Below are 115,343 nucleotides of genomic sequence, written 5' to 3' on the forward strand. Positions count from 1 at the left end.
GTAAAGATTTACTGGATTTTTATCTCGAATTGAGTTTTTGTCCAGCCTTGTTTATTTATTTGCGATACAAGCGATCGTATTGGTAGTAAGGGTCAAAGGTCACGTTGATACCTAGTTTGCGAAGGACATTCTTGTCTTCATCGGTCAGGATGATAGTTGAATGAGCTTCGCTTCCTTTGAGATTCCCAAGTTCTTCCATGGCACGCGCAGCATCAGGATTTTCCATAGCTGTGATTGCAAGTGCAATCAAAATTTCATTTGAGTGGAGGCGAGGATTGCGGCTACCTAGATGATTGATTTTAAGACCTTGAATTGGTTTGACGACTTCAGGCTCGATTAATTTTACTTCCTTAGCGATGTTAGCTGATTTTTTGATGGCATTGATCAAGGCAGCAGCTGTAGGACCAAAGAGTTCAGAGTTTTTACCAGTTACGATTTCCCCATTTGGCAATTCAAGGGCAAGGGCAGGGCCACCAGTTTCTTCTGCTTTTTGGCGTGCAGCGACAGCAACCTTACGGTCTGCAGGTGTGATACCGAGGTCGTTCATGAGAAGTTCAATTTTCTTGACAGCAGATTCTCCGACTTTTTCAGCTTTAAAATCAAGTACAGTCTGATAGTAGCGACGGATGATTTCTTGTTTTGAAGCTTCAATAGCAGCCTCATTATCTGTAATAGCGAAGCCAACCATGTTGACACCCATGTCTGTTGGTGAAGCGTATGGAGATTCACCGAGAATGCGTTCCAACATACGTTTGAGTACTGGGAAGATTTCAATATCACGGTTGTAATTGACAGTGGTTTCTCCGTAGGTTTGGAGATGGAAAGGGTCAATCATGTTGACATCGTCAAGGTCTGCTGTGGCAGCCTCATAAGCCAAGTTGACTGGATGATGAAGGGGTAGATTCCAAACTGGGAAGGTTTCAAATTTAGCGTAGCCAGACTTGATACCGTTGATTTGGTCATGGTACATATTGGACACACAGGTTGCCAATTTTCCAGAACCAGGTCCAGGAGCCGTTACGACGATTAACTTGCGACTGGTTTTGATGTAGTCATTTTTCCCCATGCCTTCTGGAGAGATGATGTGATCCATATCAGTTGGATATCCTTTGATTGGATAATGAAGATAAGAATCAATTCCATTTTTCTCTAACTGGTTGCGGAAGGCATCGGCAGCGGGTTGTCCAGCGTACTGTGTGATGACAACGGAGCCAACAAAAATACCCAATTCGTTGAATTTGTCAATCAAGCGAAGAACTTCTTGGTCATAAGAAATGCCTAGGTCGCCACGCGCTTTAGAATGCTCGATGTTGCTTGCGTTAATGGCAATCACAACTTCAACCTGCTCTTTCAATTCTTGCAAGAGCTTGATTTTATTGTCAGGTTCATAGCCAGGAAGGACACGAGCAGCGTGGAAATCTTCTAACATTTTGCCGCCAAACTCCAGATAGAGTTTGCCGTCAAATTGGTTGATACGCTCCAAAATGTGGTCGCGTTGCAGATTCAAATATTGTTCAGAACTAAAAGCTTGTTTTTTCATTTTTTTTACCTCTGACCTCCATTATAGTAAAAAATTGGAAGTTAGGAAACTATAAAGGTAAAAAAGAAACCAAAAAGATTGAGCAAACGCTTGCACTAAGTTTAAAAAAGCGCTATCATAGACTATAGATTATTAAAATAATGAGGTAAGAAGATGCAAGAAAAATGGTGGCACAATGCCGTAGTTTACCAAGTCTATCCAAAGAGTTTTATGGATAGCAACGGAGATGGAATTGGTGATTTGCCAGGAATTACTAGTAAGTTGGACTATCTTGCCAAGCTAGGGGTTACAGCGATTTGGCTTTCTCCCGTTTATGACAGTCCTATGGATGATAACGGCTATGATATTGCTGATTATCAAGCGATTGCAGCTATTTTCGGGACCATGGAGGACATGGATGAACTGATCGCAGAAGCTAAGAAACGTGATATCCGAATTATCATGGACTTGGTGGTCAATCATACCTCAGATGAACATGCTTGGTTTGTCGAAGCCTGTGAAAATCCCGACAGCCCTGAGCGAGACTACTATATCTGGCGAAATGAGCCCAATGATTTGGAGTCTATCTTTAGTGGATCTGCTTGGGAATACGATGAAAAGTCGGGTCAATACTATCTCCACTTTTTCAGTAAGAAACAGCCTGATCTCAACTGGGAAAATGAAAAACTGCGCCAGAAAATTTACGAGATGATGAACTTCTGGATTGATAAAGGCATTGGCGGTTTCCGTATGGATGTCATTGACATGATTGGGAAAATTCCTGACGAGAAGGTAGTCAATAATGGTCCCATGCTCCATCCCTATCTCAAGGAGATGAATCAGGCGACCTTTGGCGACAAAGATCTCTTGACAGTAGGAGAGACCTGGGGAGCAACGCCAGAGATTGCTAAGCTCTACTCGGATCCAAAAGGACAAGAATTGTCTATGGTCTTCCAGTTTGAACACATCTGTCTTCAGTATCAGGAAGGGCAACCTAAGTGGCACTACCAAAAAGAGTTAAATGTAGGGAAGTTAAAAGAGATTTTTAACAAATGGCAGACAGAGTTGGGAGTTGAGGACGGCTGGAATTCCCTCTTCTGGAATAACCATGACCTCCCTCGTATTGTCTCTATCTGGGGAAATGACCAAGAATACCGTGAAAAATCCGCCAAAACCTTTGCAATCTTGCTTCATCTCATGAGAGGGACACCTTATATTTACCAAGGTGAGGAGATTGGGATGACAAACTATCCGTTTGAAACACTGGATCAAGTAGAAGATATTGAATCCCTCAACTATGCGCGTGAAGCTCTTGAAAAAGGTGTTCTTCTAGAGGAAATTATGGACAGTATCCGTGTCATCGGTCGTGATAATGCCCGTACCCCGATGCAATGGGATGAGAGCAAAAACGCTGGTTTTTCAACAGGTCAACCTTGGTTGGCAGTTAATCCAAACTATCAAGAAATCAACGTTCAAGAAGCACTGGCAAATCCAGAATCTATTTTCTATACCTATCAGAAGTTGGTTCAGATCCGTAAGGAGAACAGCTGGTTGATTCGAGCTGACTTTGAACTACTTGATACGGCTGACAAGGTCTTTGCTTATATCCGTAAGGATGGAGACCGTCGCTTCCTAGTCGTGGCTAATTTGTCCAATGAAAAACAAGATTTTTCGGTAGAAGGAAAAGTCAAATCTGTCTTGATTGAAAACACTGTGGCTCAAGAAGCCGTTGAAAAACAAACCTTAGAGCCATGGGATGCTTTCTGTGTGGAAATGACTGACTAAAATGAGAGAACCTCAAGCTTTTGAAGCCTGAGGTTTTTTACTAAAAATTGTGTAGAGAAATCTTTAAAAAATATTTGTTAGAATTTTCTAAAAAATCTGTCGAAAGTCCTTGCTTTTATGAAAAAATAGGGTATAATGGTGAAAACACTATCTTTAAGGAGATTACTTATGAAATCGAAAAAGTGGCTCTTAGGAGCAGGTGCTGTCTTGAGTGCGGCCCTACTGTTAACTGCTTGTGGGCAAAACGAAAAGAAAGCCGATGCTCCCAAGACATTTTCTTATGTCTATGCAATAGATCCATCATCTTTGGACTACAGTGTGACGAGCAAGAGCTCAACTTCTGACGTTATAGCCAACGTTGTCGATGGCCTCTTGGAAAACGATAAATACGGGAACTTGATTCCGTCGCTTGCAGAAGATTGGTCTGTTTCTAAAGATGGCTTGACCTATACCTACAAACTTCGTAAGGGTGTAAAATGGTATACTTCTGAGGGAGAAGAGTATGCTGAAGTCAAGGCTCAGGACTTTGTTACGGGTCTGAAACATGCAGCTGATGGTAAATCAGACGGCCTCTCTCTCCTTCAAGATTCTATCAAAGGCTTGGCTGCCTACATCAGTGGTGAAAGTAATGACTTTTCTACTGTAGGAGTCAAGGCTGTTGACGATTACACAGTTGAATACACGCTCAACAAACCAGAAAGTTTCTGGAACTCTAAGGTCACAACTGCGACCATGCTTCCAGTAAATGAAGAGTTTTTGAATTCTAAAGGGAGTGACTACGGTGCACCAACACCATCAAGTATTCTTTATAACGGTCCTTATTTCTTGAAATCATTGACTTCAAAATCAGTCATCGAATATGAAAAGAATCCAAACTACTGGGATAAGGACAATGTTAAGATTGACAATATTAAACTAACCTTCTACGATGGATCAGACCAAGAATCTTTGATTCGCAGCTTTACACAAGGTGCCTATACAACAGCTCGTCTCTTCCCAACAAGCTCAAACTTTGAATCAACTAAGAAAGAGTACGGCGATAAGATTGTTTACAGTCCACAAGAAGCGACAAGCTACTACCTCACTGTTAACGTAAACCGCCAGTCTTACAATAAAACAGCCAAAACAGACGAAGTTCAAAAAACATCAACCAAAGAAGCTCTTCTCAACAAGAACTTCCGTCAGGCACTGAACTTTGCCCTTGACCGTCACTCTTACACTGCTCAGTTGAATGGTGAAGAAGGGGCGGACAAGATTATCCGTAATAGCCTAGTACCTCATGACTACGTTCAAGTAGGTGAAAAGACCTTTGGAGAGTTGGCTCAGGCAGAGCTCGTTTCTTATGGTGACCAGTGGAAAGATGTAGCCCTTACAGATGGCAAGGATACGCTATACAGTCCTGAAAAAGCCAAGGCAGCCTTTGCAAAGGCTAAGGCAGAATTGCAGGCTAAGGGTGTGACCTTCCCAATCCGTTTGGATGTTCCAGTTGAACAGACCGATGTCATTGCCGTTCAACAGACTAACTCACTCAAGCAGTCTATCGAGTCAACACTTGGTACAGAGAATGTCATTGTTGATGTCCTTCAAATGACCGATAATGAAAAAATGAGCATTACGTCTCAAGCCAAGGTGCCATCCCAAAAAGATTATGACTTGAACGGAACTGGTTGGGGACCAGACTATCAAGACCCAGCCACCTACCTCAACATTCTTGATGCTAAGAAGGGCTCAGCCCTTAAACACTTGGGGATCACCCGCGGAAAAGATCCAGAAGTGATGGCTCAAGTTGGTCTAGACGAATACAAGAAACTCTTGGATGATGCTGCAGCTGAAACCAGCGACCTCAATAAGCGTTACGAAAAATACGCTAAAGCTCAAGCTTGGGTATCGGATAGTTCGCTCTTGATCCCAGTTGCCTCTTCGGGTGGCTCTCCAACTGTTAGCCGTACTGTACCATTCACAAAAGCATACTCTCAAGTCGGAATCAAGGGAGATCCATTTGTCTTCAAAGGTTTGGAGCTGCAAAAGGATGTCGTGACTACAAAAGAATACGAAGAAGCTCTCAAGAAATGGCAGAAAGAAAAGATTGAAACAAATGCCAAATACCAAAAAGAGCTAGAAAAACACGTCAAATAGCCTATAAAAGAAAAGGAAGTTGCAGAAAATTTGTGCTTCCTTTTTCTGATTTTGAGACAGCAGTTGTCGTAAAATCAGTTCTTGAATGACAATTAAAGTTGAAGTGAAAAACTGAAAAGTAATCTCAGGCGTAAAAGCTTTTTTAATTAGTTTCGGAGCAGCCAAAACTTAAAACGATGCTTTTTGAAGATAATTCTAGTGTATTGTGAAATAGAGCGAGTAGAAACCTCAAAAAAACGAACTTTAATATTTATATGGCAAATCACTTTAAGAATATTTATTCAGTATGAATGAATTTAAAATAATTCCTAAGTAAGTATCTAGTATTTTATAGTTTTAGGCTTAAAACTATAAAATGCTTATTTTAACAACTAAAAATACTGTTTTTTTAAAATAATAGTAACTATGTTATTTTTTTGATTTTAATGTATGAAAGTGCTATAATTGTTATTGAACGCAATAAATATAAAAAAAGTGTTCAATAAGTCCAATTTATATTTTATAAAATATATTCCTTGTTTATAGTCCGAAAAACGAATAGTGCACAAAAGTTTTCCGAACGTTATGACCAGCGATTCTTTTTTGGAGGTTTAATTTAAAATGGATAGAAAATATGGTCTTTTGGCGGGAGCGGCTCTGGCGACAGCAGTTGCAGTTTCAGCTTCTGTAACACCAACGGTTCATGCAGATTATCGTTGGGATTCCCGTCATAGTTGGGACTATGATTTTGATGATTGGGGTTATGACTATAATCATTGGAATCGATACAACTACCGACAGCCAGATAGTGGTCGCTATTTTTACTGGAATGGCAGCTACTACTACCGTATGAGTGATGGTAGTTACTATATTTACCGTGATGGTGAGTGGAAACCACTGACAAACAATCGTGACAACAATTCTTCAACGAACAACTTAGTAAATGATAGCCACTATCGTTACGAGAATGGCTACCATTACTATGTATTAGAAAATGGAGATTATTACTACTACCAAAACGGTCGTTGGGTGTTTGTCAAGAAATCTGCGGATAATCAAAACGAGTTAGAAAATCCAGGTAGGGTGGAACTCCCAGAAAATCCCCCATTCAATGGAGCTGATGGGGAATTTAATCCTTTTGAATCAGGTGCTATTGAGTTTCCAGAGGTTCCTTCTTACGGAGGTGCAGACGGTGAATATGCTCCTTTTGACTTGGGAACAATCGAACTTCCAGAGAATCCACCATTCAATGGAGCTGACGGGGAATTTAATCCTTTTGAATCAGGTACTATTGAATTTCCAGAGACTCCGTCTTACGGAGGTGCGGACGGTGAGTATACTCCTCTTGACTTGGGGACAATCGAACTTCCAGAGAATCCCCTATTCAATGGAGCTGATGGGGAGTTGGATCCTTTTGCGCCAAAACCAGACCAGCCAAATGAAGAACCAAAACCAGATAATTCAATCAATCCCTCTGTCCCAGAGACTCCAGGTTTGGTAACAACAGATGAACCGAGTGAAAACCAGATTCCTCCGTATGTTGAAAAACCAGTGCCAGGTTTAGAGCACTTATTATGGGCTCCAAATGGAAGCAAACCCAAATTAGTCATCCCACCAGGAAAACCAGGTGACAAGATTCTGGAAAATGATACAAACTATGCCTTTGATGGTACCAATCACTATTACTATGTTGAATCAAACGATGCAGTCACAGGTTACACAGCCTACTGGAAGTGGACGGGAGATGTATGGAAGCTACATGGAATGACAGATCCAACTGACCCAGCGCTGGATCCGAACTTGCACTCAAATCCCGTAGATGATGAGTATAGCTATAGCGATCAAAACTCTAGCGTGAAATTGTATTCGACTAATTTAGTCGAAACTGCCAAAGCAGGACAAGCACTTCCTTTCCAAAATGTCGAGGAATTCAAAAACTATGTGATCGAAAAACTAAATCCTAAGTTTTTAGATAACGCGGGTTGGGATGCAAAGGTCACTTGGGAAATTGAAGATGAGGATATCTTTGAGAAAACCAAAAATGATCCTTGGGCTAGAGATTATGTTTTAGTCGCCAACCTCAAGAGTGGAGTGGATGAAGAAAAATACCGCGATGTAGAATTTGGTTATGTGAAATTTGTCTTCCGCGTTGCTGCGACGGATGATACGAATTATTACTATATGGAAAAGGCCAAAGAAGCATTCGCTGGAATCAATGAAATTCGTAAGGAACAAGGTTTGAAAGAATTGACTTGGTCAGATGAGATTTATCAAAATCAAGCTCTGCCAAAAGCAAACCAGATCTCTCGCCAATACGATAGCTCAGGCTTTGTTGGTCGTCGTGACCAAGATGCAGCTGCCGTTGTCAAGAAATGGGCAAATAGTGGTTTGAGAGAATTGCTTTTGGATCCAAATGCGACAGAAGGAGCTGTAGCAGCAGTAGTTAGTGGAAATGGAGATTATTACTGGGCTTATAATTACAAATAAAAGAAATTTCTAACTTCATCAAGCTCTTTGTTAATTGTGGTGGATTGATGTTAGTTAAGATTTGGAGAGGACAGCGACTGTCCTCTCTGTTTTTATATTCAGAGAGACGAAGAACTGTTTCTTAAACTTATAAAAGTCACAGAAATCAAAGGAATAGCGTTTGGTGACTTTTTATAGTTTTACATTAGAATTAGGCGATCGAAGACGTTGCTAATCTTATCTGCGTTCTTTCGAAAGGTTTTGGAAACGGTTTGGAAAGCGGATGGATGCCTTGGGTTTCATCTTCTATCGGTTCGAAAGAATTTCGAAAACCAAACTAGTTACCTATTTATTTTTGCACACTCAGTGGCTAATTTTATTCTAGAGCTGTCAATGCTAGTGTAGGTTAATCATTTGCTGGAAAACCATAAACTTTACAATTTAGGATAAATTTGATAAAATATGCCTATGTTATAAAAAGTGACATAAAGGAGTGGATGATGATCAAAATGAAAAAAAGACTTATCGGGACAGGTCTTGTCTTAGCGACAGGGATTTTGCTCTCGGCATGTGGACAGTCCAATACAGATACAAGCACCTTCTCATCAACATTTAGCGCAAACCCAACGACATTTAACTATCTTTTAGACTATTATGCAGATAACACTGCCGTTATTACCAATCTCGTAGATGGTTTGTTAGAAAATGACAGCTATGGGAACCTCGTACCTGCTCTTGCGGAGGATTGGTCTGTTTCATCAGATGGTTTGACCTATACCTATAAGCTTAGAAAAGATGCCAAGTGGTATACAGCTGATGGTGAGGAATATGCTTCAGTCAAAGCTCAGGATTTTGTCACTGGGATCAAATATGCTGCGGACAATAAGGGGCAAGCCATGGATCTGATCCAAAATTCAATCAAGGGATTGAATGACTATGTGACGGGTGTGACCAATGACTTTTCAACTGTCGGTGTCAAAGCCTTGGATGATTACACAGTCGAGTACACTTTGACTCGACCAGAACCGTATTGGAATTCAAAGACAACCAATAGTATCCTTTTCCCAGTCAACGAAGAGTTCTTGAAATCAAAGGATAAAGATTTTGGTACCTTGACACCAGACAGTATCCTTTATAATGGTCCATATCTGTTAAAAGATTTCACATCAAAATCTTCGATCGAATATGTGAAGAATCCACACTATTATGACCATGATAAAGTAACCATTGAAAAAGTTAAGTTAGCTTACTTTGATGGGTCAGATCAGGAGATGACCATTCGAAACTTTGAAAGTGGTGCTTACTCGATTGCAGGAGTCTATCCAAATAGTTCGAACTATGCTAAGACAAAAGAAAAATACCAAGACAATATCGTCTATAGTTTACAAGACAAGACATCTTGGTACTTCAACTTTAACGTTAACCGTAAAGCCTATAACCATACTGCAAAAACATCAGATCAACAAAAGAACTCAACGCAAACAGCGATTTTAAATAAAAACTTCCGTCAGGCGCTTAACTTTGCTATCGATCGTACGACCTACTCTGCCCAATCTAATGGAGAAGAAGCGGCAAGTAAGACCCTTCGAAATACCCTTGTTCCCCCTACTTTTGTGCAGGTAGGCGACAAGAGCTTTGGAGAAGTAACAGCTTCTAAACTTGTAAACTATGGAACTGAGTGGTCGGGTATCAATTTGGCAGATGCTCAAGATGCTTACTTCAACAAGGAAAAGGCCCAAGCAAAATTTGCGGAAGCTAAAAAGGAATTGGAAGCCCGAGGCGTGACTTTCCCAATCCATTTGGATGTCCCAGTTGATCAAACCAATAAAAATGCAGTTTCTGGGATGAATTCGCTTAAACAGACACTTGAAACAGTACTAGGTTCTGACGATATCGTCGTTGATGTTCAACAACTTTCAACGGATGACTTTGGGAATGTCGCTTTCCTAGCACCAAACCCAGCAGCTCGTGATTACGATTTGAACTTTGATGGCTGGGTTGGTGATTACCAAGATCCGTCAACTTATCTGGATCCATTCAATGCCGAAGATGGCTTCTATCTCAAGATTTTCGGTTTAGATGCTAAGGAAGATCAAGAACTGATCAAGAGTCTAGGATTAGATAGCTATACAAAACTTCTAAAAGAAGCAGATGCTGAGAATCAAGATGTCGCTAAGCGTTATGAAAAATACGCTGAAGCTCAAGCTTGGATGATCGACAATTCTCTAGTCATGTCTGCTATGTCAAATGGTGGTACAGCCTCTGTAACTAAAGTAACTCCGTTTACACGTGCCTACTCTCTAGTGGGAATCAAGGGTGACGGAAATAACTATAAGTACATGAGATTGCAAAAAGACCCTGTTACCAAGAAACAATTTGATGAAGCCAAGGCTAAGTGGGAAGAAGAACGAAAAAAAGCCATCGAACAAAGTCAAAAAGAATTTGAAAATCATATCAAATAAAAAGTTAAATAAGGTCTCTTGTAAGGGATCTTGTTTTTGTTTGCTCAAGGTCCTAAATAATGAAAACGGTCACTTCAAAATATAGCTAAGAAAAAAGGAATGAAAACGCTGAGAATTGTGGGAATGAATGGAATTTGTCCTACTTTTGTGATATAATTACTTTAATTATTATAGTATAGGGGAGTGTCATGGCGAAACGTTCAAAGAGATCTCGCTCGGGGAAAGTAAAGCGAAGCGTTAACATAGCCTTGTTAGCTATTTATCTATTGTTGGCTGGCTTTTTATTGTTTTTGATTTTTAAATACCATATCCTTGCTTTTAGATATCTTAATCTAGTGGCAACTGCGCTAGTTCTACTAGTTGCCTTAGTAGGGCTGCTCTTGATTATCTATAAAAAAGCTGAAAAATTTACTATTTTTCTGTTGGTGCTCTCTATCCTTGTGAGCTCAGTGTCGCTCTTTGCAGTACAGCAGTTTGTTGGACTGACCAATCGTTTAAATGCGACTTCTAATTACTCAGAATATTCTATCAGTGTTGCTGTTTTAGCAGATAGTGAGGTTGGAAATGTTACGCAACTGACGAGTGTGACAGCACCGACTGGGACTGATAATGAAAACATTCAAAAACTACTAGCTGATATCAAGTCAAGTCAGAATACCGATTTGACGGTCGACCAGAGTTCGTCTTACTTGGCGGCTTACAAGAGTCTGATTGCAGGTGACACCAAGGCCATTGTCCTAAATAGTGTCTTTGAAAATATCATCGAGTCAGAGTATCCAGATTACGCATCGAAGATAAAAAAGATTTATACTAAGGGATTCACTAAAAAAGTAGAAGCTCCTAAGACGTCTAAGAATCAGTCTTTCAATATCTATGTGAGTGGAATTGATACCTATGGCCCGATTAGTTCAGTGTCGCGTTCAGACGTCAATATCCTGATGACTGTCAATCGAGATACCAAGAAAATCCTCTTGACCACAACGCCACGTGATGCCTATGTACCAATCGCAGACGGTGGAAATAATCAAAAAGATAAATTAACCCATGCGGGCATTTATGGAGTTGATTCATCCATCCACACCTTAGAAAATCTTTATGGAGTAGATATCAATTACTATGTGCGATTGAACTTCACTTCTTTCTTGAAATTGATTGATTTGTTGGGTGGGGTAGATGTTTATAATGATCAGGAATTCACAGCTCTACACGGGAAGTTCCAATTCCCTGTAGGCAATGTTCATCTTGATTCAGAACAGGCTCTCGGTTTTGTTCGCGAGCGCTACTCCCTAGCAGATGGCGATCGTGACCGCGGGCGCAATCAACAAAAGGTGATTGTGGCTATCCTTCAAAAATTAACGTCGACCGAAGCACTGAAAAATTATAGTACGATTATTGATAGCTTGCAAGATTCTATCCAAACAAACATGCCGCTTGAGACCATGATGAACTTAGTCAATGCTCAGTTGGAAAGTGGTGGAACTTACAAAGTGAATTCGCAAGACTTGAAAGGTACAGGACGGATGGATCTCCCTTCCTATGCGATGCCAGATAGTAACCTCTATATGATGGAAATTGACGACAGTAGCCTTGCATCTGTCAAAGCTGCTATTCAAGACGTGTTGGAGGGCAGATGAAATGATTGATATTCATTCGCACATTGTCTTTGATGTAGATGATGGTCCCAAGTCAAGAGAGGAAAGCAAGGCCCTCTTGACAGAAGCCTACAGGCAGGGGGTGCGAACCATTGTCTCTACCTCTCATCGTCGCAAGGGCATGTTTGAAACTCCAGAAGAGAAGATAGCAGAAAATTTTCTTCAGGTTCGGGAAATAGCTAAGGAAGTTGCGAGTGACTTGGTCATTGCTTATGGGGCGGAAATTTACTACACACCAGATGTTTTGGATAAACTGGAAAAAAAGCGGATTCCGACCCTCAATGATAGTCGTTATGCCTTGATAGAGTTTAGTATGAACACCCCTTATCGCGATATTCATAGCGCCTTGAGCAAGATCTTGATGTTGGGAATTACTCCAGTCATTGCCCACATCGAGCGCTATGATGCTCTTGAAAATAATGAAAAACGCGTTCGAGAACTGATCGATACGGGCTGTTACACGCAAGTAAATAGTTCACACATCCTCAAACCAAAACTTTTTGGAGAACGTTATAAATTCATGAAAAAAAGAGCTCAGTATTTTTTAGAGCAGGATTTGGTTCATGTCATTGCAAGTGATATGCACAATCTAGACGGTAGACCTCCTCATATGGCAGAAGCCTATGGCCTTATTGCCAAAAAATACGGAGAAGCGAAGGCTCAGGAACTTTTTATAGACAATCCTCGAAAAATTGTAATGGATCAACTAATTTAGGAGAAATGATGAAAGAACAAAATACGATAGAAATCGATGTATTTCAATTATTAAAAACCTTGTGGAAACGCAAGCTAATTATTTTATTAGTGGCACTTGTGACAGGGGCGGGAGCTTTTGCATATAGCACTTTTATTGTTAAGCCAGAATATACGAGTACCACGCGTATTTACGTAGTCAACCGTAATCAAGGAGATAAGCCGGGACTGACAAATCAGGACTTGCAGGCAGGATCTTATCTGGTAAAAGACTACCGTGAGATTATCCTTTCGCAGGATGTATTGGAAAAGGTAGCGACAAATTTGAAATTGGATATGCCAGCAAAAACGTTAGCTAGTAAAGTTCAAGTGACTGTACCAGCTGATACTCGTATCGTCTCAATCTCTGTCAAGGATAAACAACCAGAGGAAGCCAGCCGCATTGCTAATTCTCTACGAGAAGTTGCTGCAGAAAAGATCATCGCTGTAACGCGAGTATCTGATGTAACGACACTTGAAGAAGCGCGACCAGCTACGACTCCCTCTTCTCCAAATGTTCGACGCAATACCTTGTTTGGTTTTCTTGGAGGAGCCGTCGTAACAGTAATTACTGTTCTTTTGATTGAGTTACTCGATACCCGTGTGAAACGTCCTGAAGATGTCGAAGATGTACTACAAATTCCACTTCTAGGGGTCGTTCCAGATTTGGACAAAATGAAATAGGAGGAAGTTATGCCAACGTTAGAAATCTCACAGGCAAAATTGGATCTTGTAAAAAAGGCAGAGGAGTATTATAATGCTTTGTGCACGAACCTACAGTTAAGTGGAGATGATTTGAAAGTATTTTCTATCACTTCTGTGAAACCAGGAGAAGGAAAATCAACGACTTCCACTAATATCGCTTGGGCTTTTGCGCGTGCAGGTTACAAAACGCTGTTGATTGATGGAGATATTCGCAATTCTGTTATGTCAGGTGTCTTTAAAGCAAGGGATAAAATTACAGGTCTGACAGAATTTTTATCAGGAACCACAGACTTGTCACAAGGGCTTTGTGATACCAATATCGAAAATCTCTTTGTGATTCAGGCTGGCTCTGTGTCACCGAATCCGACAGCACTTCTTCAAAGTAAGAATTTCAGTACAATGCTTGAAACCTTGCGTAAATATTTTGACTACATCATCGTAGATACTGCTCCTGTCGGTGCTGTGATTGATGCGGTTATCATTACGCGAAAATGCGATGCCTCTATTTTAGTGACAGCAGCAGGTGAAACAAATCGACGAGAGATTCAAAAAGCGAAAGAACAGTTGGAACAAACTGAGAAGCCGTTTTTGGGAGTTGTGTTGAATAAATTCGATACTTCAGTATACAAACACAGTCCTTATGGAAATTATGGAGATTACGGGAAAAAATAAAAAATAGGTTGGGGGATAGAGATGAATGGAAAAGTAGTAAAGCCTTCATTGGCCATAATCCAGAGTTTTCTTGTTATTTTATTGACTTATCTGCTTAGCGCTGTGAGAGAAACGGAGATTGTTTCAACAACAGCTATTGCACTTTATATCCTCCATTATTTTGTCTTTTATATTAGTGATTATGGACAGGATTTCTTTAAAAGGGGATATTTGCTTGAACTTGTCCAGACATTGAAATATATCCTATTCTTTGCGCTAGCGATTAGTATTTCTAATTTTTTCTTAGAGGATCGATTTAGTATTTCCAGACGAGGCATGATTTACTTCCTTACATTACATGCTCTTTTAGTCTATGTGCTAAACCTATTTATCAAGTGGTATTGGAAGCGAGCTTACCCCAATTTTAAAGGAAGTAAGAAGATCCTCTTGCTCACAGCAACTTCTCGTGCCGAAAAGGTACTGGATAGATTAATAGAATCAAATGAGGTTGTTGGGGAGTTGGTAGCTGTCAGTGTTTTAGACAAACCAGATTTTCAGCATAATTCTTTAAAGGTAGTAGCAGAGGAGGAGATAGTAGACTTTGCGACTCATGAGGTGGTCGATGAAGTCTTTATCAATCTTCCAAGTGAAAAATACAATATTGGAGAGCTTATCTCTCAGTTTGAAACGATGGGAATTGATGTAACAGTCAATCTAAATGCTTTTGATCGTAGTTTGGCACGTAACAAGCAAATTCGTGAGATGGCAGGATTAAACGTTGTGACTTTTTCTACAACATTTTATAAGACTAGTCACGTGATTGCTAAGCGGATTATTGATATTATCGGTTCTCTAGTAGGGCTGATACTATGTGGTCTAGTCAGTATTGTACTGGTCCCTTTGATTCGAAAGGATGGGGGCTCTGCTATTTTTGCTCAGACGCGTATAGGAAAAAATGGCCGCCATTTCACTTTTTACAAGTTCCGCTCCATGTGTGTAGATGCTGAGGACAAAAAAAGAGAACTCATGGAACAAAATACCATGCAGGGTGGAATGTTTAAGGTGGATGATGACCCACGTATCACGAAAATTGGTCGTTTTATACGGAAGACTAGCTTGGACGAGCTGCCACAGTTTTATAATGTTCTAAAGGGAGATATGAGTTTGGTAGGTACACGACCACCAACAGTGGACGAGTATGAACACTATACCCCAGAACAAAAACGTCGCCTTAGTTTTAAACCTGGGATAACAGGCTTATGGCAGGTCAGTGGACGAAGTGAGATTAAGAATTTCGATGAAGTTGTCAAGTTAGATGTGGCCTATATAGATGATTGGACAATTTGGAAAGATATTGAAATTTTATTGAAGACAGTTAAAGTTGTATTTATGAGAGATGGAGCGAAGTGATTTTTGCCCTTCAGTCTTGTTAGGAGAGAGATGAAACAGTCAGTTTATATCATTGGTTCAAAGGGGATTCCTGCCAAGTATGGAGGATTTGAAACCTTTGTTGAAAAATTAACCGAGTATCAAAAAGACAGCAACATACAATACTATATTGCTTGTATGCGTGAGAATTCAGCTAAATCTGGTATCACGGATGACCAGTTTGAGCACAATGGAGCCATTTGCTTCAACATTGATGTGCCCAATATCGGACCGGCTCGTGCTATCGCTTACGATATTGCTGCTGTGAATAAAGCGATTGAAATAGCTAAGAAAAACAAAGATGAAGCTCCTATTTTTTACATTCTAGCTTGTCGTATCGGGCCTTTTATTTCTGGACTTAAGAAAAAAATTCGTTCGATCGGAGGCCGTTTGCTGGTAAATCCAGATGGTCATGAGTGGCTGCGGGCAAAATGGAGCCTGCCAGTTCGGAAGTATTGGAAATTTTCGGAACAGTTGATGGTCAAACATGCAGATTTATTAGTCTGTGATAGTAAAAATATCGAAAAATATATCCGAGAGGACTATAAACAGTATCAGCCCAAGACGACCTATATCGCTTATGGTACAGATACTACCCCTTCAAGTCTGAAATCAGAAGATGCCAAAGTTCGAAACTGGTATCGTGAAAAAGGAGTAAGCGAAAATGGCTATTATCTAGTGGTGGGACGATTTGTTCCCGAGAATAACTATGAATCAATGATTCGTGAATTTATGAAGTCTAATTCTAAAAAAGACTTTGTTCTCATTACAAATGTAGAACAAAATAAGTTTTACGATCAGTTGCTCAAGGATACTGGTTTTGACAAAGACCCTAGGGTCAAATTTGTCGGTACTGTCTATGACCAAGAATTACTCAAGTATATTCGCGAGAATGCTTTTGCTTATTTCCATGGACATGAAGTTGGTGGAACAAACCCATCGCTTTTAGAAGCTCTTGCATCCACAAAGCTTAATTTGTTGCTAGATGTTGGTTTTAACCGAGAAGTTGGTGAAGATGGGGCTATTTATTGGAAAAAAGATAAGTTGGCGTGTGTAATTGAGGAAGTGGAACGATTTGATAAAGGTGCGATCTCGGAATTAGACGAAAAGTCTAGCCAACGAATTGCGGATGCATTCACATGGGAAAAGATTGTGTCAGATTATGAGGAAGAGTTTGAAGGAGTAAAAAGTGAGTAACAAGCAAATTGCAATTATGATGGCAACTTATAATGGAGCTAAATACATTGGAGAACAGATAGACTCTATTCTTAGGCAAACTTATCAAGATTGGAAATTATTTATCCATGACGATTGTTCAAATGATGCTACTTTTCAAATCCTTCAGCAATACCAAGAAAAATACCCTGAAAAAATTAAGGTTATCACAGACTCCTCTGTTATAGGGGGGAGCTCAGAGAAAAATTTTGCAGCTATTCAAAAATGGGTGACGAATAATCATGATTTTTCTTATTTTATGTTTGCAGATCAAGATGATTTTTGGTTCCCAAATAAGATTGAGCGCTCACTTTATAAAATGAAAGAATCAGAAAAGGATGATTTACCTATTTTAGTTCATACTGATTTAGAAGTTGTTGATGATAATTTAAATATAATTAACGATTCTTTCTTCGAATATCGTGCCTTAGATGTAGATGTGACAGAATTGAATCGTATACTTATACAAAATAACATTACGGGTTGTACAATGTTATGGAATAGAAGTTTAAACAATCTGTTAGATTTGAATAGTAATGCAGTAGCTATGCATGATTGGTGGATAGGTTTAGTTGCTGCTAGCTTTGGGAAAATTGTTTGCCTTAAAGAACCAACAATTAAATATCGTCAACACGGTGGGAATGTTGTGGGGGCGACACAAGTCAATACTTTAGGTTTTATTATCAAGAGGTTGTTAGGAAATTCTCATGTCAAGGAAACTTTGAAGCTATCATTTGATCAAGCAGAATCATTTTTAAAAGTTTATCAGAATTCTCTAAGTAATGAGGAGATAGATATTATTCGTGAATTTATCAACATTCCACATAAGCATAAATTGGCGCGAATAAGCACTGTTATAAAAGGAGGCTATCTAAAGCAAAGTGTGGTGCAAGTAATCGGTGAGTTAATGTTTATTTAGATTTTTGGAGAAAAAATGAAAATTAATTTTATCCTTCCATTTAAGAGAATGACAGGTGGAATAAGAGTTATCTATACCTATGCAAATTACCTTATTGATCAAGGACATGATGTGGTTTGTTATGTTCCTATGATTAGTTATAGAGGTAGAAACCAGACAATTTTTTATCGGATAAAAGCTTCTTTGGGGAATACTCTAAAAAACGATAATTGGTTTGATAAGAAGTTTGATTTAAAACGGATACCAGTGGTATCAGAAAAATATATACGTGATGCAGATGTGGTAATTGCGACAGCTTGGCAAACAGCCTATGATGTCGCAAATTTCTCATCAAGCAAAGGTAACAAATTTTATTTTATTCAAGATTATGAAATCTTCAATGGAGGAAAGGAAGAGGTGGAGGCATCGTATCGCTTGCCACTTACATTAATTACTGTTACGAGGAGTTTAAAAAAAGCTATTCAAAAGTTTACAGATAAAACTATTTATGTTGTATATAATGGTCTTTCTGACAACGAGTATCTTCATACAGAAAAAATTAGTCATAAGGACCTCACTTTGATGATGATGTATCATGAAAGTGAGCATAAGAAAAGTCAAGAGGGGTTACAAATCATCGCAAAATTAAAGAAGCGATATCCTGATATGAAGATTAATATATTTGGACGCCGTATTCCAGAAAAGTTACCTGATACCTATAATGTGTTGATTAATCCTGAAAGAGGAAAAATTTTAAAGATGTATCAGGAATCGGATGTCTATCTTTTTACAAGTGAAATTGAAGCATGGGGACTACCTATTGTAGAAGCCATGGCAAATAAATGTGCAGTTGTTGGTAGAAGTCGAGGAGCTTTGTTGGAACTCTCAAATGGTCAGAATGCTATAGTTGTAGAAGAGTTATCAGAAATATATAATAAGGTAGTACATTTACAAGAGGATCGATTATTGTTGGCACAAGTTCAAAATGAAGGGTATAAAACTGTTATACCACTAAATTGGAGTAACTCTTGTTTAGAATTTGAGAAGATTATATCAGGGGTATATATTGAAAACGGTAAATAGTATAACAAATTATATTTTATTATTAGTATGGATAGTTATAATGCTCTCTCTATATACAGGAAACGGTGTTACTCCTGTTATTGTTATTTTATTTTTTTTGTCGGCATTGTATTCTTTATATCGAAAAAGCAAATTAAGTATAAATTTAAATTTTTTGTTTATATATATTTTTTTAGCCTACTATTTGTTATTAACAGTTATATTCACACAAGATTTATTGGTGATGACTTCTAAATTTATATTATTTCCAATATTTGTTTATTATATAATACCTAAAAATATAAATGGCGTTATAAGAATACTATCTATTTTTAAATCTTTCATTGGTTTTACTGCTATTTTTGGATTATATGAATATATGCAACATTTCAATCTTATGGTGAATTTTGTAAAAATAGATGCAGTTAAATGGATACAAACGATGAATTTGAATAGTTTGTATTATCCCAGTTCAATATTTCTCCACTACACCTATTTTGCATATGTTTTGTTGCTAGCTTTTATTTTGGTAATTGTTATCCCATATAAGAACCGAGTGTTAAATTTAGTTTATAAAACACTTATTGCAATTTCAATTTTTTTGACTCAATCTCGTATAGTTTGGATAGCTTTTGGGGTAATTTTAATTCTTTCGTTTATACTAAATAGACATGGGATATTGACCTATAGAAAGTTGAGTGCTATAGTACTTATTTTAATTATAGTAGTCTCTCTCTGCCTATATTTTGATGTGTTTGCGTTTATTTCTAATTATATAGGTTTAAGATTTTCTTCACTTTATCGTTATGGAATGGCTGACGGTTCTCTAGGTCAACGTATTGGAACACTTAGAAATTGGGGAAATTATTTAGACTCGGATACTATAAAGGCTATTATTGGGTCAGGATTTGGTGGTGTCAATAATTACTTGACTACTTATTCATTTTTTAATGGCTATACTACAGCTGATTCAACAGTGACAAGTTTCCTTATTGATACTGGGGTTATTGGCTTATTTATCTTTTTATTATCTATGTTTCAGATATTAGTAATAGTGGTAAAAGGAAAAGGAATTTTTAGAAAATTAGCGTTATATACTATTGTAGCTTCTTCTATAGTTAGTTTAACAATTGATTTTTGGGCAAATTATGTTATTCTTCATATATTTTACGTGGTTATTATCTGTGCATTTATAGGAATGAGATTGACTAAGCAAGAAAAATAAAATTGGATGGGGAAATTCAAGGTTGTATGATAATGTGCAGAAGGCATATGGAATAGTTGTTTTTTAGATTTTTAATTTATTTTTTAATAAATAATTTTCTGTTTTTATCTAAAATTAAGGAAGGATAATATGACAAAAAGTATCTTATATTTTTTATCTACATCTGATATATCATCGGGAGCTACCCGGTCATTGTTACGATTAGTTTCGATAGTTGAGGATTCAGACTTTAGGGTTATTATCATTTTACCAGAACATGGAAATGTGGAAGATGAGCTTGTAAACAAAGGAATTAAATACTATGTTGTAAAACAATATATTTGGAATTATTGGATAAAATATCTCAGTCATACTAAAAATATTTTTTACTATTTGAAATTGCCGTTAAAGTATTTATTAAACAGAATATCGCTTCACAAAATCAACAGAATTATAAAAAAAGAAAAAGTTGATATTATTCATATGAATACGTTGACTTCTTTTTTAGGAGCTCAGGCAGCAATCGAACAGAGAAAAATATTAATATGGCATATAAGGGAGTTTATGGAAGAGGACTTAGGAATTGAATTTTGTAATAGAAAAAAAGCAATTGATTTAATAAATAAATCAACATGTGTAATTTCTATATCTGATTCAATTTCTAAAAAGTTTTCCAACGAAGTTTTGGTTTATAAAAAAGTCATTCATAATGGTTTATCAATTGATGACTATTTTATAGATAAAGTCGCATTTCAGAACCAAAAGATTAACATTTTATCTTCAGGTAGAATTACGCCTGGAAAAGGGCAGGTTGATTTAGTTAGAGCGATAGCTAATCTTCCTGAGAGATATAAACAGATGTTTAAAGTTGATATTATAGGAATAGTTGAAAGCGAAGAATATTTTAAAGAAATAAAAGAAGTTATTTCAAATTATAAACTTGACGGTATTGAGTTTCATGGTTTTCAATCTGATCCAACTGATTTTTTCAGAAAATGTGATATCGTATGTGTGTGTTCCAAAAAAGAAGCTTTCGGTCGTATTACAGTTGAGGGAATGTTGTCTGGAGCGTTAGTTATTGGGACAAATTCAGGTGGTACAAAAGAGATAATTTCTACAGGAGAAACAGGATATCTGTATGAACCAGGAGATTATATGCAGCTTAGTGAAATTTTAAAAACTATAATAAACAATAGGAGTTCCATCTTGGAAATTGCTTTGAGAGGACAAGAGAAGGCGACATTACGTTTTTCAGATAAAAATAATGCCATGCAGATCATGCAACTATATAAGGAACTAGAAAATTGAGTAGAAGATATAATTACTTACTAAAAAATATTGGATTACTAACTTTAAGCAACTTTGGTTCTAAAATTTTAGTCTTTTTAATGGTTCCGTTATATACAAGCGTACTATCTACATCTGATTATGGAACATATGACTTATTTAATACGACAATCTCATTGCTAATTCCAATTATTTCAATTAATATTTCTGAAGGGGTTCTTCGATTTGCATTAGATGAAAAAAATGACAGTAGTATAGTATATTCAATTGGCTGGAATATTATAATAAAAGGTTTCTTAGTTGTAGTATTAGGAATTATTTTCAATAATATCTTTAATATATTCCCATTACTTAAAGAAAATTCCATAACTTTTTTATTACTTTATTTATCAACTATTGTTTATCAATTTCTTTCTTCATTTATTAGAGGTATAGATAAAGTTTCTATATTATCAATTGCTGCTATTCTCAATACGATTTCTATATTGGGGTTTAACATTCTATTTCTTATAATTATACCTCTAGGTTTGGCTGGATATTTTTGGTCTAATATATTGGGTTTGGTGCTACCTAGTTTATACTTGATATATAAGATATCTCAATATAACATTAAGTACACTAGCCTTCAGAATAAAAAGTTACAGCAAAGACTTGTTAGTTACAGTATTCCCTTAATCTTAAATTCATTAGGTTGGTGGATTAATAATGCAATAGATAGATACGTAGTTATTGCATTTTGTGGTGTAGCGGTGAATGGCATTTATTCAGTTGGTTATAAAATCCCATCAATTTTAAATATTTTTGCAAATATATTTAACCAAGCGTGGATATTATCATCTGTAAAGTCTTATCGTGATGAAGATAGCGAATATTTCTTTTCTCAAGTTTATAATAAGTATAACATGATTATGGTATTAATTTCTGGGCTACTAATTTCTTGTAGTAAAATACTTGCTAAGTTTCTATATATGAATGAATTTTATGATGCTTGGAAGTTTGTTCCGTTTTTACTAATTGCAAATGTTTTTGGAGCTATTTCAGGATTTGCTGGTGGAATTTTTTCCGCGGTTAAAGATTCAAAAATATATAGTCAGTCAACCTTAGTAGGAGCGATAGTGAATATTATTTTCACATTTGTTTTTGTATATTATTATGGAGCTATAGGTGCTGCTATTGCCACTATGATATCTTACTTTGTTGTTTGGATAATACGTGTTCATACAATGAGAAAATATATAAAGTTAAAAATTTTTATTAGAAGAGATGTATTTTCCTATGTATTGCTTATTTTTCAGTCAATAGTCTTATGGTTGGAAAATAGTTATATTCTTTATCCTATACAAGTTGTGCTATTCTTACTATTAGTTATGTTATTTTATAAAGAAATAAAGAGTATTATTGGTGAATTAAAAAAGTTTCTAACATAAGAACCATAAGTACGAGTATTGAAAGGAGAAAAATGTGAAAATAGCAGTAGCAGGTACGGGATATGTTGGTCTATCCATTGCGGTTTTATTGTCTCAGCAACATCAAGTAATGGCGGTGGACATTATTCCTGAGAAGGTCGAATTAATTAATCAAAGAAAGTCACCTATTCAAGATGACTATATAGAGAAATATCTGGCAGAAAAGGATTTAAATTTAGTGGCTACATTGGATGCAAAAGCAGCATATCAAGATGCGGATTTTGTTGTGATTGCAGCTCCAACTAACTATGATCCAAAGAAGAACTTCTTTGACACTTCTGCTGTAGAGTCTGTCATTGAAACGGTGCTTAAATATAATCCAGATGCCATCATGGTCATTAAAAGTACAGTTCCGGTTGGTTATACAGAGTCAGCTCGAAAGAAATTTCAGACTGAAAATATCTTATTTAGTCCTGAATTTTTGCGTGAGTCAAAGGCGCTTTATGATAATCTGTATCCGAGTCGAATTATTTTAGGAACAGATAAAAATAATGAGCGCTTGGTAAGTGCTGCCGAAACTTTCGCAGGACTGCTTCAAGAAGGAGCTTTAAAAGAAGATATTGATACATTGTATATGGGCTTTACAGAAGCTGAAGCAGTAAAGCTTTTTGCGAATACTTATCTTGCTCTGCGTGTTTCTTATTTTAATGAGCTGGATACTTATTCTGAGATGAAGGGGCTAGACACTCAAGCTATTATTGATGGAGTTTGTTTAGATCCACGGATTGGTTCTCACTATAACAATCCTTCCTTCGGTTATGGTGGCTATTGTCTTCCTAAAGATACCAAGCAACTTCTTGCCAACTATGAAGATATACCAGAAGAACTTATAGGAGCCATAGTACGGAGCAATTCGACACGTAAAGACTTTATTGCTGATCAGGTTCTTAAGATGGTAGATTATTATGATTATTCAGCCTATAATGTTTTCGATGAGAGAGTAGAAAAAGATATTATTATTGGCATCTATAGATTGACTATGAAGAGTAATAGCGATAATTTTCGTCAAAGCTCTATTCAAGGTATTATGAAACGTATAAAAGCTAAGGGAGTAAGAGTAGTTATTTATGAACCCACTTTAGAAAGCGGGAGTACATTTTTTGGAAGTTCCGTTATCAATGATTTAGAGGAATTCAAACGACTGAGTAATGCCATTGTTGCTAATCGCTATGATAACTCATTAGAAGATGTTAAGGAAAAAGTCTATACACGTGATATTTTTGAAAGAGATTAATTTAGTATAATAAAAATGGAAAAAATAATTGTTAGAAGTGGTCCATACTGAGAAGCAATGGGAACGCTCAGCGACAGAACTTCCTCCATTTATCATTAAACGCCTTCCAGTTCGTTTAACCTTTGATAATAATTATTTTAACAACCGTTATCAAGTGATTCCTATTGGTGGATACAATGTGATTATTGAAATTATACTTAAAGACGTAGAAGTTTAGCTAGGAGTGGATTGCTTTGACTATCGTGAAGAGCTGGAAGCATCTGCTAACAAAGTTGCTTTTACAGGAATGATTGACCAGTATTTTGATTATAAGCATGGTGAGCTAGAGTATCGCAGTTTACGTTTTAAGCACGAAGTGCTTGATGAGGAAAATCACCAAGGAAATGCTGTAGTGAACTATACAGATCGTGAGATTCCTTATACTCGTATCATTGAGCATAAAAAATTTGAGTATGGTCTGCAGCCTAAGACAGGCATCACGCGTGAATATCCAGCTGACTGGAAACGTGGAGATGAACCATATTATCCAATTAATGGTGAGAAAAATAATGCTATCTTTTCTAAATACCACGAAGAAGCTTCACAGAATGATAAGGTTATCTTCTGTGGACGTTTAGCAGATTATAAATATTAGTGGTGATTGAACGGATACTTAGTGTAGTAGAGGAAGAATTTAGTAATTAAAAACAACGAAGAAAGGTTATTCCATTATGAAAGGTATTATTCTTGCGGGTGGCTCAGGTACCCGACTGTACCCCCTTACACGCGCTGCGTCAAAACAGCTGATGCCGGTTTATGATAAACCCATGATTTACTATCCTTTGTCAACCTTGATGTTGGCCGGGATTAAGGACATTTTGATTATCTCAACACCACAAGATTTACCCCGTTTTAAGGACTTGCTCTTGGATGGCTCCGAATTTGGGATTAAGCTTTCTTATGCGGAACAGCCAAGTCCAGATGGACTTGCTCAGGCTTTTATTATCGGTGAAGAATTTATCGGTGACGATAGCGTTGCCTTGATTTTAGGCGACAATATCTACCATGGTCCTGGTCTGAGCACAATGCTTCAAAAAGCAGCCAAGAAAGAGAAAGGTGCGACTGTTTTTGGTTACCACGTTAAGGATCCAGAACGTTTTGGTGTTGTAGAATTTGATGAAAATATGAATGCTATCTCCATCGAAGAAAAACCAGAACAGCCGCGCTCTAACTATGCAGTGACAGGACTGTATTTCTATGATAACGATGTTGTCAAAATTGCCAAGAGTATCAAACCAAGTCCTCGCGGAGAATTAGAAATCACAGATGTCAACAAGGCTTACTTGGATCGTGGTGATTTGTCTGTTGAGCTTATGGGACGTGGTTTTGCTTGGTTGGATACAGGAACACATGAGAGCTTGTTAGAGGCCTCACAATATATCGAAACGGTTCAACGGATGCAAAATGTTCAGGTTGCCAATCTGGAAGAAATTGCTTATCGAATGGGTTATATCAGCCGTGAAGATGTGCTGAAGTTGGCGCAACCTCTAAAGAAAAATGAATACGGGCAGTACCTGCTCCGTTTGATTGGAGAAATCTAGATGACAGATAATTTTTTTGGAAAAACACTTGCAGTGCGTAAGATTGATGCAATTCCAGGTTTGTTAGAGTTTGATATTCCAGTTCATGGAGACAATCGTGGCTGGTTTAAGGAAAATTTCCAGAAGGAAAAGATGGTGCCACTTGGCTTTCCTGAAAGCTTCTTTGCTGAAGGGAAACTGCAAAATAACGTCAGCTTTTCTCGCAAAAATGTTCTTCGAGGCCTCCATGCTGAGCCTTGGGACAAGTACATCTCTGTTGCAGATAATGGGAAGGTTCTAGGATCATGGGTTGATTTGCGTGAGGGTGAAACTTTTGGGAATGTTTACCAGACAGAGATTGACGCTAGTAAGGGAATCTTTGTCCCTCGTGGCGTAGCCAATGGATTTCAAGTCCTATCTGATACAGTTTCTTATAGCTATCTGGTTAATGACTATTGGGCGCTTGAACTCAAACCTAAGTATGCCTTTGTTAACTACTCTGACCCAGAATTAGGAATTGAGTGGGAAAATCTGGAAGAAGCAGAGGTATCTGAAGCGGACAAACATCATCCCCTACTTAAGGACGTGAAGCCTTTGAAAAAAGAAGATTGGGAATAAGGAAGTAATATGACTAAATATAAAAATATCATCGTGACAGGTGGGGCTGGTTTTATCGGTTCTAACTTTGTCCACTATGTTTACAATAACTTTCCAGATGTGCATGTGACAGTGCTGGACAAGCTGACTTATGCAGGTAATCGTGCCAATATTGAAGAAATTTTAGGCGACCGTGTTGAGTTAGTTGTTGGAGATATTGCTGATGTAGCCTTGGTAGATAAGTTAGCAGCTGAAGCGGATGCCATTGTACACTATGCGGCAGAAAGCCACAATGACAACTCGCTCAATGACCCGAGTTCCTTTATCCACACCAACTTCATTGGAACCTACACACTTTTGGAAGCGGCTCGTAAATACGACCTTCGTTTCCACCATGTGTCAACTGACGAAGTCTATGGGGATCTCCCTCTGCGTGAAGATTTGCCAGGTCATGGAGAAGGGCCGGGTGAGAAATTTACGGCTGAAACCAAGTACAATCCAAGTTCGCCTTACTCATCGACTAAGGCAGCCTCAGATTTGATTGTCAAAGCTTGGGTGCGCTCATTTGGTGTCAAAGCGACGATTTCTAACTGTTCAAACAACTATGGTCCTTATCAGCATATTGAGAAGTTCATTCCACGACAAATCACCAATATCTTGAGCGGTATCAAGCCAAAACTCTACGGTGAAGGTAAAAACGTCCGTGACTGGATTCACACCAATGACCATTCTTCAGGTGTTTGGACGATTCTGACCAAAGGCCAAATCGGTGAAACCTACTTGATTGGTGCGGATGGTGAGAAGAACAATAAAGAAGTGCTGGAACTCATTCTCAAGGAAATGGGACAGCCAGCTGACGCTTATGATCATGTGACAGACCGTGCGGGTCACGACCTTCGCTATGCTATTGACGCTAGCAAGCTTCGCGATGAGCTAGGGTGGAAGCCAGAGTTCACCAACTTTGAAGCAGGTCTCAAAGAGACCATCAAGTGGTACACGGATAACCAAGACTGGTGGAAATCAGAAAAAGAAGCAGTCGAAGCTAACTATGCTAAGACACAACAAGTGATTAAATAAATGCAAACAAAAAAGCAAGAGAATTCAAGATCTCTTGCTTTTTATGTGTGTCGTAATCTTTTATTTTCTTACTTCTTGTTTATAAAACTCTTTAAGGGCATCTTGCCAGGTTGGAATGACGAAACCTGTCGCCTTTGCTTTTGCCAAGCTCATGGTTGAGTTGAGGGGACGTTTGGCCTTTGCAGGAAACTTGCTGGAGTCTACTGGCACAACCTGAACATCACTGCCTTTAAGAATCTCGACAGCAAAGTCATACCAAGTGGTATCTTCAGTTGAGTCATTTGATAAGTGGTAGTAGCCATATTCTTTTTGATTTTCAGTCAAGTAGGTCATAAATTCGGCCAAGGTACGTGTCCAAGTTGGGCGACCGTGTTGGTCGTTGACTACAGTAAGAGTTTTATGGGTTTTGGCTAGATTTTGCATGGTAAAAACAAAGTTTTTTCCATAATTTCCAAAGACCCAAGCAGTGCGGATAATGTAATGCTGTGACGTAAGGTTTTCAACAAGCTCTTCACCCATTCGCTTGGTACGTCCGTACTCTGTCTGCGGATCAGGTAGGTCATCAACTTCCCATTCTTGTCCGACGGGTTTCTTTCCATCAAAGACGTAGTCTGTTGAGATATAGACCAGAGTAGCTCCGTATTTCTCAGAGGCCTTAGCAACATTTTCAGTTCCAGTTACGTTTATGGCAAAATCCAGTTCTTTTCCTTCATCTTCAGCTGCATCAACAGCAGTATAGGCTGCACAATGATAGACTAGAGTTGGCTTGACCTCAGCAAAAACCTTTTCAACCATTTCAGAATCAGTGATATCCATTTCGGCCACATCCACTGCAACATAGTCCACATTTCGTTCATCTAGCAGATAACGTAGTTCTGTACCAAGTTGACCATTGGCACCTGTAATTAAGATCATATCTTTCTCCTTGATTTTTCTTATATTTAATTATATCAAAAATATAGAAAAATCGGTTTTTAGTGCCCCCTTTTTCGGTATAAACTTTGTTAGTGAAGCCCAAGAGAGACGAATAATTATTACTTTAGAATATCCTTAAAATTATTTTTCAGAATATACCAAATTAACACAAAAATTCTGAAAATTCTGTTGACATCTTTCTGAAAAGAGTCTATAATGGAGAGAAAGTTTTAAAGGAGAAAATGATGAAAAGTTCAAAACTATTTGCCCTTGCGGGCGTGACATTATTGGCAGCGACTACTTTAGCTGCATGCTCTGGATCAGGTTCAAGCGCCAAAGGTGAGAAGACATTCTCATACATTTATGAGACGGATCCTGACAACCTGAACTATTTGACAACTAATAAAGCAGCTACAGCAAATATTACCAGCAACGTGGTTGATGGTCTGCTAGAAAATGACCGCTACGGAAACTTTGTGCCGTCTATGGCTGAGGATTGGTCTGTATCGAAGGATGGATTGACTTACACTTATACTATCCGTAAGGATGCAAAATGGTATACTTCTGAAGGTGAAGAATACGCCGCAGTCAAAGCTCAAGACTTTGTAACAGGACTTAAATATGCTGCTGATAAAAAATCTGATGGTCTTTATTTAGTTCAAGAATCAATCAAAGGATTGGACGCCTATGTTAAAGGAGAAATTACAGACTTCTCTCAAGTAGGAATCAAGGCCCTTGATGATTATACAGTTCAGTACACATTGAACAAGCCAGAAAGCTTCTGGAATTCTAAGACAACGATGGGAGTTTTGGCTCCAGTAAATGAAGAGTTCTTGAACTCCAAAGGGGATGACTTCGCCAAAGGGACAGATCCTAGTAGTATTCTCTATAATGGACCATTCTTGCTCAAATCGATTGTAGCCAAATCTTCTGTTGAGTTTGAAAAGAATCCAAACTATTGGGATAAAGATAATGTCCACATTGGCAAGGTGAAATTGTCATACTGGGATGGCCAAGATACCAACAAACCAACTGAAGCCTTCAAAGATGGCAGCTTTACAATGGCACGTCTCTTCCCAACAAGCGCGAGCTACCCAGAGACTGAAAAAGCCTTTAAAGACAATATTGTTTACACACAACAAGATTCAACAACTTTCTTAGTTGGTATCAATATCGACCGTCAGTCTTATCAACATACTTCTAAGACAGCTGATGAACAAAAAACATCTACCAAGAAAGCTCTTCTAAATAAAGATTTCCGTCAAGCGCTTGCCTTTGGTTTTGATAGAACTGCCTATGCCTCTCAAGTAAACGGCGCAAGTGGTGCGACTAAACTGCTTCGCAACTTGTTTGTCCCACCTACATTTGTTCAAGCAGATGGTAAAAACTTTGGTGAGTTGGTCAAAGAAAAATTGGTGACATACGGTGACGAGTGGAGCAACGTGAACTTGGATGATGCCCAAGATGGTCTCTACAATCCAGAAAAAGCCAAAGCAGAATTCGCCAAGGCTAAGACAGCTCTTCAAGCAGAAGGAGTGAAATTCCCAATCCACTTGGATATGCCAGTAGACCAAACAAACACAACAAAAGTTCAACGTGTGCAATCTTTGAAACAGTCACTTGAAGCAACTTTGGGAACAGATAATGTAGTTGTGGATATCCAACAACTTCAAAAAGACGATGTCTTGAACATCACCTACTTTGCCGAGACTGCTGCTGGTGAAGATTGGGATATCTCAGATAATGTTGGTTGGTCTCCAGACTTTGCGGATCCATCTACCTACCTTGATATCATCAAGCCATCTGTCGGAGAAAATACGAAGACTTACCTAGGATTTGACTCTGGAACAAACAATGCTGCGGCTAAGCAGGTTGGTTTGGAAGACTACGAAAAAATGGTTGTGGAAGCTGGGGAAGAAACTACTGACGTTTCAAAACGTTATGAAAAATATGCTGCTGCCCAAGCTTGGTTGACAGATAGTGCCTTGATCATCCCAACAACTTCTCAAACTGGTCGTCCAATGTTGTCTAAGATGGTACCATTTACACTTCCGTTTGCATACTCTGGTAACAAGGGTATGAGCGAAGCCCTCTTGTATAAATACCTAGATGTACAAGACAAGGCGGTAACAACAGAAGAATATCAAAAAGCCCAAGAAAAATGGATGAAAGAAAAAGAAGAGTCGAATAAAAAGGCTCAAGAAGAGCTTGTAAACCATGTGAAATAATGCAAAAGAGCTAACGATAAGTCAGCTCCAGATTGAAGAAAAAGTCCATTTTGGACAATTTTCTTCAATCTTTTTCTTTTACTCAAGTCTGAGTAGCAGACAGATAGAATAGTGTATCAGACGACCAAAAACTCCTGAGATTATACTGATCTCAGGAGTTTTCTTGTAATTATGGTTGTACTGGTTGGGGATTTTGTTGACCAGGGATGATATTTGATTGTTGCGTATTATTATTGTTAGGATTGCTATTTGCGCTACTACTTGTGCTTGGAGAAGTTGCGCTTGACTGAGAAGTCGAGCTCTCAGATGTTGAGCTAGAACTTTCAGATGTCGAACTTTGTTGTGTAGATGATGAAGGGGTCCACGTATTGCGTGCTCCATTCTTAAAGACAAATTCTCCGCTTCTGTAAAGGCCTTCAGGCATGGTCCAATCCCCTGGATGGTCATCTGTTGAGAGGTAGGTCATCATCGAACGATAGACCTTAGCAGCAACGTAGAAGCCATCACCAACGATAGGAGTAAGTCGGTTAGAGTAACCGGTCCAGACAGCCATTGAATATTTACGAGTATAGCCGACAAACATTTCGTCTGGAGCTACATAACCAGAGTTCTTAATGTATTTCTCAATTTCATCATCTGTATAGTTTGATGTACCAGTCTTACCAGCTTGTGGTAACCATGATAGGTAGGCTCCACGTCCTGTTCCATAAGTCAGAACTGTTTTCATCATCTCTGTCATCATGTAGGCAGTTGTTTCTTTCATAGCCCGAGTACCAGGGTCAGAGAATTCTTTTGAGCTACCGTCACTAAAGACGACCTTGTTAACATACATCGGTTTGCGGTAGATACCACCGTTTGCAAAAGCAGCATAAGCAGCAGCCATTTTCTCGCTACTTGCTCCATACTTTTTGTTAGATTCGGTTGTGTTACTTGAAATCGCGTTGGCATAGTGCATATCTGGATAGTCAATACCGAGTCCATTTAGGAAGGTCTTAGCACGATCTAGTCCAACCTTATTCAAAGTTTCAACGGCTGGGACGTTTCGTGACTGTTGAAGGGCATACTGTAATGTAATATTTCCAAAATAACCTCTATCCCAGTTATAAACAGGTGTGTTGGTGCCAGGATAGTTATATGGTACGTCATGAACGATAGAAGCAGTTGAGTCGTAGATGTCATACTCCAAGGCTGGCGCGTAATCTGTGATGGGTTTCATGGTTGAACCCCAGTCACGGTTGGTTTCAACAGCTTGGTTCATACCGAAGGAAACATTGCTTGATTGGTGACGGGCACCTAATTGAGCGATGACTTTCCCGTTTGTGACATCTACGATAGTTGAAGCCACTTGCAATTCATCATCTGGGTAATTAACATATTCGTCGGTATTGTAGATATCCCAGAGACGTTGTTGGACTTTAGGATCGACATTGGTATAAACTTCCATTCCCGTTGTCAAAAGGTTGTAGCCCGTTTCTTGTTCGACTTGGTCAATTACTTCTTTGAGGTAATTGTCCATATACGGAGGATAGCTATTAGCAGATTTTAGACTTTGAAGTCCGTCTGTAATCGGAGTGTTAATAGCTTTTTCGTATTGTTCGGCAGTAATGTAACCTTGTCCCTTCATCTCGGAGAGAACCAGATCTCGGCGTTCTTGTGCCGCTTCTGGATGAGAGTAGGGGTCATACTGATTTGGAGCTTGGGGCATTCCAGCTAGGAGAGCCAATTGTGGCAAACTTAAATCTTTGAGGTCTTTGCCATAGTAATTTTGAGCAGCTGTCTGCATTCCGTAGTTACCATTTGACATGTAGACCTTATTGATGTAGTAAGTTAGAATCTCTTGTTTGGTCGCTTTTTGTTCTAGCTGAAAGGCTAACCAGGCTTCCTGTGCCTTACGAGAAAGGGTCTGATCAGAAGTTGACGTAGAGAAATAGGTCAGCTTGATTAACTGCTGTGTCAAGGTAGAACCACCCTGAAGACCACCACCACCTCGAAGATTTCGTAAGGAAGCACCGAGGATACGAATGGTATCTATTCCACGGTGATTAAAGAAACGATGGTCTTCAATCGAAACAATCGCATTGACCAGCTCCGTAGGGATTTCATTAGCCTGTGCATTGACACGGCGCTCTGACCCAAGATCAGCGATAAGTTCATCATTGCTGTCATAAATCTTACTAGAAGTCGTTGCGACTAGCTTGCTTTCGGATAGGGCTGGAGCCTTGCTCACATAGTAGAGAAAGAGGCCTCCGCCTAGCATAATAGCTGCGATAAATAAGGTCAAAAGGCAGATACTGACATACTTAGCTATCCGCAGGAAAGTTTGTTTGTTCATCTTGTTTTACCACCTAGTAAATGTTCTTTGATAACGTCGAGATAGGGAATTTGAGGAAAAGCGCCTTGTTCAATCTTATATCCATTTTCTCGAATATATCCAAGTGGCATTGACTTTTGTCCTCTATCTTGATGATAGAAACGAATCAAATCAATGGCCGGCAATAAGTAGGTTTCTTGCTGAGAAGAAAAGTGAAGGAGGACAAAGCAGATTCCTTGCTGGGCAAGAACTTGTTCCATATGCTGGATCTGATGGAGATGAAAATTCTTCATCGGAATCGCATGTTTTTGCCTGGTTTCCTTTGCTTCAAAGTCGATGTAGTATCCATCATAAACCCCTGAATAGTCAGTCGTTGAGGCCTGTCTAAAGTAGGCTTCAACAATCTTGGCTCGACTTCGTTGGGGATAATCAACACGTACGATTTGGATGGGAGTCGGTTTCTTGTGAATAACTGCTAACCCATGCGACAAATAGTAGTCGTTCGTAGCGTTGATCATCTTTTCAAAAGACATTCCCCGATTTGCGAAATTTTTAGTTTGTGACGGGGGTACTTGTCTCTTCTGTGATGAAAGTTTATGTGGATAGTTGACCATAATTCTCCTTATTGGTACAATAACATCACTCTATTATATCATAAATTTACAAAGAAAGGGTTAAAAATGACAACAGCCTTGATTTTAGGTTATTCAGCCTTCGACCTTGGTCTCTTTAATGACAAGGATATTCGCGTTGATATTATCAAAACAGCAATTCGGAGAGATCTAGAACGTCTAGCAGAAGATGGGGTGACCTGGCTTGTCTTTACAGGAACTCTGGGCTTTGAGTACTGGGTGCTTCAAGTGGCAAAAGACATGCAAGCAGACTATGGCTTTCAGCTGGCGACCATTTTTGATTTTGAAACCCATGGTAGTAACTGGAATGAGGCCAATCAAATCAAACTCAGTGAGTTTAAGCAGGTTGACTTTGTCAAATATGCCTATCCACAATATGAGCACAAGGGGCAACTACGTGATTATCAGAAATTTCTGCTGGAAAATACGGATGGATGCTGCCTGTTTTATGACGAAGAAAATGAAACCAAGTTACAGTATTTTTACCAGATGATGAAAAATCAAGGAGGCTATATTACAAAAAGATTAACATTTGAGGATCTGAACGAAATAGTGGAAAATTTTTCCGAAAAGTGAGGCTTTGACCTTGATTTTTGTTTGTCTTTTTTTATATAATAAGAATAGCAATCAAGAATGGAGAGAGAAATGGCAAGTATTATTTTTTCAGCAAAAGATATTTTTGAACAAGAGTTTGGACGTGAAGTTCGCGGATATAGTAAGGCAGAGGTAGACGAGTTCCTAGATGATGTGATCAAGGATTATGAGACTTACGCAGCTTTGGTCAAATCTCTTCGTCAGGAGATTGCTGATTTGAAGGAGGAATTGTCTAACAAGCCACAGGCAAGTTCTACTCAACAAAGTTCTATCGAAGTAACAAGTTCTACTCCAATGACAAATTTTGATATTTTGAAACGATTGAATCGACTTGAAAAAGAAGTATTCGGTAAACAAATCGTAGACAATTCTGAGTTATAATTAGGTGTCCATTAGATGCAATTTTTGGATAATCGCGTGAAGAGAATCCCTTTTCATGAGGAAAGTCCATGCTAGCACAGGCTGTGATGCCTGTAGTGTTTGTGCTAGGCGAAACCATAAGCCTAGGGACGAGAGATCGTTACGGCAGTCGAAATGGCTAAGTCTTCGGATAAGTCAGAGTAGGCTTGAAAGTGCCACAGTGACGGAGTCTTTCTGGAAACAGAGAGAGTGGAACGCGGTAAACCCCTCAAGCTAGCAACCCAAATTTTGGTCGGGGCATGGAGTGCACGGAAACGAACGTAGTACTCTGACTGCTATCAGTTATAGGCTGTTAGCGGTAGACAGATGATTATCGAAGGAAGTGGTCCTAGTCACTTCTGGAACAAAACATGGCTTATAGAAAATTGCATATAGGTTGGGGCTGAGAATTTTTTCTCAACCTCATTTTTTAAAGTGAACAAGAGAAAGGTCTTGCAAGACTGTAAAATGAAAAAAGAATTTAATTTAATCGCAACTGCTGCAGCGGGTCTTGAAGCTGTTGTGGGTCGTGAGGTGCGAGAGTTAGGCTATGATTGCCAGGTTGAAAATGGCCGTGTCCGTTTTCAAGGAGATGTGAAGGCAATCATCGAGACCAATCTGTGGCTTCGCGCAGCTGACCGTATCAAGATTGTAGTTGGAAGCTTTCCAGCTAAGACCTTTGAAGAACTCTTTCAAGGAGTTTTTGCTCTAGATTGGGAAAACTATCTCCCGCTCGGGGCACGTTTCCCTATCTCAAAGGCCAAATGTGTCAAGTCTAAACTTCACAATGAACCTAGTGTTCAGGCGATTTCCAAGAAAGCAGTTGTCAAGAAACTGCAAAAACACTATGCCCGCCCAGAAGGTGTTCCCTTGATGGAAAATGGTCCTGAGTTTAAGATAGAGGTGTCCATCCTTAAGGATGTGGCAACTGTCATGATTGACACGACAGGTTCTAGCCTTTTTAAACGTGGTTATCGTACGGAAAAGGGTGGGGCGCCGATCAAGGAAAATATGGCAGCGGCTATTTTACAACTATCTAACTGGTATCCAGACAAGCCCTTAATTGATCCGACCTGTGGTTCAGGAACTTTCTGTATAGAGGCGACTATGATTGCTAGAAAGATGGCCCCTGGGCTTCGCCGTTCCTTTGCTTTTGAAGAATGGAACTGGGTTAGCGATCGGTTAATTCAAGAAGTGCGTACTGATGCTGCCAAGAAAATTGACCGTGAACTTGAACTGGATATCATGGGCTGTGATATAGACGCTCGTATGGTTGAAATTGCTAAAGCCAATGCCCAAGCAGCAGGTGTGTCAGGTGACATCACTTTTAAACAAATGCGGGTACAGGACTTGCGCTCAGACAAGGTAAATGGTGTCATCATTTCCAATCCACCATATGGAGAGCGTTTATCTGATGATGCAGGAGTCACCAAGCTCTATGCTGAGATGGGACAAGTCTTTGCGCCATTGAAAACCTGGAGCAAATTTATCCTGACTAGTGACGAAGCTTTTGAAAGTAAGTACGGAAGTCCAGCGGATAAAAAGCGCAAACTTTATAACGGAACCTTAAAAGTGGATTTGTATCAATACTTTGGTCAGCGTGTGAAGCGCCAAGAGGTAAAGTAGAAAGGAAGACAGATGAGTAAAAAAAGACACAATCGTCATAAAAAAGAGCATCAAGAATCCAAATTTGATTTTGACGAGGCGAAAGATCTGACAGTTGGTCAAGTCATCCGTAAAAATGAAGAAGTTGAAGCTGGAGTATTGCCTGAGGACAATATCTTGGATAAATACATCAAACAGCACCGCGAGGAAATCGAAGCCGACAAGTTTGAAACACGTCAATTTAAAAAAGAAGAACTGCAGGAAGCTCAGGCTCAAGAAGAATTGACACAGGAAGTCTCAGAAATCACTGGAGAGTCGGCGTCAATCATGGAGGAACCCGATACAGTTTCAGAAGAAACGGTGTCAGACTCAGTGGAAACTACAAGCTCGGATGTGATTTTGCCTCCTTTGGGAGAAGAAAATCAAGACTTGGAACCGCTTGTGTTGGAAAAGCAAACGCCAGCAGAGGTTGCTGATGAGAAAGAAGAGGAAGAGACAGCTCTACTTTCACGCTCAGCTCAGGCAGAACCAGAAACAGTTTCTAATTCTAAAAAGAAGCGCGTGTTTATTATCGGTTCAGCCTTGGCAGCAGCCCTTATCTTGGCAGGTAGTTACTATATCTATCGTCAAGTAAATCGCTCCAACCAAGCCATCCAGTCTTCTCAATCATCTTCTAGTAATCAAGAAACACAAGCGGCTTTACAAGAGTTTAATACCCTCTACGATGCCTTTTATACGGATGCTAATAAAACAGCCTTGAAAAATAGTCAGTTTGACAAGTTGAACCAACTCAAGGCTCAACTAGATAAACTCGAAGGCAGTCGAGAGTATACCCTTGCAAAATCTAAGTATGATAGTTTAGAAACTCAAATCAAGGCTGTGCAAGAAGTGAATAATCAGTTTGAAACTCCAGCAATTACTGATGGTGTCTTGGATACCAATGCGAAGGTCAAGGCAGATGCTAAATTTACAGAAATTAAAACAGGAAATACAGAGCTAGATAAACTGTTAGATAAGGCCATTAGCCTTGGTAAGAGCCAGCAAACAAGCGCCTCTAGTTCAAGTTCAAGTAGCAGTAGCCAAGAAAGTTCAAGCACAACGACTGATAGCAGTACGAGCAGTTCGTCTGCTTCATCGAGTTCGGCACCTGCCAGCAGACCAGAAAGCGGAGGCTTGTCTAGCGAAGGTGCCAATCTTCAAAGAAGTGCTAGTCGTGTACCATACAACCAATCCGCTGTAGAGGATAGCAACAATCCTGCCTGGACTTTTGCGGACGGTGTCCTTGAACAAATCTTAGCAACATCGCGTGCTCGTGGCTATATCACTGGTAATCAATATATCCTAGAACGGGTCAATATCGTAAACGGAAATGGTTATTATAACCTCTACAAACCAGATGGAACCTATCTCTTCACCCTCAACTGTAAGACTGGATACTTTGTTGGTAATGGAGCTGGTCACGCGGATGACTTGGACTACTAGGAGTCCGTTACAAAATTCTTTCCTTTCATAGGTAAAAATGATAAAATAAAACATATTAAACAAGAGGAGTGTCACATGACAAAAGCTAACTTTGGTGTCGTTGGTATGGCCGTAATGGGTCGTAACCTTGCCCTAAATATCGAATCTCGTGGTTATACAGTTGCCATTTACAATCGTAGTAAAGAAAAAACAGAAGACGTAATTGCTTGCCATCCTGAAAAGAACTTTGTACCTAGCTACGATGTAGAGTCTTTCGTTCAATCTATCGAAAAACCTCGTCGTATCATGCTCATGGTTCAAGCTGGACCTGGTACAGATGCAACTATCCAAGCCCTTCTTCCACACCTTGACAAGGGTGATATCTTGATTGATGGAGGAAATACTTTCTACAAAGATACCATCCGTCGTAATGAAGAATTGGCAAACTCAGGCATCAACTTTATCGGTACAGGGGTTTCTGGTGGTGAAAAAGGTGCCCTTGAAGGTCCTTCTATCATGCCTGGTGGACAAAAAGAAGCCTACGAATTGGTTGCTGATGTTCTTGAAGAAATCTCAGCTAAAGCACCAGAAGATGGCAAACCATGTGTGACTTACATCGGTCCTGATGGAGCTGGTCACTATGTGAAAATGGTCCACAACGGTATCGAGTATGGTGACATGCAATTGATCGCAGAAAGCTACGACCTCATGCAACACTTGCTTGGTCTTTCTGCAGAAGACATGGCTGAAATCTTCACTGAGTGGAACAAGGGTGAATTGGACAGCTACTTGATCCAAATCACAGCTGATATCTTGAGCCGTAAAGACGATGAAGGTCAAGAGGGACCAATCGTAGACTACATCCTTGATGCTGCAGGTAACAAGGGAACTGGTAAATGGACTAGCCAATCAGCACTTGACCTTGGTGTGCCATTGTCACTTATCACTGAATCAGTATTTGCCCGCTACATCTCTACATACAAAGAAGAGCGTGTGCATGCTAGCAAGGTGCTTCCAAAACCAGCTGCCTTCAAATTTGAAGGTGACAAGGCTGAGTTGATCGAAAAGATTCGTCAAGCTCTTTACTTCTCAAAAATCATTTCATACGCACAAGGTTTTGCTCAATTGCGTGTGGCTTCTAAAGAAAACAACTGGAACTTGCCATTTGCAGACATCGCATCTATCTGGCGTGATGGCTGTATCATCCGTTCTCGTTTCTTGCAAAAAATCACAGATGCCTACAACCGCGATGCGGATCTTGCAAACCTTCTCTTGGATGAGTACTTCTTGGATGTTACTGCTAAGTACCAACAAGCAGTGCGTGATATCGTAGCTCTTGCTGTTCAAGCTGGTGTACCAGTGCCAACCTTCTCAGCAGCTATTACTTACTTTGATAGCTACCGTTCAGCTGACCTTCCAGCTAACTTGATTCAAGCGCAACGTGACTACTTTGGTGCCCACACTTACCAACGTAAAGACAAAGAAGGAACCTTCCACTACTCTTGGTATGACGAAAAATAAGTAGGTCTGCCATGGGGAAACGGATTTTATTACTTGAGAAAGAACGAAATCTCGCTCATTTTCTCAGTCTGGAACTTCAAAAAGAGCAATACCGTGTTGATCTGGTCGAGGAGGGACAAAAAGCCCTCTCCATGGCTCTCCAGACAGATTATGACTTGATTTTACTGAATGCTCGTCTGGGGGATATGACGGCCCAGGATTTTGCAGAGAGGCTGAGTCGGACAAAACCTGCCTCAGTGATCATGGTCTTGGACCATCGCGAAGAATTGCAAGACCAGATTGAGACAATCCAGCGCTTCGCCGTTTCTTACATCTATAAGCCAGTGATTATTGATCAGCTGGTGGCTCGTATTTCAGCGATTTTCCGAGGTCGGGACTTTATCGACCAACACTGTAGTCAGATGAAGGTCCCAACGTCTTACCGCAATCTGCGTATGGATGTAGAACATCATACCGTTTATCGTGGCGAGGAGATGATTGCTCTGACGCGCCGTGAGTATGACCTTTTGGCCACTCTCATGGGAAGCAAGAAGGTCTTGACTCGTGAGCAGTTGTTGGAAAGTGTTTGGAAGTACGAAAGTGCGACAGAAACCAATATCGTGGATGTTTATATCCGTTATCTACGTAGCAAGCTTGATGTAAAAGGTCAAAAAAGCTACATTAAAACCGTGCGTGGTGTTGGGTATACCATGCAAGAATAGAAAAGCAGTTGCAGTTGTGTGACTGCTTTTTTTTGAGGAATTCCTATATATTGACATACGGTAAGGTCTTTGCTACAATCAGTTGCGGAGGATACTAAAATGAAATTCTTGAAAAAAATCATGCGAGTTGGACTAGCAGCCTTCTTTCTTGGTCTGTTAGCGACCAGTACAGTATTGGCGGATACCACAGGTGGACAGTTTGTTGATAAGGACAATAGAAAATACTATATAAAAGATGACCATAAAGCAATCTATTGGCATAAAATAGACGGTAAAATGTACTATTTTGATGATGATGGAGAAATGGTAGTCGGCTGGCAATACTTAGAAATTCCTGGGACGGGTTATCGTGATGATTTATTTGATAATCGTCCAGTTTTCGAAATTGGCCTTCAATATAAATGGTACTACTTTGATCAAGATGGGGTACTACAAGAATTTGTTGGCTGGCAACAATTAGAGGTTAAGGATTCATTAACTGTTGGTAAAAAACATGGTGAAGGCTTTGAAGGCCCAGAAGTTCTTAAATTAGCAAATTATTACTTTAATGAAGATCATTCTTTAAAGACAGGTTGGCTCTACGATCAATCTAACTGGTACTATCTAGCAAAAACAGGTCATTTAGGGAAAGACTACCTTGGTGGTGAAAGACGTGCGGGTTGGATAAACGATGATTCGACTTGGTACTACCTAGATCCAACAACCGGTATTATGCAAACTGGTTGGCAATATCTAGGTAATAAGTGGTACTACCTCCGCTCATCGGGAGCTATGGCAACTAGTTGGATTAAAGATGGTTCAACTTGGTATTATCTAGATGCTAAAAATGGAGATATGAAGACAGGCTGGGCTTATGTCGGTAACAAGTGGTACTATCTCCGTTCATCAGGAGCTATGGCAACTGGTTGGATTAAGGATGGTTCGACTTGGTATTATCTAAATGCAAGTAATGGCGATATGAAGACAGGTTGGTTCCAGGTTAATGGCAAATGGTACTATGCTTATAGCTCAGGTGCTTTAGCAGTTAGTACAAAAGTGGATGGCTACTACGTCAACTATAATGGCGAATGGGTCCAATAATGAAAGAGGCGATTGTGAAGGAAACAATCGCTTTTTTTGTGAAAATATAATAAAATAGATAGGAGAAAATACTACTGTATGAAAAGTAAGACGGTCTTTTCGTCTGGTTGAAGGAAAACATGACAAAAAAAGTTGGTGTCGGTCAGGCACATAGTAAGATTATTTTAATAGGGGAGCACGCAGTTGTCTACGGCTATCCTGCCATTTCCCTACCTCTCGTAGAGGTGGAAGTGACTTGCAAGGTGGTCCCTGCTGAAAGCCCGTGGCGTCTTTATGAGGAGGATACCTTGTCCATGGCGGTGTATGCTTCACTGGAGTATTTGGATATCAAAGAAGCCTGCATTCGATGTGTGATTGACTCGGCTATCCCTGAAAAACGGGGGATGGGTTCGTCAGCGGCTATCAGCATAGCAGCCATTCGAGCTGTTTTTGACTACTATCAAGCCGACCTGCCTCATGATGTACTAGAAATCTTGGTCAATCGGGCTGAGATGATTGCCCATATGAATCCAAGCGGGTTGGATGCCAAGACCTGTCTCAGTGACCAACCTATTCGCTTTATCAAGAACGTTGGATTTACAGAGCTAGAGATGGATCTATCCGCCCATTTGGTGATTGCAGATACAGGCGTTTATGGTCATACACGCGAAGCCATCCAAGTGGTTCAAAGTAAGGGCAAGGATGCTCTCCCTTTTTTGCATGCTTTGGGAGAATTGACCCAGCAGGCAGAAGAGGTGATCAGACAAAAAGATGCTGAAGGATTGGGGCAAATCCTCAGTCAAGCGCATTTACATCTAAAAGAAATTGGTGTCAGTAGCTCTGAAGCAGATTCCCTTGTTGAAACGGCTCTTAACCATGGTGCTCTGGGTGCCAAGATGAGTGGTGGTGGACTAGGAGGCTGTATTATCGCCTTGGTAGCCAATCTGGACCAAGCACAAGAACTAGCAAAACGATTAGAAGAGAAAGGAGCTGTTCAGACATGGATCGAGAGCCTGTAACAGTACGTTCCTACGCAAATATTGCCATTATCAAATACTGGGGAAAGAAAAAAGAAAAAGAGATGGTTCCTGCTACTAGCAGCATTTCTTTGACTTTGGAAAATATGTACACAGAGACGACCTTATCGCCTCTACCGACGGATGCGACTGCTGATGCCTTTTATATCAATGGTCAACTTCAGAGTGAGGCCGAGCATGCCAAGATGAGCAAAATCATTGACCGCTACCGTCCAGAAGGTGAGGGATTTGTCCGTATCGATACTCAAAACAATATGCCGACGGCAGCTGGCTTGTCCTCAAGTTCCAGTGGTTTGTCCGCCTTGGTCAAGGCTTGCAATGCTTATTTCCAGCTTGGCTTGAATCGGAGCCAGTTGGCGCAGGAGGCTAAGTTTGCCTCAGGTTCTTCCTCCCGCAGTTTTTATGGACCACTGGGTGCCTGGGATAAGGATAGTGGGGAAATTTACCCTGTAGAGACAGACTTGAAACTAGCTATGATCATGTTGGTGCTAGAGGACAAGAAAAAACCAATTTCTAGCCGTGATGGAATGAAACTTTGTGTGGAAACCTCGACGACTTTTGACGACTGGGTGCGCCAGTCTGAGAAAGACTATCAAGATATGCTGGTTTATCTCAAAGAGAATGACTTTGCCAAGGTTGGGGAATTAACGGAGAGAAATGCGCTTGCTATGCACGCTACGACCAAGACTGCTAGTCCAGCCTTTTCTTATCTAACGGATGCGACTTATGAAGCGATGGACTTTGTCCGCCAACTTCGTGAGCAAGGAGAGGCCTGCTACTTTACTATGGATGCTGGTCCCAATGTCAAGGTCCTCTGTCAAGAAGAAGACTTGGAGCATTTGTCAGAAATCTTCGGTCAACGTTATCGCTTGATTGTGTCAAAAACAAAGGATTTGAACCAAGATGATAGCTGTTAAAACTTGCGGGAAACTCTATTTGGCAGGGGAGTATGCTATTCTAGAACCAGGACAGTTAGCCTTGATAAAGGCTATCCCCATCTATATGAAGGCTGAGATTGCCTTTTCTGATAACTACCGTATCTACTCAGATATGTTTGATTTTGCAGTGGACTTGACGCCAAATCCTGCCTACAGTTTGATTCAAGAAACGATTGCTCTAGTGGAAGTTTTCCTGACTTATCGAGGTCAGGAGCTAAGACCTTTTTCCGTGGAAATCCGTGGCAAAATGGAACGGGAAGGCAAAAAGTTTGGTCTGGGTTCGAGTGGTAGCGTCGTTGTCTTGGTGATCAAGGCCCTGCTGGCTCTATATGATATTACGGTTGATCAGGAACTCTTGTTCAAGCTGGCTAGCGCGGTCTTACTCAAGCGAGGAGACAATGGATCTATGGGAGACCTTGCCTGTATCGTGGCAGAGGATTTGGTTCTCTATCAGTCTTTTGATCGCCAGAAGATAGCTGCTTGGTTGGAAGAAGAAAGCTTGGCGACAGTTTTGGAGCGTGACTGGGGCTTTTCCATCTCACATGTAAAACCTGCTCTAGAATGTGATTTCCTAGTGGGATGGACCAAGCAAGTAGCTGTATCGAGCCAAATGGTCCAGCAAATCAAACAGAACATAGACCAGAATTTTTTAACTTCCTCAAAAGCAACAGTGGCTACTTTGGTAGAAGCCTTGGAGCAGGGGAATGCAGAAAAAATTATCGAGCAGGTGGAAACAGCCAGTCAGCTTTTAGAAGGCTTGAGCGCAGATATTTACACACCTTCGCTGAGACAATTGAAAGAAGCCAGTCAAGATTTGCAGGCTGTTGCCAAGAGTAGTGGAGCTGGTGGTGGTGACTGTGGCATTGCCTTGAGTTTTGATGAGCAATCAACTGAAACCTTAAAAAATCGCTGGGCCGATCTGGGGATTGAGCTCTTATACCAAGAAAGGATAGGACATGACGACAAATCGTAAGGACGAGCACATCCGCTATGCCCTTGAGCAGAAAAGTTCCTATAATAGCTTTGATGAGGTGGAGTTGATTCATTCTTCCCTGCCTCTTTACGATCTGGATGAGATTGATCTTTCGACAGAATTTGCTGGTCGAAAATGGGACTTTCCTTTTTATATCAATGCCATGACAGGTGGGAGCGATAAGGGGAGAGAAATCAATCAAAAGTTGGCTCAGGTGGCAGAAGCCTGTGGGATTTTGTTTGTGACGGGATCTTATAGCGCAGCCCTAAAAAATCCTACAGATAATTCTTTTTTTGTCAAATCTAGCCATCCAAATCTCCTCCTTGGAACCAATATTGGCTTGGACAAGCCTGTTGAACTTGGTTTGCAGACTGTGACGGAGATGAATCCGCTACTTTTACAAGTGCATGTCAATGTTATGCAGGAATTGCTCATGCCTGAGGGAGAAAGGAAGTTCAGAAGCTGGTATTCGCATCTGGCAGACTATAGCAAGCAAATCCCTGTTCCTATTGTCCTAAAGGAAGTGGGTTTTGGGATGGATGTGAAGACCATCGAGAGAGTCTATGAACTGGGCGTTCGAACGGTTGACCTGTCGGGTCGTGGAGGTACCAGCTTTGCTTACATTGAAAACCGTCGCAGTGGCCAGCGTGACTACCTCAATCAATGGGGCCAGTCTACTATGCAAGCCCTCCTCAATGCCCAAGGCTGGAAAGACAGGGTCGAACTCTTGGTCAGTGGAGGTGTTCGGAACCCGCTAGATATGATTAAGTGCTTGGTCTTTGGTGCCAAGGCTGTAGGACTGTCACGTACCGTTCTTGAGTTGGTTGAAACATACTCAGTCGAGGAAGTGATTAGCATCATCCAAGGATGGAAAGACGATCTGCGTTTGATCATGTGTGCCCTTAATTGTGCAACCATAGCGGATCTGCAAAACGTAGACTATATTCTTTATGGCAAACTCAAAGAAGCAAAAGATCAGATGTAGAGAGGTCGGGACAAGAATCCCGCCCTTTTTGTATCTCTTTGTCAACCATAGTGGGCTGAAAGAGCCTAGCTTCTACGAGCGATTTCTGTCCTATTGTCTTTTTCCATCCTCAGACCGAGGGTGACTTTTTTGAATTGTGATAAAATAGAAGGGAGAGGATGCGTCTATGAAAAAATTTCAAATCTTTTTATTTATTGAAGCCTGTTTATTGACGGGAGCTCTGATTTTGATGGTATCAGAGCATTTTTCGCGTTTTCTGCTGATTCTATTCCTCTTTTTGCTCTTGCTCCGCTATTATACAGGTAAAGAAGGCAACAATGTTTTCCTCCTTGTGGCAACCATTCTTTTCTTTTTTATCGTCATGCTCAATCCCTTTGTGATTTTAGCTATCTTTGTAGCGGTCATATACAGCCTCTTTCTTCTCTATCCAATGATGAATCAAGAAAGAGAGGAGACCGACTTGGTCTTTGAAGAGGTGGTGACGGTTAAAAACGAACGCAATCCTTGGTTTGGCAATCTCCATCATTTCTCTAGCCATCAGACCTGCCAATTTGACGATATCAATCTCTTTCGCCTCATGGGCAAGGACACTATTCATTTAGAAAGAGTCATTCTAACCAATCATGACAATGTCATTATCCTTAGAAAGATGATCGGAACGACTAGAATTATCGTGCCCGTAGATGTGGAAATCAGTCTCAGTGTCAACTGTCTCTATGGAGATCTAACCTTCCTCCATCAACCCAAGCGAGCACTTCGTAATGAACACTATCATCAGGAAACCAGAGACTATCTCAAGAGTAACAAGAGCGTCAAGATTTTCCTAACTACTATGGTTGGCGATGTGGAGGTGGTCAGAGGATGAAAAAGCAATCTTATCTGTTAATCGGCCTGACTTCTTTCCTCTTTATCCTCTTTTTGACTAATAGTTTACTTGATATTTTTGAACTAGACTGGTCCTATTTGCTACAGGATATCGAGAAAACAGAGAAACTCATCTTCTTGATCTTGGTCTTTAGCCTCTCCATGACCTTCTTTTTTGTCCTTTTTTGGCGCGTGATAGAAGAAATCTCTCGCAGAAAAATGCAGGTTAATCTCAAGCGACTGCTAGCAGGGAAAGAGGTAATTTCCTTTGCAGATCCAGATTTAGATACTAGTTTCAAGACTTTATCTGGCAAGCTCAATCTTTTGACAGAAGCTGTTCAAAAAGCTGAAAATCAAAGCTTGGTCAAGGAAGAAGCAATCATCGAGAAAGAACGGAAGCGGCTAGCACGTGACTTACACGATACGGTTAGCCAGGAGTTGTTTGCGGCCCATATGATTTTATCAGGTGTCAGCCAGCAGGCTTTGAAGCTTGATAGAGAAAAGATGCAGACCCAGTTGCAAAGTGTCGCAGCTATCCTTGAAACAGCCCAGAAAGATTTGCGGGTTTTGCTTCTTCATTTGCGACCAGTTGAGTTGGAAGAGAAGAGTTTGGTTGAGGGGATTCAAATCCTCTTAAAAGAACTAGAGGACAAGAGTGATCTCAAGGTTAGTCTCAAGCAAAACGTGTCTAAATTGCCTAAGAAGATTGAAGAACATATCTTCCGTATTTTGCAGGAGTTGATCAGCAATACCCTACGCCATGCTCAGGCATCTTGTTTGGATGTTTATCTCTATCAAACAGATGTTGAATTGCAGCTGAAGGTGGTGGACAACGGAATTGGTTTCCAGTTAGGGAGCTTAGACGACTTGAGTTATGGACTGCGAAATATCAAGGAGCGGGTTGAAGATATGGCAGGAACAGTTCAACTCTTGACAGCTCCCAAGCAAGGACTGGCGGTTGATATCCGTATTCCCCTGCTAGAAAAAGAATCATAAAGGAGTAAAGATGAAAATTTTACTGGTAGATGACCATGAAATGGTCCGATTGGGCTTGAAAAGCTATTTTGAACTCCAAGACGATGTAGAAGTTGTGGGCGAGGCTACCAATGGGGCTCAAGGTATTGAGTTGGCCTTGGAACTGCGTCCAGATGTCATTGTCATGGATATTGTCATGCCTGAGATGAATGGGATTGACGCGACCTTGGCCATCCTCAAAGAATGGCCTGAAGCCAAGATTTTGATTGTGACCTCTTACTTGGACAATGAAAAAATCATGCCGGTCTTGAATGCAGGTGCCAAAGGTTATATGCTCAAGACTTCTAGTGCAGACGAACTGCTTCATGCCGTTCGTAAGGTTGCTGCTGGCGAGCTGGCCATTGAGCAAGAAGTTAGTAAGAAGGTCGAATACCACCGCAATCATATCGAACTTCATGAGGATCTGACTGCGCGTGAGCGAGACGTGCTCCAACTGATCGCCAAGGGCTATGAAAATCAACGCATTGCAGATGAACTCTTTATCTCTCTCAAGACGGTCAAGACCCATGTGTCCAATATCCTTGCCAAACTTGAGGTCAGCGATCGCACTCAGGCGGCGGTCTACGCCTTTCAGCATCACTTGGTCGGGCAGGAGGACTTTTAGATGAGTCTTGCAGATTTACTTGAGGAGCTAGAAGCAGCAAAAGACCCTGAGAAAGCAGGCTCCATGGAAGCCTATATGCGTCATCAATTTCCCTTTCTAGGCATTGCAGGTCCTGAAAGAAACGCCCTCTATAAAAAGCATTTTCCAGAAGCGAAAAAAACAAAGATCATCGATTGGGATTTTGTAGACACTTGCTGGGAAAAGGAACCTAGAGAATACCAATATGTGGCGGCCAACTATTTGAAAGCCATGCAGTCTTATCTAACGAAGGACTATTTGCCTAAGCTTGAGCGTCTGGTCGTGACCAAGTCTTGGTGGGACACAGTAGATATCCTAGACAGAGTAGTAGGAAGTTTGGTAGCCGACTATCCGGAACTTGAAGAAGTGCTTTTAAAATGGAGCCTATCAGACAATATCTGGCTGAGACGCGTCGCTATTGATCACCAGTTGTTAAGAAAAGAGAAAACGGATGTTCGACTGATGGAAAAGATCCTACTAAACAATCTGGACCAGACAGAATTTTTTATCAACAAAGCCATCGGCTGGGCTCTAAGAGACTACTCCAAAACGAATTCAGCTTGGGTAGCAAGCTTCATCGAAAAAAATAAGGAAAGAATGGCTGAGCTCAGTATCAAGGAAGCGAGCAAGTATCTCTAGCACTATTGAAAAGCGCATTCATTACTTGAAAAAAGTCACCCATTTATGTTATAATAGACTGTATTTAAAAAATTTTAAGGAGAAATGACAGAATGTCTGTATCATTTGAAAACAAAGAAACAAACCGTGGAGTCTTGACTTTCACAATCTCTCAAGACCAAATCAAACCAGAATTGGACCGTGTCTTCAACTCAGTAAAGAAAACTCTTAACGTTCCAGGTTTCCGTAAAGGTCACCTTCCACGTCCTATATTTGATAAAAAATTTGGTGAAGAAACACTTTACCAAGATGTTTTGAACGCTCTTTTGCCAAACGCTTATGAAGCAGCTGTAAAAGAAGCTGGTCTTGAAGTCGTTGCACAACCAAAAATCGATGTGACTTCAATGGAAAAAGGTCAAGACTGGGTTATCACAGCTGAAGTCGTGACAAAACCTGAAGTAAAATTGGGCGACTACAAAAACCTTGAAGTATCAGTAGATGTAGAAAAAGAAGTAACAGACGCTGACGTTGAAGAGCGTATCGAACGTGAACGCAACAACTTGGCTGAATTGGTTATCAAAGAAGGCGCTGCTGAAAATGGCGACACTGTTGTCATCGACTTCGTTGGTTCTATCGACGGTGTTGAATTTGACGGTGGAAAAGGTGAAAACTTCTCGCTTGGACTTGGATCAGGTCAATTCATTCCTGGTTTTGAAGACCAATTGGTTGGACACTCAGCTGGCGAAACTGTTGACGTTGTCGTAACATTCCCAGAAGATTACCAAGCAGAAGACCTTGCAGGTAAAGAAGCTAAATTCGTAACAACTATCCACGAAGTAAAAGCAAAAGAAGTTCCAGCTCTTGATGATGAACTTGCAAAAGACATCGACGAAGAAGTGGAAACACTTGACGAATTGAAAGAAAAATACCGCAAAGAATTGACTGCTGCGAAAGAAGAAGCATACAAAGATGCCCTTGAAGGCGCAGCAATCGATAAAGCTGTAGAAAACGCTGAGATCGTAGAACTTCCAGAAGAAATGATCCACGAAGAAGTTCACCGCTCAGTAAATGAATTCCTTGGAAACTTACAACGTCAAGGTATCAACCCTGATATGTACTTCCAAATCACTGGAACTACTCAAGAAGACCTTCACAAACAATACGAAGCAGAAGCTGAGTCACGTACGAAGACCAACCTTGTTATCGAAGCAGTTGCGAAGGCTGAAGGATTTGACGCTACTGAAGAAGAAATCCAAAAAGAAATCGAACAATTGGCTGCGACTTACAACATGGAAGTGGCACAAGTACAAAACTTGCTTTCAGCTGATATGTTGAAACACGATATCGCAATCAAAAAAGCTGTTGAATTGATCACAAGTACAGCAACAGTAAAATAATCTTAAAAGAGAAAAAGCCCACCTAACTAGGTGGGTTTTCTGATGCACTATTTTCCAAAAATCTCTTTGAGGTCTGCATCTGTAATCCCAATCATAGCGGGGATGCTAGACCAGTTTTTCTCGGTGAGGATGTAGGATTGTTCAGAGTCACTTGATGTGGCAGTTTCAGAGAAGGCTTGTTTACTTTCTTCAATATTATTTTCAATTAAATCACTGAAGCGCTCAATCAGATAGGTCTTACGGGCAGTCCCAATATGTTTGACTGCATAGTCAAAGGCCTGTAATTCGCCAAGAAGGATGAGCTTGCTCTTGGCCCGTGTAATGGCTGTATAGATGAGATTGCGTTCCAGCATGCGCTTGCTAGCACTGGTGATGGGCAGGATGACAACAGGAAACTCACTTCCCTGAGACTTATGAATACTCATGGCATAGGCTAGTCGAATTTTGTACCATTCGTTACGTGGGTAGATGACCTCATTGCCATCAAAATCAATGACAATCTCGTCTTGTTTGGACTCGGTGTATTTTCCAGGAATTAGGTCTGTGATGTAGCCTAGGTCTCCGTTAAAGACATTGACTTCGGCATCGTTGACTAGGTGAATAACCTTGTCCCCTGTTCGATAGTGACACTGAGTTGCTTCAAAGTTCACTTGCCCCTTTTGCTGAGGATTGAGCAGGTCTTGCATGAGCTGGTTGATGGCGTCAATACCAGCAGTTCCTCGATACATAGGCGCCAGTACCTGAATATCACGAGCAGCAATGCCACTTCTGAGGGCAGCACCAAGAATTTTCTCAATGGTAGCTGGGATATGGCCACTAGCGATTTCAAAGTAGGAGCGGTCTGCTTTTTTCTGAGTAAAGTCAGCTGGCAAGATGCCTTGTCGAATCTGACTTGCCAAGGTAACGATAGTTGATTCTTCACTCTGACGGTAAATCCGTTCCAAGCGAGTCTGCGGAATCAGTGGTATCTGGAGCAGGTCAGCCAGGACTTGTCCGGGACTAACAGAAGGTAACTGGTCGCTATCACCTACGATGAGAATTTTACTGTTAGAAGAGATGTTGGAAAAAAGTTGGTTGGCTAGCCAAGTGTCCACCATGGAGAATTCATCCACGATAATAAAGTCGGCATCCAGATAATCTTCCAGATGACTGGTATCATCGTCACCCGTCATTCCCAAATGACGATGTATGGTCGCGCTAGGCAAACCTGTCAATTCATTCATGCGCCGAGCTGCTCGACCAGTTGGAGCTGCTAGAAGGATCGGCAGGTTGCTTTTTTTCCTGAGGTCAAGTCCTTCTAAGAGGGCATAAACAGCGATAATCCCATTGATAACAGTCGTCTTACCCGTACCAGGTCCACCTGTTAGGATAAAGACCTTGTTCTGGATAGCATCGCAGATAGCCTGTTTTTGGATGCTATCGTATTGGATACCCAGTTCCTCCTCGACAGTAGCGATATGCTTTTGAATGGTTTCTAAATCCTGGCTTTTCTGCTTTCCTTTTTCAAGGATACGAACCAAGTGACTGCGAATGCCTTCCTCAGCGAAAAAGAGGCTGTTATCAAAGATTTTGGTATCAATCTGCTGAACCTTGTCTTCTTCGATGAGGTAGGAGAGTTCTTGAGCAACTTGGCTGGGATCCAGTTCTACGGGTCGGGAAGACTCGAGGAGGGTCAGGGTCTGTTCCAGCAAATCTCGGGCTTCCATGTAGGTATCGCCCGTATCCATACAGCCTTGAAAGAGACTGTGGACAAGGCCAGCACGAAAGCGCTCGGGAGCCTGACTTTCGATACCAAGTTCCTCCGCTAATTGGTCTGCAATGGTAAAACCCAAGCCCTTGATATCCTCAACTAGTTGGTAGGGATAGTTTTCGACAATATCCAGCGTTTCTTCCTTGTAAAAGTCTTGAATCTGAAAGGCTAGTTTATTGGGAATGCCGTAGTTGGCCAGTTTTGCCAAGACCATCTCTGTCCCATAGTTGAGACGAAGGGTAGAAACAAAAGCCTCACGGTTTTTGGCAGAGAGTCCTACAATGCTTTCTAGCTTTTCAGGATGTTCCAGAATTTCGTCTATGGTATTTTCACCATAGATATCAACGATTTTTTGGGCCGTTTTGAGACCAATTCCCTTGAAATGGCTGCTAGAAAAGTATTTGACAAGCCCTTTTCGAGTCGGTTTTGCTCGCTCATAGCGGCTGATTTGCAGTTGTTCTCCGTACTTGGAGTGTTGAACGATTTGTCCCCAAAAAGTGTAGTCTTCGCCCTCAATCACGTCAGCCATGGTTCCCGTAACGATGATTTCAAAATCGTCAAAGTCCTCAGCGTTGGTATCTTCGATATCTAGGAGGAGGATGCGATAAAAATTACTGGGATTTTCAAAAATAATACGTTCAATGGTGCCTGAAAAATAAACTTCCATAGGTTTCCTTTTTGATAGAAAAAGAGCTGGGATAGAGCTCTTAGTTAGGTTTTTCTTGGATTTGGGACTTGGTACAAGATATTGCCAAGTTGCAATCTAATCCTAAAAGCTAACTCAAAAAGACTATCACAGCATCTAGTTGCTGGTTTTAAAAGATTCCGATACGGTTGAGTGGCCAGAAACGGAATTTGGCTTCTCCTTTGATTTGACTGGCCTTAAAGGTTCCGACATGGCGACTGTCACTGGAAACCAAACGGTCATCTCCAAGGAGGAGGTACTCACCTTCAGGTACGGTAAAGCTGAAACTGGTGTTGAAATTTACATCGACAGTAAAGGCTTGAGCTTTCTGGGCTAGACTTCTAAAATAGACCCCCTTATCCCCTTCAAAGCCTTTCCCCGAATAGGTGCTTTGTAGTTTATCATTTTTAAACTGTTGGAGGTAGTCTGCTAGGTAAGGTTCGTCGGTTTCTTGATTGTTGATAAAGAGCTTGTCGTTTTCATAGCGAATGGTATCACCAGGCATGCCGATGACGCGTTTAACGATGTCTTTATTTCCATCATCTTCATGGGCAACTACAATGTCAAAGCGGTTAATAGGGAGGTGCTTGACGACAAATAGAATCTCTCCATCAGCTAGGGTCGGATCCATAGAGTGTCCTTCCACGCGGACATTGGTCCATAGAAAGAGACGACTGAGACCAACGAGTATAATGATAAGGAACGTAAGTCCCCACTCTTTTAGAAATGTTTTAAAATAATTCATAACTTACCTTTCTAGCAGTGCTTTGGCTTTTTCAGTATTTTTAAAATGAAGCTTGGCACAGAAGTTGAGCCCTTTCATGCCATAGGCTTGAAGGATTTTGCTAGCAACCTTATCAGAAGCAGTTCCTGCGCCACTTGGCAGTTGATAGCCTAGTTCTCGTCCAAGATTTTCCAAGTTTTCGAGGAAGAGATCCCGCGCGATGATAGAGCTAACCGCAACAGCCAGGTATTTTCCCTCGGCTTTTTCTTCTAAGCTAATTTTGTTTGGAAAACGGTTGGCTTCTTGCGCCAAGTACTTGTCATAGTTTTTAGCGCTTGTAAAAGCATCAATCACGATTTTTTCTGGCTGGACTCCTTTTTGAAGCAGGAGAAAGATGGCCTGATTGTGAAGGGCAACCTTTACAGAAACAGCATTGTAACGCTCCCCGATAACTTCGTTGTACTTGCTCGGTGAAAGGAGGAGCGCTTGATGCTGGATTTTTTCCTTAAGGATAGGGGCAATCTGACGAATCTTTTGATCTGTTAGGGTCTTTGAATCCCCCACACCCAGTTTTCGTAAGAAGTCATGCTGGTCAGGTGTCACGAAGGAAGCCACGACAGCAAGCCCACCAAAGTAGGAACCATTTCCCACCTCATCAGTCCCAATCATAGGAAAATCTTGTCCACTGTTTTCCTCTACAACTTGATAGCCAAAGAAACTGGCGTATTGCTCAGCAGCTTCGCCCTGCAGGAGGACTTTTCCAGAAGTATAGATGGAAACTGTTACCTGATGCAGTCGCAAAAAATAGCGAATATAAGGATTTTTACTAGGACTGAGAGCCTTCTGATACTGGCTTAAAAAGCTCTGAATTTCCTGTTCACTTGGTGTGAGTGTGATACTTGCCATAGTCTCTATTGTACCACAAAAGCAGGAGAATTGGTAAAAACTGACAAAATTAGCGAAATTTGGTATAATATCGTGAGGTGAATTTTATGGCAAATCTAAATCGATATAAGTTTACATTCGGGAAAAAGACATTAACCTTGACAACCGAGCATGACAACCTCTTTATGGAGGAAATTGCCAAGGTTGCGACTGAAAAATACCAAGCAATTAAGGAACAAATGCCTGGAGCGGATGATGAAACCATTGCCCTCCTTTTAGCGATTAACAGCCTATCGACGCAGCTCAGTCGCGAGATTGAGTTTGACGATAAGGAGCAGGAGCTTAAAGACCTTCGAAATAAGTTAGTGGCTGTCAAGCAAGAGCAGAGCAAAATTGAGGATTCCCTATGATTTCGATCCTTCTCTTACTGGTTCTAGCTTGGGGTTTTTACATCGGCTACCGTAGAGGTTTGGTGCTACAAGTTTATTATTTCCTCGTGGCAGTGATTTCAGCCTTTGTTGCTGGGCAGTTTTATAAATCGCTGGGAGATCAATTTCACTTGCTTGTCCCTTATGCCAATCCTCAGGAAGGGCAGGGTACCTTTTTCTTTCCTTCAGACCAGCTTTTTCAACTAGATAAAGTCTTTTATGCGGGTCTGGCCTACCTTCTAGTTTTTGGGATTTGTTACAGTATTGGACGTTTTATCGGTTTGTTCCTACACTTGATTCTGACTAAGAAGCTAGGGGGCACTTGGTTTCGTATCGGAGCAGGTGTCTTGTCTCTATTGGTAACCTTATTTGTCTTGCAAATGGCTTTGACCATTCTTGCAACGGTGCCTATGGCAGCCGTTCAAAATTCACTTGAAAAGAGCGTGGTAGCTAAACACATCATCCAAAGTATCCCTTTTACGACAAACTTTATCAAACAACTCTGGGTGACAAATTTAATCGGATAAAAAGGGCGGGATTTTTCCTAGCCCTTTGTTTACAGATTGGAGGACTAGGTCAAAACCTCTAGTTGCTACGATTTTGTAAACAAATACACAAGGAAAAAATATGAATACAAAAATACTAGAAACTTTAGAATTTAATAAAATCAAAGCCTTGTTTGAACCTCATCTTCTGACAGAACAAGGACTAGAGGAGTTAAAAGGTTTGGCTCCAACTGCCAAGGCGGATAAGATCAAACAAGCCTTTACAGAGATGGAGGAAATGCAGGCGCTTTTTGTGGAGCAACCTCACTTTACCATCCTAGCGACACGTGAGATATCAGCGATTTGTAAGCGTTTGGAGATGGGAGCAGACCTCAATATTGAGGAGTTCCTACTCCTTAAACGGGTCTTACTGGCTAGCAGAGAGTTGCAAAGTTTTTATGCCAATCTTGAAAACATACGCTTGGAGCAGTTGGCGAGATGGTTTGAAAAACTACATGATTTTCCACACTTGCAAGGGAGTCTTCAATCCCTAAATGATGCAGGGTTTATCGAAAATTTCGCCAGTGAAGAGCTAGCACGCATCCGTCGGAAAATCCATGATAGCGAGAGTCAAGTTCGAGATGTCTTGCAAGACTTACTCAAGCAAAAAGCTCAGATGTTGACCGAAGGAATCATTGCTAGCAGAAATGGCCGTCAGGTTTTGCCTGTCAAGAACACCTATCGTAATAAGATTGCAGGTGTTGTCCATGACATCTCTGCTAGTGGGAATACGGTCTATATCGAGCCACGTGAGGTGGTCAAGCTGAGCGAAGAAATCGCTAGTCTGCGAGCAGACGAACGCTATGAGATGATTCGTATCCTGCAGGAACTATCGGAACGGGTCCGTCCTCATGCTGCTGAGATTGCTAATGACGCTTGGATTATCGGCCATTTAGACTTGATTCGTGCCAAGGTGCGTTTCATCCAAGAAAGACAAGCAGTTGTTCCTCAACTTTCAGAGAATCAAGAGATTCAACTCCTTCATGTTCGCCATCCTTTGGTCAAAAATGCTGTTGCAAACGATGTACACTTTGGTAAGGAATTAACAGCCATTGTCATTACAGGTCCCAATACAGGTGGGAAGACCATCATGCTCAAAACCTTGGGTTTGAGCCAACTCATGGCCCAGTCAGGCTTGCCCATTTTAGCTGATAAGGGAAGCCGTGTCGGTATTTTCGAAGAAATCTTCGCAGATATCGGGGATGAGCAGTCTATCGAGCAAAGCTTGTCTACCTTCTCCAGCCACATGACCAATATCGTAGATATTCTTGGCAAGGTCAACCAACACTCGCTCTTATTGCTAGATGAGCTTGGGGCAGGTACCGATCCGCAGGAAGGAGCAGCCCTTGCTATGGCCATTCTGGAGGATCTTCGTCTGCGTCAGGTCAAGACTATGGCGACGACCCACTATCCAGAGCTCAAGGCCTATGGTATTGAGACAGCCTTTGTGCAAAATGCCAGCATGGAGTTTGATACAGCCAGTCTGCGTCCGACCTATCGCTTTATGCAGGGAGTTCCTGGTCGAAGCAATGCCTTTGAAATTGCCAAACGTCTGGGCTTGTCAGATGTCATCGTAGGAGATGCCAGTCAGCAGGTCAACCAAGATAATGATGTCAACCGTATCATTGAACAATTGGAAGAGCAGACGCTAGAGAGTCGCAAACGCTTGGACAATATCCGTGAGGTCGAGCAAGAAAATCTCAAGATGAACCGGGCACTCAAAAAACTCTACAACGAACTCAACCGTGAAAAGGAAACTGAGCTCAATAAGGCGCGTGAACAGGCTGCCGAGATTGTGGAACTCGCTCTAAGTGAGAGTGACCAGATTCTCAAGAACCTTCACAGTAAGTCTCAACTCAAACCCCATGAAATCATTGAAGCCAAGGCAGAGCTGAAAAAACTGGCTCCTGAAAAAGTCGACTTATCTAAAAACAAGGTCCTTCAGAAGGCCAAGAAAAAACGAGCTCCAAAGGTTGGAGATGATATCGTGGTTCTCAGTTATGGGCAACGTGGAACCTTGACCAATCAGCTTAAGGACGGGCGTTGGGAAGCCCAAGTCGGTTTGATCAAGATGACCTTGGAAGAGAAAGAATTTGACCTTGTTCAGGCTCAGCAAGAAGCCCCAGTCAAGAAAAAACAAGTCAATGTCGTCAAACGTGCTTCTGGTCGTGGTCCGCAAGCGAGGCTGGATCTCCGAGGCAAACGGTACGAAGAAGCCATGAATGAGCTGGACGCCTTTATTGATCAAGCCTTGCTCAATAACATGGCACAAGTAGACATCATTCATGGTATCGGAACAGGAGTCATACGCGAGGGTGTTACCAAATACCTACAAAGAAACAAGCATGTTAAGAGTTTCGGCTATGCTCCACAGAATGCTGGAGGCAGTGGCGCAACCATTGTGACCTTTAAAGGATAGAGAGAAGAAGGAGTCAATCTTTCTGAAAAAAAGAAATGAAAACTAAAAATTTTCATAGAAAACATTGACAAAGGCTAACTTTTCTTGTAGAATAATAAAAAATAAAATACCAACACCGAATGAAGTTTAATAGAAATGGAGAAAGGTTTGTTTTCCATGACTGTAAATGGACGGAACTCTGGAGAGACCGTAAAGGCACCGAAGGGGCAAGGCAGGCAACTGCTCAAACTCTCAGGTAAAAGGACAGAGCTAGGATAGACCGCTTTTAGGCATTTATCTAAGCATTCCAGAGTACATGTATCTTACATGTGCTCTTTCTTTTGGGGTTGAAAGATAGGAGAAGGATATGTTAGAATTGCTTAAAGCGCTTGATGCTTTCGTTTGGGGGCCTCCCCTCTTGATCTTATTGGTCGGAACGGGTATCTATTTGACCATCCGACTAGGCCTTTTGCAGGTGGCTCGTCTCCCCAAGGCCTTTCAGTTGATCTTTACCAAGGACAAGGGGCACGGTGATGTGTCGAGCTTTGCTGCCTTATGTACAGCCCTTGCAGCTACTGTTGGGACGGGAAATATCATCGGGGTCGCGACAGCCATTAAGGTTGGGGGACCAGGGGCCCTCTTTTGGATGTGGATGGCTGCCTTTTTTGGGATGGCGACTAAGTATGCCGAAGGCTTGCTGGCCATCAAATACCGTAGCAAGGATGCAAACGGCGCTGTAGCTGGAGGGCCCATGCACTACATCCTTTTGGGAATGGGGGAAAAGTGGCGTCCACTTGCTATCTTCTTTGCCCTAGCGGGTGTATTGGTAGCTCTTCTAGGGATTGGTACCTTTACCCAAGTCAATTCGATTACAGAATCCATTCAAAATACAGCCCAAGTTGAACCAGCTATCACAGCTCTGATTTTATCCATTTTTGTAGGGATTGCTGTCTTTGGTGGACTCAAATCCATATCTAAGGTTTCGACAGCAGTTGTTCCTTTTATGGCTATTGTCTATATTTTGGGAACTCTTACAGTTATTCTCTTTAATATCGAGAAAATCCCAGCCACACTTACCCTCATCTTTACTTCAGCCTTTAGTCCAGCTGCTGCGGTAGGTGGTTTTGCAGGTGCCAGCATTCGGATGGCTATCCAAAATGGTGTGGCGCGAGGAGTCTTCTCTAACGAATCTGGTCTTGGTTCAGCTCCCATTGCAGCGGCTGCAGCTAAGACAAATGAACCAGTAGAGCAAGGCTTGATTTCCATGACAGGAACCTTTATTGATACTTTGATTATCTGTACTCTGACAGGTCTGACGATCTTGGTAACTGGTGTTTGGAGCGGAGATTTAAATGGTGTTGCGCTTACCCAGTCAGCATTTTCAACAGTTTTTTCACACTTTGGACCTACTCTTTTGACCATCTTCCTTGTGCTCTTTGCCTTTACGACGATTCTCGGATGGAACTACTACGGAGAGCGCTGTTTTGAGTTTCTCTTCGGTGTTCGCTTTATCTGGCTCTACCGTGTGGTCTTTGTACTCATGGTCTTGTTGGGAGGATTTATCGAGTTGGATATGGTTTGGATTATCGCAGACATCGTCAATGCCCTGATGGCTTTGCCAAACTTGATTGCCCTCTTAGTCTTGTCGCCAGTCGTCATTGCTGAGACTAAAAAGTATTTTAAACACTAACCCAATCACACTTTTGGTGTGATTTTTTCATTTCATAAACATTTCCTATCAAGGCGATTGAAAATATATATTATCCAAGTGGAAAATTCTATGATAGACTAAATGACAATAAAATGAAAAGAGGTTTCTTATGGCAACATTTACAATCCACACAGTAGAATCAGCACCAGCAGAAATAAAAGAAGTTCTTGAAACAGTACAAAAAGACAACAACGGCTATATTCCCAACCTAATCGGTCTCTTGGCCAATGCCCCAACCGCGCTTGAAGCCTACCGAACTGTCGGAGCCATCAACCGTCGCAATAGCCTGACACCCGTTGAGCGTGAGGTGGTGCAAATCACAGCTGCCGTAACTAATGGTTGTGCTTTCTGCGTCGCAGGTCATACAGCCTTTTCAATCAAACAAATCCAGATGAATGATGATCTTCTCCAAGCCCTCCGCAACCGTACTCCAATCGAGACAGATCCAAAACTAGATACTCTAGCTAAGTTTACCTTGGCGGTCATCAATACCAAAGGGCGTGTGGGAGGTGAAGCCTTGGCTGAATTCTTAGAAGTCGGCTATACACAACAAAATGCCTTGGACGTGGTTCTCGGTGTCAGCCTAGCCAGCCTTTGCAACTATGCTAACAACCTAGCCAATACGCCAATCAACCCAGAGTTGCAACCCTATGCCTAGTTCGAATCATAAATAAAAAATGAAGGCTGATCTACCCAGTCTTCATTTTTCTATGCTATTTTAAAGGCTTTTATGCTATACTGATAATAATATGATTAACGGAGGTTGCCATGAAAAAACTCCCCTTGGTATTTTCTGGTTGTTTGCTAGGTTTGGCAGGTGCAGGAAACTTGATTGCGGATACTTGGCCTGTTCTTTCGCACCTATTTAGTTTGACTGGATTGGTCTTATGGATTTTCTTTCTGATTCTTCATCTTTTTAATTGGGAAGAAACCAAGAAAGAATTGACCAAGCCCCCTCTTTTATCTGGAATGGCTACCTTTCCCATGGCTGGGATGATTTTATCGACTTATGTCTTTCGTTTGTTCCCTCATCTTCTTTTGATATCACAAGGGCTCTGGTGGTTTTCCTTTCTCTTGGACCTCGCTTTAATCACTTACTTTACCATCAAATTTGCCTGTCCGGGTCGGAGGGTCAAAGCGACTCCAAGCTGGACGGTGCTCTATGTGGGGATAGCAGTAGCTGCCCTGACCTATCCTCTGGTAGGCATCGTTGAAATTGCCTATGCAACCTTGAGTTTCGGTTTTGTCTTGACCTTCTATCTTTATCCCCTTATTTATAGGGATTTAAAGAAAACTCCACTCCCAGTAGCCTTGCTTGGACAAGAAGGAATCTACTGCGCTCCCTTTTCCCTACTCTTGGCTTCCCTAGTTCGGGTTGGAGGGGCAAGCTTGCCGACTTGGCTCTTGATCGTCATGATTTTGGCGTCTCAATCTTTCTTTTTCTTCGTTTTAACTCGCCTGCCCAATATTTTAAAACAAGGCTTTCAACCAGCCTTCTCAGCCCTGACTTTTCCAACCATTATCACAGCTACCTCGCTTAAGATGGCTCAGGGAATTTTGAAACTGCCTTTCTTAGACTATCTTGTGTTTGCGGAAACCCTCCTTTGCTTAACTATTTTATTCTTTGTATTGGGTGCTTATCTGATTTGGTTACGAAAAAAGGTCTAGCTATCTTCTAGCTAGGCCTTATTTTTTATGGTTTGATAACTTCAGCTCCACCCATGTATGGACGAAGTGCTTCTGGAATAGTTACAGAACCATCAGCGTTTTGGTAGTTTTCAAGAATAGCAGCCACCGTACGTCCAACTGCAAGTCCAGAACCGTTCAAAGTGTGAAGTAATTTCACCTTGCCGTCTGCTTCGTCACGGTAACGGATTTGGGCACGACGAGCTTGGAAATCTTCTGTATTTGAACAGCTTGAGATTTCACGGTAAGTATTTTGTGCTGGGATCCAAACTTCCAAATCGTAAGTCTTGGCAGCTGAGAAGCCCATGTCCCCAGTAGAGAGCGCAACGACACGGTACGGAAGGTTGAGTTTTTGAAGGATATTTTCAGCGTTGGCTGTCATTTTTTCTAATTCTTCGTAAGATTCTTCTGGTTTGGCAAATTTGACCATTTCAACCTTGTGGAATTGGTGCAGACGAATCAAACCACGTGTATCACGACCAGCAGAACCAGCTTCAGAACGGAATGATGGACTCATAGCTGTGAAGTAAATTGGTAGGTCTTTTCCATCAAGGATTTCATCACGGTAGTAGTTTGTAAGAGGCACTTCAGCAGTAGGAATGAGTACATAGTTGGTGTCACTCAATTCAAAGGTATCTTCCTTGAATTTTGGATATTGACCAGTACCAAACATAGAATCATGGTTAACCATGTAAGGCGTGATGACTTCTGTGTAGCCTTCCTTGCCATGCTCATCCAACATAAAGTTGTAGATGGCACGTTCCAAACGAGCTCCAAGTCCTTTATAGAAGAGGAAGCGAGCGCCCGTTACTTTACCACCGCGTTCCCAGTCAAGGATACCAAGGTCTTCCCCAAGATCCCAGTGAGCTTTTGGCTCAAAGTCAAACTCGCGTGGAGTACCCCAACGACGGACTTCAACGTTGTCATCCTCATCAGCTCCAACAGGAACGCTGTCAGCTGGGATGTTTGGAAGAGTAGTGGTAAATTCTGTCAATTTAGCATCGATTTCTGCCAATTCAGCATCGAGAGATTTTACTTCAGCAGAGAGAGCTTGCATAGCAGCAATCTTGTCATCAGCATTTTCCTTATTGCGCTTGGCTTGAGCAATCTCTGCAGAAACTGTGTTGCGTTCAGCCTTGAGGTTTTCGACCTTGACCAAGATATCACGACGTTTAGCGTCGATTTCTTTCATTTCGTTAAGGATAGCAGCATCTACACCACGTGTAGCCAATTTTTCAGCGACAGCATCAAAGTCTGTACGAATACGTTTGATATCTAACATAAGAACTCCTTTATGAAAAAAGCACACCTAACAAAGCGTTGGAGTGGCAGGGCCACGGTTCCATCCAACTTCACAGGTGTGCACTTGATTCTGTATTTAATTGTTGATAACGGTAGAATTTCACTTATCTCCCCTATCTGCTCGCAGCACCCGCAGACTTTCTGAAAGAAGAGGATAACCTACTTATCCGTTGCTATGATTATACTAAAGTTTCTACTTTTTTGCAAATAGATTTTTAAATTTTTGTCCAATGGTCTGGAGCAGAGTCGGAAGTTTCACGACCTTGTCGTTTCCTAATTTTTCCCGAGCGATTTTGAGGATAGCCCCAGAGTCTTTTGAGGCAAAGAGGAATTTACCTTGATCGGTGAAGACTTCAAAGTGGCGGCTAATCTTGCGACCACTTACGTTAGCTCCGATCTGCTGAATGCTGGACCAGGGGATTTGGATATATTGTTCAACATTGACATCGGGATAAAACTCTAAGGCTTGATCCCCGACTAGAAATTTCCCAACCTTTCCAGAGATAGAGAGGTAAGAAGTTCCAGTAGTTTGCAGGTCAATGACTTTATTGAGTGATTGGGCCATGATTAGTCTTCCTTACTTTCACCGAAAAAGGCATGATAGAGCGCCTTAATAGCGGCCTTTTCTTGGTCTTTATTGACAACAAACATGATGGAAACTTCACTTGACCCTTGGGACATCATCTGGATGTTGATTTTATTTTCAGATAAGGCACGTGTCGCTGTAGCTGTTACACCGATGTGACTCTTCATTTTTTCTCCGACAATCATAATGATTGAAAGGTCATGTTCGATTTCGGCATGGTCCACTTCAGCCTTTTGAACGAGTTGACGCAGAATTTCTTCTTCCTTGATAGGAGTCAATTCGCGAGAACGGAGAATGATTGAAAGATCATCGATACCTGTTGGCATGTGTTCCCATCCGATGTTAAGATCTTCGAGGATTTGCAGAACCTTGCGTCCAAATCCAACTTCACGGTTCATGAGGTATTTCGACATGTTGATGCTGACAAAGCCAGAATCACCAGCGATTCCAACGACTGGGAATTTATCACTGCTATGCTTTAGAACGATACGAGTACCCGGATGGTCAGGGTTATTGGTATTCTTGATAACGAGAGGGATTTTCCCCCGGTAGGCAGGGAGCAGAGCTTCATCGTGAAGGACTGAGAAACCTGCATAAGCCAATTCCCGCATTTCACGGTAGGTCAATTCAGGGATAGAATGAGGCTGGTGAATGATACCTGGATGGGCAGCAAAGATACCATCGACATCTGTAAAGTTTTCATAAAGGTCGGCTTTGACACCTGCAGCTATGATAGAACCTGTGATATCGGATCCACCACGTGAGAAGGTACAGATTTGATTTTCTTTCGTAACTCCAAAGAAACCAGGGATGACAAGGACTTCGTTGCTATCAGCCAAGCCTTCAATCTTGTCATAACTAGATGGAATGATACGTGCGTTTCCTGGTTCACTTGTGACAACGATTCCAGCCTCTCTTGGATGAACATAGCGTGCATCGATGCCGTTTTGGTTAAAGTAAGCTGCGATAAGTTTGGCATTGTTGTTTTCTCCAGCCGCTAGGAAGGTGTCATAGAGAAAGTCATTTTCTTCAATAGGAAGAGTCGCTAAGGCACGGATGCTTTTAGAAATTTTTTCTAGAACTGATGGTTTTAAGCCTAGTTCGCTCACCATAGCCGCATAGCGATCGATGATCCAGTTTTGGCTCTTGCTGATATCATTTCCCGCTACATAGTCACGATAGTATTTGATCAAAGCGTCGGTAACCTTGGTATCATCAGCATTGCGTTTTCCGGGTGCAGAAACGACTACAAAACGGCGTTCTTTATCACTTTTAACGATGTTTAAAACTTTTTCTAACTGACTAGCAGAGGCAAGAGAGCTTCCGCCAAATTTTACAACCTTCATAGGGACTCCTCAAGTAAGTATTTTATACGATTATAGCAGAAAGAGGGGCTTTTTTCAATGAAGAAAATAGTATAGTCTTTAGGATAAAGTGAGCGTTTTGATCAGCCGAGACACTTTCGATTGGTTTTCTCTTGCCTCTTTATCTAAAAAAAGGTATACTTTGATAATGAAATAATTTTATCACCTTATAAAAGGAGAAGCTATGAATCATATCTTATATCAGATCGTAGATGATCTTGCTATCATCACTTTGAATCGTCCCGAAGTGGCAAACGGTTTCCATATCCCAATGTGTGAGGAAATTTTAGAAGCTTTGACTCTAGCAGAGCAGGATCAAACTGTTCAGTTTATCTTGATTAACGCTAATGGGAAGGTCTTTTCAGTTGGGGGAGATCTGGTTGAGATGAAGCGTGCAGTGGATGAAGATGATATCCCTTCTTTGAATAAGATTGCAGAATTGGTCAATACAATTTCTTTTAAAATCAAGCAAATTCCTAAACCTGTTTTGATGGAGGTAGATGGAGCAGTTGCTGGTGCTGCAGCAAATATGGCAGTAGCAGTCGATTTTTGTTTGGCGACTGATAAGGCAAAATTCATCCAAGCCTTTGTTGGAGTTGGATTGGCGCCGGACGCTGGTGGAATTCATCTCTTGAGTCGTAGTATCGGGGTAACACGAGCTGCGCAACTTGCCATGACAGGAGAAGCTTTGACTGCGGAAAAAGCACTGGAATGGGGCGTGGTATACCGTGTCTGCGAAGCTGATAAATTAGAAAAAACTAGAGAACAAGTTCTGAAGAAATTAAGACGAGGCTCAGCAAACTCATACGCAGCCATTAAAAAGTTGGTTTGGGAAAGCCAATTTAAGGATTGGCAGAATTATGCTGAATTGGAATTGAAACTGCAAGAATCTTTGTCTTTGACTGAAGATTTTAAAGAAGGAGTCCGAGCTCATTCTGAAAGAAGACGACCAAAATTTTCAGGAAAATAAAAAAATACTTGCACAATTCTTTGAAGTTTGATATACTTTTTGTGTCAAATGTTTTGAATGCAAAAGTTTTTTTGAGAAGGAGGGAATACTTTGGACTACCAACAAGTGAATGAGTATTTAACATCTATTTTTAATAATGTCCTTGTGATTGAGGAGGTTAGCTTACGAGGTAGTCGTTTCAAAGACATCTCCATCAAAGAAATGCACACGATTGATGTGATTGGCAAGTTCCCAGAGGCAACACCAAGTAAGGTTTCAAAAGAACTGATGGTAACTCTTGGAACTGTTACGACCAGCTTGAATAATCTCGAAAGAAAAGGTTATGTTGAGCGCATTCGTTCTGATCAGGATCGTCGTGTGGTCTATCTGCATTTGACAAAGAAAGGTCGTTTGGTTCACCGCCTTCATAAACGTTTCCACAAGGCCATGGTCGAGAAAATTATCGATGGTATGAGTTCTGAAGAAATAGAAGTGATGGGCAGGGGCTTGACTAACCTTTATCAATTTTTGGAGGATTTGAAATAATGGCTTTTGCAAAAATAAGCCAGGTTGCTCATTATGTTCCAGAGCAAGTGGTCACTAATCAGGACTTGGCTCAAATCATGGATACAAGCGATGAGTGGATTTCAAGTCGGACAGGAATTAAACAGAGACATATTTCAAAAACGGAGTCAACGAGTGATTTGGCGACAGAAGTTGCCAAAGACTTGCTGGCTAAGGCGAGCATAAAAGCGGATCAGATTGATTTTATCATTGTAGCGACGATTACTCCTGATTCGATGATGCCTTCTACGGCAGCTCGGGTTCAGGCAAATATCGGAGCGCATAGAGCTTTCGCCTTTGATCTGACGGCAGCTTGCAGTGGCTTTGTATTTGCTCTCTCAACTGCTGAGAAGTTTCTGACAGCTGGACAGTTCCAAAAAGGGATTGTTATCGGAGCTGAGACCTTGTCTAAGGCGGTTGATTGGTCAGATCGTTCGACAGCTGTTCTCTTTGGAGATGGTGCAGGTGGGGTTCTCTTGGAAACGAGCGAAACACGGCACTTCCTTGTGGAAAGTCTCTATACGGATGGCTCTCGGAGCGAGTGTTTGACCTATGGCCAAACGGCTTTGGCTTCTCCTTTCTCAGATCAAGAGGCAGTTCCTGCTTTTTTGAAGATGGATGGACGAGCAGTTTTTGATTTTGCAAATCGTGATGTTGCTAGATCGATCAAAGAAACCATTGAAAATGGTCCAATCGCAGCATCGGAATTGGATTATCTCTTGCTTCATCAGGCAAATATCCGCATTTTGGATAAGATGGCTAAGAAAATCGGTGTAGACCGAGACAAGCTTCCTGCCAATATGATGGAGTATGGAAATACCAGTGCAGCAAGTATCCCGATTTTGCTCTCAGAGTGTGTGGAGAATGGCATGATCCGTTTAGATGGTAGCCAGACGATTCTCCTATCAGGCTTCGGCGGAGGTTTGACATGGGGCACACTCATTCTTACAATCTAGGTAATCATGTGGTAAACACATAGTTATAAATTTTTTATATTTTAAAGGAGTCCTATCATGGCAGTATTTGAAAAAGTACAAGAAATTATCGTTGAAGAACTTGGAAAAGACGCATCAGAAGTAACACTTGAATCTACTTTTGATGATTTGGATGCAGATTCATTGGACTTGTTCCAAGTAATCTCTGAAATTGAAGATGCTTTCGATATCCAAATCGAAGCAGAAGATAACTTGAAAACAGTTGGTGACTTGGTTGCCTACGTTGAAGAGCAAACAAAATAATTAACATATTACTAGAAGGAGTAGGGGAGACCCGCTCCCTCTTGTTTAGGTAATAGTTTGAGACTCAAATGATAAACTCATCGAACTATTACGTAAGCAAGGAATGATGGAGGCACTATGAAAACACGTATTACAGAATTATTGAACATTGATTATCCTATTTTTCAAGGAGGAATGGCCTGGGTTGCAGATGGTGACTTGGCTGGTGCGGTATCAAAAGCTGGTGGTCTAGGGATCATTGGTGGTGGGAATGCACCTAAAGAGGTCGTAAAGGCTAATATCGATAAAATCAAATCACTTACGGACAAACCTTTTGGTGTCAACATCATGCTCTTGTCACCTTTTGTAGAAGACATCGTTGATCTCGTGATTGAAGAAGGGGTCAAGGTGGTTACAACTGGTGCAGGAAATCCAAGTAAATACATGACTCGTTTCCATGATGCAGGAATTACAGTTATTCCTGTTGTTCCAAGTGTTGCTTTGGCAAAACGCATGGAAAAAATCGGTGCAGATGCAGTTATTGCAGAAGGAATGGAAGCCGGTGGACATATTGGGAAATTAACAACGATGACCTTGGTACGCCAAGTTGCTGCAGCTGTTTCAATTCCAGTTATCGCAGCTGGAGGAATTGCGGACGGTGAAGGTGTCGCTGCAGGCTTTATGCTTGGTGCTGAGGCCGTTCAAGTTGGTACACGTTTCGTAGTAGCTAAGGAATCAAACGCTCATCCAAACTACAAGGAAAAAATCCTCAAAGCGCGTGATATCGATACGACAATTTCCGCTCAACACTTTGGACATGCTGTTCGTGCTATTAAAAATCAGTTGACACGTGACTTTGAGCAGGCTGAAAAAGATGCCTTTAAACAAGAAAATCCAGATTTGGAAATCTTTGAACAAATGGGAGCTGGTGCTCTTGCTAAAGCCGTTGTTCATGGAGATGTAGAAGGTGGATCTGTCATGGCAGGTCAGATCGCTGGTTTGGTTTCTAAAGAGGAAACTGTCGAAGAAATCCTAAAAGATCTATACTATGGCGCAGCCAAAAAAATTCAAGAAGAAGCCTCTCGTTGGGCAGGAGTTGTAAGAAATGACTAAAACAGCCTTTCTATTTGCGGGTCAAGGTGCTCAGTATCTAGGGATGGGACGAGACCTCTATGACCACTATCCTATCGTCAAGGAAACACTTGACCAAGCCAGTCAGGTTTTGGGTTATGACCTTCGTGATTTGATTGATAAGGAAGAAGCCAAGTTAAACCAGACTCGCTATACGCAACCAGCTATTTTAGCGACTTCGGTTGCTATTTACCGACTATTGAAAGAAAAAGGCTACCAGCCAGATATGGTAGCAGGATTGTCTCTTGGAGAATATTCTGCTCTTGTAGCAAGTGGTGCCTTGGACTTTGAGGATGCAGTTGCCTTGGTTGCTAAGCGTGGTGCTTATATGGAAGAGGCTGCACCTGCAGGCTCTGGGAAGATGGTTGCCGTTCTTAATACTCCAGTTGAAGTGATTGAGGAAGCTTGCAAAACTGCTTCTAAAGTCGGCATAGTGACTCCAGCTAACTACAATACTCCAAGCCAAATCGTCATTGGTGGAGAGGTGGCTGCAGTTGACCATGCGGTCCAACTCTTGCAAGAAGCAGGAGCCAAACGATTGATCCCCCTAAATGTATCTGGTCCTTTCCATACAGCCCTTCTTGAACCAGCCAGTCAGCAACTAGCTGAAGCTCTTGAGGGAGTGAGTTTCGCTGATTTCACTTGCCCACTAGTTGGCAATACGGAAGCTACTGTTATGGAAAAAGATCGAATCCAAGAGCTTTTGACGCGTCAGGTCAAAGAACCTGTTCGTTTTTATGAAAGTATTGCTGTGATGCAGGATGCTGGGGTAACCAACTTTATTGAAATTGGCCCTGGAAAGGTCCTGTCAGGCTTTGTCAAAAAAATCGATAAAACAGCTCAGCTAGCTAACGTTGAAGACCAAGCAAGCTTGGATGCTTTGTTAGGAAACTAATGATCCCTTCTCCCACAAAATACAACAGGAAATAGGAGAAATAGAATGCAACTTACAAACAAAAATGTCTTTGTAACAGGTTCAAGTCGTGGTATCGGACTTGCCATTGCTCACAAATTTGCCCAACTAGGTGCGAATGTAGTCTTGAATAGTCGCGGAGCAATTTCAGAAGAATTGCTGGCTGAGTTTTCAAACTATGGTGTCAAAGTAGTACCGATATCAGGTGATGTTTCAGACTTTGCAGATGCCAAGCGTATGGTAGATCAAGCGATTGCAGAACTCGGTTCTGTTGATGTTTTGGTCAACAATGCTGGGATCACTCAAGATACGCTTATGCTCAAGATGACCGAAGAAGACTTTGAAAAAGTGATTAAGATCAACTTGACAGGTGCCTTCAACATGACGCAAGCAGTCTTGAAACAGATGATCAAGGCACGTGAAGGTGCGATCATCAACATGTCTAGTGTGGTCGGTTTGATGGGAAATATCGGACAAGCCAACTATGCGGCTTCTAAAGCAGGTTTGATTGGTTTTACCAAGTCGGTTGCACGTGAAGTTGCCAATCGTAATGTGCGCGTAAATGCTCTTGCACCAGGAATGATCGAGTCGGATATGACTGCTGTTTTGTCTGATAAGGTCAAGGAAGCGACATTGGCCCAAATCCCAATGAAACATTTCGGTCAAGCAGAACATATCGCAGATGCTACAGTGTTCCTGGCTGGACAGGATTATTTGACTGGACAAGTTCTCGCTGTTGATGGCGGACTTAGCATGTAAAAAATAAGGAAAGATATAGGTAAGACAGATGAAACTAAATCGAGTTGTAGTAACAGGTTACGGATTGACCTCTCCAATCGGAAATACTCCAGAGGAATTTTGGAACAGTTTGCAAACTGGGAAGATTGGAATTGGAGAAATCACTAAGTTTGACCACAGCGACTTTGCTGTGCACAATGCGGCAGAAGTTCAAGATTTCCCATTTGATAAATACTTCGTCAAAAAAGATACCAACCGTTTTGACAACTATTCTTTGTATGCCTTGTATGCGGCTCAAGAAGCGGTGACAAATGCTAATCTTGATGTAGAAGCAATCGATAAAGATCGCTTTGGCGTCATCGTGGCTTCTGGCATTGGGGGAATTAAAGAAATCGAAGATCAGGTTATCCGTCTTCATGAAAAAGGTCCAAAACGCGTTAAACCAATGACACTTCCAAAAGCCTTGCCGAATATGGCTTCAGGAAATGTTGCGATGCGTTTCGGAGCAAACGGTATCTGTAAATCAATCAATACAGCCTGTGCCTCATCAAATGATGCGATTGGGGATGCCTTCCGCTCTATCAAGTTTGGTTTCCAAGATGTCATGTTAGTTGGAGGATCAGAAGCTTCTATCACTCCATTTGCCATTGCTGGTTTCCAAGCTCTGACAGCTCTTTCTACGACAGAAGATCCTACCCGTGCTTCTATTCCATTTGACAAAGATCGTAATGGTTTTGTGATGGGAGAAGGATCTGGTATGTTGGTGCTTGAAAGTCTGGAACACGCTGAAAAACGTGGTGCAACTATCTTGGCTGAAGTGGTTGGTTATGGAAATACTTGTGATGCTTATCATATGACTTCACCTCATCCAGAAGGTCAAGGTGCCATCAAGGCAATTAAATTGGCTTTGGAAGAGGCAGAGATTTCTCCAGAGCAAGTGGCTTATGTCAATGCCCACGGAACTTCAACTCCTGCTAATGAAAAAGGAGAAAGTGGTGCGATCGTAGCTGTTCTTGGTAAAGAAGTACCTGTATCTTCAACCAAGTCATTTACAGGACACTTGCTTGGAGCTGCAGGAGCGGTAGAAGCAATCGCTACAATCGAAGCAATGCGCCATAACTTCGTGCCAAAAACAGCTGGAACAAGCGAGTTGTCAGACTATATCGAAGCGAATGTCGTTTATGGACAAGGCTTGGAGCAAGAAATCCCTTATGCTATTTCAAATACTTTTGGTTTTGGTGGACACAATGCGGTTCTTGCTTTCAAACGTTGGGAGAATAAATAATTATGAATTTAAATGAGATCAAGGACTTGATGGCTCAATTTGACCAATCAAGTTTGAGAGAATTTTCTTATAAAAACGGAGCGGACGAATTGCAGTTCAGTAAGAATGAAGCAAGAATGGCTTCTGAAGCTCCAGCTCAAATTGTTCCAGCGCCAGCTGCAGTGGTTGCTAGTCCAGTAGTTTCTGCCCCTTCAACTCCAGTAGAGAGTACTGTGGAAGAAGCTCCAGCACCAGCTGAAACGACGGTTGCTCCGGAGGGTGATGTTGTTGAGAGCCCACTTGTAGGGGTGGCTTACTTGGCTGCTGGACCAGATAAACCTGCCTTCGTCACAGTTGGAGACAGTGTTAAAAAAGGCCAGACTTTGGTGATCATCGAAGCCATGAAGGTCATGAATGAGATTCCTGCACCTAAGGATGGTATGGTGACAGAAATTCTCGTTTCAAATGAAGAAATGGTTGAGTTCGGTAAAGGATTGGTACGTATCAAATGATCGATATTCAAGGAATCAAAGAAGCTCTACCCCATCGCTACCCTATGCTCCTAGTGGACCGTGTCTTGGAAGTGAGCGAGGATACCATTGTTGCCATTAAAAATGTGACTATCAACGAACCTTTCTTCAATGGTCATTTTCCTCAATACCCAGTCATGCCAGGTGTTCTTATCATGGAAGCCTTGGCCCAGACTGCTGGTGTCTTGGAATTGTCCAAACCTGAAAATAAAGGGAAACTGGTCTTCTATGCTGGCATGGACAAGGTTAAGTTCAAGAAGCAAGTTGTACCAGGTGATCAATTAGTCATGACAGCTACTTTTGTCAAACGTCGTGGTACGATTGCTGTGGTTGAAGCAAAGGCTGAAGTAGATGGTAAGCTTGCAGCGAGTGGTACTCTTACCTTTGCAATTGGAAACTAAGGAGGTTCTCCATGTTTCGTAAAATTTTGATTGCCAACCGTGGTGAGATTGCGGTTCGCATTATTCGAGCTGCGCGTGAATTGGGCATTGCGACCGTGGCAGTTTATTCAACTGCTGATAAGGAAGCTCTTCACACACTCCTAGCGGATGAAGCTATCTGTATCGGACCTGGTAAGGCGACAGAATCTTATCTCAATATCAACGCTATTTTATCTGCTGCAGTCTTGACTGAAGCAGAAGCCATCCACCCAGGTTTTGGTTTCCTTAGCGAAAACTCCAAGTTTGCCACGATGTGTGATGAAGTAGGGATTAAGTTCATCGGTCCTTCTGGAGCTGTGATGGATACCATGGGAGATAAGATCAATGCGCGTGAGCAAATGATCAAGGCTGGTGTTCCAGTTATTCCAGGATCTGATGGTGAAGTCCACACGGCTGAAGAGGCCCTTGCAGTTGCAGAAAAAATTGGCTATCCAGTCATGCTTAAGGCATCGGCAGGTGGTGGTGGAAAAGGGATTCGTAAGGTTGAAAAGGCAGAAGACTTGGTCGCAGCCTTTGAGACAGCATCTAGTGAAGCCAAGGCCAACTTTGGAAATGGCGCTATGTATCTTGAGCGTGTGATTTATCCAGCTCGTCATATCGAAGTTCAGATTCTTGCAGATCAAGAGGGTCATGTTGTCCATCTTGGTGAACGGGACTGTTCACTCCAACGGAATAACCAAAAGGTCTTAGAAGAAAGCCCATCTATTGCGATTGGCAAAACCCTTCGTAATGAAATTGGTGCAGCAGCCGTTCGTGCAGCAGAGTCTGTAGGCTATGAAAATGCAGGGACGATTGAATTTCTTCTTGATGAAGCGAGTGGCAATTTCTACTTCATGGAAATGAATACTCGAGTGCAAGTTGAACACCCAGTCACAGAGTTTGTTTCAGGTGTTGATATCGTGAAGGAACAGATTCGCATTGCGGCCGGGCAACCTTTACCTTTCAAACAAGAAGATATCGTCCTACGAGGTCATGCTATCGAGTGCCGGATCAATGCAGAAAATCCAGCATTTAACTTTGCCCCAAGTCCAGGGAAAATTACCAATCTCTATCTACCAAGTGGTGGAGTTGGCTTGCGCGTGGACTCGGCAGTCTATCCAGGCTATACCATTCCTCCTTACTATGATAGTATGATTGCTAAAATCATTGTTCATGGGGAGAATCGTTTTGACGCTCTTATGAAGATGCAACGGGCACTTTATGAACTTGATATTGAAGGAGTGCAAACCAATGCAGAGTTCCAGTTGGATCTGATTTCAGACCGCCGAGTTATCGCTGGTGACTACGATACTTCCTTCTTGATGGAAACTTTCTTGCCAAAATACCAAGAAAAGGAATAGACTTTCAAATAGTATGAGAACTAAAAGGGGGAGTTATGGCTCTATTTAGTAAAAAGGATAAGTATATTCGGATCAATCCTAACCGTTCCGTAAGGCAGAAACCACAAGCCAAGCCTGAGGTTCCGGATGAACTCTTCTCTCAGTGTCCTGGTTGTAAACACACCATTTACCAAAAGGATCTTGGGAGCGAACGAATTTGTCCCCATTGTAGCTATACTTTCCGTATTTCAGCTCAGGAACGCTTGGATTTGACGATTGATTCTGACAGCTTTGTGGAAATGTTTACAGGTATTGAAACTCAAGATCCATTAAACTTTCCTGGTTACCAGAAAAAACTAGCTACTATGCGTGAAAAGACAGGTTTGGATGAAGCAGTACTGACTGGTACAGCTAGCATCAAGGGACAAAAAGTTGCCCTTGGGATCATGGATTCTAACTTTATCATGGCTTCTATGGGAACCGTTGTGGGTGAAAAAATCACGCGCTTGTTAGAGTATGCAACGGTAGAAAATTTGCCAGTCGTACTTTTCACAGCTTCTGGTGGAGCCCGTATGCAAGAAGGAATCCTGAGCTTGATGCAGATGGCTAAGATTTCTGCGGCAGTTCAACGTCATTCCAAGGCAGGACTTTTTTACCTAACTATTTTAACCGATCCGACAACAGGTGGGGTGACCGCTTCTTTTGCTATGGAAGGTGATATTATCCTGGCGGAGCCTCAGAGTTTGGTTGGTTTTGCTGGGCGTCGTGTTATCGAAAATACAGTTCGTGAGACCTTGCCAGATGACTTCCAAAAGGCAGAATTTTTGCTTGAACATGGATTTGTTGATGCAATTGTTAAACGGAGAGAATTGCCTGAAGCAATTGCTAAATTAGTAAGATTGCATGGAGGAAGTCGCGGATGAATATTGCAAAAATAGTCAGAGAGGCACGCGAGCAGAGTCGCTTGACCGCACTTGATTTTGCCAATGGAATCTTCGATGAATTTATCGAATTGCATGGAGATCGCTCTTTCCGAGACGATGGTGCGGTCATTGGTGGAATTGGCTGGTTAGGTGACCAAGCAGTCACAGTCGTCGGTATCCAAAAGGGGAAAAGTCTTCATGACAACCTCAAACGAAATTTTGGGCAACCTCATCCAGAAGGCTATCGCAAGGCTCTTCGCCTGATGAAACAGGCAGAGAAGTTTGGCCGTCCAGTTGTGACCTTTATCAATACGGCGGGTGCTTACCCAGGTGTTGGAGCTGAGGAACGTGGACAAGGGGAAGCAATTGCCCGAAACCTGATGGAAATGAGTGACCTCAAGGTTCCAATCATTGCGATTATTATTGGTGAAGGAGGATCTGGAGGTGCATTAGCACTAGCCGTAGCTGACCGTGTCTGGATGCTGGAAAATTCGATCTATGCCGTGCTCAGTCCAGAAGGCTTTGCCTCTATCCTTTGGAAGGATGGGAGTCGTGCCATGGAGGCGGCAGAGTTGATGAAAATCACTTCACACGAACTCCTAGAAATGGGAATCGTAGACAAGGTAATCTCAGAAGCAGGCCTCTCCAGTAAGGAACTGCAAGCTCGTGTTAAAAATGAATTGCGTGCAGAACTAGATAGGTTGCAAGAACTACCACTCGACCAACTTATCGAAGAACGTTACCAACGCTTTAGAAAATACTAAGAATGACTAAATGAGACTAGAAAGGTCTCATTTTTTATGGAAAAATGCAATTCAGGACGAAAAATTGTCAGATGAGGAGATGGACTATAAAATAGACAAAAAGATGTATACTGTAGATGTGAGCCTACAACAATATTTTAAGAAGGTACTTAATATGACAGGTACAGAAACATTTACAGTTCTTTCGTCTGAAGACTTAGACCAAGTTCCAGATGGTCTTGCTGTTTGGGAAGATGGTTATGGTAGGCGGTTATATTATAGAGAATTTGCACCCTATATGGGGCAAGAGGCACTTAATTCTTATAGAGATGCTTGGAAGTACGGCTTCCGAGCAGGAGAATCTTTCAAAAAAAGTACGATGAGAAACACAAAGAAACTAAGACAATTTGGAATATTTTTGCTTATTATTTTACTATCTACCTATTTACCACAAACAATTGGATTGTATGTGGCAATCATTTTAGGGTTAGGCGCTGATGTCTATTCTCTTATTTTAACAATAGGATTAGTAGGAATTTGCCTTCTATTAATTTGGTGGTTAAAAAAGCAAAAGATGCTCTTTATCTTTGAGAAAAAGAGCTGGAACTGGTCAACTATCTTTTACTTATTTGCATGTTATGTGGTTCATCAGATTCTCGGTAATTTTTGGACACGCTATGCTCATTTGATTAATGCTAGGAATATTCATGATGTCTATTTTGCGGTGATTCTTTCAAATGGACAACCAACTTTTTTATCTACAGTTCTTAGTTTTATCTTAACAGTCGTTATTGGTCCTATTTTGGAAGAGACGTTTGATCGTGGGTATTTTATGAACACCTTCTTTCCTAAGTCAAAGTACTATTTAGATGTCATCTTATCAGGCCTTATCTTTGGGCTTAGTCATTTGATACTATCTCACCGAGACCCAATTAGTTTATTATATTATAGTCTGATTGGTTTCTTTTTCGCTCTTGTCTATCGTTCTACAGACAATCTTCGATTGACCATCCTGTGCCATAGTTTTTTCAACTTTCTCAACTATGCAAAACCTATATGGATTTTTATTTACAATTACATCTATTACCACTTTTTAAGATAGTGGGTAGCAAAAAAAGTGTTTGATATTTGTCAAACACTTTTTCTATTTACTGTTCTTCTGTTACAAACTGGCTGAGCAGCCCATTGATAAAACGGGCAGATTTTTGATCTGAGAAGTTCTTTGCAAGCTCGATAGCTTCATTAACAGCAACTAGCTGAGGGGTGTCAAATGAAGTGATTTCAAAGACTCCCAAGCGAAGGAGGTTTCTCTCCACGAGCGTTAAACGTTCAATGGTCCAACCTGCTTTTAAATGCTGTGTGATTTGCTTGTCTAGCTCTTCCTTTTTAGTTTGAACACCAGAAACGAGCTCTGTCAAAAAGGCTGGAAGTTGCACATCCGTATCTTCATGATCGTGTGTGTAGGCGAAACGACAAGCAGTTTCGACATCTGTATCAAACTCCAAGCTCATGAGAGCTTGAAAAGCGCATTTACGGAGCTCACGTCTAGATTCTAATAGTGGACTAGTCATTGAGGAAGTCCTCGTCAAACAAGTCTTTCAAGTCAGGTTTTGGTGTTTTATCTGGAACGATACCTGCAACGTGGATATTGATAGCAGTGAGTTCTACATCAGCCATATTGCGGACTGCATCTTTGACAGCTTTCTGGATAGCAACAGCTACCTTAGGAACTTTTACTCCATACTCAAGATAGAGGTAGATATCTGCTGTGAGTTCTTCGTCCACGTTTTTAAGATAAACGCCACGACCGAGAGAAAGTTTTGAAAGGGTATCAGACACTGATTTGTTTGAAAAAGAGTGTACACCCTCTACTTTTGCTGTAGCAATAGCAATGATTTTTTCAAGTACACGTGGGGCGATAACGATTTCGCCAAGTTGTTCTTCAATTCCCATAGAATGACCTCTTTCTAGAGATTAGGCACGAGAAACGTAAGTTCCTTCTGCAGTGTTGATAACGAGTTTTTGTCCTGCTTCGATGAAGTCTGGAACGTTTACGACAAGTCCAGTTTCCATAGTTGCTGGTTTACCAGAACCTGTAACAGTAGCACCTTTGATAGATGGTTGAGTTTCTGCAACTGTCAATTCGACAGTAGTAGGAACGGTAACACCGATCACTTCAGTTCCGTAGAATTGGATCTTCACTTCTGAGTTTTCAAGGATGTAAAGCAATTCATTTTCAACGTTTACGACTGGAATTTCGTATTGGTCGTAAGTTTCTGTATTCATGAAGTAAGCTGTGTCATCCATTTTGTACAAGTATTGAGCTGGAACAGTCTCGATGATGGCTTGTTCAAATTTTTCCTCTGGACGGTAGCTTGTGTCAAATGTAGAACCAGTACGGACATCACGCAATTTCATACGCATGATTGTGTTTCCTTTACCTGGTTTGTGGTGGCTAGCTTCCAAAACGCGGATCAATTTTCCGTCAGCTGTTTCAAAGGTCATACCAGCTTTTAATTTACTTGCTTCAATCATGTTTTTACCTCTTTAATAAATATTATTACTCTTCATTTTACCATAAAATGCTCTGGAAATAAAGCCAAAATAGTTATTGGGAGTTGGTAGAGAAGAAAAAACCAACCTTAGGGCTGGTTTTTTCTGTCTAGTTCTCTTTCAACTTGGCCAATTCCTGGGCGAGTAGTTTAAGGGCAACTTGTGGGTTGGCTTGTCCTTTGGTTGCCTTCATGAGGAAGCCTGTGAAGGCCTTGTCTGCGTTGCGTTTACCGGACTTGAAGTCGGCAACGGCTGCTTCATTATCTGCGAAGATTTGGTGAATGATTGGAATCAGAATATTTGGATCAGAGATTTGCACCAAGCCCGCTTTTTCCACGTATTCACGCGCGCCACCGCCATTTTTAGCTAGGTGGACAAAGACTTTCTTGGTAGTAGCTGAGGTCTTTAAGAAAGATATTGGTTGCTTCAATCCCGTAGAGACCTGTCCAAACCTTGTTGACCTCTCGTTTAGCAAGTTCGCTAAAGGTATCTTGATTGTCATTGGGGTTATTGAAAAGGTGGATTTTATAACTCGAATGATTATTAAACTATTTAATAACCTTTAAAAATCATCTAATATATACTAGGCGTTATTTACTAGCATTTAGCTTCTTTATGGAATGGCGCTCGATGAGCCATCCCACAATCCATCCTATTACTAGCAAGTAATTTTCAAAAGCACCGATAGCATTTACAGGAGAGTGATACTCCATATAATTGAGTAAGTGATTTGTTCCTATTCCAATTCCGCCAATAATGAGAGCAAGAAGTGCGATTCGTAGATAGAACCAATCGTATTTAATATTGACAGCGAGAATAATAATCAATACAGCTAAATTCCATATTCCAATTTCTCGTTGCCAACCAGCAGATATTCCGTACCCGGAGTGGCTTCCCATGTACGATGGAAAGAAAATTTGTAGTATAGAAGCGCCTAACATAGCGATGATGACTAAGACAAATAGCAATCGTAAAAATTTGTTCATTTATTCTCCTTGTCTCATTCTCGTCTTAAAAGTAGAAAAAAGTGTATAAAGAGTAAATTACTCACTTTCTTTCAACTTCGTCAATTCCTGTGCAAGGAGTTTAAGGGCGACTTGTGGGTTGGCTTGGCCTTTGGTTGCTTTCATAAGGAATCCTGTGAAGGCCTTGTCTGCGTTGCGTTTACCTGATTTGAAGTCGGCAACAGCTGCTTCGTTATCCGCAAAGACTTGGTGGATGATTGGAATCAGAACATCTGGATCAGAGATTTGCACCAATCCAGCTTTTTCCACGTATTCACGCGCGCCACCGCCATTTTTAGCCAGATGGACAAAGACTTTCTTGGCAATCTTAGAGGAGATGGTACCATCTTCGATGATGGCAATCATTTCAACCAAGTTTTCTGGTGTCAATTCGATTTGTTCTAGTGTTTTGCCTTCAGCATTCAAGAACTGAGCGACTTCACCTTGGAGCCAGTTAGAGACTTGTTTGGCATCGCCACCGAGGGCAACAGCTTTTTCAAAGAAATCAGAAGTGACTTTGTTTGCAGTTAACTGGCTAGCGTCATAGTCTGACAAGCCAAGGTCAGCAACGTAGCGCGCACGGCGTTCTTTTGGAAACTCTGGCAATTCAGTGCGCATTTCCTCAATCCACTCGTCTGAGATTTCAAAGAGTGGGAGGTCTGGTTCTGGGAAGTAGCGGTAGTCTGCAGCACCTTCTTTGACACGCATGAGGATAGTTGCCTTGTTAGCTTCATCGTAACGGCGTGTTTCTTGGCGGATTTGACCACCTGAGCGAAGGATTTCAGCCTGACGTTGGACTTCGTATTCGAGACCCTTGCGAACATTTGAGAAGGAGTTGAGGTTTTTTAACTCAGTCTTGGTACCGAATTTTTCTTGTCCATAAGGACGAAGGGAGATGTTGGCATCCACACGCATAGAGCCTTCTTCCATCTTAACGTCAGAAATACCAGCGTACTGGATGACTTCCTTTAGGGCTGTTAGATAAGCATAGGCTTCTTCTGGCGAGCGCATGTCAGCTTCAGATACAATCTCAATCAATGGTACCCCTTGGCGGTTGAGGTCAACATAAGAGTAGCCATCTGTACCGTGGGTGTTTTTACCAGCATCTTCTTCTAGGTGGGCGCGTTCGATACCGATTTTCTTGGTCGTACCGTCTTCTAGCTCCACTTCAATCCATCCGTTGTAGCCGATTGGCTCATCAAACTGAGAAATTTGGTAGGCTTTTGGATTATCAGGATAGAAATAGTTCTTGCGGTCAAAGTGCATCTTTTTGTGGATGTCCATGTTGAGGGCAAGAGCTGCCTTGATACCGGCATCGACGACACCTTTATTGAGGACAGGTAGTACGCCAGGGAAAGACCAGTCAATCACGTTGGTGTTGGCATTTTGGTCGTTTCCGAAGTGGGCAGAAGTAGGTGAGAAGATTTTTGAATTGGTGTTGAGCTCTACGTGGACTTCAAGTCCAATGACTGTTTCAAAGTTCATTAGTTGTCACCTCCAAAAATCACGGGTTGTTGTTTGTGGTAGTCTGTTGTTGCTTCAAAAGCAGCAGCAGCTTGGTAAATGGTTTCCTCAGAGTACTTAGGACCGATCAATTGGAGACCGACAGGTAGACCTTGAGAGAATCCAGCAGGAATCGAAATTCCTGGGAGACCAGCCAAGTTGACAGGGATGGTCAAAAGGTCAGCCAAGTACATGGCAACTGGGTCGTGGTTGAGTGAGTCCAAATCATAGGCAACACTTGGAGCGGTTGGTCCCAAGATCAAGTCGTAATCCGCAAAGACTTTTTCGAAATCTTGGATGATGAGGGTACGGACTTGACCAGCTTTCTTGTAGTAGGCATCGTAGTAACCTGATGAAAGACTGAAAGTACCTAGCATGATACGGCGTTTCACTTCTTCACCGAAACCTTGGCTACGGCTGTTTACATAGATTTCATCAAGGTTGCTTGCATTTTCTGCGCGGTAGCCGTAACGGATACCGTCAAAGCGTTGCAAGTTTGATGAGGCTTCTGATGAAGCGATAATGTAGTAAACGGCAACACCGTATTTAGAGTGAGGAAGGCTAACTTCTTCGACGATGGCACCAAGTTTTTCAAAGTGTTTAGCGGCATTCAGAATGGTTTCCTTAACCTCTGGGTCAATCCCTTCACCAAGGTATTCCTTAGGCAAAGCGATTTTCATGCCTTTGATATCTTGACCGATTTTTGAAGTAAAGTCAGCAATGCGGACAGGAGCAGAAGTAGAGTCTTTAGCATCTTCGCTAGCAATCGCGTTGAGCAAGAGGGCATTTTCTTTAACAGTTGGAGCAAAAGGTCCAATCTGGTCTAAAGAGCTACCAAAGGCAATGAGACCGAAACGAGAAACTGTTCCGTAGGTTGGTTTGAGACCAACGATCCCGTTAAAGGCAGCAGGCTGGCGGATAGAACCACCAGTATCAGAACCAAGTGACAAGCGAACTTGACCTGAAGCTACAGCTGCAGCAGAACCACTTGATGAACCACCAGGAACCTTGCTGTGGTCCCAAGCATTTTTAGTGGCACCGTAGTGAGAAGTTTCACCTGATCCACCCATGGCAAACTCGTCCATGTTGGTTTTTCCAACAACGATCATGCCCTTGGCTTTTGCATTGGCAACGGCTGTTGCATCAAAGATTGGCTCGTAGTTGTAGAGCATTTTTGAGGCAGCAGTTGTGAGGATGCCGTCGGTAGAGATATTATCCTTAACAGCCAGTGGAATTCCTGAAAGAACATTATCCGCGTCGATTCCAGTCTCGTCAATAGCTTTAGCTTGAGCAAGGGCTTGGTCTTCAGCAATGGTGACAAAAGCGTTGATAGCTGTCTCGCGAGACTTGATATCTTCAAGCGTGGCTTGGGTCAATTCAGTTGCTGAAATTTCCTTAGAGACAAGGAGATTGTGCAACTCTTCAATGGTTTTGTTATTAAAAGTCATTAGGCATCTCCTCCATCATCTAGGATAGCTGGTACCTTGATATAGTAGTTTTCTTTTTCAGGTACGTTTTTAAACAAGCGGTCACGGTCTGTCCCTTCTTCGGCCACATCAGGGCGAAGTACGGTCTTGCGGTCAGCCATGGTCGTAGTAGGTGCGACACCAGTTGTGTCGACTTCGCCCAGCAATTCAACCATGTCAACAATTTTAGACAAGGTTGTCGCAAAGGCAGCAGTTTCTTCTTCAGAGAATCTTAATTTTGAAAGATTGGCAACGTGTGTCACCTCTTCTTGCGTAATTTTCATCTTGCATCCTTTCGTGAAATGATGATTTTTAGTCTGTTCTATTTTACCATATTTTCCTATAAATAAGGGAGCCGAACTGAAAAGAAATAGAAATTGAAAAATCGCTTTTAATTCGCTATAATGGTTAAACTAGAGAATAGAGAAAATAAGGGTTAGGATAAAAATATGTTCCATCAATTTATCACTAGATCTCAGACGGTTCCTCCTCCCATTTCCCTCTTTTGGTATGGGATTATGATGCTTACTCTAGTGCTTTGTATTTATGGAGCACTTGCTTATCACAAAAATCCGAAATTTGTCCGCTTGTTTAAGGGGATTCAGATCCTCCAGTTACTAGCCCTATATAGCTGGTATGTTGGTTTTGGGATTCCATTTTCAAACAGTCTCCCTTTTTATCATTGCCGTTTGGCTATGTTTGCGGTGGTTTTCTTGCCAGATAAATGGCGGAGCAAGCAATTTTTTGCCCTCTTAGGAGCAAGTGGAGCGGTCTTTGCCTTGGTTTACCCCGTTTTTGACCCCTATGACTTTCCCCATATCACCAGTTTTTCATTTTTGATTGGACACTATGCCCTTTTGGTCAATTCCTTGATTTACTTGATGAATCACTATGACAAGACCTTACTTAAGAAATATATGATTGTAGCCTATACCTTTATCCTCAATCTCTTTCTAGTTGGGGTTAATCAGGTGACTGGTGGAAATTATGGCCTCTTAAGGGATACACCATTTATCTCGAATGCTCCTCTATGGATAAAGTACCTCCTTGTGTCGGTTATTCTTTCTCTAGCTTTGCTTCTTTTTGATATCTTGTTCAAAAAACGGTGGAAAAAGAGAAAGGATGTCAAAGTCTAGCCTCGTTTTTGGTCTGATGGATGATTGAAAAACTCCCCAAAATCCGATATAATGGAGAGTTGAAAGGAATGGTAAAATCCAATGTAAAAATCATTCTTAGCTACTGAAACAACTAAAATAGAAAATCAAAGAAAGAGAACTTATGACTATTCAAGAAGAAATCAAGAAACGCCGTACTTTTGCCATTATCTCTCACCCGGACGCGGGTAAAACGACTATTACAGAGCAATTGCTCTATTTTGGGGGAGAGATTCGTGAGGCTGGTACCGTAAAAGGTAAGAAAACAGGGACTTTTGCTAAGTCTGACTGGATGGATATCGAGAAACAACGTGGGATTTCGGTCACTTCATCTGTTATGCAGTTTGACTACGACGGCAAACGCGTCAACATCCTAGACACGCCAGGGCACGAGGACTTCTCAGAAGACACCTATCGGACCTTGATGGCGGTGGATGCTGCGGTCATGGTCGTGGACTCTGCCAAGGGTATTGAGGCCCAAACCAAGAAATTGTTTGAAGTTGTGAAGCACCGTGGCATTCCAGTCTTTACCTTTATGAACAAGCTGGACCGTGACGGTCGTGAGCCACTGGATCTCTTGCAAGAACTAGAAGAAGTACTAGGTATTGCGAGTTATCCAATGAACTGGCCAATCGGGATGGGGAAAGCTTTTGAAGGCTTGTATGACCTTTATAACCAACGCTTGGAACTTTATAAAGGGGATGAACGTTTTGCCAGTCTGGAAGAAGGGGACAAACTCTTTGGAAGTAACCCATTTTATGAGCAAGTCAAGGATGATATTGAGCTTTTGAACGAAGCAGGAAATGAGTTTTCGGAAGAAGCTATTTTAGCTGGTGAGCTAACCCCGGTCTTCTTCGGTTCAGCCCTCACTAATTTTGGAGTGCAGACTTTCCTTGAGACCTTTCTCAAGTTTGCTCCAGAACCTCATGGACACAAGAAGACAGACGGAGAGATTGTCGATCCTTATGACAAGGATTTTTCAGGCTTTGTCTTTAAAATCCAAGCCAACATGGACCCTCGTCACCGTGACCGTATCGCTTTTGTCCGTATCGTTTCGGGTGAATTTGAGCGTGGCATGAGTGTCAATCTGCCTCGTACTGGGAAGACTGCCAAACTATCTAATGTCACTCAGTTTATGGCGGAAAGTCGTGAGAATGTGACCAATGCCGTGGCAGGTGATATTATTGGGGTTTATGATACAGGTACTTATCAAGTTGGGGATACGCTAACTGTTGGGAAAAACAAGTTTGAATTTGAACCACTGCCAACCTTTACTCCTGAGATTTTCATGAAAGTTTCTGCCAAGAACGTCATGAAACAAAAATCCTTCCACAAGGGGATTGAACAATTGGTGCAGGAAGGAGCTATTCAGCTTTATAAGAATTACCAAACGGGCGAGTACATGCTAGGCGCTGTTGGTCAACTCCAGTTTGAAGTCTTTAAGCACCGCATGGAAGGCGAGTACAATGCGGAAGTGGTCATGAGCCCAATGGGTAAAAAGACCGTTCGTTGGATCAAGCCTGAGGACTTGGATGAACGGATGTCATCAAGCCGAAATATCTTAGCCAAAGACCGTTTCGACCAACCAGTCTTCCTCTTTGAAAACGATTTTGCCCTCCGCTGGTTTGCGGATAAATATCCAGATGTAGAGTTGGAGGAAAAGATGTAAATCGTTACAAATGACTAGCAACATAAAGTTGCTGTCATTTGACGGTAACCGCTATGGCGGTCTACCTAAACGCTTCACTAGGAAAAATCCACGAATATTATCGATTCGTGGATTTTTCCGTCGTAACCACGTTTTACAAATGAAATCGATTTGTAAAACTCAGTGTCGTAGTTCAGTAAATTTATTTGAATGTGTAACAACCTAAGTAACTAACGCCAAGTTTCTATGGAACTTGGCTAGGCGCTCCACTAATAAAGTTTTACGAATAGTATCGATTCGTGGATTTTTTCATATAGTAAAGGTAATTGAAGTCAAAGGTAAATTAAAAACCCCAGAGAAATCATGGTATGTGAGTTCTTCTGAGGTTTTTCTAGTTTCCATATTTCTGGTAAAAATCAACTTTGACTTGAATGAAGGTTTCAGCTTCGCGTAGTAGTTGCAGGAGGGTGGCACGGGTCTCAAACTCCTCGCGTGTTTTAGGGAGATTCCGGTTGCGGAAGACTTGCAGATAGCGTTCGATGTCACCAAGTAGGTCATGAGCAGGATTGGTCTGGCTTAGCTGGGCAGCAATCTTTGAAAAGAGCTGTGCCAAGATCAAACTCTCACTTGCGGCCAGGTGGCAGGTATTGATCTGCTGGGCCATATTTCGCAGGATACGACTTTGCCGCTGTCTCATCTCAAAGTAGTGGATGTGATAGTCTGTCTGGTGAAAGAGGTGGTCTGAGTGATCCAGATAGACAAGCTTAAGGGCTTCATCAAGGAGCTCATCTAATTCATCAACGAGTTGGGCTTGATTGCGTCCGTCTCCTCTTGACAGATAGTATTTAAAACGAAGCAGGATGTCTTTTAACTTTTCTTCGACCTGAAGGTGGTAGCTTTGGATGGCTTTCTCACGAGAGGGCATATAAAGGTTGACCAATAGAGCAAAGCTTGTCCCGATGAGAAAGAGGAGCACTTCATTAAGCAAGAGCTCTGGAGAGGTAGACTTCTGTACCAAGAGATGACTGACCAAGACACTGCTAGGTGTGATGCCGATTTCCCAGCCCATTTTATAGGCTAGGGGCACGTAGAGAGCCAGATAGAGGCCGAGACTCCAAATGTGATAACCTGTCATTTGAAAGACTAGAACACCTATAGCCAGTGCTAGGAGCATGGAAAAGAGGCGGTTACAGGCTAATTTCAGCGTGCTTCTGCGCGTGTCGGAGAGGCTTAAGAGAGCGATAATTCCAGCTGAAACTGCTGACGATAAATCTAAAAAATAAGCGAGAAAACAAGCAAGGCAGGTCGCTAAGATCAGTTTTGTCGTACGTTGGGTGATAGACATGAGAATTTCCTATAATACTAGAATAAGAGTATAAAAGACAAGGCTTGGAAGACTTGTCTTAAAAAATCTATTTTTTACGTGCCGACGCGTACTCAGCTACTGCTGTAAAGAGGACGTCGGTAGAAGAGTTCAGGGCAGTTTCGCAGGAATCTTGGACGACACCGATGACAAAACCAACTCCGACTACCTGCATAGCAACGTCATTTGAAATCCCAAAGAGACTACAAGCGACGGGAATGAGGAGGAGTGATCCACCAGCGATTCCAGAGGCTCCGCAGGCAGAAATGGCAGCCACTACACTGAGCACAAAAGCTGTACCAAAGTCGACAGAGATTCCTAGCGTATTGACTGCAGCTAGAGTCAGAATGTTAATGGTTACGGCTGCGCCAGCCATGTTAATAGTGGAGCCAAGGGGAATAGAAACAGAGTAGGTATCTGGATTGAGTCCAAGATCTTGGCAGAGTTTCATGTTGACAGGGATATTAGCGGCAGAACTACGAGTAAAGAAAGCTGTAATTCCACTGACACGCAAACATTTAAAAACAAGGGGATAAGGATTTTTTCTCATAAGGAGAAAGGCAATGAGGGGATTGATGACAAGGGCCACAAAAGCCATAGTTGCAATCAAGAGTCCTAGCAAAATTCCGTAGTTAGCAAGGCTGGTAATTCCTTTATCAGAGATGGTCTTGAAGACCAAGCCCATAATTCCGAAAGGTGCCAAATTGATAATCCACTCCACAATCTTGGAAGTTACACCAGCCATGGTTTTGAGCAATTCCTTGCTGTTTTTGCTAGCTTCTCTCATAGCAAGTCCAAAGACAACAGCCCATGATAGAATTCCAATATAGTTAGCTTTGACGACGGCGTTGAGGGGATTGTCTACGAGATTTAGCAGGAGGTTGCTGAGAACTTGACCGATGCCGTCTGGTGGGGCAATCTCTGTGCTCGCACTGCTGAGAGTAATCTGGACTGGGAAGAGAAAACTAGCCAGTACAGCAATCAAGGCAGCTGCAAAGGTACCGAGTAGATAGAGAAAAATAACGGTCTTCATATTGGTATCTTGCCCTTTTTGATGTTGTGAGAGGGCATTTGCGACGAGGGTAAAGACCAAGACAGGAGCGATGGCTTTCAGACCCCCAACGAATAGGTCACCGAGAATGCCGAGCCCCGACAGACTAGGAAAAAGTAGCCCTAGAGAGGCTCCGAGAAGCATGCCGATTAGGATACGTTTGATGAGGCTGGCCTTGTTCCAGGCTCGAATGATTCTTTTCATAATAGTCTCCTTCAAAGTGTATTGTTTATGATTATAGTATAAATATGCCGTTGAGGCAAGTCTTTTTTTGAGTTTGGGGGAATATCGGAATATTTATGAGGGATTTGAACGGGATGATTTGTGGTATAATACTAAAAAGGAGTTTTGTATGCAAGAATTTTTTCAACGTTATCTTGATAAATTGGATGTAACAACTGTATTAGAGAATGTCTTGACCAAGGTGATCTCTCTTTTGATTCTCTTTCTGTTGTTTTATATAGCTAAAAAGATGCTTCATGCGACTGTCCGAAAGATTGTCAAGCCCTCGCTTAAATTTTCAAATCGGGATGCAGGCAGACAAAAGACCATTTCTCGTTTACTTGAGAATATTTTTAACTACACCCTTTATTTCTTTTTGATTTACTGTATCTTGTCCATTTTAGGATTGCCAGTTTCCAGCCTCCTTGCTGGGGCAGGAATTGCTGGGGTTGCCATTGGGATGGGGGCACAAGGCTTTCTATCCGATGTCATCAACGGCTTTTTCATCCTCTTTGAACGCCAGCTCGATGTGGGCGACGAAGTGGTCCTCACAAATGGTCCTATTACCGTATCTGGAAAGGTTGTCAGTGTAGGAATTCGTACGACCCAACTTCGCAGTGACGACCAAGCCCTTCATTTTGTTCCTAACCGAAATATCACTGTTGTTAGCAACTTCTCTCGTACAGAGTAGGTCTGCTATTTTAGCAGATTTGTGGTACAATAGAAAGAGTTTGGTAAAGGAGAGAGTATGCTATTTGTAGAGAAAAAACTAGGTCACAATTGTACCTGGATAGACCTTGATGTGGACAAGATTAAAAACATGGAAGATCTTTCTGACGTCTATGGATTGGACAAGGAAACCATCGAGTATGCTCTAGATAGAAATGAACGAGCCCACATGGATTATAACCGTGAAACGGGGACGGTAACCTTCATTTATAATGTTCTTGATTTAGAAAAAGACAAGGAATATTATGAAGCGATTCCGATGACCTTTATCGTTGAAAAACAACGGTTGATCACTATCAGCAATCACAAGAATACTTATGTGATTAAACGCATGGCGACCTATCTTGAAAGCCATGAAATTATTTCAATCTACAAATTTCTTTTTGCCAGTTTAGAGATTATTAGCAATGCTTATTATCCAGTTATTGAAGAGATGGATAAAAGTAAGGATGAAATCAGTGCACTTCTTCGTCAAAAAACAACTAAAAAAAATCTCTTTGCCCTTTCTGACTTGGAAACCGGTATGGTTTACCTGACAGCTGCTGCTAAACAAAATCGTCTCCTCTTGGAACACATACAAGGGCATGCTCTTTATCGCAATCTTAATGAGGTAGAAAGAGAGCAGTTTGATGATGCTATGATTGAAGCGCATCAGTTGGTTTCGATGACAGACTTGATTTCTCAAGTTTTGCAACAACTCTCAGCCTCTTACAACAACATCCTAAATAATAATCTAAATGACAATTTGACAACTTTGACAATTATCTCAGTCTTGCTGGCTATCCTTGCGGTTATTACAGGATTCTTCGGAATGAATGTCCCTTTACCGTTTACAGATGAACCAAATGCTTGGATTTATATTTTGATAGCTAGTCTCATTTTATGGGCAGTCTTAGCCCAATGTTTAAAGAAAATTGCTAGAAATTAAAAAGAAAAGGAGCCAGAATGGCAATTGAAAATTACATGCCAGATTTTGCTGTGGAAGCGGTCTATGATCTGACAGTCCCAAGCCTGCAGGCGCAGGGGATCAAGGCTGTTTTGGTCGATTTGGATAATACCCTCATTGCTTGGAACAACCCTGATGGGACGCCAGAGATGAAGCAATGGCTACATGACCTTCGTGACGCAGGTATTCGTGTCATCGTGGTCTCAAATAACACCAAAAAACGAGTTCAACGTGCAGTTGAGAAATTTGGAATTGATTACGTTTATTGGGCCTTGAAGCCTTTCACATTTGGGATTGACCGTGCCATGAAGGAATTTCACTATGAGAAAAATGAAGTGGTCATGGTCGGCGACCAGCTCATGACGGATATTCGCGCAGCCCATCGTGCAGGCATTCGCTCAATCTTAGTCAAACCTTTAGTCCAACATGACTCGATCAAAACGCAAATCAACCGAGCTCGTGAGCGCCGTGTTATGCGAAAAATCACTGAAAAATACGGACCGATTACATATAAAAAAGGAATTTAACTATGGAAGAAATTCTCTGTATTGGTTGTGGAGCAACCATTCAGACGACAGACAAGACTGGTCTTGGATTTACTCCTCAGTCAGCACTTGAAAAAGGGTTGGAGACTGGTGAAGTCTATTGCCAACGCTGTTTTCGTCTCCGCCATTACAATGAAATCACAGATGTCCAGTTGACGGACGATGATTTCCTCAAGCTCTTGCACGAGGTGGGAGACAGTGATGCCTTGGTGGTCAATGTCATTGATATCTTTGACTTTAATGGCTCTGTCATCCCAGGCTTGCCACGTTTTGTATCGGGCAATGATGTCCTCTTGGTCGGAAATAAAAAAGATATTCTGCCCAAGTCAGTTAAACCGAGCAAGATTAGCCAGTGGCTCATGGAGCGTGCCCACGAAGAAGGGCTTCGTCCAGTGGATGTCGTCCTAACTTCGGCTCAGAATAAGCATGCCATCAAGGAAGTCATTGACAAAATTGAGCACTACCGTAAGGGGCGTGATGTCTATGTGGTCGGTGTGACCAATGTTGGAAAGTCAACCCTTATCAACGCTATTATCCAGGAAATCACGGGCGACCAGAATGTCATCACGACTTCACGTTTCCCAGGAACAACCTTGGACAAGATTGAGATTCCGCTTGACGACGGATCTTATATCTACGATACACCGGGGATCATTCATCGCCACCAGATGGCTCACTACTTGACAGCCAAAAACCTCAAGTATGTCAGCCCTAAAAAGGAAATCAAGCCTAAAACCTATCAACTTAACCCTGAGCAAACCCTGTTTTTAGGTGGTTTAGGACGGTTTGACTTTATTTCAGGAGAAAAACAAGGCTTCACAGCCTTCTTTGACAATGAACTCAAACTCCACCGTACTAAGCTAGAAGGCGCTAGTGCCTTTTATGACAAGCACCTTGGAACCCTTCTGACACCACCAAATAGCAAAGAAAAAGAAGATTTCCCAAAACTAGTCCAGCATGTATTTACCATTAAGGACAAGACAGACCTGGTCATCTCAGGCCTAGGCTGGATCCGCGTAACAGGCAACGCCAAAGTCGCCATCTGGGCACCAGAAGGCGTCGCAGTCGTCACACGAAAAGCCATTATTTAAACACAGAAAGGAAAGGGTTGTTTTTATTAAGGCGAGCGTTGCGAGCCCGTAGAGAATACTTTTCACCGTGGTGTCAGTTGGTACAAGTGATTGTACCAACTGCGGAAAATTTGAGACCTCAGGCTCAAATTTTAGTCATGAAAGTCCGAAGGACTTTGCTGACGTCCGTCACCACTTTAGAAAAGTATAAAAAGAAACTCTTTTAAAGAAATTATGTCATTAACATCAAAACAACGTGCCTTCCTCAACAGCCAGGCACACACCCTCAAACCCATCATCCAAATCGGGAAAAATGGACTTAACGACCAAATCAAAACAAGTGTTCGTCAGGCTCTTGACGCCCGCGAATTGATTAAAGTCACGCTCTTACAAAACACAGATGAAAACATCCACGAAGTAGCTGAAATCTTGGAAGAAGAAATCGGTGTGGATACGGTTCAAAAAATCGGACGCATCTTGATCTTATTTAAACAATCTAGCAAGAAAGAAAATCGCAAGATTTCTAAAAAAGTCAAAGAAATCTAAAACCCTACTCCAAGAACTGTTTTTACAGAGAATTAAAGGAAGACGAGCCTATGGCAATCGAATTATTGACTCCCTTTACCAAGGTAGAGTTGGAGCCAGAAATCAAGGAGAAAAAACGCAAACAAGTCGGGATTCTAGGTGGGAATTTTAACCCTGTTCACAATGCCCATCTTGTTGTGGCGGACCAAGTACGACAACAGTTAGGACTGGATCAAGTTCTGCTCATGCCCGAATACCAACCACCTCATGTAGATAAAAAGGAAACCATCCCCGAGCGCCATCGGCTCAAGATGCTTGAGTTGGCGATTGAGGGGATTGAAGGCCTGGCCATTGAAACCATTGAGTTAGAGCGCAAGGGCATTTCCTACACCTACGACACCATGAAGCTTCTAACTGAGAAGAATCCAGATACGGATTATTACTTCATTATAGGGGCTGATATGGTGGACTATCTGCCTAAGTGGTACCGAATTGATGAGCTGGTCGACATGGTTCAGTTTGTTGGAGTTCAGCGCCCACGCTATAAGGCAGGAACTTCCTATCCAGTTATCTGGGTGGATGTGCCTCTCATGGACATTTCCTCTAGCATGGTGCGTGACTTCATTGCCCAAGGTCGGAAACCTAACTTTCTCCTACCTCAGCCAGTGCTAGACTACATCGAGAAGGAGGGGCTTTACTGATGGCATACCAAGACTATATCAACTGTTCCCGTGAGGTTTTGTTGGAAAGAATGGCAGAGCTTCTACCTGAAAAACGTTTAACCCATTGTTTGGGTGTGGAGCGTGCAGCCATAGAACTAGCCCAGCGATTTGGAGTCGATGCCGAGAAAGCAGGTCTAGCAGGCCTTCTTCATGATTATGCTAAAAAGCTGTCAGATCAGGAATTTCTAGACTTGATTGACCGATATCAGCTAGATCCTGACCTCAAAAACTGGGGCAATAATGTCTGGCATGGAATGGTTGGCATCTACAAGATTCAGGAAGATTTGGATTTGCAAGACTCTGAAATCCTGCGAGCCATTGAAATTCATACAGTTGGTGCTGGTCAGATGACAGACCTAGATAAAGTTGTCTACGTCGCAGACTATATCGAGCACAATCGTGCCTTTCCAGGCGTGGACCAGGCGCGTGAAATTGCAAGTTTGTCACTCAATAAGGCAGTGGCCTATGAAACAGCTCGTACCGTGGAGCATCTAGCTCATCAGGGATTCCCTATCTATCCCCAAACCCTTGAAACCTATAACGCCTTTGTGCACTATTTGAAAGAGGACTAAATGAACGAAAAAGAATTACTAGAACTAGTCGTGAAAGCGGCTGATGAGAAACGTGCGGAGGATATCCTTGCACTTGACGTACAAGATTTGACCAGCGTGACGGACTACTTTGTTATCACTAGCTCGATGAATAGCCGTCAGTTGGACGCTATTGCTGATAACATTCGTGAAAAAGTAGCTCAAGCAGGCTTTAAAGGCAGCCATGTTGAAGGCGATGCAGCTGGAGGCTGGGTTTTACTAGACCTCGGTGGTGTTGTTGTGCATATCTTCTCAGAAGAAATGCGTGCCCACTATAACCTAGAAAAACTATGGCATGAGGCGGATTCTGTAGATATTTCTGAAGCCTTGGCCTAGTAGATGAACTCAGTTGCAGTCAACTGGGTTTTATTTGCTTATTTTAGAAGGAAAGTGATAGAAAGGTAAGGGCGTTGTGTTTAGTTCATCTCGAAACTGAACACGAGCTAAAAGCTCCGAGAAAAAGAGTAACTTCCTTTGTATCTGACGATACAGCAGAAAGTTACCTATTTTATCCGTGCTTTTAACGCTCTTTGTATCTTAGAAAGGATTTGAACCCGTCCTGTAATTCTCGGAAAATAGACAGCCTTCCTTGGAGCTCGGCTCCATCGTCAGGCTCCTAATTTTCTATCGAATTACAGGCGGACTTGGTATCATGATTTATGGCGACTTATGAAACCTTTGCGGCTGTTTACGATGCTGTGATGGACGATAGTTTATACGATAAATGGACGGATTTTTCCCTCCGTCATTTGCCAAAGACCAAGGAGAGAAAGAAACTCTTGGAATTGGCTTGTGGGACAGGTATCCAGTCTGTGCGCTTTTCTCAAGCTGGTTTTGATGTAACTGGACTTGATTTGAGCGCGGATATGTTGAAGATTGCTGAAAAGAGAGCTACTTCAGCCAAGCAAAAGATTGATTTTATTGAAGGCAATATGCTGGATTTATCTAAGGCAGGTAAATATGATTTTGTCACTTGCTATTCGGACTCTATCTGCTACATGCAGGATGAGGTGGAGGTAGGAGACGTCTTTAAGGAAGTGTATAATGCCCTCAATGAAGACGGAGTTTTCATCTTTGATGTGCATTCGACCTACCAGACGGATGAGGTTTTTCCAGGCTATTCCTACCATGAAAATGCGGAAGATTTTGCCATGCTTTGGGATACCTATGAGGATGCGGCTCCTCACTCCATCGTGCATGAGTTGACTTTCTTTGTCAAGGAAGCGGACGGTTCCTTTAGTCGCCACGATGAGGTGCATGAGGAGCGGACTTATGAAGTTTTGACCTATGATATTTTGCTGGAGCAGGCTGGTTTCAAGTCCTTCAAACTCTATGCGGACTTTGAGGACAAGGAGCCAACAGAAACCACTACCCGTTGGTTTTTTGTCGCGCAGAAGTAGGAGAACATCATGACCATCACAGGTATTATCGCGGAGTTCAATCCTTTTCATAATGGGCACAAATACCTACTGGATCAGGCAGAGGGACTGAAAATCGTTGCCATGTCTGGGAATTTCATGCAGCGTGGAGAGCCTGCTATCGTGGACAAGTGGACACGGACCCAGATGGCGCTTGAAAATGGAGCGGATCTGGTAGTGGAATTGCCCTTTTTAGTCAGTGTTCAGGCGGCGGATTTCTTCGGTCAAGGGGCTGTGGATATCTTGGCTCGGTTAGGCATTGATAGGCTAGCTTTTGGAACAGAGGAACTTCTGGATTACCAGAAAATTGCTGACTTATACACAGAGAAAGGTACCGAGATGGAGAATTTTGTGGAAAATCTGCCTGATGCCCTCTCTTATCCTCAGAAAACCCAAGCCATGTGGAAGGAGTTTGCTGGTCTTGATTTTTCAGGCAACACGCCTAATCATGTTCTAGCTCTTGCTTACGCCAAAGCCGTTGCAGGACGAAACATCAAGCTTCAGTCGATTCAGCGTCAGGGAGCTGGCTATCATTCTGTGGACAAGGATGTGGACTTTGCCTCGGCGACAGCCCTCCGTCAGCACCTATCAGACCAAGATTTCTTAGAACGCTTTATGCCTTCGGTTGCCCTCTTTGAGCAGGCTAGTAAGGTGAGCTGGGATGATTATTTTCCCTTGCTCCGCTATCAAATCTTGTCCAATCCAGACCTAACCACCATCTATCAGGTCAATCAAGAAATGGCAGTGCGTATCAGGGATGCCATCAAGACAGTCCAGTCTGTTGACGAATTGGTCGAGGCGGTTGCGACCAAGCGTTACACCAAGGCGCGTGTCAGACGCCTCTTGACCTATATCTTGGTGCAGGCCAGAGAAAGCGACTTGCCAGAAGGCATCCATGTCCTTGGCTTTACCGAAAAAGGCAGACAACATCTCAAGTCTCTGAAAGAGCAGGTCCATTTAGTCAGCCGAATTGGCAAAGAACCTTGGGATACCATGACTCAAAAGGCAGATCAGATTTACCAACTAGGACAGCCAAGTATCTCTGAGCAGAATTTCGGCAGAGTGCCTATCAAAATCGAATCAAACTAAGTCTACTGAAAGGTGGACTTTTTTATTTTAGAAATTTTAGATAGCAAATTGAAGATAAAGTCTTTGGAAAATGATAGACTTCCTAAGTTAAAAAATCAGTGAAAAATTATTAGTATAATAACTAGATTCTTGTCCCTTGAATCCGCTTTATAACTCTTATTTTGTGGTATAATCATGATAATATAGATTAAAAGGGGTATATATGAAAAATATAATGACGAGGATTCTTAATTTTTTTCTGAATTTCAAACCATTGAAATATTTATTGAAAAGGCCATCATGGAGTAGTAATGTTAGAATTGTAGAATGGTACAAAATATTTATAGCCAGTATATGGGTACTGTATCTTGCACTTGAGATTGAACAATTTAAACGCTTTGCTTTACCTATCTATAAATTTGTATCTAATTATAATTTTTTAAAAGATATTATTTCAATATTGTATGAGAATCGTGTAATAATATTGTTAGCACTGACTATACCAACAATACTGTTCTTGTTTTTAGACATAATTTTTAAAATAGTTAGTTATAAGAAACTGGACCCAGATCTATTTCCAGAATATGACTTGAAGGGCTATCCTTATCAAGCTCATCTGGTGGAGTTTTTAAATAGTTCAGACTCTATTCATAATGTTTTCTGGCTGGATGGTTCTTGGGGGAGTGGGAAAACATTTTTTATAAAGACGTTTTTTGAAAATCAAATTTACAAAAAGAAAGAAATCTACTATATTTCCTGCTTTGGGATAAAAACAAGAGAGCAAGCCGAGAAAATATTGATCAATGAAATAGAAAAACAATCCATACTCGGAAATTTGGACTTTATTCCACTTGTTGGAGGAGTTTTTAAATGGTTTTTTAAAACAGTTGGAACAGATTTGATGAAGCGAGATTCTATCATTATTTTTGATGATTTTGAACGGGTCTCATATGCAGAAACATCAGATAACCCTTCAGATTATAATGATTTATTAGGTTATATTGACTATCTTTCTGAGAATAAAAGGTTTAAAATTATTGTAATTTTAAATAGTGAGGAAATAAAATCAACAAAGAAAAATCTAATTGATAATAAATTTAAGCTAAATCATAATCAAATGGTATCTACAGAAGAAGTTATTGATAACATTTTGAGAAAAAGTAAGCTGAAGGATGATAGTTTTGGGAAGATTTTAGCGATAATTTATAAAATTTATTATGTAGATATAGATGAGAGAGTTGCACAGAGTAAAAACGAAGATTCAAAAGTAAAAAAACCAAGTTTGAGAGTATTTCAGCAATCATTAGAAGAACTTTCAAATATAATTGAGAGTGATTATAGAGCGAATAAACTTCCACCATATTCTAGTGGAAAGATATCAAATTATATCGTTGATTGCATGAATGAACGCATAGGAACTGATAGTATTCTAGTATCATTTTTTAAATTTTATATCACTTATGAAGGAAATTATAAAATAGATGAGTGGTACAAGTTCTATGAGTCAGGTGCATATTTTCATTTTGAGATGTTAGAGAAGATTGTAAGTTTAAGTTTTGTGCATGCTTCACTTACTGCAGAGGAAGAAATATATCCTGAAATTATTTATATTTTCGGACTTAAATATTATTTTAAATTGTTATCGTGTCTCTGGGAAGCAAGACTAAGGAATCTGTTTATAATAGACAAAAATGTTTATTTTAAAGAATGTAAATCTTCTAGCTTTGATAAAGAGGAGTGTCTAGTTGAAATTTATTATGATATTTTGAACAATAGAATAAAAGACAATTATCAAATGAATGACTTAGACTTAAATGAATTGGAAGAAATAAAATATCAGAATTTTATCAAATATTGCCTGCCTATGGAGTTAAATAAACAAATTAAAATTAATCATATTCCATTAGATGAATTAATACAAGAGAGTTTTGAAATAAATAGATCTTTGTCTGAACTTCAAGCTAAATTTCTATAGTTCATATTCTATTTTGGGTTTGTGAAAATCGGTTTTTTATGATAGAATATTAAGGAATGTATGTCATTCGATAAACAAATTTAATGAGGTAAAAACATGGAAATCATGACACTTGCGATTGCTGTTTTTGCCGTCATCATTGGTTTAGTCATTGGATATGTCAGCATCTCAGCTAAGATGAAATCATCTCAAGAGGCTGCAGAGTTGATGCTTCTAAATGCTGAACAAGAAGCAACTAATTTACGAGGACAAGCTGAGCGCGAAGCGGATTTATTACTAAATGAAGCTAAGAGCGAAAGCAAGTCTCTTAAAAAAGAAGCACTATTGGAGGCCAAAGAGGAAGCCAGAAAATACCGTGAAGAAGTGGACGCTGAATTTAAGTCAGAACGTCAGGAGCTCAAGCAAATTGAAAGTCGTTTGACGGAGAGAGCTACGAGCCTTGACCGTAAGGACGACAATTTGACGAACAAAGAAAAAACACTTGAACAAAAAGAACAAAGTATTTCTGATAGAGCAAAAAACCTTGATGCACGTGAAGAGCAATTAGAGGAAGTCGAAAGACAAAAAGAAGCTGAACTTGAGCGTATCGGTTCCCTTTCCCAAACTGAGGCTCGAGATATTATCTTGGCTCAGACAGAGGAAAATTTGAGCAAGGAAATTGCTAGCCGCATTCGTGAGGCTGAGCAAGAAGTGAAGGAACGTTCAGACAAGATCGCTAAAGATATCTTGGTTCAGGCTATGCAACGTATCGCTGGTGACTATGTAGCAGAGTCAACAAACTCTACAGTTCACCTACCAGATGATACCATGAAGGGACGTATTATCGGTCGTGAAGGGCGAAATATTCGTACCTTTGAAAGTTTGACAGGGGTCGATGTGATCATCGACGATACGCCAGAAGTGGTAACCTTGTCAGGGTTTGATCCGATTCGTCGTGAAATTGCTCGTATGACCATGGAAATGTTGCTCAAGGATGGTCGTATCCACCCAGCTCGTATCGAGGAGTTGGTGGAGAAAAACCGTCAAGAGATTGACAATAAAATCCGTGAATATGGTGAGGCTGCTGCCTATGAGATTGGTGCGCCAAACCTTCATCCAGACTTGATGAAGATCATGGGACGCTTGCAGTTCCGTACTTCATATGGACAAAATGTCTTGCGTCATTCGATTGAGGTTGCTAAGTTATCTGGTATCATCGCCAGTGAACTTGGTGAAAATGCAGCTCTTGCCCGTCGTGCTGGATTCCTTCATGACATCGGGAAGGCTATTGACCGCGAGGTTGAAGGTAGCCACGTTGAGATTGGTACAGAATTGGCTCGTAAGTACAAGGAACACCCCGTTGTGGTGAATACCATTGCTAGCCACCACGGCGATGTCGAAGCCGAAAGCGTCATTGCAGTGATCGTTGCTGCAGCAGATGCCTTGAGTGCAGCGCGTCCAGGTGCTCGTAGTGAATCTCTTGAAAGCTACATCAAACGTCTCCATGATTTGGAAGAAATCGCCAATGGCTTTGAAGGAGTGCAAAATAGCTTTGCCCTTCAAGCAGGACGTGAAATCCGTATCATGGTAAATCCAGGACAAATCAAAGACGACAAAGTCACAATCTTGGCTCACAAAGTTCGTGAGAAAATTGAAAATAATCTCGATTACCCAGGAAATATCAAGGTAACCGTGATCCGCGAACTACGTGCAGTAGATTATGCTAAATAAATAAGAAAGAGCAGTTGAAAAATTACTGCTTTTTTGTTACACTAGATAGAAAGACTGTAGAAGGATAACTGACGCTATCATCACTATCCGAGAGAAATTTTACTTTATTTCACAGACTAACTAAAGGAGACATAATGGCAGACCGAGGCTTGCTAATCGTTTTTTCTGGTCCTTCAGGAGTTGGGAAAGGAACGGTTAGAAGAGAGATTTTTGAGAGTTCTGAGAATCAATTTCAATACTCTGTATCGATGACGACGCGTGCGCAACGTCCTGGTGAAGTGGACGGAGTGGACTATTTCTTCCGTACTCGTGAAGAGTTTGAAGAGCTGATCCGTCAAGGTCAGATGTTGGAATATGCAGAATATGTCGGTAACTACTATGGAACTCCTCTGACCTATGTCAACGAAACCCTAGATAAGGGAATCGATGTCTTTCTTGAGATTGAAGTCCAAGGAGCTCTTCAGGTTAAGAAAAAGGTTCCAGATGCTGTCTTTATCTTTCTAACACCACCAGATTTGGATGAATTGCAAGATCGTTTGGTAGGTCGTGGAACAGATAGTGCGGAAGTGATTGCCCAACGAATCGAAAAAGCCAAGGAAGAAATTGCTCTCATGCGTGAGTATGATTATGCCATCGTCAACGATCAGGTGCCCCTCGCTGCTGAACGTGTCAAGCGTGTGATCGAAGCAGAACACTTCCGTGTGGACCGTGTCATTGGTCACTACCAGGAGATGTTGCCAAAATCTCCAACCACTCGATAAACTATAGGAAATAGGTACAAGCAAATGATGTTAAAACCCTCTATCGATACCTTGCTGGACAAGGTACCATCAAAATATTCACTCGTAATCTTGGAAGCAAAACGTGCCCACGAACTAGAAGCAGGTGCGCCAGCAACTCAAGAGTTTAAGTCTGAAAAATCAACTCTTCGCGCTTTGGAGGAAATCGAGTCAGGAAATGTAACCATTCACCCAGATCCAGAAGGAAAACGTGAAGCGGTTCGTCTCCGTATCGAAGAAGAAAAACGCCGCAGAGAAGAAGAAGAAAAGAAAATCAAAGAGCAAATCGCTAAAGAAAAAGAAGATGGTGAAAAAATTTAAGGTTGGGGGGACTCAATCTTATTTTTTCTATTGCAAGAATTTACTGACAAGAAGGAGGTGAGAAGATGGCTATCGCAAAGATTATCGTGGATGTTCCCCTGATGCAGACAGACCAGCCTTATAGTTATAAGGTCCCTGAAGAATTTGTAGAGATGCTGGAAGTCGGTATGCGGGTTCATGTCCCCTTCGGCAAGGGAAATCGTTTGATCCAAGGGATTGTTCTTGGTTTGGAGTCCCAGTCGGATGAAGAGGTGGCTGACCAGGACTTGAAAGAGATTGCAGAGGTGCTGGACTTTTCCCCTGTTCTCACTCAAGAGCAACTCTGGTTGGCTGAGGAGCTACGCAAGTCCGTCTTTTCTTACAAAATCTCCATTCTAAAAGCCATGTTGCCGGGATTTTTAAACTCTAGCTATGATAAGATTCTCTATCCTCTGGAAGACCTGAGTCAGGCAGACCGAGAGCGTCTGTTTGGTTCAGAAGAGTCGCTAGCCTTTTCTTCTCTAGATTTGGCCAAACAGGCAGAAATGATGCGTTTGACGAGAAAAGGTCTGCTCCGATTAGAATACCAGGCAGTCGATCAAAAGAAAGTCAAAACCAAGTCTTGGTATGAGGTTGATGCTACTCGACTAGAGCAGATTGGGATTTCAACGCGTGCTAAGAAAAAGGCAGAGCTGAGAGACTATCTGCTGTCTCATCCCGAAAGTGCTCCTCTGGCTAGCTTGTTAGAATCCTACTCACGCGAGCAAGTCAACTTTTTTGTAGATCAAGGAGCTCTAACCCTAGTCCAAATGGAAGTCCAACGCTCGGCTGCTTATTTTGAAGGGATTAAAGCAAGTACACCTTTAGAGTTGAATCCTGAACAAAGACAGGCGCGTGATGCCGTTGTTAGTGCTATTGGCAGTCAACAGCCTCCTTTTCTCCTTCAAGGAATTACAGGAAGTGGAAAGACAGAAGTTTACTTACAGATCATCCAAGGAGCCTTGGACAAGGGTAAGACGGCTATTTTACTGGTACCTGAGATTTCTCTGACGCCACAAATGACGGAGCGTTTCATTGCTCGTTTCGGCGAGAAAGTAGCCATTCTCCACTCAGGCCTGTCCAATGGTGAGAAGTACGATGAATGGCGCAAGGTTGAGCGTGGCGATGCCCAAGTTGTCGTTGGTGCTCGATCAGCCATCTTTGCTCCTTTGAAAAATCTGGGTGTCATGATTATCGATGAAGAGCATGAAGCTAGCTACAAACAAGACAGCAATCCCCGTTATCATGCTAGAGAGGTCGCCATTCTACGGGCCCAGTACAATCAAGCAGCCCTGATCCTTGGCTCAGCGACACCGAGCTTAGAGAGCCGTGCGCGGGCTGGAAAAGGTGTCTATCAACACTTACGTCTGACCCAACGGGCCAATCCTTTAGCCACTATTCCTGAGGTTCAAGTGATTGACTTTCGGGACTATATCGGGCAGAATGAGACGTCAAACTTTACGTCTCCTTTGCTAGAGGCCATTCAAGATCGCCTGGATAAAAAAGAGCAGGTGGTCCTCATGCTCAACCGTCGGGGTTATTCTAGCTTTGTTATGTGTCGGGAGTGTGGGACGGTAGATAGCTGTCCCAACTGTGATATTTCTCTGACTCTTCACATGGATACCAAGACCCTGAACTGCCATTACTGTGGCTTTTCGAAGGGGATTCCTCATGTCTGTCCCAACTGTCAGAGTCGCAGTATTCGTTACTACGGGACAGGTACTCAGAAAGCCTACGATGAGCTAGCAGAGCTCTTTCCTCAGGCTCGCATTCTGCGGATGGATGTGGATACGACTCGCAAGAAAGGTAGTCACCAAGCTCTTCTTGACCAGTTTGGGCGAGGGGAGGCAGATATCTTGCTGGGAACTCAGATGATTGCCAAGGGCTTGGATTTTCCAAATGTGACCCTAGTCGGAGTGCTCAATGCGGATACTGCCTTGAACTTGCCTGATTTCCGTTCTTCTGAGAGAACCTTCCAGCTCTTAACTCAGGTGGCTGGTCGTGCAGGTCGTGCAGAAAAGGCTGGGCAGGTCTTGATCCAGTCTTACAATCCTGAGCATTATGCCATTCGTTTTGCCAAAGATCAGGACTATGAAGGTTTTTATGCTTATGAAATGAGTATCAGACGCCAACTTGGCTATCCGCCTTATTATTTCACTATTGGGATTACCCTCTCTCACAAGAAAGAAGAAGAGGTTGTCAAACGAGCCTATGAAGTTATGGGAATTTTGCGCTCAGGTTTATCGGAAACTAGTAAAATCCTTGGACCAACGCCAAAACCCATCGCCCGCACCCACAACCTTTATCATTACCAGATTTTGATTAAATACCGTTTAGAAGATGAGCTGGGTCCAACCCTCAATCAGGTTTTGGCCTTGACTCAAGAACGGGACAATAGCGAGCTTCGTCTCAGTATTGATCACGAACCGCAGCAATTTTTATAAGAAGGAGAAGAAATGACAAAACTAATCTTTATGGGGACACCTGAATTTTCAGCGACAGTTTTGAAGGGGTTGTTATCAGATGACCGTTACGAGATTCTAGCTGTTGTGACTCAGCCAGACCGCGCTGTCGGCCGTAAAAAAGTCATCCAAGAAACCCCAGTTAAGCAGGCTGCAAAAGAAGCAGGCCTTCCTATCTACCAGCCTGAAAAATTATCTGGAAGTCCAGAGATGGAAGCCATTATGAAGCTAGGAGCTGATGGGATTATCACTGCTGCTTTTGGGCAGTTTCTCCCAAGCAAACTTCTTGATAGCATGGACTTTGCAGTCAATGTTCACGCTTCCCTTCTTCCCAAACACCGTGGTGGAGCTCCCATTCATTATGCCTTGATTCAAGGGGATGAGGAAGCTGGTGTGACCATTATGGAAATGGTCAAGGAAATGGATGCAGGAGATATGATTTCTCGTCGTAGCATTCCTATCACAGATGAGGACAATGTCGGAACCTTATTTGAGAAATTAGCCATTGTTGGTCGTGACTTGCTTTTGGACACCCTGCCTGGCTATATTGCTGGGGAGATTAAACCTGTGCCTCAGGACCCAAGCCAGGTCACTTTCTCGCCAAATATCAAACCAGAGGAAGAAAAGTTGGACTGGAATAAGACTAACCGTCAACTCTTTAACCAAATCCGAGGGATGAATCCATGGCCTGTTGCCCATACTTTTCTCAAGGGAGACCGCTTTAAGATCTATGAAGCCCTACCTGTAGAAGGTCAGGGAAATCCAGGTGAGATTCTCTCTATCGGCAAGAAAGAATTGATCGTCGCAACGGCTGAAGGAGCTTTATCTCTCAAGCAGATTCAGCCAGCTGGTAAGCCTAAGATGGATATCGCTTCCTTCCTCAACGGAGTGGGACGGACATTGACAGTAGGAGAACGATTTGGTGACTAAAGTAGAAACGGCTAGAAGTCTCGCCCTAGCAGTGCTAGAGGATGTTCTAGTCAACCAAGCATATTCGAATATCGCTTTAAACAAACACCTCAAGGGGAGTCAACTCTCAGCAGCAGATAAGGGTTTGGTGACAGAGATTGTCTACGGAACGGTAGCCCGCAAACTCACTCTGGAATGGTACCTGTCCCACTTTATCGAAGACCGGGATAAGCTAGATAGCTGGCTCTATATCCTGCTTCTTCTGAGCGCCTACCAACTTCGGTATCTGGATAAGGTTCCCAATCACGCAGTGGTCAATGAAGCGGTGGAACTAGCCAAAGCCCGTAAAAAAGGCAGTGAAAAACTGGTCAACGCCGTCCTTCGTCGTATTTTGCGAGAAGGCTGGCCAGATATTGACAGCATTAAGCGAAAAAATAAGCGTGATTCCATTTCCTATTCTCTCCCAGTTTGGCTAGTGTCTAAGCTTAAGGAAGAATACGGCGAAGAGCGAGCACAAGCCATCTTTGAAAGCCTCTTGGTGCGTAACAAAGCCAGCATTCGGGTGACCGACTTGAGTCGAAAAGAGGAAATCAAAGCCTTGTTGGAGGCGACTGATTCCCCTTTGGCAGCTACTGGGCTTGTTAAGGAGCAAGGGCACTTTGCAGGCCATGATTTGTTCGCAGAAGGGGCCATTACCATCCAAGACGAGTCCAGTCAACTGGTTGCTCCGACTCTTGATCTACAAGGTGATGAACAGGTCCTGGATGCCTGTGCCGCTCCGGGTGGGAAAACAGCCCATATGGCTTCTTACCTCACATCCGGTAAGGTGACAGCTTTGGACCTTTATGATCACAAGTTGGACTTGATCCAAGAAAACGCCCAACGTTTGGGGGTAGCAGATCGAGTGCAAACGCAAAAATTGGACGCCAGAAAAGTTCATGAGTTTTTCGATCGTGACTCGTTTGACAAGATTTTAGTGGATGCTCCTTGTTCTGGGATTGGCCTCTTGCGTCGCAAACCAGATATCAAATACAATAAAGAAACGGCGGATTTCGCATCATTACAGCAAATTCAGCTGGAAATACTAGGTAGTGTTTGTCAAACCTTACGAAAAGGTGGTATAATAACGTATAGTACCTGCACTATCGTCTCAGAGGAAAACTTTCACGTCGTTGAGGCATTTTTAGAAAGTCACCCCGAGTTTGAGCAGGTTAAACTAGAACATGAATGCAAGGATATTTTGAAGGACGGCTGTATCTTGATCACTCCTGAATTGTACGGAAGTGATGGATTCTTTATCAGCCAATTCCGCAAGATATCTGATTAGGAAGGAACTGACACAATGGAAATAGCATTATTAACAGATGTTGGTCAGAAACGAACAAATAACCAAGACTATGTCAATCACTTTGTCAACCGAGCAGGACGTACCATGATCCTCTTGGCTGATGGGATGGGAGGACACCGTGCAGGCAATATCGCTAGTGAGATGGCGGTAACAGACCTGGGCGTGGCTTGGGTTGATACCCAAATCGACACCGTCAATGAGGTCCGTGAATGGTTTGCCCACTATCTGGAACTTGAAAATCAAAAAATTCATCAGATGGGGAAAGACGAAGCCTATAAGGGGATGGGAACAACACTTGAAGCAGTAGCCATTATTGGAAATCAAGCTATTTATGCCCATATCGGTGATTCTCGTATCGGTTTGATCCGTGGTGAAGATTATCGCCAGCTCACAAGTGATCATTCTTTGGTTAATGCTCTGCTAAAGGCTGGCCAGCTAACTCCAGAGGAGGCAGAAATTCATCCGCAGAAAAATATCATTACCCAATCCATTGGGCAAAAAGATGAAATTCAACCAGATTTTGGCATGGTTAGCCTAGAGTCAGGAGACTACCTCTTGCTCAACAGTGACGGCTTGACCAATATGATCTCAGGAAGCGATATCTACGATATTGTAACAAGTGATATTTCCTTGGCAGACAAGGCGGCAACTTTGATTCGTTTTGCCAACAATGCAGGTGGTTTAGACAATATCACGGTTGCCCTTGTTCACATGAATGAGGAGGAAGTAGAATGATCCAGATCGGCAAGATTTTTGCCGGACGATATCGGATTATCAAACAGATTGGTCGAGGAGGCATGGCGGATGTTTACTTGGCCAAGGATTTGATCCTAGACGGGGAAGAAGTGGCGGTTAAGGTCCTGAGGACTAACTATCAGACGGATCCGATTGCTGTGGCACGTTTTCAACGTGAAGCGAGAGCCATGGCGGATCTGGATCATCCCCATATCGTTCGAATAACAGATATCGGTGAGGAAGACGGTCAGCAGTATCTAGCTATGGAATATGTGGCAGGGCTTGACCTCAAACGTTATATCAAAGAACACTCCCCTCTCTCAAATGAAGAAGCCGTCCGTATTATGGGACAAATTCTCTTGGCTATGCGTCTGGCGCATACGAGAGGAATTATCCACCGAGATTTGAAACCTCAAAATATCCTATTGACACCAGATGGAACTGCCAAAGTTACAGACTTTGGGATTGCCGTGGCTTTTGCAGAGACCAGTCTGACACAGACTAACTCCATGCTCGGTTCAGTCCACTATCTCTCACCTGAGCAGGCCCGTGGTTCCAAGGCAACTGTGCAGAGTGACATCTATGCTATGGGGATTATTTTCTATGAGATGTTGACAGGACATATCCCTTATGATGGGGATAGTGCAGTGACTATTGCCCTCCAGCATTTCCAAAAACCACTTCCATCTGTTATTGCTGAGAATCCAGCAGTACCACAAGCTTTAGAAAATGTCGTTATCAAGGCAACGGCCAAGAAATTAACAGATCGCTATCAGTCTGTATCAGAAATGTATGTGGACTTGTCGAGTTGTTTGTCTCACAATCGTAGGAGAGAACCAAAGCTAGTCTTTGATGAGGCAAGCAAGGTTGATACCAAGACCTTGCCTAAAGTTCCACAAAGCACTCTGACCTCTATTCCGAAGGCTAAGCCACAATTAGAGCGACCTCAATCAAAACAGCAGACTCAGCAGGTGGTAGATGAAGCACCAGTACCAAAACCAGCGAAAAAACGGAAGTTTAAAGCTCGCTATATGATTTTACTGGCCAGTGCCTTGCTAGTTGCAGCCTCTTTGATTTGGATCTTCTCCCGAACTCCAGCGACTATTGCTATTCCAGATGTATCGGGACAGACAGTTGCTGAAGCTAAAGAGACACTGAAGAAAGCTAATTTTGAAGTAGGTGAAGAAAAGACCGAGGCCAGCGACACAGTAGCCGAAGGTCGCGTCATTCGAACAGATCCAGAAGCTAGAAGCGGTCGAAAAGAAGGAAGCAAAGTAAATCTAATCGTTTCATCAGGTAAGCAATCCTTCCAACTAAGTAACTATGTAGGACGTAAGTCCTCGGATGTTGTCGCAGAGCTCAAAGAGAAAAAGGTTCCAGAAAATCTTATCAAGATCGAGGAAGAGGAATCTAGCGAAAGCGATCCAGGAACAGTCATTAGGCAAACCCCAGCTGCAGGAAGTACTTACGATCTCACGAAAGCCAGCACGATTACCTTAACAGTTGCTAAGAAGGTAACCAGCGTTTCGATGCCAAGTTACATTGGTTCAAGTCTCGAATTTACTAAGAACAATTTGACTCAGATTGTTGGTGTAAAAGAGGCTAATATCGAAGTTGTGGAAGTATCAACTGCTCCTGAAGGAACTACTGCAGGAACAGTTGTTAGTCAGGACCCTAAACCTGGAGAAAAGGTAGATCTCAATAAAACACGTGTTAAGATTTCTATTTATAAACCAAAACCACTTCCTTCTTCATCAAGTTCGTCTCAACACGGAAATCCAGGAACAGACACGACGCCTTCACAGAGTAACAATCAAGGTAGCAACCCTACAACAACGGATTCTTCAGATGGCGGTAGAACGTCAAGCAATGAACGAAATTAACCCAATCTTTGTCATGATTTCATGACAAAGATTTTTTTTCATGAACTTTTGTGATAGAATAAAGGGAGTAGAAAATAGGAGTAGAAAATGGACGAATCAAAAGAGTTAAATGCTGTCATTGATGTGATTATGCTAGCTGGAACCATTCTCTTGAAAAGTGGTTCGGAGATTCATCGAGTTGAGGACACCATGATTCGCATTGCCCATTCACAGGGAATAGTGGATTGCAATGTTCTTGCCATGCCCGCAGCTATTTTCTTTTCGATTGAAAACACCAATATTTCTCGGATGAAACGGGTGACGTCATCCTCCTATAACATCGAAAAAGTCTGTGATGTCAACCAAGTATCACGAGAACTTGTGGGTGGCCAGATTGATCTTTCTACAGCTTTTAAAAAGCTGAAGGAAATCAGAAATCAAGCTCTTCCTTATAGCAAGCTTCAAGTGACTGTAGCAGCAACCCTCAGTGCCCCTTTCTTCTCGATTATGTTTGGCGGCAATGTCTATGATGCTTTTGGAGCAGGCGTTGCGACTTTGTTTGGTTTTGCCTTCTCTCTCTATGTCGAGAAGTTTATCCGAATTCCTTTTGTAACAGCTTTTGCGGGTGCCTTTGTTTTTGGCTTGATTGCCCAGTTCTGGGCTCGCTATACTGGATTTCCTTCGACGGCAGACCTGATCATAGCAGGAGCCGTCATGCCCTTTGTTCCAGGGATTGCTCTGACAAATGCGGTTCGGGATATCATGACCAACCATATCAACTCTGGTATGAGCAAGATGTTTGAATCCCTGCTCATTACCCTCGCTTTAGGGGCCGGCACATCTGTCGCCCTGGTTTTGATGACATAAGATGACTCTAACAAGTATTTTACTCCAAGCAGTGGCGAGTTTGCTCGCCATTATCACCTTTCTAATCGTACTAAATGTCCAGCGTTCCATGCTCTTGCCTGGTGGTGTTCTGGGAATGGGTGTCTGGCTCCTCTATCTCGTACTCAAAGAACCGACCAATGTTATTGTTGCGACCTTTATCGCAGCAGTAATTGGCTCTTGCATCAGTCAGATTTTAAGTATTGTCTATAAGACACCAGCGGTGGTCTTTGTCTTGGCCATTCTTGCCCCCTTGGTGCCAGGTTATTTATCCTATCGAACGACAGCTTTCTTTGTGACAGGAGATTACAGCCATGCTATTGCCAGCGCGACTTTGGTGGTTATGTTAGCTCTTGTTATTTCTATTGGAATGGCAAGTGGAACAGTAATTCTAAAGCTATATTACTATATCCGAAAACAACGAGGAATCTCTTCCTAATGCAGTCAAAGCAAAGACTTGATTTGTTGAATCAAGTCTTTTTTCTCTCTTTTGTCCCTATTTGTGATAAAATAGAATGAAACGATTTTTTACAATGAATGAAAAAACAGAGGTAAATATGACAATCGGTATTGATAAGATTGGTTTTGCGACCAGTCAATATGTCTTGAAATTACAAGACTTAGCAGAAGCGAGGGGAGTTGACCCCGAAAAATTTAGCAAGGGACTCTTGTTAAATGAAATTAGTATTGCGCCACTGACTGAGGACATTGTTACCTTGGCAGCTAGTGCAAGCAACTCTATTTTAACAGACAAAGAAAAAGAAGAAATCGATATGGTCATCGTGGCGACCGAGTCAGGGATTGACCAGAGTAAGGCAGCGGCAGTCTTTGTTCATGGCCTATTAGGCATTCAGCCTTTCGCCCGTAGCTTTGAAATCAAAGAAGCCTGCTATGGAGCAACAGCTGCCCTCCATTATGCCAAGTTGCATGTGGAAAATTCTCCAGAGTCCAAGGTTTTGGTCATCGCCAGTGATATTGCCAAGTATGGTGTGGGAACTCCTGGTGAACCAACTCAGGGTGCTGGAAGTGTGGCGATGTTGATTACTCAAAATCCGCGTATCATGGCCTTTAACAATGATAACGTTGCCCAAACGCGAGACATCATGGATTTCTGGCGTCCGAACTATTCAAGCACTCCTTATGTAAACGGCATGTACTCGACCCAACAGTATCTTGATTGCCTGACAACGACTTGGGATGAATACAAGAAACGCTACGATTGGACTATGGATGACTTTGCGGCTATCTGCTTCCACTTGCCTTATCCTAAGTTGGCCCTAAAAGGATTGCGCAAGATGATGGACAAAACTTTGTCTAAAGAAAAACAGGATAGTTTGCAAGAAAACTTTGATAAGTCCATTCTCTACAGTCAGATGATTGGAAATATCTACACAGGTTCCCTCTTCCTCGGGCTCCTCTCTCTTTTGGAAAATGCAGAGACTTTGAAGGCTGGAGATAAAATTGCCCTCTACAGTTACGGAAGTGGAGCTGTTTCAGAGTTCTTTAGTGGAGAGCTGGTAGAAGGTTATGAAACTTACCTTGATAAGGATCGCTTGAGCAAACTCAAACAACGTACAGCATTGTCTGTTGCAGACTATGAAAAAGTCTTCTTCGAAGAATTGCAGTTGGATGAATCTGGTTCAGCCCGATTTGCAGGCTATGAACATCAAGACTATGCCTTGGTTGAAATTGTCGACCACCAACGCCGTTATAGCAAGGTTGAAAAATAATGAAGATAAGTTGGAATGGATTTTCTAAAAAATCATACCATGAGCGCCTTGAGTTATTGCGAGCTCAGGCGCTCCTTAGTCCTGAAAAGCAAACAAGTCTGGAGCAAGATGAACAAGTCAGCTTGGCTGTTGCAGACCAGCTGAGTGAGAATGTGGTGGGAACTTTTTCTCTGCCTTATTCTATCGTTCCAGAGCTTTTGGTGAACGGTCAGAACTACACAGTTCCCTATGTGACAGAAGAACCCTCAGTAGTTGCTGCGGCCAGCTATGCCAGCAAAATCATCAAGCGAGCAGGTGGCTTTACTGCTCAAGTACATGAGCGCCAGATGATTGGTCAGGTAGCTCTTTACCACGTTGCTGATCCTGAACAAGCGCAAGTGAAGATTGCCAGCAAGAAAGCGGAGCTCTTGGAACTTGCCAATCAAGCCTATCCTTCTATCGTCAAACGTGGTGGTGGGGCGCGTGATTTGCATGTAGAGCAGATCAAAGGAGAAACAGACTTTCTCGTTGTCTATCTCCATGTTGATACCCAAGAAGCCATGGGAGCCAATATGCTCAACACCATGCTGGAAGCCTTGAAACCAGTCTTAGAAGAACTCAGTCAGGGACAGAGTCTCATGGGTATTTTGTCCAACTATGCGACCGATTCTCTGGTGACTGCAAGCTGTCGTATCGCCTTTCGCTACTTGAGTCCTCAAAGGGATCAAGGACGAGAAATTGCGGAGAAAATAGCCTTGGCTAGTCAGTTTGCGCAGACAGACCCTTACCGAGCAGCTACCCATAATAAAGGGATTTTTAATGGTATTGATGCTATTTTAATCGCCACTGGTAATGACTGGCGTGCCATCGAAGCTGGGGCTCATGCCTTTGCCAGTCGAGATGGGCACTATCAAGGTCTTAGTCAATGGACGATGGACATGGAAAGAGAAGAATTAGTCGGTGAGATGCCCCTGCCCATGCCTGTAGCTACTAAGGGTGGCTCTATCGGTCTCAATCCTCGTGTAGCCCTCAGTCATGAACTACTAGGAAATCCTTCTGCCAAGGAATTAGCTCAGATTATCGTGTCCATCGGTCTTGCCCAAAACTTTGCAGCCCTCAAAGCCTTGGTGAGTACAGGAATCCAGCAAGGTCACATGAAATTACAGGCCAAATCCCTAGCTCTCCTAGCAGGTGCTAGTGAGTCCGAAGTTGCTCCCCTAGTAGAGCGCCTTATTGCAGATAAAACCTTTAACTTAGAGACAGCCCAGCGCTATCTCGAAAACTTAAGATCATAAAAACTCAGACAAATCAGTCTGAGTTTTCTTGTGTTTATAGTCAATGAAAATCAAAAAGCAAACTAGGAAGCTAGCTGCAGGCTGCTCAAAACACTGTTTTGAGGTTGCAGATGGAAGCTGACGTGGTTTGAAGAGATTTTCGAAGAGTATTAAATACTTTTTCCAGGTAATAGGGTGACTGGTAAGAAGTAACCAGTTGTCGTAACTTCCTTGCCTTCAATCTTCTGCAAGAGAAGATCGACAGTGAGTTGGGCAATCTCTTTCATAGGTTGCTTAATCGTTGTCAAATGAGGATAATAGTTCTCGATAAAGTAAGTTCCATCATAGCCGATGACCTTGAGCTCTTCAGGAACAGAAATTCCTAGTTCTTGAGCAATTTTAATGACCAGAATAGCTGTCAAATCATCCGAAGCAAAAATCGCATCTGGTTTCTGATGGGTCAAGATATTCTTGATTTCCATTTCTTTTCGGACGGGAGAAAAGTCACTCGAAACATTGATAATAGGCGCTTTCGGGAGAACAGAGGCAAATCCAGCATGGCGCAGTCCAGTTGGTGAGTTAGAGTTGTCATTTCCTGTAATCATGATGATAGACTGAGCTCCTGTCTTAACCAGAGTTTGGGCTGCGAGAACCCCGCCACCGTAGTTATCAGAGGAGACGACAGGGATGTCAGGTGATAGATTTCGGTCAAAGGAAATAATCGGTGCCGTCACACGATTGTAGTCTTCGATTCCCAAGTTGTGACTTCCAGAAATGATACCGTCTACCTGATTGGCCTCCAGCATTTCAATGTACTCCCGTTCTTTTTCAGAGTCGTGTTCGCTGTTGCAGATGATGGTCTTGTAGCCATTTTTGAAGAGTTGGTGTTCCAACTTGTCAATCAACTCCGCATAAAAGACATGACTGATGTTTGGAAAAATAAGTCCAATCAACTTGGCAGATTTTCCTTGGAGGCTTCGAGCCAGATTATTGGGTTTGTAGCCCAATTCTCGCATGGCTTCATTTACCTTTTGAATGGTTTTCTCAGATAGATACCCCTTTTTATTGATGACCCGTGAGACGGTAGTGGGGCTGACGCCTGCAAGTTTTGCGACATCAGTTAGTTTTGCGACCATAATCTAATTCATAGTAAGTTCCGGTTGGGTTTCCAGACTTGATCAGGATACCATTTTGGTCCGCATGTGGGAAGACACGACCAGAAAATACTTTTTCTCCTTTATTGATGAAAATTTCAAAGACTGACTTGTCGATGAAGATAGTGGCAGTAGTAGCTTGGTTATCAATAGGGCAAGAACGAGTCGTACCAAATTCTTGGGCGTACTGTTCACCAGCCTGACTACGATCTACTGTCACCTGTCCATTGACAAGGTCAAAGTTGATTGAAAGCCCCTTGCCTTCTTTATCAGCGAGCAAGACAATCTCGCTTTGGCTATTGGCCTCCAAGTTGAGCTCGAGTTCATAGGTGTTATTGATTTGAGTACGATTTGAGAAGACCTCTTCAGAAGCACGAAGTTCTTTGACGGCTGAGACAGGATATTGGTAGAGTTTGCCATCTTTGATAGTGAGTTCTTTGACCAATGAGAAGGTTCCTTGGTGGTCAAAACGGTCAGATGGGTAGGAAACATCTGGTAACCCAAGCCAACTTACTGCTAGTGCACGTCCATCTGGAGCGTTGAAAGCTTGAGTTGCATAGGCTTCAAAGCCGTAGTCTAGGTTGTGAAGGGGTGACACATCCTCCATTTTGGCATTTTCAGGATCAAAGGATGCCCCGATTTTGTACATGTTTGGATAGATATTATCATAGTCTAGAACACCCTTATCCAATCCTTGTGGGCAGTAGAGAAGGACAGGTTGCTCACCTACAAAGACCAGATTTGGGCATTCCATCATGTAGGCAGTGCGGTCGTTAGCAAAGTCAAAGTCGCCAACTGCTTGCCAGTTTGTGTAGTCATTGTCTACAGCCTTGTAGAGGCGGACGAAGCCTTTTTTCTCCAAGTCCTGTCCACCGACGATAGCATAATATTGGCCCTTAAAGTTAAAAATTTGCGGGTCGCGGAAGTGGTCAGTAGAGTCTGATGGCTGGTCAATCAAGACCTTGTCAATCTTTGTAATCTTGCCATCTTTATCCATCAAAGCACCAATCTGGTAAGGGTGACGGATCCAGTTTTCATCACGGACATTTCCAGTATAAAATAGGAACAACTGATCGCCGAACTGCATGGCAGAACCAGAGTAGGCACCGTGGCTATCTAATGGAGTATCTGGCAAAACTTTGACTCCAGTTTCTGTAAAGTGCACTAAATCATCACTTTCAAGCTGTACCCAAGATTTCAACCCATGGGCTGCACCAAAGGGGAAGTTCTGGTAAAAGAGAATCCATTTGCCATCAAAATAAGAAAAGCCATTTGGATCATTGAGAAGCCCCATTTTAGGCTCGACATGGTAACGAGTATGCCAAGGAGATTGTGCCATCTTTTCCTTGATTTGCTTGATTTCATCATTAGACCAGTCTTCATAGCGTCTGTAACGGCGCTCAGTTGTCCATTCCATTTTATCTTTCCTCCATAAGTTCTATTCTATTATTAATAGTAAACGTTTTCGACAAAAAAAGCAAGCCTTTTATGTTAAAAAAGAGAAAAAAATGTCAAACGATTGCCAGAAACTAAGCGAAGGAAATCTGGCAAATTTTCACGAAAAAATGAAAGAAAATATAAATAAAAAGCTTTGATTCCTCTAATATAAAGATATTTTTTTGAGGAAAAAGAAAATATCCCTCAAAAACGAGCAAAAATAATCAGAGAAAAAAGAAAGGAAATAAAAATTTCTGCAAAACGCTTGACATATTTTAGAAACATGATAAAATAATAGTCGTAGGGCGAATAAAATCGCTTTCAAACAAGAACAAAATTTTATAAGGAGATTTTTGCAAATGAACAATCAGGATATTGCAAAAAAGGTCATCGAAGCCCTTGGCGGACGTGAAAATGTCAACAGTGTTGCCCACTGTGCGACCCGTCTACGTGTCATGGTCAAAGATGAAGGGAAAATCAATAAGGAAGTGATTGAGAACTTGGATAAAGTTCAAGGAGCTTTCTTTAACTCAGGTCAATACCAAATTATCTTTGGTACTGGTACAGTAAACAAGATGTACGACGAAGTCGTTGCGCTTGGTTTGCCAACATCTTCTAAAGAAGACATGAAAGCAGAAGCTGCTAAACAAGGAAATTGGTTCCAACGTGCTATCCGTACTTTCGGTGACGTTTTCGTGCCAATCATCCCAGTTATCGTAGCAACTGGTCTCTTCATGGGTGTTCGTGGTCTCTTGAATGCTCTTGGAATGACACTTCCAGAAGATGTTACCATTTACAGCCAAATCCTCACAGATACAGCCTTCATCATCTTGCCAGGTTTGGTTGTATGGTCAACCTTCCGCGTATTCGGTGGAAATCCAGCTGTTGGTATCGTCCTTGGTATGATGCTGGTTTCTGGTTCACTTCCAAACGCTTGGGCAGTAGCATCAGGTGGTGAAGTAACAGCTATGAACTTCTTTGGTTTCATTCCTGTTGTTGGTTTGCAAGGTTCCGTTCTTCCAGCCTTCATTATCGGGGTGGTCGGAGCCAAGTTTGAAAAAGCTCTCCGCAAAGTGGTTCCAGATGTCTTGGATCTCTTGGTGACACCGTTCGTGACACTTTTGGTCATGTCTATCCTTGGACTCTTTGTCATCGGACCTGTCTTCCACGTTGTTGAAAACTACATCCTTTTCGGAACAAAAGCAATTCTTGGCTTGCCATTTGGTCTTGGTGGTTTGGTCATCGGTGGAGTTCACCAATTGATCGTCGTATCAGGTGTGCACCACATCTTCAACTTGCTTGAAGTGCAATTGCTTGCTGCTGACCATGTGAACCCATTTAACGCTATTATCACTGCAGCGATGACAGCTCAAGGGGCTGCAACTGTTGCCGTTGGTGTTAAAACGAAGAATCCTAAACTAAAAACACTTGCTTTCCCAGCTGCTCTTTCTGCCTTCCTCGGTATTACAGAGCCTGCTATCTTCGGGGTAAACTTGCGCTTCCGTAAACCATTCTTCCTTTCATTGATCGCTGGTGCTATCGGTGGTGGATTGGCTTCAATCCTTGGACTTGCTGGTACTGGTAATGGTATCACCATCATCCCTGGTACAATGCTGTACGTTGGTAACGGTCAATTGCTTCAATACCTTCTTATGGTAGCTGTATCATTCGTTCTTGGTTTCGCCCTTACTTACATGTTTGGTTACGAAGACGAAGAAGAAGTTGCTACTGAAGTAGCGACAGAACGTTTGGTCCAAGAAGAAACAACTGGTAACATTCCAGTAGCTCCTCAAAACGAAACAATCCAAACTCCTATCGTTGGTGATGTCGTAGCGCTTGCTGATGTCAATGACCCAGTCTTCTCAAGTGGTGCAATGGGACAAGGGATCGCTGTCAAACCAAGCCAAGGTGTGGTTTACGCTCCAGCTGATGCAGAAGTCTCTATCGCATTTCCAACAGGTCACGCCTTTGGTTTGAAGACAGCCAATGGAGCTGAAATCTTGATCCACGTTGGTATCGACACTGTATCTATGAACGGTGAAGGTTTTGAACAAAAGGTTGCTCAAGGCGACAAGGTCAAAGCTGGAGACGTTCTTGGAACTTTTGACTCAAACAAAATCGCTGCCGCAGGTCTTGACGACACAACAATGGTTATCGTGACCAACACAGCAGACTACGCTTCTGTGACACCAGTCGCAAGCGGTTCAGTTGTCAAGGGTGACGCTATCATCGAAGTGAAAGCCTAGTCCTCTTCGAAAATCAAATCTAAAAACAAAACGAACAAATGTCATGTTTGTTCGTTTTTACTTGGATGGTAAGATTTACAGAGGAAAATCTAAAATATTGAGAAATCTAGCCCTTTAAAATGTGCTATAATAGAGAAAACAAAGATAAGAGGTTTATCATGACAAAATTATATGGAAGCTTAGAAGCGGGCGGTACAAAGTTTGTCTGTGCTGTCGGAGATGAAAATTTTAACGTTGTAGAAAAAACACAGTTTCCTACAACAACTCCTATCGAGACGATCGATAAAACCATCGAATTCTTTTCAAAATTCGATAATCTTGCAGGCCTTGCCATCGGTTCCTTCGGTCCCATCGATATCAATAAAAACTCAAAAACCTATGGTTTTATCACAACGACTCCAAAACCTCACTGGGCAAATGTAGACTTGCTTGGTGCCCTCCGTCGCGCCCTCAACGTACCCATGTATTTCACCACTGACGTAAACAGCTCTGCCTATGGTGAAGTGGTTGCTCGTAACAATGCTGGCGGTCGTATCGAAAACTTGGTTTACTACACGATCGGTACAGGGATTGGTGCAGGTGTTATCCAACGTGGTGAGTTTATCGGTGGTGTAGGTCACCCTGAGATGGGGCACTACTATGTGGCTAAACACCCAATGGATGTAGAAAAAGAATTTAACGGCGTTTGTCCTTTCCACAAGGGCTGTTTGGAAGGCTTTGCGGCTGGTCCAAGCCTCGAAGCCCGTACAGGTATTCGTGGTGAAAACATCGAACTCAACAGTTCTGTCTGGGACGTTCAAGCCTACTATATCGCTCAAGCTGCGGTCAATGCTACAGTGACTTTCCGTCCAGACGTGATCGTCTTTGGTGGTGGAGTTATGGCCCAACAACACATGCTGGACCGTGTGCGTGAGAAATTCACAGCTCTCCTCAACGGCTACCTACCAGTACCAGACGTGCGTGACTACATCGTGACACCTGCAGTTGCTGGAAATGGTTCTGCCACACTTGGGAACTTTGTCCTTGCTAAGAGTGTCGCAAAATAAAACAAACAAAACATCCGCTTGGGAAACCAAACGGATTTTTCTATTCTCAAAACATCTGCCAGAAGAAATCAATAATATAAGTCAAACCATAA

At 41.9% G+C, this 115,343-nt stretch carries 105 protein-coding genes, 1 other RNA gene, 4 pseudogenes and 1 riboswitch (1 of these 111 only partly in view); of the genes and pseudogenes, 86 read left to right on the plus strand and 24 right to left on the minus strand.

The genetic code is table 11. From position 1 onward, the window contains the following. Positions 1–55: 55 nt before the first annotated feature. Positions 56–1,540, minus strand: coding sequence for a DUF1846 domain-containing protein (locus HT680_RS00265; protein WP_173257375.1), 1,485 nt, complete (start codon positions 1,538–1,540; stop codon positions 56–58). Positions 1,541–1,693: 153 nt separating this feature from the next. Between HT680_RS00265 and HT680_RS00270 the strand changes: the two genes are divergently transcribed. The 20 genes and pseudogenes from HT680_RS00270 (at position 1,694) to rfbB (ending at position 27,114) form a co-directional block, all read left to right on the plus strand. Further along, the gene (locus HT680_RS00270) at positions 1,694–3,304 is read left to right on the plus strand and encodes an alpha-glucosidase (protein ID WP_173257377.1); all 1,611 of its coding nucleotides are present in this window, start codon (positions 1,694–1,696) and stop codon (positions 3,302–3,304) included. A 168-nt stretch (positions 3,305–3,472) separates the two neighbouring features. Continuing rightward, positions 3,473–5,440, plus strand: a complete 1,968-nt coding sequence (locus tag HT680_RS00275; protein WP_173257379.1) for a peptide ABC transporter substrate-binding protein — start codon at positions 3,473–3,475, stop codon at positions 5,438–5,440. Positions 5,441–6,040: 600 nt separating this feature from the next. Beyond that, positions 6,041–7,906 (plus strand): CAP domain-containing protein, encoded by a 1,866-nt coding sequence (locus HT680_RS00280; RefSeq protein WP_173257381.1) that lies wholly within the window; start codon positions 6,041–6,043, stop codon positions 7,904–7,906. A 479-nt stretch (positions 7,907–8,385) separates the two neighbouring features. Beyond that, entirely contained in the window at positions 8,386–10,347 is a 1,962-nt protein-coding gene (locus HT680_RS00285; protein WP_173257383.1) for a peptide ABC transporter substrate-binding protein, read from the plus strand. A 188-nt stretch (positions 10,348–10,535) separates the two neighbouring features. Continuing rightward, the gene (locus HT680_RS00290; protein WP_173257385.1) at positions 10,536–11,981 is read left to right on the plus strand and encodes an LCP family protein; all 1,446 of its coding nucleotides are present in this window, start codon (positions 10,536–10,538) and stop codon (positions 11,979–11,981) included. A 1-nt stretch (position 11,982) separates the two neighbouring features. Next, on the plus strand, positions 11,983–12,714 hold the full coding sequence (cps4B, locus tag HT680_RS00295) for a capsular polysaccharide biosynthesis protein Cps4B (protein ID WP_173257387.1): 732 nt from the start codon (positions 11,983–11,985) through the stop codon (positions 12,712–12,714). 8 nt (positions 12,715–12,722) lie between these two features. Next, positions 12,723–13,415: a capsular polysaccharide biosynthesis protein CpsC gene (cpsC, locus tag HT680_RS00300; protein WP_173258614.1), complete on the plus strand. Its 693-nt coding sequence runs from the start codon at positions 12,723–12,725 to the stop codon at positions 13,413–13,415. A gap of 9 nt (positions 13,416–13,424) precedes the next feature. Next, positions 13,425–14,108, plus strand: coding sequence for a tyrosine-protein kinase (locus HT680_RS00305; RefSeq protein WP_173257389.1), 684 nt, complete (start codon positions 13,425–13,427; stop codon positions 14,106–14,108). Positions 14,109–14,129: 21 nt separating this feature from the next. Next, a complete protein-coding gene (locus HT680_RS00310) occupies positions 14,130–15,497 on the plus strand; it encodes a sugar transferase (RefSeq protein WP_173257391.1) in 1,368 nt (455 codons plus the stop codon). A 30-nt stretch (positions 15,498–15,527) separates the two neighbouring features. After that, entirely contained in the window at positions 15,528–16,712 is a 1,185-nt protein-coding gene (locus tag HT680_RS00315) for a glycosyltransferase family 1 protein (RefSeq protein WP_173257393.1), read from the plus strand. Further along, positions 16,705–17,649: a glycosyltransferase family 2 protein gene (locus tag HT680_RS00320; RefSeq protein WP_000066761.1), complete on the plus strand. Its 945-nt coding sequence runs from the start codon at positions 16,705–16,707 to the stop codon at positions 17,647–17,649. The genes HT680_RS00315 and HT680_RS00320 overlap by 8 nt, the downstream gene beginning before the upstream one ends. A 15-nt stretch (positions 17,650–17,664) precedes the next feature. After that, a complete protein-coding gene (locus HT680_RS00325; protein WP_084975879.1) occupies positions 17,665–18,711 on the plus strand; it encodes a glycosyltransferase family 4 protein in 1,047 nt (348 codons plus the stop codon). Continuing rightward, positions 18,695–19,915 carry an O-antigen polymerase gene (locus tag HT680_RS00330; protein ID WP_239822508.1) on the plus strand — a complete coding sequence of 407 codons (1,221 nt, stop codon included), beginning with the start codon at positions 18,695–18,697 and terminating at the stop codon, positions 19,913–19,915. The genes HT680_RS00325 and HT680_RS00330 overlap by 17 nt, the downstream gene beginning before the upstream one ends. Before the next feature lie 129 nt (positions 19,916–20,044). Then, entirely contained in the window at positions 20,045–21,202 is a 1,158-nt protein-coding gene (locus HT680_RS00335; RefSeq protein ID WP_000167409.1) for a glycosyltransferase, read from the plus strand. Then, positions 21,199–22,608 carry an oligosaccharide flippase family protein gene (locus tag HT680_RS00340; protein ID WP_038806408.1) on the plus strand — a complete coding sequence of 470 codons (1,410 nt, stop codon included), beginning with the start codon at positions 21,199–21,201 and terminating at the stop codon, positions 22,606–22,608. Before HT680_RS00335 ends, HT680_RS00340 begins: the two co-directional genes overlap by 4 nt. 34 nt (positions 22,609–22,642) lie before the next feature. Next, positions 22,643–23,881, plus strand: coding sequence for a nucleotide sugar dehydrogenase (locus tag HT680_RS09255; protein ID WP_084975878.1), 1,239 nt, complete (start codon positions 22,643–22,645; stop codon positions 23,879–23,881). A gap of 37 nt (positions 23,882–23,918) precedes the next feature. Further along, positions 23,919–24,515 (plus strand): annotated as a pseudogene (locus HT680_RS09260) (UDP-galactopyranose mutase). 76 nt (positions 24,516–24,591) lie between these two features. After that, a complete protein-coding gene (rfbA, locus tag HT680_RS00355; protein WP_084975877.1) occupies positions 24,592–25,461 on the plus strand; it encodes a glucose-1-phosphate thymidylyltransferase RfbA in 870 nt (289 codons plus the stop codon). Continuing rightward, the gene (locus HT680_RS00360; RefSeq protein WP_173257395.1) at positions 25,462–26,058 is read left to right on the plus strand and encodes a dTDP-4-dehydrorhamnose 3,5-epimerase family protein; all 597 of its coding nucleotides are present in this window, start codon (positions 25,462–25,464) and stop codon (positions 26,056–26,058) included. Between the two features lie 9 nt (positions 26,059–26,067). After that, on the plus strand, positions 26,068–27,114 hold the full coding sequence (gene rfbB, locus HT680_RS00365; RefSeq protein ID WP_173257397.1) for a dTDP-glucose 4,6-dehydratase: 1,047 nt from the start codon (positions 26,068–26,070) through the stop codon (positions 27,112–27,114). Positions 27,115–27,174: 60 nt separating this feature from the next. On the opposite strand, the gene rfbD is transcribed toward rfbB, so the two are convergent. Continuing rightward, entirely contained in the window at positions 27,175–28,029 is an 855-nt protein-coding gene (rfbD, locus tag HT680_RS00370; RefSeq protein ID WP_173257399.1) for a dTDP-4-dehydrorhamnose reductase, read from the minus strand. A 245-nt stretch (positions 28,030–28,274) separates the two neighbouring features. Between rfbD and HT680_RS00375 the strand changes: the two genes are divergently transcribed. Beyond that, positions 28,275–30,257 (plus strand): peptide ABC transporter substrate-binding protein, encoded by a 1,983-nt coding sequence (locus tag HT680_RS00375; protein ID WP_173257400.1) that lies wholly within the window; start codon positions 28,275–28,277, stop codon positions 30,255–30,257. A 169-nt stretch (positions 30,258–30,426) separates the two neighbouring features. Here HT680_RS00375 and pbp1a read toward each other — a convergent pair whose 3' ends face one another. Together pbp1a and recU are read right to left on the minus strand one after the other, a co-directional pair. After that, the gene (gene pbp1a / locus HT680_RS00380; protein WP_173257402.1) at positions 30,427–32,589 is read right to left on the minus strand and encodes a penicillin-binding protein PBP1A; all 2,163 of its coding nucleotides are present in this window, start codon (positions 32,587–32,589) and stop codon (positions 30,427–30,429) included. Next, entirely contained in the window at positions 32,586–33,182 is a 597-nt protein-coding gene (gene recU / locus HT680_RS00385) for a Holliday junction resolvase RecU (protein WP_173257404.1), read from the minus strand. Before recU ends, pbp1a begins: the two co-directional genes overlap by 4 nt. 66 nt (positions 33,183–33,248) lie before the next feature. Between recU and HT680_RS00390 the strand changes: the two genes are divergently transcribed. The 17 genes from HT680_RS00390 to tig all read left to right on the plus strand — a co-directional run bounded on the left by HT680_RS00390 (position 33,249) and on the right by tig (position 49,009). Then, on the plus strand, positions 33,249–33,776 hold the full coding sequence (locus HT680_RS00390) for a DUF1273 domain-containing protein (RefSeq protein WP_173257406.1): 528 nt from the start codon (positions 33,249–33,251) through the stop codon (positions 33,774–33,776). Positions 33,777–33,845: 69 nt separating this feature from the next. After that, positions 33,846–34,175, plus strand: coding sequence for a cell division regulator GpsB (gene gpsB / locus HT680_RS00395; protein ID WP_000146526.1), 330 nt, complete (start codon positions 33,846–33,848; stop codon positions 34,173–34,175). Between the two features lie 20 nt (positions 34,176–34,195). Next, positions 34,196–34,577: RNase P RNA component class B (gene rnpB, locus HT680_RS00400), an RNA gene on the plus strand. Positions 34,578–34,661: 84 nt separating this feature from the next. Continuing rightward, complete coding sequence (locus tag HT680_RS00405; RefSeq protein WP_173257408.1) at positions 34,662–35,819, plus strand: class I SAM-dependent RNA methyltransferase; 1,158 nt, start codon at positions 34,662–34,664, stop codon at positions 35,817–35,819. 12 nt (positions 35,820–35,831) lie between these two features. Continuing rightward, positions 35,832–37,280, plus strand: coding sequence for a cell division site-positioning protein MapZ family protein (locus HT680_RS00410; protein ID WP_173257410.1), 1,449 nt, complete (start codon positions 35,832–35,834; stop codon positions 37,278–37,280). Positions 37,281–37,355: 75 nt separating this feature from the next. Next, positions 37,356–38,780, plus strand: a complete 1,425-nt coding sequence (gene gndA / locus HT680_RS00415) for an NADP-dependent phosphogluconate dehydrogenase (protein ID WP_173257412.1) — start codon at positions 37,356–37,358, stop codon at positions 38,778–38,780. Between the two features lie 11 nt (positions 38,781–38,791). Beyond that, complete coding sequence (locus HT680_RS00420; RefSeq protein ID WP_000518005.1) at positions 38,792–39,481, plus strand: response regulator transcription factor; 690 nt, start codon at positions 38,792–38,794, stop codon at positions 39,479–39,481. Positions 39,482–39,580: 99 nt separating this feature from the next. Then, the gene (locus HT680_RS00425) at positions 39,581–40,561 is read left to right on the plus strand and encodes an N-acetylmuramoyl-L-alanine amidase family protein (RefSeq protein ID WP_173257414.1); all 981 of its coding nucleotides are present in this window, start codon (positions 39,581–39,583) and stop codon (positions 40,559–40,561) included. A gap of 119 nt (positions 40,562–40,680) precedes the next feature. Continuing rightward, positions 40,681–41,559 carry a mevalonate kinase gene (mvk, locus tag HT680_RS00430; RefSeq protein ID WP_173257416.1) on the plus strand — a complete coding sequence of 293 codons (879 nt, stop codon included), beginning with the start codon at positions 40,681–40,683 and terminating at the stop codon, positions 41,557–41,559. After that, complete coding sequence (gene mvaD, locus HT680_RS00435) at positions 41,541–42,494, plus strand: diphosphomevalonate decarboxylase (RefSeq protein WP_173257418.1); 954 nt, start codon at positions 41,541–41,543, stop codon at positions 42,492–42,494. Before mvk ends, mvaD begins: the two co-directional genes overlap by 19 nt. Beyond that, complete coding sequence (locus HT680_RS00440) at positions 42,481–43,488, plus strand: phosphomevalonate kinase (protein ID WP_173257420.1); 1,008 nt, start codon at positions 42,481–42,483, stop codon at positions 43,486–43,488. The genes mvaD and HT680_RS00440 overlap by 14 nt, the downstream gene beginning before the upstream one ends. After that, positions 43,472–44,473 (plus strand): type 2 isopentenyl-diphosphate Delta-isomerase, encoded by a 1,002-nt coding sequence (gene fni / locus HT680_RS00445; RefSeq protein WP_173257430.1) that lies wholly within the window; start codon positions 43,472–43,474, stop codon positions 44,471–44,473. Before HT680_RS00440 ends, fni begins: the two co-directional genes overlap by 17 nt. Before the next feature lie 166 nt (positions 44,474–44,639). After that, the gene (gene liaF, locus HT680_RS00450; protein ID WP_000714487.1) at positions 44,640–45,338 is read left to right on the plus strand and encodes a cell wall-active antibiotics response protein LiaF; all 699 of its coding nucleotides are present in this window, start codon (positions 44,640–44,642) and stop codon (positions 45,336–45,338) included. Then, positions 45,335–46,333: a sensor histidine kinase gene (locus tag HT680_RS00455; protein WP_173257432.1), complete on the plus strand. Its 999-nt coding sequence runs from the start codon at positions 45,335–45,337 to the stop codon at positions 46,331–46,333. The genes liaF and HT680_RS00455 overlap by 4 nt, the downstream gene beginning before the upstream one ends. A 10-nt stretch (positions 46,334–46,343) precedes the next feature. Beyond that, positions 46,344–46,976: a response regulator transcription factor gene (locus tag HT680_RS00460; RefSeq protein WP_173257434.1), complete on the plus strand. Its 633-nt coding sequence runs from the start codon at positions 46,344–46,346 to the stop codon at positions 46,974–46,976. Further along, positions 46,977–47,633, plus strand: coding sequence for a DNA alkylation repair protein (locus HT680_RS00465; protein WP_173257436.1), 657 nt, complete (start codon positions 46,977–46,979; stop codon positions 47,631–47,633). It abuts the gene before it with no gap. A gap of 92 nt (positions 47,634–47,725) precedes the next feature. Further along, positions 47,726–49,009, plus strand: coding sequence for a trigger factor (tig, locus tag HT680_RS00470; protein ID WP_000116501.1), 1,284 nt, complete (start codon positions 47,726–47,728; stop codon positions 49,007–49,009). A 47-nt stretch (positions 49,010–49,056) separates the two neighbouring features. On the opposite strand, the gene HT680_RS00475 is transcribed toward tig, so the two are convergent. The 3 genes from HT680_RS00475 to rnhC all read right to left on the minus strand — a co-directional run bounded on the left by HT680_RS00475 (position 49,057) and on the right by rnhC (position 53,074). Beyond that, positions 49,057–51,426 (minus strand): ATP-dependent RecD-like DNA helicase, encoded by a 2,370-nt coding sequence (locus HT680_RS00475; RefSeq protein WP_173257439.1) that lies wholly within the window; start codon positions 51,424–51,426, stop codon positions 49,057–49,059. Positions 51,427–51,574: 148 nt separating this feature from the next. Further along, complete coding sequence (gene lepB, locus HT680_RS00480; RefSeq protein ID WP_125424831.1) at positions 51,575–52,189, minus strand: signal peptidase I; 615 nt, start codon at positions 52,187–52,189, stop codon at positions 51,575–51,577. A 3-nt stretch (positions 52,190–52,192) separates the two neighbouring features. Then, on the minus strand, positions 52,193–53,074 hold the full coding sequence (rnhC, locus tag HT680_RS00485) for a ribonuclease HIII (RefSeq protein WP_173257440.1): 882 nt from the start codon (positions 53,072–53,074) through the stop codon (positions 52,193–52,195). Between the two features lie 86 nt (positions 53,075–53,160). On the opposite strand from rnhC, the gene zapA reads away from it, so the two are divergent. The 6 genes from zapA (at position 53,161) to HT680_RS00515 (ending at position 59,803) form a co-directional block, all read left to right on the plus strand. Further along, positions 53,161–53,463: a cell division protein ZapA gene (gene zapA / locus HT680_RS00490; protein WP_000002027.1), complete on the plus strand. Its 303-nt coding sequence runs from the start codon at positions 53,161–53,163 to the stop codon at positions 53,461–53,463. Then, positions 53,460–54,008, plus strand: coding sequence for a CvpA family protein (locus HT680_RS00495; RefSeq protein ID WP_173257442.1), 549 nt, complete (start codon positions 53,460–53,462; stop codon positions 54,006–54,008). The genes zapA and HT680_RS00495 overlap by 4 nt, the downstream gene beginning before the upstream one ends. Before the next feature lie 100 nt (positions 54,009–54,108). Next, positions 54,109–56,445: an endonuclease MutS2 gene (locus HT680_RS00500; RefSeq protein ID WP_173257444.1), complete on the plus strand. Its 2,337-nt coding sequence runs from the start codon at positions 54,109–54,111 to the stop codon at positions 56,443–56,445. Positions 56,446–56,613: 168 nt separating this feature from the next. Further along, positions 56,614–56,702, plus strand: a riboswitch (glycine riboswitch). A gap of 89 nt (positions 56,703–56,791) precedes the next feature. Next, positions 56,792–58,114 (plus strand): sodium:alanine symporter family protein, encoded by a 1,323-nt coding sequence (locus HT680_RS00505; protein ID WP_173257446.1) that lies wholly within the window; start codon positions 56,792–56,794, stop codon positions 58,112–58,114. A 130-nt stretch (positions 58,115–58,244) separates the two neighbouring features. Next, a complete protein-coding gene (locus HT680_RS00510; RefSeq protein WP_173257448.1) occupies positions 58,245–58,793 on the plus strand; it encodes a carboxymuconolactone decarboxylase family protein in 549 nt (182 codons plus the stop codon). 110 nt (positions 58,794–58,903) lie between these two features. Further along, on the plus strand, positions 58,904–59,803 hold the full coding sequence (locus HT680_RS00515; RefSeq protein WP_173257451.1) for a TDT family transporter: 900 nt from the start codon (positions 58,904–58,906) through the stop codon (positions 59,801–59,803). Between the two features lie 25 nt (positions 59,804–59,828). Here HT680_RS00515 and serS read toward each other — a convergent pair whose 3' ends face one another. The 3 genes from serS to HT680_RS00530 form a co-directional block, all read right to left on the minus strand. Continuing rightward, positions 59,829–61,103: a serine--tRNA ligase gene (serS, locus tag HT680_RS00520; RefSeq protein ID WP_173257453.1), complete on the minus strand. Its 1,275-nt coding sequence runs from the start codon at positions 61,101–61,103 to the stop codon at positions 59,829–59,831. A 213-nt stretch (positions 61,104–61,316) separates the two neighbouring features. After that, positions 61,317–61,688, minus strand: a complete 372-nt coding sequence (locus HT680_RS00525; RefSeq protein WP_000079370.1) for a DUF956 family protein — start codon at positions 61,686–61,688, stop codon at positions 61,317–61,319. Between the two features lie 2 nt (positions 61,689–61,690). Next, positions 61,691–63,055, minus strand: a complete 1,365-nt coding sequence (locus HT680_RS00530; RefSeq protein ID WP_173257455.1) for an aspartate kinase — start codon at positions 63,053–63,055, stop codon at positions 61,691–61,693. Positions 63,056–63,257: 202 nt separating this feature from the next. Here HT680_RS00530 and HT680_RS00535 point away from each other — a divergent pair, with 202 nt between their 5' ends. From HT680_RS00535 to HT680_RS00605, 15 genes and pseudogenes are all read left to right on the plus strand, one after another. Further along, positions 63,258–64,043 (plus strand): enoyl-CoA hydratase, encoded by a 786-nt coding sequence (locus HT680_RS00535; protein WP_001015593.1) that lies wholly within the window; start codon positions 63,258–63,260, stop codon positions 64,041–64,043. Positions 64,044–64,133: 90 nt separating this feature from the next. Further along, complete coding sequence (locus HT680_RS00540) at positions 64,134–64,568, plus strand: MarR family transcriptional regulator (RefSeq protein WP_000386342.1); 435 nt, start codon at positions 64,134–64,136, stop codon at positions 64,566–64,568. Beyond that, a complete protein-coding gene (locus tag HT680_RS00545) occupies positions 64,568–65,542 on the plus strand; it encodes a beta-ketoacyl-ACP synthase III (protein ID WP_173257457.1) in 975 nt (324 codons plus the stop codon). The genes HT680_RS00540 and HT680_RS00545 overlap by 1 nt, the downstream gene beginning before the upstream one ends. 57 nt (positions 65,543–65,599) lie before the next feature. Then, complete coding sequence (locus tag HT680_RS00550) at positions 65,600–65,824, plus strand: acyl carrier protein (RefSeq protein WP_000257840.1); 225 nt, start codon at positions 65,600–65,602, stop codon at positions 65,822–65,824. 117 nt (positions 65,825–65,941) lie between these two features. Next, the gene (gene fabK, locus HT680_RS00555; protein WP_173257466.1) at positions 65,942–66,916 is read left to right on the plus strand and encodes an enoyl-[acyl-carrier-protein] reductase FabK; all 975 of its coding nucleotides are present in this window, start codon (positions 65,942–65,944) and stop codon (positions 66,914–66,916) included. Beyond that, positions 66,909–67,829 (plus strand): ACP S-malonyltransferase, encoded by a 921-nt coding sequence (gene fabD / locus HT680_RS00560; RefSeq protein WP_173257468.1) that lies wholly within the window; start codon positions 66,909–66,911, stop codon positions 67,827–67,829. The genes fabK and fabD overlap by 8 nt, the downstream gene beginning before the upstream one ends. Positions 67,830–67,874: 45 nt before the next feature. Beyond that, positions 67,875–68,606, plus strand: a complete 732-nt coding sequence (gene fabG, locus HT680_RS00565; RefSeq protein ID WP_001177612.1) for a 3-oxoacyl-[acyl-carrier-protein] reductase — start codon at positions 67,875–67,877, stop codon at positions 68,604–68,606. Positions 68,607–68,634: 28 nt separating this feature from the next. Then, positions 68,635–69,870, plus strand: a complete 1,236-nt coding sequence (gene fabF, locus HT680_RS00570; RefSeq protein WP_138099800.1) for a beta-ketoacyl-ACP synthase II — start codon at positions 68,635–68,637, stop codon at positions 69,868–69,870. Between the two features lie 2 nt (positions 69,871–69,872). Beyond that, complete coding sequence (gene accB, locus HT680_RS00575) at positions 69,873–70,361, plus strand: acetyl-CoA carboxylase biotin carboxyl carrier protein (RefSeq protein WP_173257470.1); 489 nt, start codon at positions 69,873–69,875, stop codon at positions 70,359–70,361. Further along, the gene (fabZ, locus tag HT680_RS00580; protein ID WP_000565515.1) at positions 70,358–70,780 is read left to right on the plus strand and encodes a 3-hydroxyacyl-ACP dehydratase FabZ; all 423 of its coding nucleotides are present in this window, start codon (positions 70,358–70,360) and stop codon (positions 70,778–70,780) included. Before accB ends, fabZ begins: the two co-directional genes overlap by 4 nt. A gap of 11 nt (positions 70,781–70,791) precedes the next feature. Further along, on the plus strand, positions 70,792–72,159 hold the full coding sequence (gene accC, locus HT680_RS00585) for an acetyl-CoA carboxylase biotin carboxylase subunit (protein ID WP_173257472.1): 1,368 nt from the start codon (positions 70,792–70,794) through the stop codon (positions 72,157–72,159). Between the two features lie 35 nt (positions 72,160–72,194). Next, positions 72,195–73,061: an acetyl-CoA carboxylase, carboxyltransferase subunit beta gene (gene accD / locus HT680_RS00590; protein ID WP_173257474.1), complete on the plus strand. Its 867-nt coding sequence runs from the start codon at positions 72,195–72,197 to the stop codon at positions 73,059–73,061. Beyond that, positions 73,058–73,825, plus strand: coding sequence for an acetyl-CoA carboxylase carboxyl transferase subunit alpha (locus HT680_RS00595; RefSeq protein WP_084925309.1), 768 nt, complete (start codon positions 73,058–73,060; stop codon positions 73,823–73,825). Before accD ends, HT680_RS00595 begins: the two co-directional genes overlap by 4 nt. Before the next feature lie 154 nt (positions 73,826–73,979). After that, positions 73,980–74,162 (plus strand): annotated as a pseudogene (gene briC / locus HT680_RS00600) (biofilm-regulating peptide BriC); the annotation flags it as partial. A 21-nt stretch (positions 74,163–74,183) separates the two neighbouring features. Beyond that, on the plus strand, positions 74,184–74,906 hold the full coding sequence (locus HT680_RS00605; RefSeq protein ID WP_173258616.1) for a type II CAAX endopeptidase family protein: 723 nt from the start codon (positions 74,184–74,186) through the stop codon (positions 74,904–74,906). Between the two features lie 46 nt (positions 74,907–74,952). On the opposite strand, the gene nusB is transcribed toward HT680_RS00605, so the two are convergent. From nusB to gatC, 9 genes and pseudogenes are all read right to left on the minus strand, one after another. After that, complete coding sequence (gene nusB / locus HT680_RS00610; RefSeq protein WP_173257476.1) at positions 74,953–75,375, minus strand: transcription antitermination factor NusB; 423 nt, start codon at positions 75,373–75,375, stop codon at positions 74,953–74,955. Further along, the gene (locus HT680_RS00615; protein ID WP_061415360.1) at positions 75,368–75,757 is read right to left on the minus strand and encodes an Asp23/Gls24 family envelope stress response protein; all 390 of its coding nucleotides are present in this window, start codon (positions 75,755–75,757) and stop codon (positions 75,368–75,370) included. The genes nusB and HT680_RS00615 overlap by 8 nt, the downstream gene beginning before the upstream one ends. A 21-nt stretch (positions 75,758–75,778) precedes the next feature. Continuing rightward, entirely contained in the window at positions 75,779–76,339 is a 561-nt protein-coding gene (efp, locus tag HT680_RS00620; protein WP_000568642.1) for an elongation factor P, read from the minus strand. Between the two features lie 127 nt (positions 76,340–76,466). Then, positions 76,467–76,745: pseudogene (locus tag HT680_RS00625) on the minus strand (Asp-tRNA(Asn)/Glu-tRNA(Gln) amidotransferase GatCAB subunit B); the annotation flags it as partial. After that, positions 76,735–76,866 (minus strand): annotated as a pseudogene (locus HT680_RS09065) (SPFH domain-containing protein); the annotation flags it as partial. The pseudogenes HT680_RS09065 and HT680_RS00625, both read right to left, overlap by 11 nt. A gap of 81 nt (positions 76,867–76,947) precedes the next feature. Beyond that, on the minus strand, positions 76,948–77,343 hold the full coding sequence (locus HT680_RS00630) for a hypothetical protein (RefSeq protein WP_042767944.1): 396 nt from the start codon (positions 77,341–77,343) through the stop codon (positions 76,948–76,950). Between the two features lie 57 nt (positions 77,344–77,400). Then, positions 77,401–78,846 carry an Asp-tRNA(Asn)/Glu-tRNA(Gln) amidotransferase subunit GatB gene (gatB, locus tag HT680_RS00635; RefSeq protein WP_173257479.1) on the minus strand — a complete coding sequence of 482 codons (1,446 nt, stop codon included), beginning with the start codon at positions 78,844–78,846 and terminating at the stop codon, positions 77,401–77,403. Next, complete coding sequence (gene gatA / locus HT680_RS00640) at positions 78,846–80,312, minus strand: Asp-tRNA(Asn)/Glu-tRNA(Gln) amidotransferase subunit GatA (protein ID WP_173257481.1); 1,467 nt, start codon at positions 80,310–80,312, stop codon at positions 78,846–78,848. Before gatA ends, gatB begins: the two co-directional genes overlap by 1 nt. Beyond that, positions 80,312–80,614 (minus strand): Asp-tRNA(Asn)/Glu-tRNA(Gln) amidotransferase subunit GatC, encoded by a 303-nt coding sequence (gene gatC / locus HT680_RS00645; RefSeq protein ID WP_000705420.1) that lies wholly within the window; start codon positions 80,612–80,614, stop codon positions 80,312–80,314. The genes gatA and gatC overlap by 1 nt, the downstream gene beginning before the upstream one ends. Before the next feature lie 165 nt (positions 80,615–80,779). On the opposite strand from gatC, the gene HT680_RS00650 reads away from it, so the two are divergent. Further along, the gene (locus HT680_RS00650) at positions 80,780–81,466 is read left to right on the plus strand and encodes a TIGR02206 family membrane protein (RefSeq protein WP_173257483.1); all 687 of its coding nucleotides are present in this window, start codon (positions 80,780–80,782) and stop codon (positions 81,464–81,466) included. A gap of 142 nt (positions 81,467–81,608) precedes the next feature. Beyond that, complete coding sequence (locus HT680_RS00655; RefSeq protein ID WP_000155107.1) at positions 81,609–83,153, plus strand: peptide chain release factor 3; 1,545 nt, start codon at positions 81,609–81,611, stop codon at positions 83,151–83,153. Positions 83,154–83,523: 370 nt separating this feature from the next. Here HT680_RS00655 and HT680_RS00660 read toward each other — a convergent pair whose 3' ends face one another. Next, the gene (locus HT680_RS00660; RefSeq protein ID WP_173257485.1) at positions 83,524–84,477 is read right to left on the minus strand and encodes an aromatic acid exporter family protein; all 954 of its coding nucleotides are present in this window, start codon (positions 84,475–84,477) and stop codon (positions 83,524–83,526) included. 67 nt (positions 84,478–84,544) lie between these two features. Continuing rightward, complete coding sequence (sstT, locus tag HT680_RS00665) at positions 84,545–85,750, minus strand: serine/threonine transporter SstT (RefSeq protein ID WP_173257487.1); 1,206 nt, start codon at positions 85,748–85,750, stop codon at positions 84,545–84,547. A 148-nt stretch (positions 85,751–85,898) separates the two neighbouring features. On the opposite strand from sstT, the gene HT680_RS00670 reads away from it, so the two are divergent. The 23 genes from HT680_RS00670 (at position 85,899) to HT680_RS00780 (ending at position 109,389) form a co-directional block, all read left to right on the plus strand. Further along, positions 85,899–86,459 carry a mechanosensitive ion channel domain-containing protein gene (locus tag HT680_RS00670; RefSeq protein ID WP_084946949.1) on the plus strand — a complete coding sequence of 187 codons (561 nt, stop codon included), beginning with the start codon at positions 85,899–85,901 and terminating at the stop codon, positions 86,457–86,459. Positions 86,460–86,516: 57 nt separating this feature from the next. Further along, positions 86,517–87,425 (plus strand): magnesium transporter CorA family protein, encoded by a 909-nt coding sequence (locus HT680_RS00675; RefSeq protein ID WP_000899719.1) that lies wholly within the window; start codon positions 86,517–86,519, stop codon positions 87,423–87,425. A 17-nt stretch (positions 87,426–87,442) separates the two neighbouring features. Further along, complete coding sequence (locus tag HT680_RS00680; protein ID WP_061417481.1) at positions 87,443–87,970, plus strand: YqeG family HAD IIIA-type phosphatase; 528 nt, start codon at positions 87,443–87,445, stop codon at positions 87,968–87,970. Between the two features lie 2 nt (positions 87,971–87,972). Further along, positions 87,973–89,079: a ribosome biogenesis GTPase YqeH gene (gene yqeH / locus HT680_RS00685; RefSeq protein ID WP_173257489.1), complete on the plus strand. Its 1,107-nt coding sequence runs from the start codon at positions 87,973–87,975 to the stop codon at positions 89,077–89,079. 213 nt (positions 89,080–89,292) lie between these two features. After that, on the plus strand, positions 89,293–89,604 hold the full coding sequence (gene yhbY / locus HT680_RS00690; RefSeq protein ID WP_000060169.1) for a ribosome assembly RNA-binding protein YhbY: 312 nt from the start codon (positions 89,293–89,295) through the stop codon (positions 89,602–89,604). A gap of 50 nt (positions 89,605–89,654) precedes the next feature. Then, a complete protein-coding gene (locus tag HT680_RS00695; RefSeq protein WP_173257491.1) occupies positions 89,655–90,284 on the plus strand; it encodes a nicotinate-nucleotide adenylyltransferase in 630 nt (209 codons plus the stop codon). Next, positions 90,284–90,877, plus strand: coding sequence for a bis(5'-nucleosyl)-tetraphosphatase (symmetrical) YqeK (yqeK, locus tag HT680_RS00700; protein ID WP_173257493.1), 594 nt, complete (start codon positions 90,284–90,286; stop codon positions 90,875–90,877). Before HT680_RS00695 ends, yqeK begins: the two co-directional genes overlap by 1 nt. Continuing rightward, the gene (rsfS, locus tag HT680_RS00705; protein WP_001003018.1) at positions 90,878–91,231 is read left to right on the plus strand and encodes a ribosome silencing factor; all 354 of its coding nucleotides are present in this window, start codon (positions 90,878–90,880) and stop codon (positions 91,229–91,231) included. Between the two features lie 323 nt (positions 91,232–91,554). After that, positions 91,555–92,295 (plus strand): class I SAM-dependent methyltransferase, encoded by a 741-nt coding sequence (locus HT680_RS00710; RefSeq protein WP_173257495.1) that lies wholly within the window; start codon positions 91,555–91,557, stop codon positions 92,293–92,295. A gap of 9 nt (positions 92,296–92,304) precedes the next feature. Beyond that, entirely contained in the window at positions 92,305–93,402 is a 1,098-nt protein-coding gene (locus HT680_RS00715) for a nucleotidyltransferase (RefSeq protein ID WP_173257497.1), read from the plus strand. A gap of 202 nt (positions 93,403–93,604) precedes the next feature. Further along, positions 93,605–95,356 carry a P-loop NTPase fold protein gene (locus HT680_RS00720; RefSeq protein ID WP_173257499.1) on the plus strand — a complete coding sequence of 584 codons (1,752 nt, stop codon included), beginning with the start codon at positions 93,605–93,607 and terminating at the stop codon, positions 95,354–95,356. Positions 95,357–95,452: 96 nt separating this feature from the next. Beyond that, on the plus strand, positions 95,453–97,066 hold the full coding sequence (locus HT680_RS00725) for a ribonuclease Y (RefSeq protein WP_000404957.1): 1,614 nt from the start codon (positions 95,453–95,455) through the stop codon (positions 97,064–97,066). Between the two features lie 134 nt (positions 97,067–97,200). Then, entirely contained in the window at positions 97,201–97,827 is a 627-nt protein-coding gene (gene gmk, locus HT680_RS00730; RefSeq protein WP_000775041.1) for a guanylate kinase, read from the plus strand. Positions 97,828–97,851: 24 nt separating this feature from the next. Further along, entirely contained in the window at positions 97,852–98,166 is a 315-nt protein-coding gene (rpoZ, locus tag HT680_RS00735) for a DNA-directed RNA polymerase subunit omega (protein ID WP_002875802.1), read from the plus strand. Positions 98,167–98,231: 65 nt separating this feature from the next. Further along, complete coding sequence (locus HT680_RS00740) at positions 98,232–100,628, plus strand: primosomal protein N' (RefSeq protein WP_173257501.1); 2,397 nt, start codon at positions 98,232–98,234, stop codon at positions 100,626–100,628. A gap of 12 nt (positions 100,629–100,640) precedes the next feature. After that, positions 100,641–101,576 carry a methionyl-tRNA formyltransferase gene (gene fmt, locus HT680_RS00745; protein WP_173257503.1) on the plus strand — a complete coding sequence of 312 codons (936 nt, stop codon included), beginning with the start codon at positions 100,641–100,643 and terminating at the stop codon, positions 101,574–101,576. Further along, positions 101,569–102,882, plus strand: coding sequence for a 16S rRNA (cytosine(967)-C(5))-methyltransferase RsmB (rsmB, locus tag HT680_RS00750; RefSeq protein ID WP_173257505.1), 1,314 nt, complete (start codon positions 101,569–101,571; stop codon positions 102,880–102,882). Before fmt ends, rsmB begins: the two co-directional genes overlap by 8 nt. A gap of 15 nt (positions 102,883–102,897) precedes the next feature. Further along, positions 102,898–103,638 carry a Stp1/IreP family PP2C-type Ser/Thr phosphatase gene (locus HT680_RS00755; RefSeq protein ID WP_084946411.1) on the plus strand — a complete coding sequence of 247 codons (741 nt, stop codon included), beginning with the start codon at positions 102,898–102,900 and terminating at the stop codon, positions 103,636–103,638. Beyond that, entirely contained in the window at positions 103,635–105,521 is a 1,887-nt protein-coding gene (gene pknB, locus HT680_RS00760; RefSeq protein ID WP_173257507.1) for a Stk1 family PASTA domain-containing Ser/Thr kinase, read from the plus strand. The genes HT680_RS00755 and pknB overlap by 4 nt, the downstream gene beginning before the upstream one ends. 87 nt (positions 105,522–105,608) lie before the next feature. After that, positions 105,609–106,367, plus strand: a complete 759-nt coding sequence (locus HT680_RS00765; RefSeq protein WP_000344526.1) for a threonine/serine exporter family protein — start codon at positions 105,609–105,611, stop codon at positions 106,365–106,367. A 1-nt stretch (position 106,368) separates the two neighbouring features. Beyond that, positions 106,369–106,824 (plus strand): threonine/serine exporter family protein, encoded by a 456-nt coding sequence (locus tag HT680_RS00770; protein WP_000176909.1) that lies wholly within the window; start codon positions 106,369–106,371, stop codon positions 106,822–106,824. Between the two features lie 118 nt (positions 106,825–106,942). Beyond that, entirely contained in the window at positions 106,943–108,115 is a 1,173-nt protein-coding gene (locus tag HT680_RS00775; protein ID WP_173257509.1) for a hydroxymethylglutaryl-CoA synthase, read from the plus strand. Further along, positions 108,115–109,389 (plus strand): hydroxymethylglutaryl-CoA reductase, degradative, encoded by a 1,275-nt coding sequence (locus HT680_RS00780; RefSeq protein ID WP_173257511.1) that lies wholly within the window; start codon positions 108,115–108,117, stop codon positions 109,387–109,389. Before HT680_RS00775 ends, HT680_RS00780 begins: the two co-directional genes overlap by 1 nt. 149 nt (positions 109,390–109,538) lie before the next feature. On the opposite strand, the gene HT680_RS00785 is transcribed toward HT680_RS00780, so the two are convergent. Both HT680_RS00785 and HT680_RS00790 read right to left on the minus strand, forming a co-directional pair. Further along, positions 109,539–110,504, minus strand: coding sequence for a LacI family DNA-binding transcriptional regulator (locus HT680_RS00785; protein ID WP_173257513.1), 966 nt, complete (start codon positions 110,502–110,504; stop codon positions 109,539–109,541). After that, a complete protein-coding gene (locus HT680_RS00790; protein ID WP_173257515.1) occupies positions 110,485–111,939 on the minus strand; it encodes a sucrose-6-phosphate hydrolase in 1,455 nt (484 codons plus the stop codon). Before HT680_RS00790 ends, HT680_RS00785 begins: the two co-directional genes overlap by 20 nt. 379 nt (positions 111,940–112,318) lie before the next feature. On the opposite strand from HT680_RS00790, the gene HT680_RS00795 reads away from it, so the two are divergent. Both HT680_RS00795 and scrK read left to right on the plus strand, forming a co-directional pair. Next, complete coding sequence (locus HT680_RS00795; RefSeq protein ID WP_173257517.1) at positions 112,319–114,205, plus strand: sucrose-specific PTS transporter subunit IIBC; 1,887 nt, start codon at positions 112,319–112,321, stop codon at positions 114,203–114,205. Positions 114,206–114,363: 158 nt separating this feature from the next. Then, on the plus strand, positions 114,364–115,251 hold the full coding sequence (scrK, locus tag HT680_RS00800) for a fructokinase ScrK (protein WP_173257519.1): 888 nt from the start codon (positions 114,364–114,366) through the stop codon (positions 115,249–115,251). Positions 115,252–115,297: 46 nt separating this feature from the next. Here scrK and HT680_RS00805 read toward each other — a convergent pair whose 3' ends face one another. Beyond that, a protein-coding gene (locus HT680_RS00805; RefSeq protein ID WP_061417446.1) for a TVP38/TMEM64 family protein crosses the window boundary here: on the minus strand, positions 115,298–115,343 show its 3' end. 572 nt of this gene lie beyond the right edge of the window; only the last 46 of its 618 coding nucleotides appear in the window; its start codon lies beyond the right edge, outside the window; its stop codon occupies positions 115,298–115,300.

Origin of the sequence: Streptococcus sp. 5905, from assembly GCF_013276505.1 — a bacterium.
GTDB lineage: Bacteria > Bacillota > Bacilli > Lactobacillales > Streptococcaceae > Streptococcus.

Bases quoted from the DNA above. Each gene is read 5' to 3' on its own strand.
- HT680_RS00265 (WP_173257375.1), bottom strand. From the start codon at position 1,540: ATGAAAAAACAAGCTTTTAGTTCTGAACAATATTTGAATCTGCAACGC.
- HT680_RS00270 (WP_173257377.1), top strand. From the start codon at position 1,694: ATGCAAGAAAAATGGTGGCACAATGCCGTAGTTTACCAAGTCTATCCA.
- HT680_RS00275 (WP_173257379.1), top strand. From the start codon at position 3,473: ATGAAATCGAAAAAGTGGCTCTTAGGAGCAGGTGCTGTCTTGAGTGCG.
- HT680_RS00280 (WP_173257381.1), top strand. From the start codon at position 6,041: ATGGATAGAAAATATGGTCTTTTGGCGGGAGCGGCTCTGGCGACAGCA.
- HT680_RS00285 (WP_173257383.1), top strand. From the start codon at position 8,386: ATGATCAAAATGAAAAAAAGACTTATCGGGACAGGTCTTGTCTTAGCG.
- HT680_RS00290 (WP_173257385.1), top strand. From the start codon at position 10,536: ATGGCGAAACGTTCAAAGAGATCTCGCTCGGGGAAAGTAAAGCGAAGC.
- cps4B (WP_173257387.1), top strand. From the start codon at position 11,983: ATGATTGATATTCATTCGCACATTGTCTTTGATGTAGATGATGGTCCC.
- cpsC (WP_173258614.1), top strand. From the start codon at position 12,723: ATGAAAGAACAAAATACGATAGAAATCGATGTATTTCAATTATTAAAA.
- HT680_RS00305 (WP_173257389.1), top strand. From the start codon at position 13,425: ATGCCAACGTTAGAAATCTCACAGGCAAAATTGGATCTTGTAAAAAAG.
- HT680_RS00310 (WP_173257391.1), top strand. From the start codon at position 14,130: ATGAATGGAAAAGTAGTAAAGCCTTCATTGGCCATAATCCAGAGTTTT.
- HT680_RS00315 (WP_173257393.1), top strand. From the start codon at position 15,528: ATGAAACAGTCAGTTTATATCATTGGTTCAAAGGGGATTCCTGCCAAG.
- HT680_RS00325 (WP_084975879.1), top strand. From the start codon at position 17,665: ATGAAAATTAATTTTATCCTTCCATTTAAGAGAATGACAGGTGGAATA.
- HT680_RS00335 (WP_000167409.1), top strand. From the start codon at position 20,045: ATGACAAAAAGTATCTTATATTTTTTATCTACATCTGATATATCATCG.
- rfbA (WP_084975877.1), top strand. From the start codon at position 24,592: ATGAAAGGTATTATTCTTGCGGGTGGCTCAGGTACCCGACTGTACCCC.
- HT680_RS00360 (WP_173257395.1), top strand. From the start codon at position 25,462: ATGACAGATAATTTTTTTGGAAAAACACTTGCAGTGCGTAAGATTGAT.
- rfbB (WP_173257397.1), top strand. From the start codon at position 26,068: ATGACTAAATATAAAAATATCATCGTGACAGGTGGGGCTGGTTTTATC.
- rfbD (WP_173257399.1), bottom strand. From the start codon at position 28,029: ATGATCTTAATTACAGGTGCCAATGGTCAACTTGGTACAGAACTACGT.
- HT680_RS00375 (WP_173257400.1), top strand. From the start codon at position 28,275: ATGAAAAGTTCAAAACTATTTGCCCTTGCGGGCGTGACATTATTGGCA.
- pbp1a (WP_173257402.1), bottom strand. From the start codon at position 32,589: ATGAACAAACAAACTTTCCTGCGGATAGCTAAGTATGTCAGTATCTGC.
- recU (WP_173257404.1), bottom strand. From the start codon at position 33,182: ATGGTCAACTATCCACATAAACTTTCATCACAGAAGAGACAAGTACCC.
- HT680_RS00390 (WP_173257406.1), top strand. From the start codon at position 33,249: ATGACAACAGCCTTGATTTTAGGTTATTCAGCCTTCGACCTTGGTCTC.
- gpsB (WP_000146526.1), top strand. From the start codon at position 33,846: ATGGCAAGTATTATTTTTTCAGCAAAAGATATTTTTGAACAAGAGTTT.
- HT680_RS00405 (WP_173257408.1), top strand. From the start codon at position 34,662: ATGAAAAAAGAATTTAATTTAATCGCAACTGCTGCAGCGGGTCTTGAA.
- HT680_RS00410 (WP_173257410.1), top strand. From the start codon at position 35,832: ATGAGTAAAAAAAGACACAATCGTCATAAAAAAGAGCATCAAGAATCC.
- gndA (WP_173257412.1), top strand. From the start codon at position 37,356: ATGACAAAAGCTAACTTTGGTGTCGTTGGTATGGCCGTAATGGGTCGT.
- HT680_RS00420 (WP_000518005.1), top strand. From the start codon at position 38,792: ATGGGGAAACGGATTTTATTACTTGAGAAAGAACGAAATCTCGCTCAT.
- HT680_RS00425 (WP_173257414.1), top strand. From the start codon at position 39,581: ATGAAATTCTTGAAAAAAATCATGCGAGTTGGACTAGCAGCCTTCTTT.
- mvk (WP_173257416.1), top strand. From the start codon at position 40,681: ATGACAAAAAAAGTTGGTGTCGGTCAGGCACATAGTAAGATTATTTTA.
- mvaD (WP_173257418.1), top strand. From the start codon at position 41,541: ATGGATCGAGAGCCTGTAACAGTACGTTCCTACGCAAATATTGCCATT.
- HT680_RS00440 (WP_173257420.1), top strand. From the start codon at position 42,481: ATGATAGCTGTTAAAACTTGCGGGAAACTCTATTTGGCAGGGGAGTAT.
- fni (WP_173257430.1), top strand. From the start codon at position 43,472: ATGACGACAAATCGTAAGGACGAGCACATCCGCTATGCCCTTGAGCAG.
- liaF (WP_000714487.1), top strand. From the start codon at position 44,640: ATGAAAAAATTTCAAATCTTTTTATTTATTGAAGCCTGTTTATTGACG.
- HT680_RS00455 (WP_173257432.1), top strand. From the start codon at position 45,335: ATGAAAAAGCAATCTTATCTGTTAATCGGCCTGACTTCTTTCCTCTTT.
- HT680_RS00460 (WP_173257434.1), top strand. From the start codon at position 46,344: ATGAAAATTTTACTGGTAGATGACCATGAAATGGTCCGATTGGGCTTG.
- HT680_RS00465 (WP_173257436.1), top strand. From the start codon at position 46,977: ATGAGTCTTGCAGATTTACTTGAGGAGCTAGAAGCAGCAAAAGACCCT.
- tig (WP_000116501.1), top strand. From the start codon at position 47,726: ATGTCTGTATCATTTGAAAACAAAGAAACAAACCGTGGAGTCTTGACT.
- HT680_RS00475 (WP_173257439.1), bottom strand. From the start codon at position 51,426: ATGGAAGTTTATTTTTCAGGCACCATTGAACGTATTATTTTTGAAAAT.
- lepB (WP_125424831.1), bottom strand. From the start codon at position 52,189: ATGAATTATTTTAAAACATTTCTAAAAGAGTGGGGACTTACGTTCCTT.
- rnhC (WP_173257440.1), bottom strand. From the start codon at position 53,074: ATGGCAAGTATCACACTCACACCAAGTGAACAGGAAATTCAGAGCTTT.
- zapA (WP_000002027.1), top strand. From the start codon at position 53,161: ATGGCAAATCTAAATCGATATAAGTTTACATTCGGGAAAAAGACATTA.
- HT680_RS00495 (WP_173257442.1), top strand. From the start codon at position 53,460: ATGATTTCGATCCTTCTCTTACTGGTTCTAGCTTGGGGTTTTTACATC.
- HT680_RS00500 (WP_173257444.1), top strand. From the start codon at position 54,109: ATGAATACAAAAATACTAGAAACTTTAGAATTTAATAAAATCAAAGCC.
- HT680_RS00505 (WP_173257446.1), top strand. From the start codon at position 56,792: ATGTTAGAATTGCTTAAAGCGCTTGATGCTTTCGTTTGGGGGCCTCCC.
- HT680_RS00510 (WP_173257448.1), top strand. From the start codon at position 58,245: ATGGCAACATTTACAATCCACACAGTAGAATCAGCACCAGCAGAAATA.
- HT680_RS00515 (WP_173257451.1), top strand. From the start codon at position 58,904: ATGAAAAAACTCCCCTTGGTATTTTCTGGTTGTTTGCTAGGTTTGGCA.
- serS (WP_173257453.1), bottom strand. From the start codon at position 61,103: ATGTTAGATATCAAACGTATTCGTACAGACTTTGATGCTGTCGCTGAA.
- HT680_RS00525 (WP_000079370.1), bottom strand. From the start codon at position 61,688: ATGGCCCAATCACTCAATAAAGTCATTGACCTGCAAACTACTGGAACT.
- HT680_RS00530 (WP_173257455.1), bottom strand. From the start codon at position 63,055: ATGAAGGTTGTAAAATTTGGCGGAAGCTCTCTTGCCTCTGCTAGTCAG.
- HT680_RS00535 (WP_001015593.1), top strand. From the start codon at position 63,258: ATGAATCATATCTTATATCAGATCGTAGATGATCTTGCTATCATCACT.
- HT680_RS00545 (WP_173257457.1), top strand. From the start codon at position 64,568: ATGGCTTTTGCAAAAATAAGCCAGGTTGCTCATTATGTTCCAGAGCAA.
- HT680_RS00550 (WP_000257840.1), top strand. From the start codon at position 65,600: ATGGCAGTATTTGAAAAAGTACAAGAAATTATCGTTGAAGAACTTGGA.
- fabK (WP_173257466.1), top strand. From the start codon at position 65,942: ATGAAAACACGTATTACAGAATTATTGAACATTGATTATCCTATTTTT.
- fabD (WP_173257468.1), top strand. From the start codon at position 66,909: ATGACTAAAACAGCCTTTCTATTTGCGGGTCAAGGTGCTCAGTATCTA.
- fabG (WP_001177612.1), top strand. From the start codon at position 67,875: ATGCAACTTACAAACAAAAATGTCTTTGTAACAGGTTCAAGTCGTGGT.
- fabF (WP_138099800.1), top strand. From the start codon at position 68,635: ATGAAACTAAATCGAGTTGTAGTAACAGGTTACGGATTGACCTCTCCA.
- accB (WP_173257470.1), top strand. From the start codon at position 69,873: ATGAATTTAAATGAGATCAAGGACTTGATGGCTCAATTTGACCAATCA.
- fabZ (WP_000565515.1), top strand. From the start codon at position 70,358: ATGATCGATATTCAAGGAATCAAAGAAGCTCTACCCCATCGCTACCCT.
- accC (WP_173257472.1), top strand. From the start codon at position 70,792: ATGTTTCGTAAAATTTTGATTGCCAACCGTGGTGAGATTGCGGTTCGC.
- accD (WP_173257474.1), top strand. From the start codon at position 72,195: ATGGCTCTATTTAGTAAAAAGGATAAGTATATTCGGATCAATCCTAAC.
- HT680_RS00595 (WP_084925309.1), top strand. From the start codon at position 73,058: ATGAATATTGCAAAAATAGTCAGAGAGGCACGCGAGCAGAGTCGCTTG.
- HT680_RS00605 (WP_173258616.1), top strand. From the start codon at position 74,184: ATGAGAAACACAAAGAAACTAAGACAATTTGGAATATTTTTGCTTATT.
- nusB (WP_173257476.1), bottom strand. From the start codon at position 75,375: ATGACTAGTCCACTATTAGAATCTAGACGTGAGCTCCGTAAATGCGCT.
- HT680_RS00615 (WP_061415360.1), bottom strand. From the start codon at position 75,757: ATGGGAATTGAAGAACAACTTGGCGAAATCGTTATCGCCCCACGTGTA.
- efp (WP_000568642.1), bottom strand. From the start codon at position 76,339: ATGATTGAAGCAAGTAAATTAAAAGCTGGTATGACCTTTGAAACAGCT.
- HT680_RS00630 (WP_042767944.1), bottom strand. From the start codon at position 77,343: ATGAACAAATTTTTACGATTGCTATTTGTCTTAGTCATCATCGCTATG.
- gatB (WP_173257479.1), bottom strand. From the start codon at position 78,846: ATGAACTTTGAAACAGTCATTGGACTTGAAGTCCACGTAGAGCTCAAC.
- gatA (WP_173257481.1), bottom strand. From the start codon at position 80,312: ATGACTTTTAATAACAAAACCATTGAAGAGTTGCACAATCTCCTTGTC.
- gatC (WP_000705420.1), bottom strand. From the start codon at position 80,614: ATGAAAATTACGCAAGAAGAGGTGACACACGTTGCCAATCTTTCAAAA.
- HT680_RS00650 (WP_173257483.1), top strand. From the start codon at position 80,780: ATGTTCCATCAATTTATCACTAGATCTCAGACGGTTCCTCCTCCCATT.
- HT680_RS00655 (WP_000155107.1), top strand. From the start codon at position 81,609: ATGACTATTCAAGAAGAAATCAAGAAACGCCGTACTTTTGCCATTATC.
- HT680_RS00660 (WP_173257485.1), bottom strand. From the start codon at position 84,477: ATGTCTATCACCCAACGTACGACAAAACTGATCTTAGCGACCTGCCTT.
- sstT (WP_173257487.1), bottom strand. From the start codon at position 85,750: ATGAAAAGAATCATTCGAGCCTGGAACAAGGCCAGCCTCATCAAACGT.
- HT680_RS00670 (WP_084946949.1), top strand. From the start codon at position 85,899: ATGCAAGAATTTTTTCAACGTTATCTTGATAAATTGGATGTAACAACT.
- HT680_RS00675 (WP_000899719.1), top strand. From the start codon at position 86,517: ATGCTATTTGTAGAGAAAAAACTAGGTCACAATTGTACCTGGATAGAC.
- HT680_RS00680 (WP_061417481.1), top strand. From the start codon at position 87,443: ATGGCAATTGAAAATTACATGCCAGATTTTGCTGTGGAAGCGGTCTAT.
- yqeH (WP_173257489.1), top strand. From the start codon at position 87,973: ATGGAAGAAATTCTCTGTATTGGTTGTGGAGCAACCATTCAGACGACA.
- yhbY (WP_000060169.1), top strand. From the start codon at position 89,293: ATGTCATTAACATCAAAACAACGTGCCTTCCTCAACAGCCAGGCACAC.
- HT680_RS00695 (WP_173257491.1), top strand. From the start codon at position 89,655: ATGGCAATCGAATTATTGACTCCCTTTACCAAGGTAGAGTTGGAGCCA.
- yqeK (WP_173257493.1), top strand. From the start codon at position 90,284: ATGGCATACCAAGACTATATCAACTGTTCCCGTGAGGTTTTGTTGGAA.
- rsfS (WP_001003018.1), top strand. From the start codon at position 90,878: ATGAACGAAAAAGAATTACTAGAACTAGTCGTGAAAGCGGCTGATGAG.
- HT680_RS00710 (WP_173257495.1), top strand. From the start codon at position 91,555: ATGGCGACTTATGAAACCTTTGCGGCTGTTTACGATGCTGTGATGGAC.
- HT680_RS00715 (WP_173257497.1), top strand. From the start codon at position 92,305: ATGACCATCACAGGTATTATCGCGGAGTTCAATCCTTTTCATAATGGG.
- HT680_RS00720 (WP_173257499.1), top strand. From the start codon at position 93,605: ATGAAAAATATAATGACGAGGATTCTTAATTTTTTTCTGAATTTCAAA.
- HT680_RS00725 (WP_000404957.1), top strand. From the start codon at position 95,453: ATGGAAATCATGACACTTGCGATTGCTGTTTTTGCCGTCATCATTGGT.
- gmk (WP_000775041.1), top strand. From the start codon at position 97,201: ATGGCAGACCGAGGCTTGCTAATCGTTTTTTCTGGTCCTTCAGGAGTT.
- rpoZ (WP_002875802.1), top strand. From the start codon at position 97,852: ATGATGTTAAAACCCTCTATCGATACCTTGCTGGACAAGGTACCATCA.
- HT680_RS00740 (WP_173257501.1), top strand. From the start codon at position 98,232: ATGGCTATCGCAAAGATTATCGTGGATGTTCCCCTGATGCAGACAGAC.
- fmt (WP_173257503.1), top strand. From the start codon at position 100,641: ATGACAAAACTAATCTTTATGGGGACACCTGAATTTTCAGCGACAGTT.
- HT680_RS00755 (WP_084946411.1), top strand. From the start codon at position 102,898: ATGGAAATAGCATTATTAACAGATGTTGGTCAGAAACGAACAAATAAC.
- pknB (WP_173257507.1), top strand. From the start codon at position 103,635: ATGATCCAGATCGGCAAGATTTTTGCCGGACGATATCGGATTATCAAA.
- HT680_RS00765 (WP_000344526.1), top strand. From the start codon at position 105,609: ATGGACGAATCAAAAGAGTTAAATGCTGTCATTGATGTGATTATGCTA.
- HT680_RS00770 (WP_000176909.1), top strand. From the start codon at position 106,369: ATGACTCTAACAAGTATTTTACTCCAAGCAGTGGCGAGTTTGCTCGCC.
- HT680_RS00775 (WP_173257509.1), top strand. From the start codon at position 106,943: ATGACAATCGGTATTGATAAGATTGGTTTTGCGACCAGTCAATATGTC.
- HT680_RS00780 (WP_173257511.1), top strand. From the start codon at position 108,115: ATGAAGATAAGTTGGAATGGATTTTCTAAAAAATCATACCATGAGCGC.
- HT680_RS00785 (WP_173257513.1), bottom strand. From the start codon at position 110,504: ATGGTCGCAAAACTAACTGATGTCGCAAAACTTGCAGGCGTCAGCCCC.
- HT680_RS00790 (WP_173257515.1), bottom strand. From the start codon at position 111,939: ATGGAATGGACAACTGAGCGCCGTTACAGACGCTATGAAGACTGGTCT.
- HT680_RS00795 (WP_173257517.1), top strand. From the start codon at position 112,319: ATGAACAATCAGGATATTGCAAAAAAGGTCATCGAAGCCCTTGGCGGA.
- scrK (WP_173257519.1), top strand. From the start codon at position 114,364: ATGACAAAATTATATGGAAGCTTAGAAGCGGGCGGTACAAAGTTTGTC.